Here is a 111,477-nt window from a genome sequence, read left to right as displayed (position 1 = left end):
GACGTGAGCGCGGTCACGTAGGCCCCATTCGGGGTTGCGCGATTTCAGACTGGCATCGAAGGCTGCATTGGACGGAGCCAGGGGTACCTTCTCCTCCAGATAGGGGCCGTACAAATAGAGCAAGCCCCCGCGCGGCAAAGTCCGCTCGGCCAGCTGCATCAATCCTTCGGTCGTGGCCCACGGGCTAATGTGGACCATGTTGATGCAGACGATGGCATCGTAGGAATCTTGCGGCCATCGGCTCTGGTCCAGCATGTCCAGCGCCATGGCAGGCCGCAGGTTGGGCAGTGCGCTGGCCTTAGCCCAAAGGTCGATACTCTCGCGGGCTTCTGCACTGGGATCGGAAGGCTGCCAATCAATGTCTGGCAGGGCTTTTGCGAAATGGACGGCGTGCTGGCCCGACCCGGAAGCAATCTCCAGCACACGTCCCTTGGCCGGAAGGTGGGGCCTCAGACGCTGCAGGATTGCGTCGGCGTTACGCTGTGCTGCCGGAGATGTCAGAGCGCCCTGTGGCGTCGCGACCAGATTATCCATCGTTTGCATGGGCCGAAGATAGCGGTTGTTGGCCCGCGTCTATAGTCCCGAGCGCAGCGAATCTGTGCGGTCGAACGCGGGTTTGGCCTCTGCCGACTATCGGACACTCCGCCGTGCGGAGCGTGCACTCAATCCACAGTCGCAAATAGGGAGGCGTACCTGTCGGTTGGGGCGCTAAATCTCTAAGCCCATTCGAGAAAATAAAATCCGGCACAACCTACGGAAATTGCTGCAATGCGGAATGGCGTTATGAAGGTTGACCTTGCGTCGCTGACAGGCCATTTCGCCCGTAACTATGCGTGATCCAGCACGCGATCCGTCGTCGAGTACGGACGACGGTAAGGACTCAGGAGAGCAGACGTGAGCCAATCGATCCCCGGCCTTTTCCCGGCCCCGACGCAACATCAGGGCCTTGTCGCCTGGGTGGAGCAGATCGCAACCCTGACCAAGCCGGATCGCGTTCAATGGTGCGATGGGTCTGAAGCTGAAAAGCAGCAGATCATTGCCGACCTGATCGAAAAGGGCACGCTGAAAGAGCTGGACCAGACCAAGCGTCCGGGGTGCTATTACGCTGCCTCCGATCCCAAGGACGTCGCCCGCGTCGAAAGCCGCACCTTTATCTGCTCGGAAGAAGAGGCCGACGCCGGTCCGACCAACAACTGGGCCGATCCGGTTGAAATGCGTGACCGCATGGAGAAGCTGTTCGACGGCTGCATGAAGGGCCGCACCATGTATGTGGTGCCGTTCTGCATGGGCCCGCTGGGCTCGCACATCTCGGCTCTGGGCGTTGAAATCACCGACAGCGGCTATGTGGCCCTGTCGATGGGCGTCATGACCCGCATGGGCAAGGGCGCTCTGGAGCAGCTGGGCACCGACGGCGTGTTTGTTCCGGCTGTGCACACGCTGGGCGCACCTCTGGCCGAAGGTCAGGCCGACGTCGCCTGGCCGTGCAACGACGACAAGTGGATCGTCCACTATCCTGAAACGCGCGAAATCTGGTCCTACGGCTCGGGCTATGGCGGCAACGCTCTTCTGGGCAAGAAGTGCTACGCCCTTCGTATCGCCTCGATCATGGCACGTGACGAGGGGTGGTTGGCCGAGCACATGCTCATCCTGAAGCTGACCTCGCCGGAAGGTGTCGTGAAGTACGTTGCGGCCGCATTCCCGTCGGCATGCGGCAAGACGAACCTTGCCATGCTGCAACCGGCGCTGGACGGCTGGAAGGCCGAGACGGTCGGTGATGACATCGCCTGGATGCGTTTCGGCCAAGACGGTCGTCTGTATGCCGTGAATCCGGAAGCGGGCTTCTTCGGCGTGGCACCGGGCACCAGCCGCAACACCAACAAAAATGCGCTCGAAACTCTGGTGAAAGACACCATCTTCACCAACGTCGCCCTGACCGCCGACAACGACGTGTGGTGGGAAGGTCTGACCAAGGAAGTGCCGGAAGGCATGACCAACTGGAAGGGCCAGCCGCACGACCCGGCCTCGGGCGAGCCTGCCGCCCACCCGAACGCCCGCTTTGCTGTGTGGGCCGGTCAATGCCCGTCAATCGCCCCCGAATGGGAAGATCCGGCTGGCGTGCCGATCGACGCCATTCTGTTCGGTGGTCGTCGCGCCTCGGCTGTGCCGCTCGTTACCGAAGCCTTTGACTGGGAGCACGGCGTGTTCCTCGGCTCGACTGTTGCCTCGGAAGGCACGGCTGCGGCTGAAAACAAGGTCGGCGAGCTGCGCCGCGACCCGTTCGCCATGCTGCCGTTCTGCGGCTACAACATGGGCGACTATTTCGCGCACTGGCTCAAGGTCGGCGCTTCGGCTCCGGACGCTTCGAAGCTGCCGCGCTTCTTCTTCGTCAACTGGTTCCGCAAGGACGAGAACGGCAAGTTCGTCTGGCCGGGGTTTGGCGACAACGCCCGCGTTCTGAAATGGATCGTCGAGCGTCTGGAAGGCAAGGGTGCCGCCGTGGACACCGCCGTTGGCCGCGTGCCTAGCCGCGAGGGTCTGGACCTGTCGGGTCTGGAATTGACCGAAGCCCAGCTCTCGACCCTGCTGGACGTCGACGCCGACGTCTGGACCGAGGAAGCCAGCCTGATCCCGTCCTTCTACGAGAAGTTCGGTGATCGCCTGCCCAAGGCCCTGTGGGATCAGCACGCTGCGCTGACGAAGCGTCTGGAAGAGGCCCGCGCCTCGCGCATGGCTGCGGAATAAGTCCGACTAAAAAACGGCTTGAAATCGGGGCGCGGGAGGTCGAATGACAGCCCGTGCCCCTTATCAATTCTCCCTCCGCTTCGTCTGATGTTGTCGTCCTTGGTGCAGGTGCGTTTGGCCTCGCGACGGCGGCGGAACTACGCCTTGCCGGTTATAAGGTGACTGTGGTTGCGCCCGAGGGTGGCGCGGCCTCGGCCATTGCTGCCGGCATGATTGCTCCGGCCATGGAAACGGCCATCGACGGCTTGTCACGCGAGCAGTCCGCCATTCTGAAACGCAGCCGCGTGCTATGGGCGGACTTTGCGACGCGCACGGGTATCCATCTCCAGCACATGCCCGCCGAATGGCGCGGCGAGGGTGCCGACAGACTGGCAACCTCGCTGGAGAACAACGAGTTTGAATACACCTATCTGCCCGACCACCAGTGGATCGTGACCGAAGAGGACGCCAAACTGGACCCCGAGGCGGCACTCGCCGTTCTGTCCCAAGGCGTTGAGCGGATTAATGCGACGGCGAAGGCCGTGCGTTTCGAAAACGATGTCTGGACTGTGGATTTTGGTGCAGGCTCCATCACCGCACCGCATGTGGTGGTTGCTACGGGCGCGGCGGCTGCCATTGATGGCATGCCCGAGGTGCTGACGGCGCTCATTAGCAAGATTATCCCCGTGCGCGGCCAGATCGGTATTACGCACGAGCGTCTGGCCGATCATGTCATTCGCGGACCGGGGGCCTATATCGCTCCGGTAAACGCAGGCTCCTATGAAGGCGGATCGGTGGTCGGCGCGACCATGGAAACAGGCGTTCGGGAGGTCGCGACCGATGCGCAGCTCTGCGAGCAGATGACGAACGCGGCATGGGCGCTGCTGGGTCATGAGCCTGTCGAGATCGACATGGAATGGCGAGCAGGCATTCGGGGCGCATCGCCGGATGGCATGCCCATGGCGGGTCCGGTTGCCCGGGGGCTGCACGTGGCGTTGGCACCCCGCCGTAATGGGTGGTTGCTGGCTCCGCTGGTGGCGGGGCAGGTGGTGGCCGGTCTCGAGGGACTGTCCCTTCCGGAGGCAGCCCTCGATCCCTCGCGGACCTTTTAATCCGTCACATTGAAGCGGATAGCGACAGCGACGCGGGCACCGTCAACCGGCGCTCCGTCCACTGTGCGCGGGCTCATACGAAACTGACGGGACAGGCTGAGCGCAGCACGGCCAAAGCCTTTGCGCTCGGGCGTCTCGTTGCTGACCTGACAGTCGTTGAGCGTACCATCGACCCGCACCGAGCAGTTCAGCGTCGCGCTGCCGGCCAGCCCCTGGTCGAGGGCCGCGGCGGGATAGGCCCGCATCAACTGGTCTGCCGTAGGGCGCTTGATCCAGTCGGGGTTGTTGATCACCGAGGGGGCGCGAGGCGGGCTGGGCGGCGCAACGGCGTCACCCGGCGTGGTGCTGGCGGCCGGTTCGGTGATCGTGAACACCGGCCCCGTATCCGGCGTGGTTACGGGCGACGGCGTCGCGACCAAGGGCGGGACGTCTGTCTCGATGACATTATCGGGCCAGTGCAGCGGCGGCGCTGCTGCGGGCGCAGGCGTGTCCGGCTTTACCTCGGGCTTGATGATGGGACGCTCCAGAACCACGACCGTCGGCGGTACCTCCCGTGCGGTTGGTGCCGTGGCAGCAAGTTCGAACTTCTGGTGATACAGGAACAAACCCGCCCCCAGATGGGCCGCAAGGGCCACCGAGAGCACGGCGATCCACGTCTTGCGCGACGACATGGTCGTCGGCCGTGGACCCAACAGGGCGGATAGATCGGCTCCGCCAGCGGCACGTGTCATCATCATCATGATCTGCGCCTCCAATCGCAGGCCCCCCCGGGCCCTATGGCAAAGGTGCATCTCAAATTACGTCGTTTTGTGGACAAGTGTCCGACCTTGGTCTGGATGATACTGATTCGTTAATGCACGAGGTCCTGTGTTAGGGTTCTGTTAACCTTGGTTAGCGACCGTTGACCTATGAGCGTCAGAGCGATTCCATCTTCATCAGGCGTAGAGGCGGCCATCCGGCGCGCCTCTGCCTCAACAGGGGTCGACTTCGATTTCCTGATGAAGACGGCGCGTCGTGAAAGCGGGTTCAACCCTGACGCCAAGGCCCGCACTTCGTCGGCTTCCGGCCTGTTCCAGTTCATCGAGCAGACGTGGCTTGCGACCGTCAAACAGCACGGTGCCAAGCATGGCTATGGCCAGTACGCGGACCTGATCTATCAGGGCAATGACGGCCGTTGGCAGGTGAGGGGATCGGCCCGCAATGTGGTGCTGGACCTTCGCTGTGATCCGCAGGCGGCCTCTGTCATGGCAGGCGAGCTGACAGCCTCCAATGCCGCCTATTTGCGGGGCAGGACAGGGATGACGCCGAACGGCGGTGATCTCTATGCCGCGCACTTCCTTGGTCCCGCAGGGGCTGCGAAGCTGATGGAGGCGATGCGGTCGTCCCCCAACGGCAATGCGGTCAACCTGTTCCCCGAGGCTGCTGCGTCCAACCGCTCGATCTTCTATCGTCAGGGACGCCCTGCGACGGTGGCCGAGGTGTATGCCAACCTCCAAAGCACGGCCGGTGGATCGACGCCCGTCCTGCCCGACGCAAAACCTGCCGCGCCGGCTATGGGTGCCAAGGATATGGCGTTGGCCGCGCGTATGGATCGGCTGAAACAGGACCAGGGCCTACTGTCCCTGCTGCTGAGCCAAGGCGAGGGCTCGCACTTTGGCGGCGCGTTCAGTGAAGCTGTAAAGAACTGACTGTTCCGAATCGGGACAATCGCATTACGTTTGATATCTGTATCAAATCGTAACGACCGCTTAACGTCGTTATGGCTAGGCTTGGGTTAAGACTCCCATCCTTCCGTCCGAGAGCGGTATCATGAACAGTGGCTCCCTCGCGCTCAGCGATAGTGATCTGAAGCTTCTGATACGGTCAGAGGTCGAAGAAGAACGTGCAACTGCCACCCACAAACTGTGTCGCAGCATGCTCAAGCTGGAGCTCAGCGAGGAAGAGCGCGCGGCGGCCCGGAAAATCATCACCTTCCTCTCGCGCGATGTCGCGGAACTGGTGCGGCGGGCATTGGTCATCACACTGAGGTCGTCTGACCTGATGCCCCACGACGTGGCGATGCGTTTGGTGGGGGATGTCGAAACGATTGCTATCCCGCTGATTAGCCAGTCGCCGTTATTTTCTGACGAAGACCTTATGGCCATTGTGCGGGCAGGGCGCACCCATGTGCAGGTGGCCGTCGCCTCGCGCCCGGCCCTCAGCCGCGATGTGGCGGAGGTGATTGCCTCCGAGGCGGTGGTCGAGGCTGTCCGCGCCTTATCGGCCAACGACAATGCCGACGTGTCGGAGCGTGCCATGGGCATCGCGATTGACCGCTTTGGGCATGATGCCGAGACGATCAACCTGCTGGCACATCGAAATATTTTGCCGCCGTCCATTGTCGATCGTCTGGTCGTGCTGGCAACCGAACAGGTCAAACACCACCTCGTTCAGCGCCATCAGGTGCCGTTGAATACGGCGGTCCGTCTGTCGGATTTCGCCCGCGAACGGGCCACGCTGGACCTGATAGATGAGTCGATACGGGCCGAGAACCTGCCGGAGTTTGTGCGCGGGCTTTATGCACGCAAGGCGCTGAATGCATCCTTACTGCTGCGCGCCGTTGCGCGTGGGCAGATGGCCCTGTTCGAGCACGGGCTGTCGATATTGGCACAGGTGCCCCATCACCGCGCGTGGTTGATGATCCATGACGCGGGGCCGCTGGGCTTGCGAGCGATCTATGATCGCGCGGGCTTGCCGCCGCGCCTGTTTGCGGCCTTCCGCTCGGGCGTCGATACGTGGCGCGCCATTCAGGCCGAAGGGGCAAATCTGGATGCGGAGTCGTTCCGTCAGCGCATGCTGGAACGGTTCATGACCCAGATGCACACCATTGGCCGTGCTGATCTGGATTATCTGATGGAGCGGTTGGACATGGTGCCGTCTGCGGACACCGTCGCACTCAAGGCCCGCGTGGCTTAAAGCCCCAGGGCGCGAACCTCGGCTTCTAGTGCGGTCGCCAGTTCGACACCGACAGGATGGTTTTCATCCTGAATGCCATCGCGCACGACGGCGCGAATAGCATTGGTATGGGCTTCGATCAGCGGCCAAGGCGACTTCATGCGTTGGACAGGATCATCCATCAACCGGCACAGGCTCCCAGCAATGCGGGTGACCAGTGGGTACTGATAGGTGGTGCCCAGGCCCTTGAGATCGTGCGCGCGCAGATAAAGGCCTTCAGCAGCCTTTTCGGTAAAGCCTTCATTGCGAATGACGGCTTCGGCAGCGTCCAGCTTGGTGATCTCGTCCTGCAGCCACTGGTCGAACTGTGACGACAGGGCTTTCAGGGCCTCTTCGGCGCGGGCGACCGCTGCGGCATCAATTCCGCCAAATCCGCCACCCAGCTTGGTGCGCAAGGTGTTTGGGCGTCGGATCATTTCAGGCGGTTGGGACACGGGGAGCAGTCCTTACAGTTCTATAGGCGTCGTAACCTGAACGCTTACGCTTAAGATTTTCTCTAAGCTTAACCGGCGAACTGCTCGGCCAGCACACGTTCTTCATAGGTACGGCCAGCGTCGAACATCATAACGAGACTGATGTCACGGCGTTCGCGCACTTCGACGGCCTTAACGTTGCGCACTTCGAAATTATCCGCAGTGGCGGAAACCGGACGCTTTTCGGCTTCCAGAACTTCGAAACGGACGCGTGCCGTGTGGGACAGCAGGGCACCACGCCAGCGGCGCGGGCGGAAGGCACTGATCGGGGTCAAAGCCAGACTGGGCGCATCCAGAGGGATGATCGGCCCGTGTGCGGAGAGATTGTATGCCGTAGAACCCGCCGGGGTCGCGACCAGACATCCATCGCAGGTCAGTTCTTCCAAACGCACACGGTCGTTAACTGTCACTCGCAGCTTGGCGGTCTGGCGGGTTTGGCGCAGGAGCGAAACCTCGTTGATGGCGAGGCCGCTGTGGACTTCGCCCGTCTGGGCCCATGCATCCATCTGCAGCGGGTGGATGATGGTACGATCCGCCTCGGCCACGCGCTCGGGCAGGCCTTCGATGGCATAGTCGTTCATCAGGAAGCCGACCGAGCCCCAGTTCATGCCGTAGACCGGCTTGCGAGCCCGCAGATTGGCGTGAAGGGTTTCCAGCATGAAGCCGTCACCACCCAGCGCGACAATCACGTCCGCCTGCTCCAGCGGCACGATGCCGTACCGATCCTGCAGTTCTTTGCACGCCTCGCGTGCCTCGGGGCGATCGCTGGCGACAAAGTGCAGGGAGGGTAGGGGCGTTGATTGAGTCACAAACACAGGCAAGCCGAGCTTTCACCGAGTGTCAAACGATACCCGTCACTTAGTGGAAAATGTGAGCGTGTGCGACGCTGTCCAGCAGGGCTCTGAGCTCAAGTTTGGCCTGATATCGATCCCGCTCTCCGAGGCGTAATTCGGTGTCGATGAGGGGTGGCGGGACACTCACGCCCGCGTGACGCAACCCTTCGAGCGTTTCGGGGAAGGCTGCGCGATCAATACCGGCTGCCAGACACACGAGGTAAAATTGCCGCGCGCTGGGCTGGCGGATGATTGCATCGGCTTCGTCGGTGCGGATTTCCGCCAGCAGACAAAGCCCCTGCATGAATAGACCGCGCCGACCTTCGCGCAGGAACCGCAGCAAGCTGGCCGGTGTCAGGCGACCGGTATCGTGCATTTTGAGCGCGACACGGGCGTCGGCCAGTACACGAACACTGTCATCAACCGCCAAGCGCAGTTGGTCGGCATGATGCGGGAAACGCTCACACAGGGTTTGCTGCATGATATCGCCCACCCAGAGATAAAGTCTCTCGGCCAACGTCTCGGTGAGATTAGGGTGGTCCAGCAACGGCTGTCGCAAGCTGATGATGTGCTCCGAGGCGTTGACCAGGCGCATCATGCCGTCTGCGGGCATCTGCGCACATCCATTGGACGCCAGTGCAGTCAGTAACAGTGTCTCGTCGGTATTCAGTATCGCCTCGGAAACTGCGGCACCCAGATCAGGGCGCAGGGCGATCTGCAGCCGGTGTTCGGTCGAGGCCGAAGCCAGCAGATGCAGAAGGTCGGCGTCGTTCAATAGAGGACTGGCCGAAATGACCGGACGGGCAATGGCGATTTCGTCACTGGCGAGCATCTGGACCAGTCCGTGTGGCAGCCAATCGGTAGCGCCCAGTCGCTCGGACAATCCCTGTCGCACTTGGGCTTCGACGGATCGTACCAGCTCGATGAAAATCGCGGCCAGCTTACCCAGTTGCGGCGGGGAAGCGTCATGGCGCGAGTAGAGGTCTGCGACACCCATCACCAGACGGGTCTGGTCCGCCGCAGGGCGCGACCGAACGGCAGCAATAACTTTCGCCCACTCCTCGGAACGAGAGGGGACAGAAAGGTGCAGGTCGGGTGAAGACAAACGCGCGAAACTCCGAAGGTTCAGGGATTTACGCTACGATTCGCCAGTGAAAACACCGTTAACTCTAAAGCTGCGCGAGGGTTGACGCTAGCGCTCCTACGGAACAGTGTTCAGTGTAAATAATGCGACGGGAGGAGATCATGGCAGACGGCACAGTTTCAACGATCCGCCATAGCGTGTCTGAAGCCGAGTGGCGTACCCGTGTCGAACTGGCTGCGCTTTACCGACTGGTGGCGCTGCACGGCTGGGACGATATGATTTTCACCCATATCTCCGCGCGCGTTCCAGGGCCGCAGACGCATTTCCTCATCAACCCTTATGGCCTCTATTTTGAAGAGATCACGGCGTCCTCGCTGGTGAAGGTCGATCTGGACGGGAACATCGTTCAGGAGACGGACAGCTTTATCAATCCGGCAGGCTTCACCATCCATTCGGCTGTGCATGCAGCGAAACCCGACGCCCATTTTGTCATTCACCTGCATACGGTCGCGGGGGTGGGCGTCGCGGCGCAGCAGCACGGACTTCTACCGCTGAGCCAGAACGCCTGCCTGTTACAGGCGGACGTCGCCTATCACGGCTATGAGGGGCTGGCACTGAACCATGACGAACGCGAACGCCTGGTCGCAGATATGGGCGACAAGCATATGATGTTGCTTAGAAATCATGGCACATTAGCTATTGGTGAGACTGCCGCTGCGGCCTGGGTTCGTATCTTCTTCCTCGAGCGGGCCTGCGCACAACAGGTCGCGGCGCTTTCGTCGGGCATCGAAAATGTCCTGCATGCACCCGATGCCGCGCAGGAAGAGACACGCCATCAGGGAGAGGCGATTGGCATGGTGTCCAGCCTCGCGTGGCCGGGGGCTCTTCGTCAGTTGGATCGCAAGTCGCCGGGATATGATGCCTAATGCAACATCGGGGGGTGTTGGGGGCGTTGACGCTGGGGGCGGCGGCACTGGTTGTGCCGCACAGCGCCGTTGCAGGAGCCTGGAACCAGCCCAAGGGGCAGGGGCAGGCCATTGTGAAATACGAACCGGTCTGGTCGATCCACGGGTTCGACGAGGATGGCGACAGGGTGCGGCTTCATCACGAGCGGCTGGACCATGTGGCGTCGCTTTGGGCCGAGTATGGAGTGACGGATAATCTGACTGTCCTGCTTAAAACCGACTGGCAGGACGCTGATGATAGAATGCGCTCGTTCAGGGGGATGGGACCGACCGAGTTGGGCGGCCGCTGGCAGTTCCTTTCGAAAGGACCGTCGGTCGCCTCGCTACAGGCGACCTATGTTACAGACAGCGATGGACGCAATGCCGCGTGGGGTTCCCCCGGTCAGGGTGCCGAGGAGTTCGATCTTCGCCTTCTCGCCGGCCACACCTTCGTGGGGTCGCGCTCCAAATTCGTGGAGGTTCAACTCGCCCGCAGGTGGCGCGACGAGCTGCCTACAGAAACACGTATCGAGGCGACCGCCGGTATGCATATGGCCCGCCATTACACCATAATGGCTCAGGTCTATGCCGGTCAGGGCGAGGCCGAACAGAACGAGGTCGGGGCGCGCTGGCTGACCGCCGAAATCAGTTCGATTCGCCACTGGGATAACTGGTCTGCCCAGTTCGGCTGGCGGTCCACCGTTGCAGGCCGCAAGGTGAATGCCGGCGACGGGCCTATTGTGGCATTGTGGCGACGATTTTAATCGACGGAATACTCCCTGCGCTGCGTTAAATGAGTTTCATTTGCGCCACCGCTCAAAGGCGCTATGCGAAACCGCAGACTGTCGGGGAGAGTTTCGAGCGTGTTTAAGCGCCATTTTTTCATTATTTTGGCCGGTGCCGTCGTGGCGCTGATGCTTGTCGCCGCTCTTTTGAAGATCACCCTGGGCGGTAACGACGCCCCTGGCGGGCCCGGTGGTTCCGGCGGTCGCGGTAGCCGTGGCGGGCAGGAGGTCGAAGTGACCAGCCCCGTCGCGCGCAGCTTCTCGGACGAGTTGAAGGTGCTGGGCGTGGCGCGCAGCCTGCGTTCGGTCAACATCACCTCCTCGACGTCAGAGCTGGTGACCCGCGTGCTGTTCCGTGACGGTCAGCAAGTCGCCGTCGGAACGCCTCTGGTGGAACTACAGGCGCGTGAAGAAGACGCCGCCATCATTACCGCTCGCGCCGAACTCACGCAGGCTCAACGCGAATACGACCGCTACAAGATCCTCGCCGAGCGCGGTGTCGCTCCTCGCGTTCTGGCTGAACAAGCCGAGACGGCGCTGGCCACGGCACGCGCTGCCGTTTCCGCCGCCGAGGCGCGCCGTGGCGACCGCGTTCTGCGCGCTCCGTTCGCGGGCGTTCTGGGTCTCAGCACCGTTACCGCCGGTACGCTCATCAGCCCCGGCACCGTTATCACCACGCTGGATGACATGAGCGCTGTCCGTGTGGACTTCGCTGTGCCCGAGCGCTTCTTGTCGAACCTGCGTGCCGGTACGCCGCTGACGGCAACGGCAGACGCCTTCTCCGGTGAAACCTTCTCGGGCCGCATCGCACTGATGGACGTTCGCGTTGACGAGCAAACCCGCGCGGTTACCGCTCGCGCCGAGTTCCCGAACCCCGGTGGACGCATTCGTCCGGGCATGATGATGCGCGTGGCTGTGCAACGCGGCCAACGCGAAGCGCTCTCGGTTCCGGAAGCTGCTGTGCAGTACGAAGGTGCCGGCGCGTTCGTGTACCGTCTGGCCGGTAGTGAAGATGGCACCATGGCCCAACGCGTCGAGGTTCAAACCGGCGTGGTTGAAAACGGTAATGTCGAGATCATCTCGGGTCTGAATGCCAATGACCGTATCGTTGCATCCGGCCTGAACCGTATCCAGCCCGGCGCGCCGGTGCGCGAAGCGGGCAAGGGCGGCGGCAAAGGTGCCGGTCCGGCCGGCGGTAAGGGCGCAGCACCTGCTGCGGCTGCCCGCCCATGATGCTTTCCGACCTCTCGGTCCGCCGCCCCATTTTTGCGGCGGTCGGTGCCATCGTACTTTGCGTTATCGGTGTGGCGGCGTTCTTCCTGCTGCCGGTGCGTGAACTGCCTGACGTTGATCCGCCCGTCGTGTCGGTCAGCACCAGCTATGCCGGTGCCTCCGCCGAAGTTATCGAGAGCCGGATTACTGAACCGATCGAGCAGCAGATTGCCGGTATTCAGGGCGTAGAGCGCATTACCTCGTCCAGCCGCGACGGCCGCTCGAACGTCAACATCGAGTTCTCGCTCGATCGTAATATCGACGATGCCGCCAACGACGTCCGCGACCGTATTTCGCGCGTCACGGGTCGTCTGCCCGATCAGGCCGATCCGCCGACGGTGTCCAAGGCTGACTCGGACTCTTCGCCGATCATCATCCTGTTCCTGCGTTCGACGACGCTGAACCGGCTGGAACTGACGGACTATGCGGACCGCTATCTGGTGGACCGCTTTGCGACGGTTCCGGGTGTGGCTCAGGTCAACATCTTTGGTGACCAGACCTATGCCATGCGCATCTGGCTGGACTCGCAGGCGATGGCCGCACGCGGTCTGACGGTGCAGGACGTTGAAAGCTCGCTGTCGAGCCAGAACGTCGAACTGCCGGCCGGTTCGCTGGAGGCCAGTCAGAAAGACTATACCGTTCGTGTGGCGCGTAACTACTCGCGCCCTGAAGACTTCGCCAACCTGCCTATCGGCACGCGCGGCTCCGCTTCGACCGCTGCCGGCACTCTGGCCGGACAGGCAACCTATGTGACCCGTCTGGGTGACATTGCCCGTGTTGAAGAGGGTGCGGTCGAGCATCGCCGTCTGTTCCGCGGTAACAGCGTGGACCAGATCGGTCTGGCCATTACCCGTCAGGCCCAGTCCAACGACCTGCAGATTTCGGAGGGCACCCGCGCCCTGATGGAAGAGGTGCGAGACTCGCTTCCGGCAGGCACGACGCTGGAAGTCGGCACCGACAACTCGGTCTTCACCTCTCACGCGATTGATGAAGTCTGGCTGACCATCGGCATCTCGATGGCGCTGGTGGCGCTGGTGAACTTCATCTTCCTCGGCAGCCTGCGCGCCGCGATCATTCCGTCGGTGGTGGCACCGATCTGCCTGCTGGCGACCTTTATCATTCTGGCCCCGCTGGGCTTCTCGCTGAACCTTCTGACCCTGCTTGCACTCGTGCTGGCGATCGGTCTGGTGGTGGACGACGCCATTGTGGTGGTCGAGAACATCCAGCGTCGTCTGGATCAGGGCGAGCCGCCGCTGATCGCCGCAGAGCGCGGGACCCGTCAGGTGTTCTTCGCCGTCGTGGCGACCACGATCGTGCTGCTGTCGGTGTTTGCGCCGCTTATGTTCCTGCCGGGCTATGTCGGTCGTCTGTTTGTTGAGCTGGCGGCGGCGATTGCTGCGGCTGTGGCCTTCTCGGCCTTCCTCGCGCTCAGCCTCTCGCCGATGTTGGCGTCCAAGATCCTGCGTCCGACCTCGTCGGTCGGTGCGGTCGGACGTTTCGTCGATGGTGCGATGGACCGCCTCAAGAACTCCTACGTAAACTCGTTGAACATGCTGATCGGTCGCCCTTTGGCGGTTGGCGGCGTGATCGCGGCGGTTGTTGTGATCGGTGCGGGCGCGGTGGGCATGGCCTTCCTGCTGCCAAGCGAACTGGTGCCGGATGAAGACCGCGGTCGCGTTCAGGTCCGTGTTGCGGGCCCGGAAGGGGCGAGCTTCGACTACATCCGCGGCATCATGCTCGGCCTTGAGCCGATCCTCGAGGAATACCGTGAGGCCGGCGAGGTCGATAACTACATGCTGACCGCGCCGGGCTTCGGTGGCGGATCGTATAACTCCGGCAACGTGGTGCTGAACCTCGCTGACTGGTCTGAACGTGACCGCTCGGCTGCCGAGATCGCGCAAGAGATCAACGGACGCCTGCGTGGCCAGACTGGCGCGCAGGTCAATGCCTCGACGCCGGGTGCCTTCCAGCGTGGCGGTGGTGGCGGTGGTGGCGGCAAGTCCGTCGAAATGATCGTCACAGGTGCCGAATATGGCCCGATTTACAACTGGCTTCAGCCTATTCTGGCGGCGGCGCAGGAAAACCCCGGTCTGTCGCGTCCGCGCCTGAACTATGAGCCGAACGCGCCACGCGTTCTGGTGGATGTGGACCCGCAGCAGGCGGCTGCACTGGGCGTATCGACCCAGCAAATCGGCCGCACGCTGGAAACCATGTTTGGTTCGCGCCGTGCGACCACCTACATCAAGGGCGGTCAGGAATACGATGTGATCTTGCAAACGGCCCGCGACAACCGTCGCAGCGTTGCGGATCTGGAAGGGCTGTATGTGGCATCAGGCTCCGGCCAGTTGGTGCCTCTGTCGTCGGTGGTGAAGACCAAGACCTCGGGCGACACGCCTGACCGTCGCCGTCTGGACCGCCAGCGCGCTATCACTCTGTCGGCGGACCTCGGTCCGGGCATGACCATCTCGGATGCGGTCGAGTTCCTGAACAAGGAAGTGGCCAAGCAGCCTCAAGGCGTCGTCAACATCCGCTGGGGTGGCACCGCACGCGATCAGGCCGAGGCTGGTGGTGCCGTTATGTGGGCCTTCATCCTGGCCCTGCTGCTCGTTTTCCTCGTGCTGGCCGCTCAGTTTGAAAGCTGGATCACGCCGGCGGTGATCATGCTGACCGTCCCGCTGGCCGCCGCAGGGGGTCTGTTCGGCCTGCTGATGACCGGCTCCAGCCTGAATATCTACAGCCAGATCGGCTTGATCATTCTGGTTGGTATCGCGGCCAAGAACGGCATTCTGATCGTCGAGTTCGCAAACCAGTTGCGCGATCAGGGCAGAACCATCCGCGAGGCGATCATCGAATCGTCCGCCTTGCGTCTGCGTCCGATCGTCATGACCTCGCTGGCTGCGGCTTTCGGTGCCTTGCCGCTGATGCTGTGGCAGGGCGCAGGTGCCGGTAGCCGCCAGACCATCGGCTCGGTCATCTTCTGTGGGGCTCTGTTCGCCACGCTGCTGACCCTGTTCGTGGTGCCGGTGATCTATGGCGTTCTGGCCCGCTTCACGCGTTCGCCGGAATACACCACCCGTCTCATCGAAGAGTGGGAAGCCGAAGAGCGTCGCGCGGGTCGCGAACCGGACATGACCCCCGGTCACTAACAAGAAAGGCCGCCCGTATCGGGCGGCCTTTTTTATCGAGTTGAGGACTTCGGCCGAACGCTATTTAGCGGGCGCATAACCCGTTTCGACCTTCAGGAAGGCGATGACGTCGCGGCGGTCTTGCTCGGCAGCGATGCCGACGAAGCTCATCTTATTGCCCGGCAAGAAGTCGCCCGGGCGCTCCAGCCACTGGTTCAGCTTCTCGGCGTCCCAGACGAAGTCGGCAGATTTCAGAGCTTCGGAATAGCGGAACTTCTCGTGGGTGCCGACCTCGCTACCGAAGACTCCATAGAGGTTGGGGCCCGTCATATTGGGTCCGCCATCGGTGATGGTGTGGCAGGAGCGGCAACGGGCAAAGACGCGACGGCCATTCTCCAGATCACCGGCATTGTACGGGGCGGGGAGGCTGGCCAGCAGCAGTGCCTTCTCGGCATCGGTCGGTGCGGGCTGGCCGCTCTTGGGCGCTGGTCCCGCAGCTGGCTCGGACCCGCAAGCCGAAAGGGCCAAGGCGCAAGCGATAACCGACGACAGGGTCGCAATCATCGGGGCGGGTTTAAGTTTCGCAGACATTCAGACCTCACAAGCGATGCGGTCTTTTAGTCGAAACCTTTGGTTCGCCAAACCGGACAGAATGCCCACCGTGTGGTGCGCGCTTCAAAATAGCGCAGCAATGTTACCGCCACTGTTACTGGACGCTGCGCCGTCGAAGGTGATAATCACTATCAAAACCGTCGGAGTGAGCGCCTCGCGCTGCCAGAACTGAGAAAAATGTCCAAAACCATCAGGTTGAGTGAGGCGCGGCGTGGGGACCGCGGCGTCATCGTGCAAGTGGGCACCCACTGCCATCATCAGGAACACGAGATCGAGCTGGAACGCCGCCTGCTGGAACTGGGGCTGGTTGAAGGCGCGCACGTCGAGCTTCTGCACGAGGGCCTTTTCGGACGTGATCCCATCGCCATCAAGGTCGATGACATGCGCGTCGCGCTGCGTCGCCACGAGGCGGTCAATCTGACAATCGAGATCGAGGCCGCCTGAGTATGACGGACCAAAACAGAGCCGTTCGGTTTGCCCTGATCGGCAACCCGAACAGCGGCAAGACCGCGCTGTTCAACGCGCTTACGGGTTCCCACCAAAAGGTCGCCAACTATGCCGGCGTCACGGTCGAGCGCAAGGAAGGTCGCGTGATCGGCACGGACGGTCAGGCGATGACCGTCACCGATCTGCCGGGGACCTATTCGCTGCGTGCCCGCTCGCTGGACGAAGAAGTCACCCGCGACATCGTTCTGGGTCAGCGCAAGGACACGCCGGAACAGGACGTGATGGTTCTGGTGGCCGACTCCACCAATCTGCGCCTTGTCCTGCGTCTTGCGCAGGAACTGAAGCAGGTCGGCCGCCCCATGGTCGTCGCCCTGAACATGTATGACATCGCCCAGCGTCAGGGCATCGCTATCGACATCGAAGGCCTGTCGCGTGAATTGGGCGCTCCGGTCGTCACTACGGTCGCCACGCGCAAGCGCGGTCTGCCGGAGCTGATTGCCGCCATCGAGGCCCAGGCAAAGCTCGCTGCGGCCGATACCCAGAGCCAGTGGCACGAGCCGTCGGCCGCTGAAATCCGCGTCGCGCACCGCGAGGCCGAGCGGATGATGAAGGCCTATGTGAAGCCGCCGAAACACCCCGACACCATGACCGGCAAGCTGGACAGCGTGCTGCTTCATCCGGTGGCGGGTCTGGCCATCCTGCTCGGCATTCTGTTCGTGATGTTCCAGGCCGTGTTTACGTGGGCCACACCCGCGATGGACGGCATCGAAGCCGCGTTCGGCGTGCTGGGTGAATGGATCGGCGCGACGGTGCCGAACGAGTTGCTGCGCAGCCTCTTGGTGGATGGCCTCATCGGCGGCGTGGGCAGTGTGTTGGTGTTCCTGCCGCAAATCCTGCTGATCTTCCTGTTTATCATCGTATTGGAAGATTTGGGCTATATGGCCCGTGCCGCCTTCCTGATGGACAAGATCATGGGTGGGGCAGGGCTGCATGGCCGCGCCTTCATCCCGCTGCTGTCCAGCTTTGCCTGCGCCATTCCGGGTATCATGTCGACGCGCGTTATCAACGCGAAACGCGACCGTCTGACCACGATCCTTATTGCGCCGCTGATGACCTGCTCGGCCCGTATTCCGGTCTATACGCTGATCATCGCCGCCTTCATTCCGGACACCAAGGTCTGGGGTTGGGCGAGCCTGCAAGGTCTGGTGATGTTTGGCCTTTATGCTGCGGGTATCGTCAGTGCGCTGCTGGTATCGCTGGTCATCCGTCGCGTGTTCTGGCGCGGCATGGTCGAGCCGTTCATGATGGAACTGCCAGCCTACAAAATTCCCGATGTGAAGTCGGTGCTGATGAACCTTTGGCTGCGTGCCAAGATCTTCATGGCGCGCGCAGGTAAAATCATCCTGCCCCTGATGATTATCGTGTGGGCGCTTGCGACCTTCCCCTATCCGCCGGAAGGCGCGACCGAGCCGGCGATCGATTATTCATTCGCAGGCATGATCGGCAAATTCCTCGAGCCTATCTTCGCCCCAATCGGTTTCGGCTGGCAGATGGTAGTGGCGCTGGTTCCGGGTATGGCGGCGCGTGAAGTTGCCGTGGGCGTGCTTGGCACCGTCTATTCGGTGGCCAATGCCGAGGACAACGTGGGCACGTTGGCCACCATTCTGGCCAACGACTGGTCGCTGGCGACGGGTCTGTCCTTCCTTGCATGGTACATCTTTGCGCCCCAGTGCCTGCCGACCATCGGCGTGGTTCAGCGCGAGACGGGCTCCAAGAAGTGGACGGCGATCTTCGTGGTCTATCTGTTTGCACTGGCCTATCTGGCGGCCTTCATCACCTATCACGTCGCCGTAGCGCTCGGTGCCGGGTGATCGTTCAGAGCCTGTGAAAACCAAAAGCCCCGGGTCATCCCCGGGGCTTTTTTATGCTCGGATTAGCGGGGGCCGCCTCCGGGAATATCGGGTGCAGCCTGTGGAACCTGAACTTCTTCGAGGTACCGGCTGGCCACCGCGCGTTGGGCATCGGCCTGTCGCGACGTCGAGCAGATGTTCTGGCGGCGGATTGAGCCGGTGCGGGCGCGGAACTGGCACTGGTCGGCGACCTCGCGGCGCGGACGGTTGCGCGGGGCGTTCGGCGTACTGGCCGCAGCGGGCGTGGCCTGGGCTGGATTTTGGACCGACGTTTGAACCTGAGATTGGGCAGGGACGGCGGCGGGTTGGGCGGCCTGAACCATCAGGCTCATAAGAAGGGCAATCATGACATCCTCCGGTTCTGTGAGCTGTTGGATATCATTGATACACCAATGCAGGTTGATCGACCAAAAAGATCAACGTCCGGTTGTTAGCTTCAGCACGATATGGGCGGTGGTGTCTACAATAGCCTCGGCGGTGTCGGCGCGGCGCATGAGCTTGAAGCCGGCTGCAACAGACTCAACCAGATTGGCGGTCTCGTACGAGGTCAGGCGCGGGTTCAACCCGACCGGATGCAGGCCGTTGGCGCGCGCCTGCGCAATGCGGCGCTCCAGCGCGAGGTGCAGTCGGCGAAGGCGTTTGATGCGGCTTTCGGCAAAGGCTGGCTCGCCTTTGTCGGCCAGCATGTGCTCGACCCGCAAAACCGGCCCATGCTCGTCCCACAGGGCCAGCACTTCGCGTACATAGGCGCGCACGGCTTCGAACCCGCGCTCGCCCGACCAGTCTGCATGGATATGGGCGGCCAGCCGTTGAAAATCCTCGGCCGCTTCCTCGCACAGGACAAGGACCGCTTCTTCGATGGTCTTGAAATAGGTGTAGAAGGTGGGAGCCGATACATCGGCCATCTGCGCCACATCTGCCGGACGTATTTCGCCCAAATGGTGCTGGTTCAACAGGGCGCGCATGGCATCCAGCAGGGCGCGACGGGTGCGCGCACCGCGATTGCCGATAGTGTGACCCAGCTTGTTCTTATTGGCAGTCATTGATGGCTGTCCGGCAGGCTAGGACCCGCGTAAATCCGGCCCTTCGGCGCTTGGCCGTAAACTATAGAAGGACCTTCAACAAGTGGCCGCAGCGCTTCTGCGCCACATGTCGCAGGGCATTGCTTGACCCTGACGGCGGACCCCGCCACTTAAGGGTCGAACGGGGTGCCTCGGCACCCCTCGGTTTCGTCTGGTTATCAGGAATTTACATGGCCAAGGTCGTTATCATCGGTGCAGGTCATGCGGGCGGTTCGGTCGCGGGCTTCCTGAAACAATACGGCTTTGACGGTGAGATCGTTCTGGCGGGGACCGAGAAGGTTGCCCCCTATCAGCGACCACCCCTGTCCAAGGCCTGGTTGAAGGGCGAGGCAGACGAAAGCTCTCTGCAACTGCGCTCGGAAGACTTTTACGCGGAGAACGCGATCGACTTGCGTCTTGGCGTTTCTGCCGTGTCGATTGATCGCGCTGCCCGCACCGTGACCTTCGATGACGGCGCTGCCGAAAGCTATGACCATCTGGTGATCGCGACGGGCTCTCGCGCGCGCAAACTGCCGGTTACGGGCGGCTCGGACCAGGGGCTTCTGGAACTGCGCACCACGGTGGACGCTGAGCGCCTGAAGGCGGCTTTGGGCCAGGGCAAGCGTCTGGTGGTGATCGGAGGGGGCTATGTCGGTCTGGAAGCCGCGGCCTCGGCAAAGGCGCTGGGCGGATCGGCCATCGTGCTGGAGCGCATGGACCGCGTTCTGCAGCGCGTTGCGTCCCCGACGTTGTCCGCTTTCTTCACCCGACGCCACTCCGAGGAAGGCGTTGAAATCCGCACCGGTGTGGAGGTGTCCGCCGTGTCCGCCCATACGGTGACCCTGGGAGACGGGTCGGTGTTGGACGCTGAAGCCGTGCTTGTGGGGATCGGTGCGATTGCCAATGACGATCTGGCGCGCGCCGCAGGTCTGGAATGCAATGACGGCATCGTCGTCGATCTGGATGCCCGTACCAGCGACGCCAACATCTTTGCGGTGGGCGATGTGACACGCCGTCCGCTGCCGCACTATGATGATGTGATGTTCCGGCTGGAAAGCGTGCCCAATGCGCTGGAACAGGCCAAGCAGGTCGCCAGCGCCATTACAGGGCGTCCGCAACCCGCGCACGAAGTGCCGTGGTTCTGGTCGGACCAGTATGATGCCAAGCTACAGATCGCAGGACTGCCGTTCGGTGCCGACAGTCAGGTGGTTCGCGGAGATCCCGACGTCAACAGCTTTGCCGTTTTTCACCTGAAGGGCGACCGCATCGTCTGCGTTGAAGCCATAAATGCGGCCCAGTCCTTCATGTTCGGAAAACAGGCTATCGGCAAAGCCATGGCCATCAACCCAGCAGTCCTCGCCGACGAGGCCGCGCCCATCAAGAGCGCGGCGGTCTAACCGCCTAGACCTGCGGGACAGCTACCCGCATGCCGTCCATGTCGTCTGTCAGGATGATCTGGCACGACAGGCGTGATGCTGCGGGATCGAACTCGTCCCGCCAGTCCAGCATGCCTTGTTCCTGATCGGACGCAGGTCCGACGATGGCCTGCCATTCGGGCAGGACATGCACGTGGCAAGTCGCGCACGACATGGCCCCGCCGCATTCGGCCTCGATCCCCGGTACGCCGTCACGGATCGCATAAGCCATGAGGCTGGCACCGCTGTCGGCGTCCACGACCTGTTCGGTGCCGTCGGGTTGTATGAAGGTAATGAAGGGCATAGCGCGCACATGCGCCAACGGGCGATGAGGCGCAAGTGGCCCTTGGCCAGCCTTAAGCTACGACTTTGCGAACCGAGGCGCTGATGATGTCGATGCAGGCATCGAGGCCATGGCCGGGGGCGTTGTGGAAATAAACCCAGATGTCGCAGCGTACAGTAGAACCGGCACGAAAGTTCGGGCCGAGCGCCAATGCGGGCGTGCGCAGGACACCGCTGTAACCCACGCCCTTCAACATATCACCGACACTGCTTGAGCCCGCCATGACCGAGCGGTCGTGCCCGTCATCATGAGCGGTGAGGATTGCTGCGATACAGGCAACGCCATCCAGTGGACCGTGCGCGTCCAGATCGACAATGAACTCGATTTCGTCGCCGGGTTGTAGATGGTGCTGATAGGCAATGTCGTAATCGGTTAGTCCCAGATGGGTTTGCCACCCGCCGATCACATCACCCTTCCACGCGAGGCGTTGGGCGGGAAGTCCGGTGCGCGGATATATGATCTTGCTGGCCGACATCTCCAGCTTTGAGACGTCGCCGCCGCCTTCGCTGCGGGCTATGTGCCATTTGTTGGCAACTTCAGAGCCTTGCGCAAAGCCTTCAAACACCTGTCCGCCGTTGCCAATCATCAGCGGGTTCTGATTGAGGCATCCGGTCTCGTTCAGACCAGCCTCGAAAACGTCATGGATGCAGTCGGTCTGGAGGGGACGGGCAGGGCGCAGCGTCGACAGATACTGCGCGACAGGTCGGGATATGTAGTAGCTGCCCAAACTCATCGGATGGACGCCGTCATAGGTGCAATAGGGCGCGGGCCTTCCGTCCGGCGCCAACGGATCACCAAACGCCGGATCGGCGTCGATGACCCTGAAGTTCGGGAAGACACCGGCCTGTTGATGCAGCCAGTGATTGAGTGCGTGTCGCCATTTGCGCCCGATCTCGGCGTCAATTGAGCGGGGCAGGATCGGAACGGCGATGGTCAGGATGTTGGCGTCGGTCAGGCGTTTGAAGATGGTCGCCAGATTGTCCTTGGCCGCGTCCAGCGACATGCCGATGTCATTGGTGCCCGCCAACACTACACAGGTGCCCGCGCCACTTTGCAGGACATAGTCCACGCGGGCCGCGATGCTGGCGGTGGGGTCGCCCGCGACACCGAAGTTCAGGTTCTGATGGGTCCGGAATGCCTGCCGCGTGAGCGTAGGCACCCAGAACCCCATACCCCGGGCGCTGTCGCGGATACTTTCGAGATAGTTCTCGATGCCGGACCCGGTGATGCTGTCGCCCAGAAACGCAACAAGATCATTGGCGGGAACAGTACCTTTAAAGGGCAGAGCGGGCGCAGCGCCGTAAAGATCGCCGGGATAAAGCGGCCCCGGATGGATGTGGTCGCGCTGTTTGAAGTGGTTGATGACATCGCCAGTAGGAGACGTGACGACCGCGCAAAACACCTTGCTTCTGTCGGCAAACACCGGCGGGAAATGCCCGTTCGCGTCGGCCTCAATCGGTTGGGGATGCGGATCATCCAGCGACGGAGACTGAAAGACGGGTTCCGGCTCGCGGGTACCATCCTTGTAGAAATAGAGTTCTGAGAAGCCGACGGGCGTCCCCGTCAAATCGATCGCAGGCATATAGGCTGCGATATAGATCCGTCCTGCACCCATCTTTTGTCCCTCGGCGCATAACGCGGATGCGTAGCGTGTCACAACCTTGGGTATCGAAGTTATATTTAATTCGCGCCCATATCAAAGGGCACTATGTCGGACGAAGGGGCGCTCATAGCAAAACGGGGAAACCTGCCCTGCAAGGCTGGTCTCCCCGTGGAATGCTGGTGCCGGCGGAGGGGATCGAACCCCCGACCTTCGGTTTACAAAACCGCTGCACTACCGCTGTGCTACGCCGGCGCGGCCTGCCTTATGCTGAGAGAATCTCTCGGACGCAATAGGGCGGGCGTTTGCTATCAGACCAAGACAGCGCGGATACGCTCGGCCGTGGCTTTGAGCTGCTCGGGATCGGCCATGCCCTGACCGTGACCGGCCATTGTCTTGGCTTCCCACCGCGGGATGATGTGGAAGTGCAGATGGAAGACCGTCTGACCGGCGGGGGCACCATTGAACTGGGTCACCACCATACCGTCCGGAGCCAGCGCCTTATCAATGGCGCGCGCAGTGCGTTGAACAGCGGCCGTGAGAGTCGCCAATGTGTCGGCCTCTACCTCGAGGATATTACGGGCCGTGGACGCTTTGGAAATGACCAGCGTATGGCCTTCCGACTGGGGGAAGGCGTCCATAAACACCAGCACATGATCGTCTTCCCATACGGGCACGCTGGGGATCTGGCCGCGAAGGATTTTCGCAAACACATTCTCGCTGTCGTATGTGCCGTGCAGGCTCATGAATTTCTCCCGATATCCAAGACTTAGTTAACAGAACAAAGTCCGATAACGCCAGAGGCGACGCAATAAGCCTACTGGCAAAGGTTCGTATTGCGTGCGGGTGCGCGGTGCTTCATACGGATTCGACAACATAGCGAGGAAGACCGATGAAGAAACGTTCTATCGATGATCTTTGCGCTATCGCGCGGGCGGGCGGCAGCCTGGTGCTGCACGCAGATGTGCGCCCGACCGAAGATCTGATCAAAATCGCTAGCGAACTGTCAGCCGGTGCCCAGTTGACGCTGCATGGCATGATCCTGCGTCCGACCGAGGACCTCTGCGCGATTGCACAAACTGCCCCTGGACGGGTGACTTTCCTGGCGTAAGCGGAAAAGTGACAGCCGGGGATCAACCCGGCTGTACGACCATGCAGGTGACGCGGCGAGCGGCCAGCGCTTCGCAGGCGGACTTTGCCTTGTCTTCCGTCATGCCGGTGAAGCGCGAACGGTACCAACCATTGGCGGTCTGGACGTCCTGACGCGCGCTGCCGATTTCCGAACGGAAGCGGCGGTTGACGTTGTTCAGCCAGTCGCGGGCAACCTGTTCTTCGCGGAAGGCTCCAACCTGAACGGCCCAGCGGCCTTGAGGGGCGGCTTCGCGGGTCGTGTTGCGGCTTGCGGTACGGGTCGCCGACGGGGCAGGGGTCACTTGGCGCGGAGCTTCGGCGCGAGGTGCCAGAGCCGAGACCAGGGCGACATCGTTGTCTTCGACGGTATAGGGGCGGCCTTCCGCCTGCGTCGTTGCAGAGGCATAGGCGACCGGTGCGGCGGAGATGCCATAGCCGCGTTGCTCGAAGAAGCCTTGGGTCGATGCGATGCGCTCGCCGCGGTCACGGCGCTGGGTCAGGTCGAAGCCGGTGTCCATCAACTCGGCAACGTGGGCGTTGCGGCTTGCGGTCGAGCGACCACCCATCACGATAGTGATCAGGCGCTTGTTGTTGCGAACTGCCGAAGCCGACAGGTTATAACCCGAGGCATTGGTGAAGCCGGTTTTGATGCCGTCATAGCCGTTGCCCATGGCCAGCAGGCCGTTGGTGTTCCGATAGTCGCGGCCGTTGTAATACCAGTCCTTGATACCGAGGTAGCGGTAGTACTGCGGATAGTCGCGCATCACGGCGCGGCTCAGGATGCCCAGATCATTGGCTGTGGTGGCCTGACGGGTGTCGGGCAGGCCGTTGGCGGTGGTGAAGCGGGTGTTGTGCATACCCAGCTCGCGCGCCTTGGCGGTCATACGGGCGGTAAACTCGGATTCAGATCCGCCGATCGTTTCGGCCAGAACGACAGCCATGTCGTTGGCGCTGCGAACAGCAGTGGCGCGCATCGCGTCGTCAAGGCTGATGGTCTGACCCGCAGCCAGACCCAGTTTCGACGGCGGCTGGGCCGCAGCGCGCGGGGAAACGGTCAGCTGGTCGGTCAGTTTGACGCGACCCTCTTCCAGCGCCTCGAACACGAGGTACAGGGTCATGACCTTGGTGATGGACGCCGGATAGCGACGCTCGTCGGCAAAGCGCGAGAACAGGACTTCGCCCGAGGCGGCGTCGATCACGACCGACGCATATTTGCTGTCGTTGGACTGTGCGACCGGGGGCGTTTGCCCGACCGTGGGGATCAGGGAGCTACCGACCAGAAGGGCGCTGAGCAGGAGTGGCTTGCGGAGAATAGCGGGGTTCATCAGCAGCGACTAAGCCTCTTCACTGTGGTGCGCCGGATTGGGGGCGACGCGCCGGACAAGGTTACACAATGCGGGGTAGGAGTTTCGACACAGTTAATATCGCGTCAATCTTTGATTGTAGCAAACCCCGCCGGGACGTTGATTCTATGACTAGGCCCGCGTGGGCAATCTGGCGCTACACAACCGCGCGCATCGTATCACGGCTTGGTTATTGCCCTCGGTCGACTGCTGTTTATCGGCTGATACCGGATGCAACGTCCAGAGGAATGTTGCGTCGCACAAAAACTGTTGATTTTTGATTTCGCAAGTGCGAGATAGAGATCGTTGTTCTCTAGCGCGGGCGTTCCCGTGCTTTGTGCCCCTACACATCGCCCTTGGAGACTATCCCATGACCGACGCGACCGAGACCGTGAAAAAAACCGTTGAACAGACCGCTGCCCACGCAAAGGCTCAGGCCGAAGCTGTTCAGAATGCTGGCGCGAAGGCTTTCAAGGACGGCGTTGACCGTTCACTGACCTCGCTGACCGAGCTGAACAGCCACGGCAAGAAGAACCTCGAAGCGGTCGTCGAGAGCGCCTCGGCTGCCCAAAAGGGTGCCGAAGCCCTGTCGCAACAGGTTCTCGCCTACAGCAAGAAGACCTGGGAAGATAATGTGCAAGCCGCGCAGTCGCTGACGCAGGCTCGCTCGATCCAGGAATTGCTCGAGCTGCAAACCGCATGGGCCAAGTCGTCGGCAGAGGCCTATCTGGCCCACCTGAACAAGACGACCGAAACCCTGACCGCTTCGGTCAAGGACAGCTTCCAGCCGATCAACTCGCGCGTCAGCGCCGTTGTCGAAGGTTTCCAGTCCGCTCGCTAACCTCCCATAGCGAGTGACAAAACTGAAAGCCCCGGTGCGGAAGCGTCGGGGCTTTTTCTTTGCGCAACGTTTGCCAGTCTGGCGGATTAAGCAGAGCAGTAAGCCAAATGATGCCCGCTCACATACTCGTTGACTGGACGATCCTTCAAATCAGGGCATCATCACCTATCTTTGAGTAGCAACGACTAAACAGACGGACTTCGAATGCCAATCAAGCGGTCAGGTGAACAGGGGCAGGGTGCCGGAAATGGTGCCGGAGCTGCCGTCGTCACCGAGACAAAGCCGAAAGTTCAGCGGCCCTCGCTCTATCGAGTGCTGATCCTGAACGACGACTACACGCCGATGGAATTCGTCGTCTACGTGCTCGAGCGGTTCTTCCAAAAGAGCCGTGAAGACGCGACCCGGATCATGATGCACGTCCATCAGTTCGGGGTCGGGGTGTGCGGGGTCTACACATACGAGGTGGCCGAAACCAAGGTCGCCCAGGTGACCGAGACCGCGCGTCGTCATCAACACCCGTTGCAATGCACCATGGAAAAGGACTGAGAGGAGCCCTTCATGCCGTCATTTTCCCGTCCTCTCGAAGAGACGCTTCACCGCGCAGTGACGTATGCCAACCAGCGCCGGCATGAATATGCCACGCTTGAGCATCTGCTCTGGGCCCTGATCGACGACAGCGACGCTGCCGCCGTCATGGAGGCGTGCAACGTCGACCTCACCACCCTTCGCGGTTCGCTGTCGCACTATGTCGACAACGATCTGGCCGCACTGGCCACCGCCGATGGTGATGATGCCAAGCCCACCGCGGGCTTCCAGCGCGTGATCCAGCGCGCGGTCATCCATGTCCAGTCTTCTGGCCGCGAAGAAGTGACCGGTGCCAATGTGCTCGTGGCCATCTTCTCCGAGCGTGAAAGCCACGCGGCCTACTTCCTGCAACAGCAGGACATGACCCGCTATGATGCGGTCAACTATATCGCCCACGGCATCGGCAAGAAGCCGGGCTCCAGCGAGAGCCGTCCGGCCCGTGGTGCCAGCCTCGAAGAAACCGAGGACGGTGCCGTCGTCAAACAGGGCGGCGAGGCGCTCGAAGCCTATTGCGTCAACCTGAACGAAAAGGCCCGCGAAGGCCGGATCGACCCGCTGATCGGTCGTCAGGCCGAGGTGGATCGTTCGATCCAGATCCTGTGCCGTCGTACCAAGAACAACCCGCTGCTGGTCGGTGACCCGGGCGTTGGCAAGACTGCCATCGCCGAAGGTCTGGCCCGCAAGATCGAGGCCGATGAAGTGCCGGACGTGCTGAAAGGCGCGACCATATTCTCGCTCGACATGGGCTCGCTGCTGGCGGGTACGCGCTATCGCGGGGATTTCGAGGAGCGCCTGAAACAGGTGGTCAAGGAACTCGAGACCCACGAGAACGCCATCCTGTTCATCGACGAGATCCACACCGTGATCGGCGCGGGTGCCACCAGTGGCGGTGCTATGGATGCATCCAACCTGCTCAAGCCTGCGCTGGCTTCGGGCACCCTGCGCTGCATGGGTTCGACGACCTATAAGGAATATCGCCAGCACTTCGAAAAAGACCGCGCTCTGGTCCGTCGTTTCCAAAAGATCGACGTCAACGAGCCGACCCTCGAAGACACGGTGAAAATCCTCAAGGGTCTGAAATCGACCTACGAAGAGCACCACAAGCTGCGCTTCACCGATGCGGCCATCCGTGCGGCGGTGGACCTGTCGGCCCGCTACATCACTGACCGCAAGCTGCCGGACAAGGCGATCGACGTGATCGACGAAGCCGGTGCATCGCAGATGCTGCTGCCGGAATCCAGGCGCAAGAAGACCCTTGGCACCAAGGAGATCGAGACCGTCATCGCCAAGATGGCGCGCATCCCGCCCAAGTCGGTGTCCAAGTCCGACACCGAAGCTCTGCGCGAGCTGGAAGCCGATCTTAAGCGCGTGGTCTATGGCCAGGAAGACGCTATCGACCAGGTGTCGGCGGCGATGAAGCTGGCACGTGCAGGTTTGCGCGATCCGAACAAGCCGATCGGTTCCTTCCTGTTCAGCGGCCCGACCGGCGTCGGCAAGACCGAAGTCGCCAAGCAACTCGCAGCCACGCTCGGTATCGAGATGCAGCGCTTCGACATGTCCGAATATATGGAGCGCCATACGGTCAGCCGTCTGATCGGCGCGCCTCCGGGCTATGTCGGCCACGACCAGGGCGGTCTGCTGACCGACGCTGTCGATCAACACCCGCACTCGGTCGTGCTGCTCGATGAAATCGAGAAGGCGCACCCGGACGTCTACAACATCCTGCTGCAGGTCATGGACAATGGCACGCTGACGGATGCGGTGGGCAAGAAGGTCGACTTCCGCAATGTCATCCTGATCATGACCACCAACGCTGGCGCGGCGGACAATGCCCGCAACGCCATCGGCTTCGGTCGTGCCAAAGTCGAGGGCGAGGACGAAAAGGCCATCCAGCGCCTGTTTACGCCGGAGTTCCGCAACCGTCTGGACGCCATCGTGGCCTTCAAGCCGCTGGGTGCCGAGACGATCCGCTCGGTGGTGAACAAGTTCGTTATGCAGCTGGAAGCCCAGCTTGCAGACCGCAACATTACCATCGAACTGACGGACGACGCCGCCGACTGGCTGGCCAAGAACGGCTTCGACGAACTGTACGGCGCACGCCCTCTGGGCCGCGTTATTCAAGAGAGCATCAAGAAGCCGCTGGCCAATGACATCCTGTTCGGCGACCTCAGCCGTGGCGGCCACGTCAAGGTGCAGTTGAAGGACGGCAAGATCGTCTTCGACATCACCGCTGGCGGCGGCAGCGCCCCGAAGGAAGAGGAAGAAGAGACGGCCTAAGGGTCGTTCTCTGATCCATAAAAGAAGGCCCGCCTCCGATGGAGGCGGGCCTTTTTCATTGGGTGTCTGCGGTCTTAGCGACGGCGGCCCAAGCCGCTGAGCAGGATCGCGGCACCGGCCAGAATGCCGGTGGTGAGCAGCGGCTTGTTGCGGGCGAACTCGATGCCTTTCTTGGCCGGTTCGCGCAGGTCGGCCGGGGCCCTGTCTGCCAGACCGTCCAGACCGTCGATCACGCGGCCATAGGCGGCTTTGGCACGGCCGGATGCTTCTTTGGCTGCGCCTTCAACCTTCAGCTTGGTGTCGCCGGTCAGGTTGCCAATGCCGCTTTTCACCTTGCCTTCGACTTCGTCAAAGGTGCCTTCGATGCGTTGGTCGGTCATGTTTTATGTCCTCTTCGGGGGGAGAATGGAGTCACCGAAGAAAGCGTTTGTTAAGGCTCTGGGTTCCGCCTCTGCGACCATTGTTCGCGATTAATCGGCGCGTTTGAACGGCGATAAATCCGCGGTCATCGCAATGCGCTCGGCTTCGATGGCTGGACCTTCCTGTTTGAGGTAGTGCGCCACAGGATCGGCCAGAGCCGGATCGGAAATATAATGCGCCGAAAAGACAGGCGAGGGCAGGTAGCCCCGCGCGATCTTGTGGTCTCCCTGCGCGCCCGCCTCGACGCGTGACAGGCCGTGTTTCAATGCAAAATCAATGGCCTGATAGTAGCACAGCTCGAAATGCAGGAACGGCTTGTCGATCAGTGTGCCCCACTGGCGACCATATAGAGCATCGCGTCCGATGAAGTTCAGCGCGCCTGCGACGGGCGTATCGCCATCAAAGGCCATCACCAATGCGATCTTGTCGGCCATGGTACGCCCGACGCGCGTGAAGAAGTCCCGCGTTAGATAGGGGCGGCCCCATTTGCGGTCGCCGGTGTCCATGTAGAAGGCGAAGAAGGCGTCCCAGTGGGGTTCGGTAATGTCCGTGCCCGTCAGGATGCTGATATCCAGGCCCTCCTGCGCCTCCCGCCGTTCGCGCCGGATGGTCTTGCGGCGGTTGGCCGACAGGGCGGACAGGAAGTCGTCGAACGTCGCCCATTCCTGATTGCGCCAGATGTATTGGATGTCCTGACGCTGCATCAGCTTGTGCTGGCCCATGAAGTCCCATTCGGCCTCGGTGGGGAAGTTCACGTGCAGCGACGACAGCCCCATCTGCTCGCAAGCCATGACGGCTCCCTGAACCAGTCCCTCGCGGACGGTGTCGGGATCGGCACCTTGTGCCACCAACAGACGCGGGCCTGTGGCAGGGGTGAAGGGAATGGCGCTGAGCAGTTTGGGATAGTAGCGACCGCCGGCTCGCTGATAGGCGTCGGCCCAAGCATGGTCGAAGACGTATTCGCCCTGACTATGCCCCTTGAGATACAGCGGCATGGCTCCGATCAGACGGTCTTCCTGATCGTGCAAGGTCAGGTGGCGGGGTGCCCATCCCTGTTCGGGGGCGGCACTGCCAGACGCCTCGCAGGCGTTCAGAAAATCATAGGTGACGAACGGGTCGCCGGTCGGAGCCGCGAGACTATCCCAAGCCTCGCGTCCGATACTGGCGACCCCGCCGTGAACCTGAAGCTTCAGGCTCACTTCACCTCGACGATGGCGTCCACTTCAACGGCGAAGCCGAGCGGCAGCTTGTACACGCCGACAGCCGAGCGGGCGTGTTTGCCGGCATCGCCGAACACTTCGACCATCAGGTCCGAGGTGCCGTTGATCACGCCCGGAATAGCTTCAAAGTCCGGACCAGCCTGAACGAAGCCGCCCAGTTTGACGATGCGAACCACGCGGTCCAGATCGCCATCCAGAGCCGCCTTGATCTGGGCGATCAGGTTCAGACCGCACAAGCGGGCGGCCTTCTGAGCGTCTTCCGGCGTCACGTCGACACCGACGGTGCCCTTGATGCCGCCGCTGGCATCGTTCGACAGTTGGCCCGAGATGGTCAGGGTGTTGCCCGAGCGGACATAGGAGACATAGGAGGCGACCGGCTTGGCGGGCTCCGGCAGGGTGATGCCGAGTTCGGTAAGGCGGGCTTCGATGCTCATATCAATCTCCATAAATGGGGGTTCGGCAGGATGTAGCGCGGGGCACTGTCCGTGTCTGCCCCTGCGTCACCCGAGTTGATCGAAATCGATCAGGGTTTCTTGAGGGCGCGGCCTGCCACCACGGCGTTGGAGCCGAACTTGGCCCTTAACGCGTCGATGGCGGTTTCGGTTTTGAGGGCGCGGGTCTCTTCGGTCTGAAACAGTCCGGCAGGCGCGTCGTGGGCGTCGACCACATCGGCCATACCGATGCCGATCAGCCGATAGGGGATGCCCAGCTCAGGCCTCAGCAGGTCGCGACCCGCATTGAACAACGCCCGCGCCGTCTGTACCGGATCGGGCAGGGTGATCCGGCGGGTAACGATCTTGAAGTCGGTCCGGCGCAGTTTTAGCACGATCACGCGGCTGGATACGCCGTCGCGGCGGGCCTTGCTGGCCAGCTTCTCGCATAACGGCCAAAGCTCGGCCTCCAGTGCCTCACGGTCCGAAAAGTCTTCGTTAAAGGTGGTCTCGGCGCTCATACCCCTGCGGTCATGATCGGGGTTCACGGGGCGGCTGTCGCGGGCGTGGCTGAGTTCATGTAGGCGCAGACCGCTTTCGCCATAGCGGCGGATCAGGTCTTTTACGTCGGCGTTGGCAAGATCACCGACCGTAGCAAAGCCATCAGAGCGAAGTTGCTGGCTGAAAACAGGGCCGACACCGGGGAGGATTTTCACCGGACGCGGAGCCAGCAGGGCCTTAGCCTCGGTCTTGCCGATGACCGAAAAGCCGCGCGGCTTATCCAGTTCGGACGCGATCTTGGCGAGGAAGCGGTTAGGGGCGAGGCCGATGGAAACTGTCAGGCCCACCTCTTCCTCGATCCACTTTTGCAGACGGGCCAACTGCCATGCCGCACAGCCGCCGTTCAGGCGCTCGGTGCCCGACAGGTCGATCCACGCTTCGTCCAGCGACAGGGTCTGCACCAACGGCGTCAGCTGGCCGACAGCACCGAAGATGCGGGCGCTCTCGTGTTGGTATTTTGCGAAGTCCGGTTTGATGACGACCGCTTCGGGACAAGCTTTCAGCGCCTTGAACATCGGCATGGCGCTGCCGACCCCATACAGGCGGGCGACGTAGCAGGCGGTGGACACCACCCCGCGTTTTCCGCCGCCAATGATGACGGGCTTGTCGCGCAGCTCGGGCCGATCGCGCTTTTCGACCGAGGCATAGAAGGCGTCGCAATCCAGATGCGCCATCGTCAGCTGGCCCAGTTCCGCATGATTCATCATGCGCGGCGATGCGCACAACGGACAGCGGCGCTGTTGCACCTCGCCCGTCCAGAGGCAGTCGCGGCAAAGGGACTGGATGGCCAGTTTTCGTCTCCGGAAAGTTCCGCCTTCACGTCAGCTTAAGACTGAGCGGGGCAAGGTCGATAAAGAGGGGCCCTTATAGCCGATTTGCGGCGGGCTTTCATTGAAGCGCCAAGGTGTTTGGATGTCGAAGAAAGTCCTCATCGTCGAGGATAACGAGCTGAACATGAAGCTTTTTCATGATCTGCTCGAATCTCAGGGCTACGAAACGCTGCAAACCCGCGAGGGGATGCAAGCGCTGCAACTTGCGCGCGCCCATATGCCGGATTTGATCCTCATGGACATCCAGTTGCCCGAGATTTCGGGACTGGAAGTGACAAAATGGATCAAAGAGGACGAAGAACTTAGTAATATCCCTGTAATTGCAGTCACTGCCTTTGCTATGAAGGGCGACGAAGAGCGCATCAGGCAGGGCGGCTGTGAGGCTTACATCTCCAAACCCATCTCGGTCACAACCTTCCTCGATACTGTTCGGCAGCATCTGGAAGGCTAAAGCATGAGTGCGCGGATTTTGGTTGTCGACGATGTCGACACGAACGTCCGTTTGCTCGAAGCCAAGCTGACCATCGAATATTACGACGTCCTGACCTGTCGGGATGGCGCCTCTGCGCTCGAGATTGCACGGATCGAACAGCCTGACCTCATCCTGCTGGATGTGATGATGCCGTCCATGGATGGCTTTGAAACCTGCCGCAAACTCAAGGACGATCCGGCCACGCGCCATATCCCGGTGGTTCTGGTGACGGCGCTGGATGGTCGTGAGGACCGCATGCGCGGGCTCGAGGCAGGGGCCGACGATTTCCTGAGCAAGCCTCTGGACGACGTGATTCTGATGGCGCGGGTCCGCAGCCTGACACGCCTGAAGATTGTGATCGACGAACTACGCGAGCGCGAGGAGAGTGTGCGCCGCATCGGCATTGCCGATTCGAGCGTCGAGCGACTGCGCGGCACCGGCGGACGGATTCTGCTGGTGGATGATAATGACGAGCAAGCCGAGCGCCTGCTGCACCAGTTGGCCAAGCACCACCGGCCTGTGCGCGTGACCGCGGATAATCGCGAACTCGCTACCTCAATGTGCGGCGTGGATCTGATGATCATCAACGCTGCAACCAAGGGATTTGATGGGCTACGGCTGCTGGCGCACTTAAGGGCGCGCGAGGTGACCCGCAGCCTGCCCATTCTGACCATCGTCGACATGGACGACCGCCCGCGTCTGGTTAAGGCGCTGGAACTGGGGGCGAACGATATCGTGGCCCTGCCGGTCGATCCCGATGAACTGGCGGTTCGCACGGTTACTCAGGTCAAACGCAAACGCTACACCGACTTCCTGCGCGAGCGACTGGAGCGGAATCTCGAGGCTGCGGTCACGGATGTGCTCACGGGCCTGCATAACCGTCGCTATATGACCAGCCAGCTCCAATCCATGGTCGCGCGCGCCAACCATGGCGGCGATACGATTGCGGCGCTGATTCTGGATCTGGACCACTTCAAGTCGATCAACGACAGCTTTGGCCACGATGCGGGCGACGAGGTCCTGCGCGAGTTCGCTGTGCGGCTGGCGACGAATGTTCGCGCGGTTGATCTGCCCTGCCGCCTGGGCGGTGAAGAGTTTGTCGTCATCATGCCCGGCACCTCGTTGGAGGATGCCCAGCGTATCGCAGAGCGTATCCGGCTGGATGTCAGTCGCGAGCCCTTCCGTGCCAAGGGGATGGGCGAGGGGCTGGCGGTGACAGTCTCGGTCGGCGTGGCCGCGTCTGTACCGGGTGATACGCCCGATACCCTGCTGAAACGTGCGGATCAGGGCGTGTACGAAGCCAAGTCGCTGGGCCGCGATCAGGTGGTTATCCGCGCGGCCTAAGGCTCCTGCTGCTTCTGTGAGCGGAACCGGACATGCAAAAACGCCCGACTGCAGAACAGTCGGGCGTTTTCTATAGGCTGTAAGAGCCGCCCTGCATCACGCAGGGCAGTGACTTACTTGATCTTGCCTTCTTTGAACTCGACGTGCTTGCGCACGACCGGATCGTACTTCTTCACGACCATTTTCTCGGTCATGGTACGAGCGTTCTTCTTGGTGACGTAGAAGAAGCCGGTGTCTGCGGTGGAGTTCAGACGGATCTTGATCGAAGCCGGTTTGGCCATCGGAATAAACCTCTGCGACGGCGAAAGCCGCTTGAAATGGAAGGCGCGGAACATACTCGCACACGCGCCAAAGTCAACGGGCGGAATGCCACGTTGAGCATCACATCCGGTTCGGTAGGCTCAATGCCATGGAATCGAACCGAATTGCACCCCTAATCGCCATTTCTACCGCTGTTTTCAGCATATTAGCCGCCGGATCGGCGACCGCTGATACGCAGGGCGCTAGTTCCCAGGACCAGTTTTTCGCGAATCTGGCGACGCTCTGCGGTCAGAGATTCGAGGGAAAGGTCATTAATCCGGGCCCGACAGACGGTGATTTCGCCGGAAAACGCCTGCTGATGCATGTGCGCGACTGCGAAGCGAACGAGATTCGCATCCCGTTCTGGGTGGGCGACGACCATTCGCGCACGTGGTTTATCACGCGCACCGAAAACGGCATGCGCCTGAAGCACGATCACCGCGATCCGGACGGCACCACCCACACTCTGCACTGGTACGGGGGCGAGACGACTCAGGACGGTTCGCCCAAGCGTCAGGAGTTTCCGGTGGATCAGGAATCAATCGACCTGTTCACTGCAAACAACTCCTCGGCCTCGAACACCAACATCTGGGCCGTCGAAGTCCACCCGACCCAGACCTATGTCTATGAACTGCGACGCCCGACGGGCCGCCACTTCCGCGTGGAGTTCGACCTGACCAAGCCGGTCGTCGAATAGGTCAGGCCCGACAAGAGAAAAGCCGCCAGAGATGATCTGGCGGCTTTTTTGATGTCTTTAGCCGCGGCGTTCGATGCGGTGCTGGCCGTGCAGCATTCGCACGAAGGGCAGGGGGCGGTCGGGATACTCCATCCGCTCCAGTGCCTCGCCCAGAACGAAGCGGGTGATGGAGGGTAGGTCCTGCGCCATGGCCTCTTTGATTGGCAGCCATGCGATTTCGTCCAGCTCTCCAGAGCCGACGATGTCGTCCGGATCGCGCAGCGCCTCGATGGGCGCGGTAAAGAAGCGGGCGTCAAAGCGGCGCGTACGGCCGGGCGGGGTAATGGCGCGGGCGATATAGGTCAGGCACGACAGGTCGGGCAGAGCGCCCGCCTGACGGTATTCGCGCCATGGGCCGACCACAGAGGCCACAGGAGCCCTCAGGCCAAGGATCAGGCCTGTCTCCTCGAACGTCTCGCGGATGGCCGTCAGGGCCAATGCGCGGGCCCGTCTGGCGGGCATTTCCATTTCCAGACGTCGCGCGGTGTCGGTGTTCAGATCGCCCGTATAGCCAGCCCTGAAGTCGGACGGGTCGATACGGCCACCGGGGAAGACCCATTTCGAGGCCATGAACACATGGCTGTCGGCGCGGCGGCCCATCAGGACTTCGAGGTGTTTGTCGCCGCGGGTAAGGATCAGGGTCGCCGCATCGCGGGGGCGCTGTTGGCCCCCGACGCGCGGCGCATCGGCCAGATCCTGTTTCGCGTCGAACGGTTCGATCACTTACGCTTGCCCTTGCGGACGCCCTTCAGGCCGCCGTTGGGCTTGTTTCCATTGCGCGAGCGACCGCCACCAGGGCCTTTGCCGCCAGCCCCTTTGCCGCGATGGCCGGGGCGGTTGTCGTTACGACCGCGCATACCCAGACGCGGCTGGGCCGCATTCGGATCACGCGGCGCGGCTTCGGACAGCATCTGCAGAACCAGACCACCCGTCACCGGAGTGGCCTCGACGAGCAGCACCTGAACATTCATGCCCAGCGGGAAACGCTTGCCCGAACGTTCGCCGACAAGGGCGTGGCTGCGGTCGTCATGGACAAAATATTCGTCGCCCAGCGAAGACACCGGCACCAGACCGTCCGCGCCCGTTTCGTCCAGACGGACAAACAGACCAAAGCGCGTCACGCCCGTGATGCGGCCATTGAAGGTCGCGCCCACATGGTCCTGCAGGAAGGCGGCGATATAGCGGTCCATGGCCGAACGTTCTGCCGCCATCGAGCGGCGCTCGGTGTCGGTGATGTGCTCGGCAACGCCCGATAGCTCGGCCACTTCGCGATCCGTCAAGCCATCGTTGCCGAGGTTCAGCGCCCGGATCAGGCCACGGTGCACCATAAGGTCGGCATAGCGGCGGATCGGTGAGGTGAAGTGGCCATAGCGGTCGAGGTTCAGACCAAAGTGGCCGAGGTTCTCGGTGCTATAGAAGGCCTGCATCTGGGTACGCAGGACCACTTCGTTGACCACTTCCGCGTGCTCGGTGTCCTTGATCTCGCCCAGCAGCTTGTTGAATCGCTTGGTGGTGGGGGCCTCGCCCTTGGACCAGTTCTTGCCGATGGTGTGCAGGAAGTCCGCCAGATTGAAGATCTTCTCCTGACTGGGCGTCTCGTGGACGCGGTAGATCAGGGGCGTGCGGGCCTTCTCAAGGGTCTGGGCGGCGCAGACGTTGGCCTGCACCATCATCTCTTCGATCAGACGGTGCGCTTCCAGCGACTTGCGCGGAAGAATGGCTTCAATGCCGCCATTGGGCGACATCTTCACGCGGCGCTCAAGGCTTTCGATGGCCAGCGGAGCACGACGCTCGCGGCCCTTGAGCATGCAGGCATAGGCGTTCCACAGCGGATACAGGATGGTATCCATGATGGGGCCGGTGGTGTCGTCCTGCTGGCCGTCGATGGCGGCCTGTGCCTGCTCATACGAGAGCTTGGCGTGCGAGCGCATCAGGCCACGCGTGAATTTGTGACCGATCTTGGTGCCGGATTTGTCGAACACCATCCGCACCGCCATGGTGGCGCGGTTCTCGCCTTCCTTCAGGCTGCAAAGACCGTTCGACAGCACTTCCGGGAGCATGGGCTCTACGCGGTCAGGGAAGTAGGTCGAGTTGCCTTTGGCGCGGGCCTCGCGGTCCAGCGCCGTGTTCGGGCGAACGTAAGCGGCGACGTCGGCGATGGCGACCCAGACGACCCAGCCGTCAGGGTTCTTTTCGTCCGTGTCGCGCTCGGCATAGACGGCGTCGTCGTGGTCGCGCGCGTCCTGCGGGTCGATGGTGACGAAGGGGATGTGACGCAGATCTTCGCGGCCCTTGAGGGTCGGCAGTTCCTGATCGTTCGCCTCGGCCTCGACCGCTTCGGAGAAGCCGATCGGGATATTGTTCTGGTGGATGGCGATGATGGAGGCAGCGCGGGGATCATCCTCGCGACCGATCACTTCCAAAATCTTACCGCGCTTGGGGCCATAACGACCTTCGCCGCGCTGGGACGTGGCCAGCACCAGATCGCCGTCCTTCAAGCCTTCGGCCTGAGCAGGGGCGACGGTCAGGACATCCTTGTCGCGCTTGTCGACGGGGATAATGCGCACCTCGCGATGACCCTTGCGGATCACGCCGAGAATCTTGAGGCCGTCGGCGTCCAGCTTCTTGATGAAGCGGGCGACCCACTCGTTGTCGTCCACGCGCTCGAACTTGACCAACAGGCGGTCGCCCAGACCGGGGGCGGAACCGCGACGGTCTTTGTCCGTGGCCAGAATAGCCTGAGGCGCGTCGGCATCGCCCTTGACCAGTTGCACGACCAGTTCGCCGTCGTCGGTGCGGGCCACCACATCGGCCACGCCCACGGGGGGCAGGGTGCCTGCCTCGGCAAAGCCCTTGCGGCCACGTTTGCCGAGTTTGCCCTCGGCTTCCAGTTCGCGCAGCATTTCTCGCAGCATACGCCGCTCCGCGCCCTTCAGGCCGAAGGCGCGTGCAATATCGGACTTTTCGGCCTCTCCGGCTTCACGAAGGAAGGCGAGGAGAGTGTCTTTATCGGGGAGGCCCGCTACGGGGCGCTTGGGATTTTTAGCCATTACGCCCTCAATAACGCGCTTTTGGCCGAAAAGGTGAAAACTTGCACAAGTTGACCATGAAGCCTGCACGGCTCAGCCTCGACTTTAAACGCGCTAAGTGGAGCAAAGCCTATGTCGTTGACCGACACGCCAGTCCTTTCCCGTCCGGCAAACACGCTGCTGGACCTGATCGGCAAAACGCCGATGGTTCAGGTGACCAAGATGGACACGGGCCTGTGCCGTCTTCTGATCAAGCTGGAGAGCCAGAACCCCGGCGGTTCGATCAAGGACCGTATCGCGCTGTCGATGATCGAGGCTGCTGAAAACTCGGGCCTGCTGCAACCGGGCGGCACCATTGTCGAAGCCACCGCCGGCAACACCGGTCTGGCACTGACGCTGGTCGGAAAACAAAAGGGTTACAAGGTCTTGCTGGTCATTCCGGACAAGATGTCGAAGGAAAAAATCCAGCATCTGCGCGCGATGGGGGCCGACGTACGCCTGACCCGTTCGGACGTTCCGCACGGCCATCCGGAATATTACACCGACATGGCAGAGCGTCTGGCACAGCAGATTCCGGGTGCCTATTACGTAAACCAATTCGCCAACGACGCGAACTCCGAAGCCCACTTCAAATCGACCGGTCCGGAGATCTGGGAACAGACGGGCGGCGATATCGACGCCTTCGTCGCGGGCATCGGTTCGGGCGGTACCATCACCGGTATCGCACGATATCTAAAGTCACAGGGATCCAAGGCAGAAATTCTGTTGGCTGACCCTGTCGGTTCGGCGCTGGCGGGAATCGTCAACGAAGGCAAACCGGGCCCTGACGGCTCCTATACCGTCGAAGGCATCGGGCAAAACTTTGTGCCGGACACCGCTGATATCGAACTTATCGACAAAGCTTATTCCATCCCCGATGCGGAATCGATCGCCACGGCGCGCGAGCTTCTGCTGAAGGAAGGCGTGCTGGCTGGCTCGTCGTCGGGCTGCCTGATTGCCGCGGCTCTGCGCTGGTGCAAGGAGCAGACCGAGCCGAAGACCATCGTCACCTTCGTCTGTGACACCGGCGCGAAATACCTGTCCAAGGTCTACAACGACACCTGGCTGGCCGACCAAGGCCTGACCGAGCGCGAGATCAAGGGCAACCTGTCCGACCTGATCACCCGCAAATATGAAAAGGGTGATGTGGTCGTGGTTGGTCCGGAAGACACCATCGACACCGCCTTCAAGCGTATGCGCGGCAGCGACGTGTCGCAGCTTCCGGTCATTCAGGATGGCCGCCTGATTGGCATCGTCGACGAGAGCGACATCGTGCACCTGATGAACACCGACGAAATCACCCGCAAGGAGCGTTTCGCCAAGACGGTGTCCACCGCCATGACCCGCGATCTGGACACGGTTCAGGTGACCGAAGACCTCGACGCCCTAATCCCGCTGTTCGACCGTGACCGCGTGGCCATTGTGCAGGACGGCGACAAGTTCGTGGGTCTGATCACCCGCGCCGACCTTATCAACCACCTCAGCCTGAACCGCTAAGTCCATGTCTGATAAGAAAAACCAACAAGGCTTCTCGACCCGCGCTATCCACGCAGGCCAAGAGCCCGACCCGACGACTGGCGCGGTTATGACGCCGATCTACGCCACCTCGACCTTTGCGCAGGAAAGCCCCGGCGTGAACAAGGGCTTTGAATACGCACGCGGCAAGAACCCGACCCGCATGGCCTTCGAGGCCTGCATCGCAGACCTCGAAGGCGGGGTTCAGGCGTTCGGCTTCGGCTCGGGTATGGCCGCGACCTCGACGGCGCTGGAGCTACTGGATGCCGGTTCGCACATCGTCACGGGCGATGACCTTTACGGCGGTTCATGGCGTCTGTTCGAGCGCGTGCGTCGTCGCTCGATGGGTCTGGACTTCAGCTATATCGATCTGAGCGATCTGGCGGCGGTCTCGGCGGCTATCACCGCAAAGACCAAGATGCTGTGGGTCGAAACGCCGACCAATCCGATGATGAAGCTGGCCGACATTGCCGCTTTGTCGAAGATCGCCAAGGCACACAACCTGATCCTCGTGGTCGACAACACCTTTGCCTCGCCATACTGCCAGCAGCCGCTGTCGCTGGGCGCGGACATCGTTATGCACTCGGCGACCAAATATCTGAACGGCCACTCAGACGTGGTCGGCGGTGTCCTGATCGCCAAGACGCCGGAAATGGCCGCAGAGCTGAAGTTCCTGCAGAACTCCATCGGCGGCGTCATGGGCCCGTTCGATGCCTTCCTCGTGAACCGTGGCCTCAAAACGCTGGCGCTTCGCATGAAGGCGCACTGCGAAAACGCCATGAAGCTGGCCCAGTGGCTGGAAACCCGCGAAGGCGTGAAGCAGGTCATCTATCCGGGTCTGGAAAGCCACCCGCAGCACGCACTGGCCAAGAGCCAGATGACCGGCGGCTTTGGCGGCATGGTCTCGGTGGTGATCGATGGCGATCTGGAGCGCACCAAGCGCGTTCTGGAACGTGTGCAGGTGTTCACGCTGGCCGAGTCCCTTGGCGGTGTGGAAAGCCTCGTGAACCATCCGGCCATCATGACCCACGCCAGCATCCCCAAGGATGTGCGCGAGGCCAGCGGGGTGACCGACAACCTGATCCGCCTGTCGGTGGGTGTCGAGAACATCGAGGACCTGATTGCCGATCTGGATCAGGCGCTCTCCTGATCTAGTTTCGACTAATGCGACAAGGGGCCGGGGTTCAATTGATGGACCTCGGCCCTTAGTCTTTGGGCATGCTGTCATACGACGCCTTGCGCGCCCGACTAACCGACTATCCTGCGGCAGAAATGCTGGTGGGACTTCTTCTTCTTGCTCTGTTGGCCTTTGTTGCCGACTTCATCGTTCGGCGAGGCCTGACCCGTCTGCTGCTCAGCCTCGTAGGCCGTGCGACTGAAGATCTAGAAGGACTGCTGCGTCCTGTCGTTCGTAATCTGGCGCGTGTCGTGCCATCGCTGGTTGTCCAGTTTGGCATCGGTTCGGTGCCGCACCTGTCGCCCGCCGCAGCAACCGTCATTCAGAATGTTGCGGGGGCCTTCACCATCGTTGCTGTCGTGCTGGCTATCGGCAGTGCGCTCGACATGGCCAATGCCATCTACAACCGCAGTGAGCGTGCGCATCGCCGCAGCATCAAGGGCTATCTGCAGGTCGTGAAGCTGGTCTTCTATGCGATCGGATCGATCCTTGTGATTGCGACCCTGATTGATCGTTCGCCGCTCTTGCTGCTGTCAGGCCTCGGTGCGTTGGCCGCAGTGCTGATGTTGGTCTTCAAGGATACGATCCTGTCGCTGGTCGCATCGGTTCAGTTGAACTCCAATGACATGCTGCGGGTAGGGGACTGGATCGAGATGCCCCAGTTGAACGCTGACGGTGACGTCATCGACATCGCCCTGCACACCGTAAAGGTCCAGAACTGGGACAAGACGATTACCACCATCCCGACGTGGAGGCTGATCAACGAGTCCTACAAGAACTGGCGCGGCATGCAGGAAAGCGGCGGGCGTCGCATCAAGCGTTCGCTTCTGATCGACCAGAACAGCGTGCGCTTCCTCAGCGACGAAGAGCGCAGCCATATGCGCCGCATCATGCTGATCGACGACTATCTGACTTCCAAGTCCGAAGAACTGGACCGCTGGAACGCCCAACTGGTGGAGAACGGACGCGACCCCATCAACACCCGCAGGGCGACCAATCTTGGGACGTTCCGCGCCTATGTTGAGCATTACCTGCGCAGCCATCCGCGCCTGAACCACGGCATGACGCAACTGGTTCGCCAGATGCAGCCGACGGAGACGGGCCTGCCGCTCGAGATCTACTGCTTCACCAACACGGTGGTGTGGGCGGAATATGAGGCGATCCAGTCGGACATTTTCGATCACCTGCTGGCCATCATGCACGAGTTCGGTTTGCGACTGGCGCAGCAACCGACTGGAGGGGATGTGGCCGCCGTGCTCTCGGCGCTTGCGTCCGAAAGACCGGCATTAGCGCACTAAAAAAGGGGGCCTGATCGGCCCCCTTTTCCATATCCGTCAATCAGAACGCATAGCTCAGATTGGCGACGATGCTGTCCTTGTGGGCAGCGACCGGAATATCGGCGTCAGTGCCGTGCCAGCGCACGTCCACGCCGACTTGCGGCGTGATGGCGTAGGTGACGCCCGCGTTATAGCCGGTGTAGTCGATGTTCGAGGCTTGGTCGCGGTAACCGATCTCGCCCGAAACCGACAGCTTGCGGGTCAGCGGATAGGCCGCATAGGCCGAGACCCAGACCCACTCTTCGGTCGCACCCAGGCCGTCCGGCGAATACTCGGCGCGCAGGCGGGTGCGGGTCTTGCCATAGGTGCGGGTGAGGTCAACCTTGGTTTCGAAGGTGTCGTCATCGAAAGCAGGACTGGCGTCGATCAGAGCCTTATAACTGATCTGGATATCGGCATCGAAGCCAGCAACCTGCGTACGAATACCGGTGAAGGCTGCAAGACCGAGATCGGCACCGCCCATATCTAGCGTTTCATAGGCGGCTTGGGCGTAGAAGGCCTTGCTGTTGCTGTTCCAGGTCGCGCGGCCCCACGTATAGGCGTCGCCTTCCGACTTGGACACGTCACGCTGGCGGTTGTCAGAACCTGCGCCCACGGCGAAGCTGAAGGTCCCCGATTGGGCTTGGGCAACGCTGGCAGGGGCAACCGCAGCGGCGGCAAGGGTGAGGGCGATCAGGGTGGAATGCAGGCGCATGGATACTCCGCGGTACTAAAAGGACGCGCGGGGTAGCTTTGCTGTTAGGCTATGGCAACCTGTTGAAACTACTTAGAATTGGAAACGGCCCCGAAGGGGCCGCCCGAAAGTCCTGTTGGGGACCCCCTAGAACATGTAGGCGACGGTCGCTACCAGAGCGTCCTTGTACTGTTCGCCCGGTTCGTCGGCGTCGGTGCCGTGCCAGCGAACGTCCAGTTCCAGTTCCTGGGTCAGCAGATAGGACACGCCGACATTATAGCCGGTATAGCTGACGGCGTTGGTCTGATCGCGATAGCCCAGTTCGGCGCTGGCGTTCAGCTTGTCGTTAAAGTCCCAACCTGCGCGGGCCGAGACCCAGGTCCATTGCTTGACCGAACCGGTGCCGTCCGGCGAGTGCTGTAGCCGCAGACGCGCGCTGGCAGGGCCGATCGAACGCTTCATGTCGGCAGTGAATTCCCACGCGTCGTCATCCACGCCCGGATTGGAATCCAGACGCCATTTGTGCACGGCGTTCAGGTCGAAATCGAAGCCAGCCCATTGGGGACGGATACCGCCGCCAATCTCAACCTCAATGTTCGAGCCATTGCTCTTGACCGTTTCGAACGCTGGACCCGCGTAGAAGAAGCCGTCTGCGCTGTTCCACTGCGCTTCGCCCGAGACGAAGGCTTCGCCATTCGACTTCGAGGCGTCCTTGGAGCGGTTGTCGGTACCGGCGCCGAGAGTCACATCCCACGACTGGGCGTGAGCCGCAGCGGGCAGGGCCAGAGAAGCAGCCAACAGAGCAAGAGGGAGGCGAAGGGCGTTCAGGCGCATGGGGACTCCAAAGCGTCGAAAATGGGATTGCCCCCGTTATCTACGTTTTGTGTCAAATTCCGAACCGGCAGATTTAAATTCGTCAGCCAACCGATCAATCAGTTGAGCTACGGGCACGACATCGTGGATGGCTGCAACGCCGTGTCCTGCGGACCAGACGGTCTTCCATGCCTTGGCCTCTTCGCCCATGTCCAGCTTATGCTCGGGCAGTGCGCGCGGGTCGATGCCATTCTCTATCAGAGATTTCGTCATAAAATTCGCGGGGATACCGGAGACGGCGGGCGTGTGCACGATGTCGGTCGCGCCGCTGTCGATGATCATCTGCTGATAGGCCGGGTCGGCCTGCGCCTCGGTCGTGTTGATGAAACGCGTGCCCATGTAGGCGAAGTCGGCACCCATCATCAGGGCTGCTGCGACATCGCGTCCCGTCGAGATCGCGCCCGCCAGAATGATGGTGCCGTCGAAGAAACTGCGCACCTCGTTGACCAGAGCGAACGGATTGATGATGCCTGCGTGGCCACCCGCGCCGCCCGCCACGAGGATCAGGCCGTCAACGCCGGCCTCTGCGGCTTTCTGTGCATGGCGCACGGTGGCGATGTCGTGAAAGACCTTTCCGCCATACCCCTGAACCGCCTTCACCACATCCGCAACTGCGCCGAGCGAGGTGATCACCAGAGGAACTTCTTCCTCGATGGTAACTTCCAGATCGGCCATCAATCGGCCGTTGGTGTTGTGAACGATGTGGTTCACCCCGAACGCCGCCGCGTCGGGGTTCAGGCGTGATTTGATCTCTTTCAGCCAGTCACGATAGCCCTCGGTGGTGCGCTGGTTGAGCGACGGGAAGGTGCCGATCACCCCGTTATTGCACGCCTCGACCACCAGATCCGGCCCCGAGACCAGAAACATCGGCGACGAGATGACGGGCAGCTTCAGGCCCTTTTGCAACGAGGCGGGAAAGGCCATGCGGTTCCTCCAGTGCGTTTTGTTTCGCTACGGATACCACGGTTTCGCGCCAAGGCGAGGCCGTCAGAAGGAATTGCTAAGATTGAACGGTATGCGCACCGTGAACCGGGCCCCTGGAAGCCAATCGCCTGATTTCTTCAAGCGCCCACGCTGCACTATTCGCACCGCCGCTTCCCCAAAGCCCATTCTCGCGGGCTGTTCGTCAAGTACGATACAGTTTTGGGGCACACCTTCTGCCGACGCGTTGCATTGGACTATTGCCCCGCCAGATACGCCGGCATTCAAGGCCCGCTGAGGAAAATCCGAGACACCGATACGCGGCGGTATACGCCATGATGGATTTTCCAACTGGGCTGGCGCGACGTCTTCGACGTTGAAAGGTATACGAATGCGAAATGGTCCGATTGGCTGGCCGTCGGCGGAGGGCTCAAGGATGCCGCTTTGGACGAACTGTGCCGCCGCCTGTCCGAAGCTGTAGCCTTCTGGGCTCTCGCTCTCGATTTGACAGTTATCCACGACGCCCTGTGCAGTGGCGGTGCAATTCACGGTCGCCGTTCCCGATACGCCGTCTTCAAGGGCGCGTTGCGGCATCTCGGCAGCTGAGGGCGGAGTTTTCCAGCGAACTTGCGACTGCGCCGGGACCGCCAAAATCCCGGAACCCGCGAGGATGGTTGTCAGGAGAAGGGTATTCAAAGAGGGGCGCATGGCGGTGTTCTTCAATCTGACAGCGTAAACGGGATGCGAACAGTGAACGCTGCTCCGTCCTCCCACAAGGGGGAGGGGGGGAGGCACCCGCGTTGAACGATGCGGACTGCGCTGTCACCAAAGCCGTATCCGGTTGGCGTTTCCTCTACGACCTGACAGTCGGTGACCCGACCGTCGGCACGGGCCAAGCACTGTACCGACGCCACGCCGCTCAGGCCTTCATCAAGCGCCGCTTGCGGGAAATCACTTTCTCTGGGTGCGGGCGGGATGGACCAACCGGGAGCACTGGTCGCAGTTTCGCCGCTTGGCGCGGAAGGACAGACGGGTTCACGGTCTGAAAAATTGCTAAAGCTGCCGCCTATCGTCTCCAACGAAGGGAGCGATGGCACGGCACAGGAGGCATCCTTTCGTCCCAATAGCGGACCATCAAAACCAGTGAGAAAATCATCCCGACCACGGCAATGATTTGAACCGAGAAGCTTCTCATCTTATGTGGTCCTGAACATCCCTGCGTCGCAGACTGGCCGTGTTCGCCGGATCGACGCAAGACACAAACAAATCTACGGTAATCCATGTCGCACTACACAGACGGCCTTTCCCAGCTCGGTACCCAGATCGGGGCTCCGACCAATCCTGAAGAGGCCGTGCTAGAGCGGGTACCGAACCCGCACAACGACACGATGTACGTTGCACGCTTCACCGCGCCGGAGTTCACCAGCCTGTGCCCCGTGACGGGTCAGCCGGATTTTGCGCATCTGGTGATCGACTACATTCCCGGCGATTGGCTGGTCGAGTCCAAGTCGCTGAAACTGTACCTGACGTCATTCCGTAACCACGGTGCATTCCATGAGGATTGCACCGTGTCGATCGGTCGTCGTCTGGCCGACTTGCTGCAACCGAAGTGGCTGCGCATCGGTGGTTACTGGTATCCGCGCGGTGGTATCCCGATCGACGTCTTCTGGCAGACCGGTCCGGCACCGGAAGGTGTCTGGATTCCGGAACAGGGCGTCGCGACCTATCGCGGTCGCGGTTGATGCCGTTCAGCGCAATCAACTGGAGTGTCCCGCAATGATCGATCGCTATGGTTGGTCAGAGCATTTCGCCTCGGCATTTGACAGCAAATATGCAGCATCCGGCTACATCGCCGGACGTGTCGTGCTTCAACAGCGCGGTAGCTATACGGTCATCACCGAAGATGGTCCGGTCACGGCACGTCCGACAGGGCGCCTGCTGCACGAGGCCGATGACATCGGCCAGCCGTGCGTGGGTGACTGGGTCGCGCTGTTGATGGACGAGCAGGCCGGTATCGGCACGGTTCAGGCTATTCTGCCGCGCAAATCGGCACTGGTGCGCCGCGCCATCGAAGATGCCTCGCGCGCCAGCCAGATTATCGCCGCCAATGTCGATGTGGCCTTCATCGTCACCTCGCTGAACGCCGACATGAACGTGCGCCGGATCGAGCGTTATTTGGCCGCTGTGCGCCAGAGCGGGGCGCAACCCGTCGTGGTGCTGACTAAGGCCGATCTGGTGGACGATGCCCAGCCCAAGATCGAAGAGGTCGCCGCATTGGACGCCGCCGCTCCGGTGCTGGCCGTATCGTCGCACACGGGGGCGGGGCTGGATGCGTTCCTGTCGATGGTGAAGCCGGGCCAGACCTGCGTGCTGATTGGGTCGTCGGGCGTGGGCAAGTCCACGCTGGTGAACACCTTGTTGGACGAGGACCGCATGGTCACCCGCGAGGTGCGCGAGACCGACGATCAGGGTCGCCACACCACCAGCCATCGCGAGCTGATTGTCCTGCCGTCCGGCGGAATGCTGATTGACACCCCCGGTATCCGCGAAGTCGGCCTGATCGACACGGACGAAGGCGTCAGCGAGGTGTTCGACGACATCGAGCAACTGACGACCGAGTGCCGTTTTAGTAACTGTGGTCATGGCACCGAGCCGGGTTGCGCGGTTCAGGCGGCCATTGCCAATGGCGATCTGGCCAAGGACCGCTGGGAGCACTTTGTGAAGCTGACCCTTGAGTCCGCGGGCAAAAAGGAAAAGGCCGAACGCATCGCCAAAGAGGCCGAACGTCGCCGGACGGCGTCACAGCAGAAAAACTATCGTGCGACCAAACGCGACTATAAGGGCCGCAAGGACTAAGGTCCGGCTCAGTTATCCCGCTTTTGTGATCTTCACGGGGCGTTTTCGCGCATTAGGCGAAGCCTTCACCCGCTAAACAGGCTAGGTGAGGGGCCACAGCTAAGAGAGAGTACTATGCCCGTCTATACCATCGTCACGACCACCGCGACCCAAGGCAAGGAAGAGGCAGAGATCAACTCTCTGACCGACGAGTTCATCGACGCTTCCGAAGCCATTGGCTATTCGCGCCGCATGGCCGAAGAAATGATCGAAATCGCCGCCCAGGCCGAGATCGACTTCGACTACAGCAACATTGGCGTTTTCGAAGGTGACCTGATCGACGAAGACCTGACGCCTGAACACCCGTCCTTCAAGGGCCTGTGGGTGCTGGACAGCCAAGGTCCCGAGTATGTGACCGCCGAAGAGTTCGCCGCTGAAGAAGCGGAAGAAGGCGAAGAAGCCTAAGTTATACGGGCCGGAGCCAAGCGCTCCGGCCCGTTTTCTTTTCGGTTCCGGCGCACGGTCATGGCCACAATGGCGGTGGTGGCCGTGGTTACGATGGCATCCTCGATCAACCCGCTTCGCGTTTGGCCGATTTTCGAGATGGCCTTTTTACGCGCCGCTAAGGTCACATAAGCCAGAGGAACTGCTGCCGCGACCGCGACCAGAGCCCCTTTGCGCTCCGACCCTTTCGGAGCCAGGGCAGAGCCGGCGATGGCCGCGCTCATGACCCGCGCCAACAGGCCCAGAAACACCGTGCGGTCCGGAGCCGTCTTCATCTTGTCGCCGTATAGCTCGCCAGCCCCCATAGCCAGCGCGCCCACCTTGAATAGCGGATGATCCAGCAGCCACAGCTTGCCGGGCGTGCGGGCGTTGGCCATTCGTGCCGTGGCGATGGCGGCCATCGGCGTCATGGATCGTGCACTGGCGACGGACCCGATCAGGGCCGAGGGGATAAGGCCGGAGTTTTTCATAAGGGTCGAACGTGCACATGTCCGTGCAGTTCTGCACTGTTGTCTGCACGACAATTCCACTGGCTGCCCATCTCCCTATGCGCAGAATGTTCGCATGGATTCACGCACTCTTCCGCTCGAAACCTTTGGTCGCCGTCTATTGAAGGGCGCGGGAACTTGGGCTGATCGCTCGGTCTTAAATGGTGCTGTGTTCGAGTTTGTGTGGTTCGGCCTGAAACAGGCGTGGGCCTGTTTGTATGGCGGTGCCCTACTGGGTTTGATACTGGCGACCTATCTGTTTTGGCCTGAGGATCCGGTTGTTAGCCGGTATGACTTTCTGGTGCTGGGGGCGCTGGGCATTCAGGGCTTGATGCTGGCGTTCAAACTGGAGAGCTGGGACGAGGCCAAGACCATCTTCCTGTTCCATATCGCCGGCACGGTGATGGAGTGGTTCAAGACCTATCACGGGTCATGGGTGTACCCCGAGGAAAGCCTGCTAAGGATTGGCGCAGTGCCGCTGTTCTCCGGTTTCATGTATGCAGCCGTCGGAAGCTATATCGCGCGGGTGCAGCGCGTGTTCCACATCGGGGTGAAAGGCTATCCGCCCTTGTGGCAGACATGGGTGCTGGCTGCCGCCGTGTATGTGAACTTCTTCGCGCACCACTGGATTTGGGATTTCCGGTACCTGCTGTTCGCGGCCACAGCGGCCGTGTTCTGGCGCGGCAGATTCTGGTTTCGCACTGATCGCAGGCGTCGATCCATGCCGCTATTGCTAGGGTATTTCCTCGTCGCTCTCTTCATCTGGCTGGCAGAAAATCTGGCGACTTTCGGAAGAGCGTGGACATATCCCGATCAGAGCGTCGGTTGGCACATGGTGTCCGTGGCCAAGTTCGGTAGCTGGTTTCTGCTGATGATCGTCTCGGTCGTGTTGGTGTCTCTCGTGCACAAGCCAAAGCCGGAGGAGGCGATGCGCGGCGTGGACCAATGAAAAAGCCCGCAGGGAGCGGGCTTCGTCTGTTACGGCAGGATTTCGACGCGCTCTTGCGGCGCGGGGCGCGGGCGCTCTAGCGGCGGTTCGGCCAGAGTGCCGATATGGATGAAGCCGGCAACCTTCTCGCCTTCCTTCACACCGAATAGGGCCAGTGCCTCGGCGTCGAAACTATACCAGTCCGTGATCCAGCTGGCGCTGTAACCCAGTGCGTTGGCGGCATGCTCGATGTTCATGCAAACCGCGCCCGCAGACAGTTCCTGTTCCCAGACGGGAACCTTGTGGCCATGGACCGGCGATGAGACCACCAGCACGGTCAGGGGCGGATTGGCGAGTTTCGCCAACACGGCCTTGCCCTTGACCGGATCCGGCAGGCGGCTGGTCATAGCCGATAGTTTCTCGACGATATCGGCACGCGTTTGCGGCCCCAGTACCACGAGACGCCACGGAGCCAGCTTCCCATGATCGGGCGTGCGCATCGCCAGTGACAGCAGGGTCTGCAGTTCCTCACCCGACGGAGCGGGCGTTGCCAACTGCTGGGCCGGTGCCGAGCGACGGGTGGCCAGACGGTTCAACAGTTCGTCGGAGCGAACGGGCAGGGCGAGGGCAGGCGAAGATACGTCGGTCATGACACTCAGCTAGGTAATCGGGCAGAGCGATACCATATCTACGCTCGAAGAAAGATCAGCGACATTTCGCTTCAACTGTCGTTACGCGGTCGGATGTCGGGCAAAACTGGTATCGCGAGGCGTGGCAGCGTAAGATGCAGGCTGACGAAGGACAGAGCATGGCCAAGTTGGAAATCGTTTCGCCGGTGAAGGCACAAAGCCCCAAGGACGTTTGGGCCTCGCTGCGCTGTGCTGCAGAAGATGCCGCGCGGGCCGAACCCCAATTGGCGTCGCAATTGAACTCGGTCATCCTTTCGCATGACGACCTATCCGGTGCACTAAGCTTCCAGATCGCGCGCAAGCTCGGTGATTCCGAACTGGGATCGATGACTGTGCGCGAGGTTGCGCTGTCGGCCATGGCGTCCGATCCGGCAATCGTCCGCGCGGCTGGTGCCGACCTTTTGGCCGTCGAGGAGCGCGATCCCGCGATCCGTTCGCTGCTACAGCCCTTCCTGTACTTCAAAGGCTATCAGGCGCTGCAATCGTGGCGCGTGGCGCATTGGTTGTGGGAGCAGGGCCGCGACACGCTGGCCTTCCATTTCCAAAGCCGTATTTCCGAGTTGTTTCAGGTCGATATCCACCCTGCCGCACAGATCGGCTCGGGCGTCTTTGTTGACCACGGGACCGGCATTGTAATCGGCGAGACCGCAGTCGTGGGTGACGAGGTATCGATGCTGCACGCTGTGACGCTTGGCGGTACGGGAGCAGAACGTGGCGACCGTCACCCCAAGATCGGACGCGGTGTCCTGCTGGGGGCCGGGGCCAAGATTTTGGGCAATATCCAGATCGGCGACTATGCCAAGGTGGCCTCGGGCTCGGTTGTCCTGAAGCCTGTGCCCAGTGGCTGCACCGTCGCCGGTGTGCCTGCGCGTCTGGTCAACTGCCCGACCGAAGCCTCGCCGGCTCGCACTATGGATCACACCCTCGCGGATGTGGTCTATGACTATGTGATCTAGACCAAGGTTCGCTCGGATGCCTGTGGACGGGCGCGATGCGGGCTTTTCATCAACGCGCATGACCTTTAGGTTCCGCCGCTAACATTCATACCCGAGGCCATCCCCGTGAAAGAATCCGATCTCAAGCGCGTCGAGTCCCACCTGAAGCGCACCTTCAACCACGGTGGCATCAAGGTGAAGGCACGCAAGGTTGCTGACTCCGCAGAAGTCTATGTCGATGACGAGTTCATCGGCGTGGTGTTCGAAGATGAAGACGAAGCCGGTTCCTTCATGTTCGAAATGGCCATTCTGTCGGAAGATCTGGCAGACTGATCTTCGGTTGAAGACCAATAAAAAGGGCCGGAGGCTTTTGCCTCCGGCCCTTTCTCGTTGGGGCTTAGGTGTTACTTGCGGCCGAACAAACGGGCGAAGAAGCCGGGCTTCTTGGCTGGAGCCGTGGTGCCTGTCGACTTGGGCTCGGGCGTAGGCTCGTTTTCGGTGGCGACCAGTTTGGGCGCGGGCGCAGTGGTTTCCGACGGGGTTGGCTTGCCGTCATGACCGTCGCCCGAGGTCGGGGCAGCCACCAGAGTCGCGGTCTTTTCTTCTACGGTTGCAGCCAGCTCGGTTTTCGGAGCCCGGGCTGACTTGGTGCCGGTGGTGCGGGCTTTGGCCGGTGCGGCTTTCGAGGTCGCAGGCTTAGCCGTTGCCAGCTTGGGAGCTGCGGGTTTCTTCGGTGCTGCGGCCTTGGCTGCAGCAGGCTTTGCTGCGGCCGTCTTAGGGGCGGCAGCCTTGGGCGCTGCGGAAGCCTTGGCCGTCGCCGGTTTGGGCGCAGCTGCCTTCGCGGCGGGAGTTTTCGTTGCCGCAGGCTTGGCGGTCACTGCCTTCGGAGTAGTCGCTTTAGCGATTGCCGTCTTGGTCGTGGACTTCGGCGCAGCCGCCGGCTTTGTCGTTTTTACTTCATCCACGGCCGCTTTTGCGGCAGAAGCGGTCGACTTCGTAGCCGCTTTGGGCTTGGAAGTGGTTGCTGCCGCTTTTGGCGTCGCGGACTTTGTTTCCGTCGGTGCTTTAGCCATGTAATCCCCAACCCTAGCTATCTACGTGCGGGCAATAGATAACGCCCGTATGCACTGTTGTTATCATATCGGTGATTTTTGGAAATGTCGGAATCTGCTCTTCAAGTGATTGCTCGCGGTTTGCGCGCCCCGGCCGAGGCCGCTGCGGCTGCGATTGACGCCGACGTGCTGCTGGAAGGCGCGACCTACTCGATCCTCGAAGAGGACGAGGACAAGGGCATCTGGCGCATCGACGCCTTCCCGACCACGGACGAAGAGGCCAAGGGCATCGAGGCCCACATGCGCGCCGTCGAGGGTCTGGAAGTCATCGTCGAGAAGCTCGCCGACGCAGACTGGCTGGCGATGAGCCTGTCGGGCCTGCCGCCGGTCGAGGCTGGTCGCTTCTTCGTCTATGGCGCACACGATCAGGGCAAGATTCCTGAAGGCCGCGTGACGCTGAAGATCGACGCGGGTGCCGCGTTCGGCACCGGCCACCACGGCACGACCGTGGGCTGCCTCGAGGCCTTCGACGTTCTGCTGAACAAGGGCGAAACCTTCGAGAAGGTACTGGACGTCGGTTGCGGCACCGGCGTTCTGGCCATCGCTGCGGCCAAGACCGGCACCCCGATTGCTGTCGGTACCGATATCGATGAAGCCTCGGCCCGCATCGCCAACGAAAACGCCGAGATCAACGACGCCAAATGCGAGTTCTATTTCGCCAGCGGCCTGAACGACGCCCGCGTCGCCCAGCACATGCCGTATGATCTGGTCTTCGCCAACATCCTCGCGGCTCCGCTGGTCGAGCTGGCTCCCGAGATCGGGGCCTCGCTGAAGAAGGGTGGCGTTGCCATCTTGTCGGGCCTGCTGAAGACGCAGGAAGAGCGTATTCTGGATGCCTATCGGCCGCTGGGTTTTGTGGTGGAACAGACCATCCACAACGACGCCTGGTCGGCTTTGCAACTGCGCAAGGCCTAAGAGTTTGAAAGCGGGGGCCTCGGTCCCCGTTTTTTATTGCCCGTTTGCATGTCCAGCCTCTGGAACCCGCCGTTCCTCAGGCGTACTCAGGGGGCATGAGACAGCATTTCGACGAAACCACCGATCCTTCGTTTGGCGCCAAGCACCTGCCTCTGGTCCGCGCCGAGATGGCCAAGCAGGGCCTGGATGGCCTGCTCATTCCGCACGAGGACGAGCACCAAAACGAATATCTCCCCGATGCCAACGAGCGTTTGGCGTGGGTGACCGGCTTTACCGGTTCGGCCGGTGCGGGCGTCGCGCTGTCGGACAAGGCCGCCGTGTTCGTCGACGGCCGCTATACGGTTCAGGTCAAGGCCCAGACCGACGAGGCCCTGTTCGAGCGTGTGACGCTGGCGGCTCTGAACGACTGGCTGTCTGCCAATGTGAAGTCCGGTCAGGTGATCGGCTATGATCCACGCCTGCACAGCCCCGATGCTTTGGTTGGCCTCCGCGCCGCCGTAGAAGCCGCTGGCGGTAGCCTGAAGGCTGTTGAGCTGAACCCGATCGATCTCGCATGGGCCGACCGACCGGCTCAGCCGCAGGCTCTCGTTGTCCCGCACCCTGAAAAATATGCCGGTGAGAGCGCGGCATCGAAGCGCGCCCGCATCGGCAAGTCCATCGCGGACAAAGGCGCAGACGCGGCTGTTCTGACGGCTCCATCGTCGCTGGCGTGGCTGTTCAATATTCGCGGTGGCGACGTTATCCGTTCGCCGCTGCCACTGGGTCAGGCGATTGTGCGCGCCGATGGCTCGGCCCGTATCTTCCTTGATCCGGCCAAGGTGACCGAAGGACTACCGGCATGGCTGGGCAATGAGGTGACGCTGGAAGCGCCGGAGGCTCTGCCGGAAGCTCTGGCCTCACTGTCGGGCCAAAAGGTTATGATCGATCCGTCGATTTCGTCGGCTTGGTATTTCGAGGCTCTGACCTCGGCAGGGGCCAAGATTGTTCGAGCCGCGGATCCGTGCGCCCTGCCACGCGCCTGCAAGAATGAAGTCGAGATCGAAGGCAGCCGCCGCGCCCACATCCGTGACGGTGCGGCGCTGACGCGCTTCCTGCACTGGGTGGATACGGTCGCCCAGAAGGAACTGCCGGACGAGCGCGGCGTGGTCGAGGCTCTGGAAGGCTTCCGCGAAGCCACCGGCGAGCTGAAAGACCTGTCGTTCGACACCATCGCTGGCGTCGCCGCCAACGGTGCTCTGCCGCACTACAAGCCGGTTGGGGCCAAGATCCGCAAGATGGAGCAGGGCAGCCTGCTGCTGGTTGACGGCGGCGGTCAGTATCTCGACGGCACGACCGACGTGACCCGCACCATGGCCATCGGCGAGGGTACGGACGAACAGCGCCGCATGTTCACTTTGGTCCTCAAGGGCCACATTGCTATGGCGACGATCCGCTTCCCGCAAGGCGTTTCGGGCATGCATCTGGATGCGATTGCCCGCCAGCATTTGTGGAATGCCGGTTTCGACTATGACCACGGCACGGGCCACGGCGTCGGCTCTTACCTGGGCGTTCACGAAGGCCCGCAGCGGATCGCCAACTGGGGGACCACCCAGCCGCTGCTGACCGGCATGATCCTGTCGAACGAGCCGGGCTATTACCGCGAAGGCGAATGGGGCATCCGTATCGAGACCCTGCAAGTCGTCACCGCACCGTCGGTGCCGGAGGGCGGCGAGCGCCCCATGCATGGCTTCGAACAACTGACCTTCGCCCCGCTGGATCGCAAGCTGATCGACGTGAACCTGCTGAACCCGCAAGAGCGCCAGTATGTTGACGACTATCACGCCGAGGTTCTGACCAAGGTCGGCCCGCTTCTGGCCGAGGGTGTGCAAAAGGACGAAGCCGCGCTGGCGTGGCTGAAAGAGCAGACGCGCCCACTGTAACTGATGCTCGGTGCCATAGCCCTTTTGCTGGTATGCCAGTTGGCCGGTGAGGCGATCCATCGCTTCACCGGACTGCCCTTGCCCGGTTCGGTCATTGGCATGGGGCTGTTGTTGGTCTGGCTGGCGGTCTTCCGGCGCGAGCAGACCTCGCTGACCAAGGTCACCGGCTGGCTCACGGCGCATATGCCCTTGATGTTCGTACCGCCTGCGGTCGGGCTGATCGAGGAGGGCGACGTGATCGCCCGTCACGGTCTGGGGATACTGGTTGCGCTGCTGGTGTCAACGGTCGTGACCATCGCTGTAACGGCCAGGGTCTTTTCGTGGGCGATGAACCGGTTTGCGGCCTCGGGCGAGGAGGCAGGCGATGCCTGAGCTTTTCACGACTCTGATCTGGCTGTCGGTTACGGTGGTGACCTTTTGGGCCATGGATCGAATGGTGCAGAGGGTCGGGCGACCGCCGCTGCTCCATCCGGTTCTACTTTCCACGCCGGTCATCATCGCGGCGCTGATGGCTTCTCGCACCAGCTACGAGACCTACAGCTCGGCTACCGGCATGATCACCTTCCTGTTGGGGCCAACGGTGGTGTCTATGGCGGTGCCGATCTGGGCCAACCGCCGCACGATCCGCAGGCTGGCCTTGCCGATCTCGCTGGCGTTGCTGGCAGGGGCTTTGACGGCGATCATCACCTCGGTCGGCATCGTCTGGCTGTTTGGCGCACCGCAGGAGATTTTGGCGTCGGTTGCGCCGCGGGCGACCACGACGCCAGTGGGGATGGCCATCTCCCAGACGCTGGGCGGGATACCGGCCCTGACGGCGGTGATTGTGATCTTTGCGGGCGTGTTCGGGGCCATGTTGGCGACGCCGGTGCTGAACCTTATCCGTGTCCACGACTGGCGGGCGCGGGGCTTTGCCGTCGGGGTGTCCGCCCACGGTGCAGGCGCGGCGCGGGCTTTCGAGGTATCTCCGACCGCAGGGGCTTATGCCGGTGTCGGCATGGCCTTGAATGCCGTGCTGACGGCGACGTTGCTGTCGATTCTGTCCCTGCTTCTCTAGCGCAATAAAAAGCCCCCGCAGAATGCTCTGCGAGGGCCTTTCGCGTTTTCCGGGAGGAAAGCTCTTACTGGACGCGGGTCCAGGTCTGGGTCTTGCACAGCGGTGCCACGATGCAGCCACGCAGACGCAGGGTGTTGTCATTGGTCATGGTGATGGTGCCGCGATAGGTGCCGCCATCCTCGGGGTTATAGACAGAGCCACCGCGCCATTCGGTCGGACCGCCAGTGAAGCCCGACAGCATGCGCAGGCCGCGCAGGGTACGGCTGCGCTGAGCTTCGTCCTTGTTCTTGACGTCCAGCTGGCCCGGATTGGCACGAATGGCTGCCGAGGTGACGAGGGTGCCGCAAAGGGCATTGCCGCAGCGCTCGATACGCACCTGACCGCCATTGGTCGGGGTCTGCCACAGGCCGGTCGGGTCGCCCGCAAGCGCCGGAGCGGCCAGGGCAGAGGCGGCCAGCACAGCAGCAGCGAAAATCTTGGTCTTCATGGTGTTTACTCCCAGATCGGATCACGGGGAGAGGATCCGTTACCCGCAAGGTGATCCCGGATTGCGATATAAACAAGACCTAAAATCGCGCTGTTTTATGTTTTCAAAACCGTACCTTACGTCAAGATTTGGCGGTAATCAGGTCCAAAAAGTCTGCTTCCGACAACAGCTTGAGCCCCAGATGACGCGCCCGGTCCAGTTTGGAGCCTGCACCATTACCGACAACCACCCAGTCGGTTTTGGCATTCACGGAGGCCATCACCCGCGCACCGAAACGTCCTGCGATTTCCTGCGCTTCGTGGCGCGAGAAGCGGGAGAGCTGGCCCGAGAAAACCACGCGTTTGCCGTCCATCGAGCGGGGCATACCGGGCACGGGGCGGAAGACGTCTGAATAGGGTTTGGCGGTTTCCAGCGCGGCCGGGCGTTTGGGGCGGGGGGCCGAGCATGCCGAATAGCCTGCGGCGCTCATGCGCCCGACGCCGACCTCCGTGACCTTGGCGAGGTCGTGCAGCGTAACGGTCTCGCGCAGACGCATGGCCTCCAGCGCGATCTCGGCGCAGACATAGGCGTCCTCGCCTGCATCGTGGTGTTTGAAGGCAATGCCCAGATGATCGCCGAGCGCATTCAGTCGGGCGGTCCCGAGGTCGCTCCAGACCCGCTGGGCGACCTTCACCGTGCAAAGATAGTCGAATTCCGGATATGACAGCTCGTAAGCGTCGCAACTGGCGCGCACCACGCTCATGTCAAAGCCCGCATTGTGGGCTAGCACCATGTCGCAGGTATCCAGCCGCTCACGGAGCGAGGCGAGGACATCCGGAAACTCCGGCGCGTACTCGACCATATCGGGTGTGATGCCGTGGATGCGGATGTTCACCGGTGCAAAGCGCATTTCCGGCGGACGGATCAGGTGGGTTTCGCGGTCCACCACGCGTCCGTCCTCAATCCACGCAAGCCCGATTGAACACGCGCTGGCGCGACGCTCGTTAGCGGTCTCGAAGTCGATAGCGACGGCACGCATAGCCAAAGTCCCGAATAGATCACCCGATGAGGGCGAGCCATTCGTCCTCGGTCAAAACCTGCACCCCGTGCTTTTCGGCATCCTTGAGTTTGGAGCCTGCACCGGGACCGGCGACCAAATAATCTGTTTTTTTAGAAACGGAACCCGAGACTTTCGCTCCAAGGCTTTCGGCGCGTGCTTTTGCCTCGTCGCGGGTGAAACGTTCGAGCGATCCGGTGAAGACGACGGTCTTGCCCGCGACGGGTGTGTCGGTGCGGGCCTGCTCCATTTCGGTGATGGCGACCAGTTCGGCCTCCAGCGCTTCCACGACCTCACGGTTGTGCGGTTCGCGGAAGAAGTGGGCCAACGCTGCGGCCGCCACAGGACCAACGCCCGACACGCCCGCAATGGCGTTCAGAATATCGCTGGGGCCTTCCTCGCGGGAGATCTGGGCGAGGCGCACGACGCCCGCCCAGTTGGCCGCCTTTTCCGCCACGCTGCGGCGGGCAGGCGCGGCAAGGCCTGGGAAGACCTGCTTCAGGTTCATGTCCGGCGCACCATCCGGCCACGGGGCGGAGGCGGGGACATCGGCGGCGGCCAACTGTTCAAGCACGCGCGGGGAAATGGCGTGGGTGCCAGCCAGATCGTGCCAGTCCTCGGACGGCAATCCTTGCGACGCTTGAACGGCGGCTTCCTTCAGCGCGTCCCAAGTGCCGAAGTGGCGGGCCAGCACCAGCGAGGTCTGCTCGCCGATATCGGGAATGCCGAGGCCGAACAGGAAGCGGTCGAGGCTTATGGTACGGCGCGCATCGATGCCCGCGATAAGGTTGTTGACGCTGGTCTCGCCATAACCGTCCTCGCGGCGGAGCGCCGCTAGCTTTTCTTCGTCCTTGGCCAGACGGAAGATGTCGGCAGGTTGTTTGATCCAGCCGCGCTCGTGGAAGGCGATCAACTGCTTTTCACCAAGGCCTTCAATGTCGAAGGCGCGGCGGCTGACGAAGTGCTTCAGGCGTTCGACGATCTGGGCGTCGCAGACCAGACCGCCGGTGCAGCGGCGTTTGACCTCGTCACCTTCGCGCACGGCTTCGGAACCGCAGACGGGGCAGGTAGTCGGGAAGATGTAGGGCACGGCATCGGCGCGGCGTTTGTCCATCACCACGCCGAGGATTTGCGGGATCACGTCGCCTGCGCGTTGCAGGGTCACGGTGTCGCCAATGCGCACGTCTAGACGCTCGATCTCGTCCTCGTTGTGCAGGGTGGCATTACGCACGACCACACCGCCAACAGTTACCGGATGCAGGCGGGCGACGGGCGTCAGGCTGCCGGTGCGGCCCACCTGAATGTCGATGCCCTCAAGGATGGTGGTCGCTTGCTGGGCGGGGAATTTGTGGGCGATGGCCCAGCGGGGGCTGCGCGCGATGAAACCGAGGCGTTCCTGCAGATCGAGGCGGTCAACCTTGTAGACGATGCCGTCGATGTCATAGCCCAGCGTGGCGCGGTCTTCGCCTAGCTTTGTGTAGAGGTCGATCAGGCCTTGTGCGTTCTCTACGCGGGCCGAACGGCTGTTCACCTTGAAGCCCCACTCGCGGAACTTATCCAGCGCGCCATGCTGGGTGTCGGTGAACGGCTCAGACACCTCTCCCCACGCATAGGCGAAGAAATTCAGCGGTCGTTGGGCGGTGATCTTGGGGTTCTTCTGGCGCAGCGATCCGGCGGCGAAGTTGCGCGGGTTCGCATAGGTCTTGCCGCCCAGTTGCGCGGCGTTCTTGTTGAAGGCATCGAAGGCGTCGGTCGGCGAATAAACCTCGCCACGGATTTCGATGACAGCAGGCCAGCCGCTGCCCGACAGCTTTTGAGGAATGTCGGCGATAGTTAGAAGGTTTGCGGTGACGTCTTCGCCCGTCTTGCCATCACCACGCGTCGCACCCCGTACCAGCACGCCATTTTCGTACCGGATAGAGGCCGACAAGCCGTCGATCTTGGGTTCTGCCACGAAGCCCAGCGGTTCGCTCTGCGGCAGGTTCAGGAATTTGAAGACGCGGTTCACAAAGTCGCGCACGTCCGTATCGTCAAAGGCATTGTCCAGAGACAGCATCGGTACGCCGTGGCGTACCTCGGCAAACTGCTCGGAGACAGGCGCGCCAACCTTTTGCGAAGGGGATTCCGCACTGCTCAGCGAGGGAAATTTCGTCTCTATCTCAAGAGCGCGGGCTTTGAGCGCGTCGTATTCGGCATCGCTGATGCTGGGGGCGTCATTGCGGTAATAGGCGGCGTCGTGTTCCGCCAGTTCCGCCGCCAGTTTGGCCAGCTCGTCGCGTGCCTGATCCTCGCTCATCGCAGCGACAGAAAGGGGAGCAGAGAACAGATCGGCCATAGGGGATTCGTCTGGGCTGGAACTGGAAACAATCAGGCTTTCTAACACCCACCGCACGAATGACGGAAAGGTAATCTGGCAGAACGACGGGCGGGCATTTAGGGTGCATCCAATTCATGTTCACGGAGCCGTTTATGCGCGCGCTATCCACCAGCCTTGCCGTTGCCGCCCTGTTTGCGCTGGCCGCCTGCGAAACCTCGCCCAAGACCGACAGCACCGCTGTGCTGGCGCCATCCGCGCAGGACTATTCCCAGTTGATGGCCGACCTGAATACCCTGGCCGCAGATGATATGCAGGGCCGCGATACCGGCAGCGAAGGCGGTGCCAAGGCACGTCAGTACATTGTCGAGCGTCTGGACGCTCTGGGTGTTGGGCCGTCCTCAATGGGGCGTCTGCAGCCCTGGTCAGCCCAAGGCCGCTCGCCGGATGGTCCCAAGACCTTTAACGGCACCAATATTCTGGGTCTGATTCCCGGTACGCGCGTCTCGGACAAATACATCGTCGTCACCGCCCACTACGACCATGTCGGTACCCGCGACGGCCATGTCTATAACGGTGCTGATGACAATGCCTCCGGCGTGGCGACCATGCTGGAACTGGCCAAGCGCCTGAAGGAAAACCCGCCGGAGCACAGCGTCCTGATCGTGGCGCTGGATGGCGAAGAGCGCGGTCTGCTGGGCGCAAAAGAGTTCGTCGAGGCCCCGCCGGTCCCGCTCTCCTCGATTTCGCTGAACATCAACTTCGACATGACCGCGCGCGCCAATGTGGACGGCTATATATGGGTGACCGGCACCTATCAACACCCGTATTTCCGTCCGCTGCTTGAGCCCATTCCGGCCAATGGTTCGATCCGTCTGGCTTTCGGCAAGGATTCGCCGGATGACAAAGGCTCGGACAACTGGGTCTTTGCCTCGGACCACGGGATGTTCCATCGCGCGGGCCTGCCGTTCCTCTATTTCGGCGTGAACTTCCACGAGGACTATCACAAGCCCTCTGACGATGTGGACCGTATCGATCCTGCGGTGTTCCAGTCCTCGACCGAATTGGCCATCGAAAGCTTCCGCCGCATCGACGCTTGGCTGGACAAATAATCCAGCCTTGAAACGGCCAAGATCGAGGAAGCCATATCGCAGACCTTTGATTGGGGAATGCGATGTCGGCGACTGAAGGTTTTGACCTGCAAAGGGTCCAGAAAATCCGCAAGGCAGCCTTGGGGCTCGGCCTATTGGGGGTAATAGCCTTGACGCTGGTGACGGCGTCGGTTGGTGGCGAGCCTCTGCACGAGGGCGTAGAGGCAATGGGCCTCGCGCTGATCGTCATCTGTATTGTGGGGCGGGCGTGGTGCTCGCTCTACATCGGCGGTCGCAAGAAGGCCGAGATCGTGGACCGTGGCCCATACTCGATCAGCCGTAACCCTCTGTACGTTTTCAGCTATATGGGGGCATTCGGCGTCGGGGCGCAGACAGGCAGCCTGACCATCGCCAGTCTGTTCCTGTTGGTGGCCATGGTGGTGTTCTACTTTACGGTGAGGCGTGAAGAGGCTTGGCTGTCCCAGGCTTTCGGGACGACCTATCTCGATTATTGCGCCCGCACACCGCGTTTTGGTCCGGACTTTTCCAAGTGGCGAGACGTCGAGGCGCTGGACGTACGTCCGCGCTTCTTCCTTGTGACTTTGCGCGATGGGCTGATCTTCCTCTTGGCGATACCGTTGTTCGAGGCCATTGAAGCTATGCAGCACATTGGCTGGCTGGGGACGTTGCTGAGATTGCCGTGATGCGGGGAACACTGTGGGGGATTTGCGGGGCGTTGGTGCTTGGGGCGGGCTGTAGCCCTGCGGAGAAAGCCGAGGCACCCGCCCATGCCACGCCGCCTGCCGAAAAGGTCGAAGCGCGGCGCGAATATACGGCGTCGGTGGCAGTCGCAGGGGACTATTCCGGTCCCACCGATCTGGTCATGCAGGACTGGAAGTTCAGTCACCTACGCCTGCAATCGCCTCAGGACCAGTATCCTGTGGCGTTTGTATTCCAACAGACCAAGCCCGTCGTGAATGCCCACGGCGAGCGGCAAAAGCTGATTGTCGTCGCGACCGAATATATCGTGACCGACAAAGACATCACGGTGTCGGCGGTCTCGTCATCAGGCGGTGCACTGGCGTTTGATGGTCGGTTCGAGGGCGGCCAGCTGGTCGGTACATTGACCATTGGCTCCAATCCTCCTGTAGTCGGGGCGCTGACGAAAACGCAGTGACCATAAAAAAACGGGGAGCCGCGAGGCTCCCCGTTTCCAATTCCGGCGTCGTTATCGCTTAGGCGACTGCGGTCCGGACGATCTTGCCCGGAGCGCGCGGCGGCTCGCCCTTCGGCAGAGCGTCGATCACGTCCATACCTTCGATGACATTGCCCCAGACGGTGTACTGGCGGTCAAGGAAGCGAGCGTCGTCGAAGCAGATGAAGAACTGCGAGTTTGCGCTGTTCGGATCTTGGGTGCGGGCCATCGAGCAGGTGCCGCGGACGTGCGGCTCGGCGCTGAACTCTTGCTTCAGGTTCGGCTTCTTCGAGCCCGAGGTGCCAGTGCCCGTCGGATCGCCACCTTGAGCCATGAAGCCCGCGATCACGCGGTGGAAGACGACGCCGTCGTAGAAGCCTTCCGATGCCAGATCGGTGATTTGCTTCACGTGGTTCGGGGCCAGGTCTTCACGCAGCTTGATGACAACCGGCTTTTCTTGGTTGTCGCCGGTGTCGATGAAAAAGGTCAGGGTTTCGGCCATCTGGCACTCCTATGACTCGAGGAAATATGAAGGGGTCATAGCGGTAGAACGCTCGGGCCGCTATGAGAGACGCATGAGTGATAAAGAAAACCCGACCGAAAAGCCTGTTGAACGCCGTCGAATGGTGCGTTTGCCGACGGGCGGGACCGCTGCGGGCCGCAGTGTGGGCACGAAAATCAAGACGGCGAAGGACAAGCGCCCGTCGTCGCAGGCGTGGATTAAGCGCCAACTGACCGACAAATGGTCCGAACGCGCGCGCGCCGAGGGCTGGCGCAGTCGCGCGGCCTTCAAGCTGATCGGCATCGATGACCGCTTCAACCTGATCAAGAAGGGCAGCCGGGTCATCGACCTTGGCGCAGCACCGGGCGGTTGGGTGCAGGTGGCACTTGATCGCGGCGCGACTTCGGTCGTGGGTGTTGATTTGCTGATGATTGAGCCCATCCCGGGTTCGACCCTGATCCAAGCTGACTTTACCCATCCGGGCGTGGATGAGCAGTTGATCGAACTGTTGGGCGGTCGTCCCGATCTGGTGCTGTCGGACATGGCGCACAACACAATTGGCCACCGCCAGACGGACCACTTGAAGATTATCGCCCTGATCGAGATTGCGGCTGACTTTGCCATCCGCACGCTCAAGCCGGGTGGCAATTTCGTCTCCAAGAACTTCCAGGGCGGTGACGCTGGCGGCGTGCTCGCACGCTTGCGCGAAGAGTTCGAGACGGTGAAGTATTTCAAACCGGAATCCAGCCGTAAGGACAGCGCCGAGGTCTTCCTCGTCGCCTTGAACAAGCGGTAATCTGATTAGAGGGTGATCCATGTCGGTACAGGTGGCGTTCCAATCCCAGTCGTCGATCTGTACCGCGATGGGGGCACCCTTTACCGGCCGGCTGTGCCATCTGGTGGCGGAGCGGCTGCGCGATGACAGCTCGATCGCCCATCGCATCCTGACATGGAACGGCAACCCTTCGCATGAGGGTGACGCCTTGCCGTTGCGCCTTATGGGCGGGCTGCATGCGCTTGCGCGCTCTGGCCGACAGCGTGCGTGGAGTGCGGTCTATCCGCCCGCCGTTGCGCCCGATGATGCCGATTTGTGGGCCCTGCTGAACCATATCCTTCAGGTCGAGGGAGAGTGGCTGATGCCATGGCTGGACAGTCCGCCCCAGACGAACGAGGTCGGGCGGTCGTCCGGTTTGATGGCGGGGCTGCTTGTGCTGGCGGATCGGTTCAAGCTTCCGTTTGCGCTTTATGAACTGGGTGCCAGCGCAGGGCTGAACAGCGTGCTGGATCACTATGGCTATAGGCTGGGGGAACTTGCGGCGGGCGATCCTGCGTCGGGCGTGCAATTGTCACCTCGCTGGTTAGGCAGTTCGCCACCACAGGGTCAGGTAAGCGTCGTGTCGCGACGAGCGGTTGACCAGAACCCGCTGGACGCAGCCGATGCTGCCACCCGCGAAAAGCTGGCCAGCTATGTCTGGGCCGACCAGCGCGAGCGTCTGGCCCGTCTGGAGGCGGCGTTGGCAATAGCGGCGGCAAATCCTGTAAGTGTGGACCGCGAGGACGCTGCGCCTTGGTTGGAGCGCGTGCTGGAAGCCAAGCCGCACGCGGGCGTGTGCCGAGTGGTGATGCACACCATTGCCTTCCAGTATTTCCCGCCGGAGTCCCAGCAGCGTATTCGCGACCATCTGGACCACGTGGGGAAAGGGGCGAGCCACGACGCGCCCTTGGCGTGGTTGAGGTTCGAGGCGTCCGACATTGGCGGACCCGAGCGACGTCCCGCGCTGGATCTGACGATCTGGCCGGGCGGGGAGACGCAGCGGCTGGCCGTCGGGCAGGCGCACGGGTCCGAGTTCGAATGGAAAGCTGACTGACGAAATTATATCACTTGCGATTATATCGTGTGCGATCTATCTTGTTGTTATCGACAACGGAGGTCTCGACATGAGCCATTTGTATACGACCCGCGTCACGGCAGTCGGCGGGCGCGCCGGTACGGTCAAGAGTGACGACGGCATTCTGGACCTGCAACTGGCAATGCCCACCTCGCTGGGCGGCAAGGGTGGGGCGACCAACCCCGAACAGCTGTTTGCCGCCGGCTATGCTGCCTGCTTTGAAAATGCGGTGATCCACGTCACCCGTCGCGGCGACCACAAGGTGCGCGACGAGGACATCGAAGTAACCGGTGAAGTCAGCCTGCTGCCCGGCGAGGGTGGTGGCTTCAAGCTGGCGGTCGCGCTGGATGTGGTGATTGCCGGTATCGGTCAGGCCAAGGCCGAAGAAATCGTACAGGCCGCGCACATGGTCTGCCCGTATTCAAACGCGGTACGCGGCAACATCGATGTAAAACTGAACGTCTCTGTGAAGTAACTTTGGAGGTGGCAGCTCCGGCTGCCACCCTCACTATCGTAAGGCGGTGCGCTGCTCGGTCAGAGCGGCCTTTTCGGCGGCCTTGCGATTTTCAATGCGTGTCCAGAACCGGTCATGCAGGGTGAAGAACACCGTCTGCACCAGTGGTTCGATAATCCCGATGGCCAGCGAGGCCCTGATATTGCCCGTCAGAGCGAAGGCGACGGCCACGGCAACGGTAAAGTGCATCAGACCGTAGGTTAGCGTCTTTACGGCGATCTGTTTGAAAGAGCGGGGCAGGGCATGGCTATGGCCATGATGGCCGTGAGCATGTCCGTGCTTGTGGCCGTGTACGCGCATCTGCTCGTCAGGTGACATGACCCCCAGACGCGACGAGAACGCTTCTGCGGCTTCTTCAAGACCGGTAGCCAGACGCCGCTTTTCGATGACGTGCCAGATACGGTCGTGAATGGTGTATGCGATCGTCTGGAAGAACGGCTCGACCATGCCGATTGCCAGTGCCATGCGCACATCGCGGGTGATGGCAAACGCGACCAGGATCGCCACGACCAAGTGCATCACGCCATAGCTGGCGATTTTCAGCGCGAGTTTGCGCGCGGCACTGATGAAGAGGGCGACCATGCTTCAAGAATGTCTGAATTTGGGGGACGGTTGCAAAGCATAAATTCTTATTATGATGATAGGCCCCACTTTCGACGGGCTCTATCGGCGATGGGTGCGCCTCTGCGGGGGATTTGTCGCAAAAGGTGATCGGAGATCGCGGGTTTTATTGCGCTGCACCCTTGCCGACTCTGGCCATTAGCCTCTATACGCGGCTCGCAAAACGGAGACTCCCCCATGGAGATACGCGAAGGCCTTACCTTCGACGATGTTTTGCTCGAACCCGGTCCGTCGGAGGTTATGCCTGCCGATGTGAACGTTTCGACGCGCCTCACCCGCGACATCACCCTGAACATTCCGCTGCTGTCGTCCGCTATGGACACTGTGACCGAAAGCCGACTTGCCATTGCCATGGCGCAGGCTGGCGGCATGGGTATCCTTCACCGCAACATGACCATCGAGGAGCAGGCCGAGCAGGTCCGCACCGTCAAGCGTTATGAGAGCGGCATGGTGATCAATCCGGTCACCGTCACTCCTGAAACCACCCTCGGCGAAGTGCGCGACATCGTCGCCCGCAAGAAGATCAGCGGCTTCCCTGTCGTTGATCCGGAAACGGGCCGTCTGGTCGGCATGCTGACCAACCGCGACATGCGTTTTGAGAACGACCCGTCGATCAAGGCTTCCAGCCTGATGACCACGGGCGATCTGATTACGGTCCGCGAAGGTGCCAGCCGCGAGGAAGCCCGCGAGCTTCTGCGCACCCGCAAGATCGAGCGCGTCATCGTCGTTGACGAAGACAACCGCGCCGTCGGCCTGATCACCATGAAGGACATCGAGAAGGCTCAAGCCTTCCCGAACGCCGCCAAGGACGACCACGGTCGCCTGCTGGTCGGCGCGGCCTCGACCGTCGGTGATGCAGGCTACGAGCGCGCTATGGCTCTGGCCGAAGCCGGTGCCGACCTCGTCGTCATCGACACCGCCCACGGCCACTCGGCCTCGGTTGCCGCTGTCGTCGAGCGCATCAAGCGTGAGAACAACCGCATCGCCATCGTGGCCGGTAACGTCGCCACCTATGACGCCACCCGCGCTCTGATCGACGCCGGTGCTGACGTTGTTAAGGTCGGCATCGGTCCGGGCTCGATCTGCACCACCCGTATCGTGGCTGGCGTCGGCGTGCCGCAGCTGACCGCGATCATGGACGCTGCCCGCGCTGCCGAAGGTACGGGCGCTACCGTCATCGCCGACGGTGGCATCAAGTACTCGGGCGATATGGCCAAGGCTATCGCTGCCGGCGCTTCGGCCGCCATGATGGGTTCGATGTTCGCCGGTACGGATGAATCGCCGGGCGAGGTCTTCCTGTACCAGGGCCGTTCGTACAAATCGTACCGCGGTATGGGCTCGGTTGGCGCGATGGGCGCAGGCTCTGCGGACCGTTACTTCCAAAAGGAAGTCTCGTCCGAGAAGCTGGTGCCGGAAGGCATTGAAGGCCAGACGGCCTACAAGGGCCCGATCTCGCCGGTCATCCACCAGATGGTCGGGGGTCTGCGTGCCTCGATGGGCTATGTTGGTGGTGCCACCATCGACGAGTTCCAGAAGCGCGCCCGCTTCGTCCGCATCACCGGTGCGGGCTTGCGAGAGAGCCACGTCCATGACGTCATGATCACCCGCGAGGCACCGAACTACCGCCAAGGGTAATCCACCAAGGGGCAACCAATGACGACCGAACTCACCTATCTTAGCCTGACTTTGATTTTGGCGCTGGTGCAGGTCTTCCTGCCCGCCGGAGCAAGGACGGCGGAGTTCGGTCTGAAATGGAATGCGGGCCCGCGCGACAAGACGCCGTCGTCAGAGAAACCTCTGACAGGGCGTCTGGAGCGGGCCCAGTCCAACCTCTACGAGACCCTTCCACTGTTTATCGGCGCTGTGCTGATTGCCCATCTGGCTTCGGCTAATGGCGCGCTTACAGTTTGGGGCTCGGCACTCTATTTCTGGGGACGGGTGGCCTTCATACCGCTCTATGCCTTGGGCATCCCCTTTATCCGGTCACTGGTATGGCTGGTCTCGCTTGCGGGACTGATCATGGTCCTGGCGGCCCCGTTTATCTGAACTGAAGTCCATTGACCCCAGCCGCCCGTCTCGCCGCCGCCGCATCCATTCTCGACTCCATCGCGCAGGGCCGTCAGCCCGCCGAGGTGGTGTTGAAAGCGTGGGGCACTGCCAACCGCTATGCAGGTTCCAAGGACCGCCGCGCCATCGCGGACCGCGTCTATAAGGTGCTGCGCGCCCGTGGCCGCCTGAGCTGGATCATGGGTGGCCGCGAGGATGGCCGCGCATTGGTCATCGGCAGCCTGCACGCGCTGGACAGCCTGTCGCTGGAAGAGATCGAGGCCCTGCACTCGGGCGAAGGCTATGGCCCGCGTCCGCTGTCCAAACAGGAACGCAGCCGCATCACCGCCGTCGATGGCGAGCTTCCGGGCTGGGTTGCTGCGGGCATCCCCGAGTTCGTGATGAACGATTTCCAGAAGGTCTTTGGCGACAACTGGAAGAACGAAGCCCACGACCTGATGGCCCCGCGCGCGCCGATTGATCTGCGCGTCAACAGCCTGAAGGCTACCCGCGACGAGGTCGAGGGTGAGCTGCGTGCCGCCGAGCTATCGCCGGAACTGACCCCGTGGTCGGAACTGGGCCTGCGCCTGTCCGCCGAGCCGCCGCCGAACATTCAGGCGCTGGAAGGCTTCAAGTCGGGCGCGTTCGAGATTCAGGACGAAGGCAGCCAGATCATCTGCGCTCTCGTTGATGCCAAGCCGGGCACGACAGTTGTTGACTACTGCGCTGGCGGTGGCGGCAAGACGCTGGGTCTGGCCCAATCGATGATGGGGCAGGGCCGCCTGGTCGCCTCGGACGTCGTCAACAAGCGTCTGGAAAACATTCGTCCGCGTTTGGAACGTGCGGGTGTTGAAGCCGACCTCGTCCTCATCGGCCAGAACGGCGGTGGTCTGGAAGACCTGAATGACAGCGCTGACACGGTTCTGGTTGATGCGCCTTGCTCGGGTGCGGGCACCTGGCGTCGGCACCCCGAGGACGCATGGCGTTTGACGGAAGAAGAGGTCGAGCGTCTGCACGCTCTCCAGACCCGCATCATGTCGCAGGCTGCGAAACTGGTGAAGGTCGGTGGCCGTATCGCCTACGTCACCTGCTCGATGCTGACCCGCGAGAACGAGGATACGGCAGCCGCGTTCGAAGCCGCCCATCCGAACTTCAAGCCGGTTGCGATTGAAACGACGGGGCACGCCATCGCCTCGCAGGCCAAGGGCCACCAACTGCGCCTGTCGCCGTATTCGACCAACACCGACGGCTTCTTCTTCGCTCTGTACGAGCGCGCTGAATGAGGGCTCGACTGGAGCGTATCGGAGAGGTTTCGATCCTTCCCGTGATGGCGGCTCCGGCGGAGTACGGCCAGAACCTTCAGGCGCGTATACGTCCGCTGATTACGGGCATCGGTCCGGTGGAAGGGGCTGTGTCCCTGACTGCCGAACTGGCTCGCCGCGAATCCACGGGCGACCTGCCTGATCTGGTGGTGGTGCTGGGCAGTTCCGGCTCGCCGACGCTGGAACACGCCGCCGTCTATCAGGTGACCGAGGTCGACTACCGCGACATGGACGCCAGTCCGCTAGGCTTCCCCAAGGGGATCACCCCGCTGCTGGACATGCCCGCTGTGCTGTCGCTGCCGTGCCGTCTCGAAGGCGTGCCGACGGCGCGTTTGTCGACGGGGGCCAACGTCGTCTCCGGCGCAGCCTATGACGCGCTGGACACCGACATGGTGGACATGGAGACGTTCGCCTTCCTGCGCTCGTGCCAGACCTTCTGCGTGCCGCTGATGGCGCTGCGCGGTGTGTCGGACGGCAAGACCGAGCTGAAGGTGCTGGAGGACTGGACCTCCACGCTGGATCAGGTCGACATCAATCTCGCTGATGCATGGGACAAGCTGGTGGCTGCGCTGGAAAGCGGCGGCCTTGGCGCGATCATGCCCGCAGCCCTTGAACACACAGGCCTATCCGGCCTAGACCCCGCCGCAACTCCCGTATCGGATTCGCATTCATGACCCAGCCGACCCAACACCAGAAGGTGCTCATCGTCGACTTCGGCAGTCAGGTGACGCAGCTTATCGCGCGCCGCCTGCGTGAGCTGAACGTCTACTGCGAGATCCACCCCTATACCAAGGCGACGACCGCGCTTGAGGCCATGCAGCCGCAAGCCATCATCTTCTCGGGCGGCCCGTCCTCGACGACCGAAGCGGACAGCCCACGCGTCGACCACAAGATCTTCGAATACGGCGCGCCGATCTTCGGCATCTGCTACGGCGAGCAACTGATCTGCGCCGAACTGGGCGGTAAGGTCGAAAGCGGCCACCATCGCGAATTTGGCCGCGCCGACATCAGCATCGTCAAGGACAGCCCGCTGTTCGAAGGCATCGCTGCTGCTGGCGAGCAAGAGCCGGTCTGGATGTCGCACGGCGACCGTGTGACGGCTATTCCGGAAGGTTTCGAGGTTATCGCCACCTCGGAAGGCGCGCCTTACGCCGCCATCGCCAACACCGAGAAGAAAATCTACGCCGTGCAGTTCCACCCGGAAGTGGCACACACCCCGCGTGGCGCACAACTGCTCAAGAACTTCGTCTACAACATCGCTGGTCTGACCGGTGACTGGACGATGGCCGCCTACCGCGACGAGCAGATCGCCAAGATCCGCGAACAGGTCGGCGACGCCAAGGTCATCTGCGGCCTGTCGGGCGGTGTGGACTCGTCGGTAGCGGCGGTCCTCATCCACGAAGCCATTGGTGACCAGCTGACCTGCGTGTTTGTGGATACCGGCCTGCTGCGCAAGGATGAGGCCAAGCAGGTCACGACCCTGTTCCGCGAGCACTACAACATCCCGCTGGTCCACGTTGACGCCTCGGATCGCTTCCTTGGCGAGCTGGCCGGCATCTCGGACCCGGAAACCAAGCGCAAGACGATCGGTCGCCTGTTTATCGAAGTGTTCGATGAAGAGTCTTCCAAGATCGAAGGCGCAGAGTTCCTCGCCCAAGGCACGCTCTATCCGGACGTGATCGAGAGCCTGTCTGCCTCGGGCGGTCCGTCGCAAGTCATCAAGTCGCACCACAATGTGGGCGGCCTGCCGGACTATATGAAGCTGAAACTGGTCGAGCCGCTGCGTGAGCTGTTCAAGGACGAAGTGCGCGCCCTTGGCCGCGAACTGGGTCTGACCGACGCTTTCGTGGGCCGTCACCCGTTCCCTGGACCGGGTCTGGCGATCCGTATTCCAGGCGAGATCACGCCGGACGCCGTGCAGACCCTGCAGGACGCCGACGCCATCTATCTGGACGAAATCCGCAAGGCGGGTCTCTACAACGAGATCTGGCAGGCCTTTGCTGTCCTGCTGCCGGTGAAGACCGTCGGCGTGATGGGCGATGCCCGCACCTATGAAAAGGTTCTGGCCCTGCGCGCGGTCACCTCGACCGACGGCATGACCGCCGACTTCTTCCAGTTCCCGTGGGAAGTTCTGGCCCGCACGGCCACACGCATCATCAATCAGGTGCCGGGCGTGAACCGGGTCGTTTACGACGTGACCTCGAAGCCTCCGGGCACCATCGAGTGGGAATAAGCCACCATCCGAACATGAAAGCCCGCAGCAATGCGGGCTTTTCTGTTGGCTGATGATCGGTTTGGCGCGGCCTGAGGATACTCGCGTCACTGGTGCCGACTGGAACTGGGCGAAATAAGTCCGCGTTCGAGACTGAGGAGTTGTGGGTTCTGCGGTGCCGTGGGCGGCGAGAGGGCATCCCGATGTTTGTAGTTTCGGCACTGTTCTACTGCCTTGCCCAGCACCCGTTTCTGTCATGGGGCGCGATATTTCTATTAGGCAAGCTGGTGGCCTATCGAAACCTTGAATACGCGACGGGGACGGACAACTTTAACCTCATACGGGCACGGGTTTCATACGCGTCGGCGTCGAGCGTTAGGATCAATCTGGGCGATACCGGCGGGACAGGTGTTGCCTATTACGGGCTGGATTTTTAGCGTCGGCTATGTGTTCAACAATATCCTCGATGATACGACGCCACCTGTAGTCACCGCTGGACAGGCTTTCTCTTACGTTGAAGATCAGGCGGCAAACGCGACGGTTGCCACGGTCCTTGCCATGGACAATATCGGCGTCACCAAGTTCAGATTTGCCGACACCGGGACCCAGACCAGTTCGGACGGCTCCTATGCCATCGATAATGCCGGTGTGGTGCGTCTGACCACGGTCGGGGCGGCCGCCGGTGTCGCGCAGAACGATTTCGACATTCTGCCCAACGGTTTCAACTATAGTATTCAGGCATCGGACGCGGCGGATAACTGGTCCACGGCGGCTAGTGTCACCTTCAACGTCACCGTTGCGGCCCCAAGGATAACCGGTCCCAGCGGAGGGGCGGGGGCGACTGCCTCGTCTGTGTCGGTGAACGAGAACCAGACGGCGGTCACCAGTGTGACCGCGAACCGTGCCCTAACGTGGTCTATCTCCGGTGGTGCCGACGCGAGCAAGTTCACGATCAGTGCAACGGGCGTCGTCACCTTCGTCACCGCGCCCGATTTTGAAGCACCGACGGATGCCGACAGCAACAATGTCTATGTGTTGGTCGTCACGGCCACCGATGCGGGTGGGCTAGCGTCTTCCCAGACCGTCTCAGTAACGGTGCTGGACGTGGCGGAAGTCGCACCTGTTATCACTGGTCCCGATGGAGTAGCCGGTGCGACCGAAACCGAAATGTCGGTAAACGAGAACCAGACTTCGGTGACCACGCTGACATCCAGCATACCGGCCAGCTGGTCGATTACGGGAGGCACCGATGCGGCCCGTTTCGCCATCAATCCGGCGACGGGTGTGCTGACCTTCGTTGCGGCACCAAATTTTGAGGCCCCGGGCGATACCGATACTGCCAACACCTATGAGGTTCAAGTTACCGCGACTGGCACCGATGGCCTGAAGTCCGTTCAGACCATCATGGTCAATGTGCTCAATGTGGCTGAGCCTGTGCCCGTGGTGACGGGCCCCAGCGGCGGTGCAGGCGCATCCGAGGCGTACATTACGGTCGACGAGAACCAAACGGCGGTCATGACCCTGACAGCGGACCTTGCCGTAAGGTGGTCAATCACCGCAGGCGCGGACCGGAGCAAGTTTGCGATCAACGCCTCCAGCGGCGTTCTGACTTTCGTCGCCGCGCCCGACTACGAGGCCCCGATCGCGACAATGTCTATGTGGTCGAAGTCACCGCCACCGACGGCAATAATGAAACGGCTGTTCAGACGATCCGCGTGAGCGTGCGCGACCTGTCCGAGCCCGCGCCTGTGCTGACGGGTCCGAGCGGTGGTGCCGGCGCGGCCAGTTCGGCCATCTCCGTCAACGAGAACCAGACCGCTGTGACCACCCTGGCCGCTGATAATGCTGTCACATGGGTTATCACGGGCGGGGCCGATGCGGGCGAGTTCCGGATAAATCCGGCGACGGGCGAGATAAGCTTCGTCACGGCACCTGATTTCGAAGCTCCGAGCGATGCCAACGGCGACAATGTCTATCTGGTCGAGGTGACAGCGACAGACGCCAATAATGAGACCGCCGTACAGGCGGTGGCGGTCACGGTTCTCGACATCTCGGAAGCCGCGCCTGTACTCACCGTACCGGGCACCAGCACGGGAGCGGGCGCGGCGTCGATCTCCGTCGACGAAAACCAGACCGCTGTGATGACGCTGACGGCGGACCGGACGGTCGTTTGGTGTATCACGGGCGGGAGCGATGTCGGCCAGTTCGCCATCAATCCGTCGACAGGCGTGGTCACCTTCGTTTCTGCGCCGGACTTCGAAACCCCGACGGATGCGGACACAAATAACGTGTATCTGGTCCAAGTCAGCGCGACCGACGCCAATAGAGAGACTGCGGTCGTGGTGATTTCTGTCACCGTCCGCGACGTGGCCGAGCCTTTGCCGGTTCTGACGGGGCCGAGCGGGGGCACTGGGGCTGCGGCTTCGGCGATTTCGGTCAACGAGAACCAGACCGGCGTGACAGTCATGTCTGCGGACAAGCCGGTGGTTTGGGCCATTGGGCGCGGCGTGGACGCGGCCAAGTTCGCCATTGATGCCGCGAGCGGCGCGCTGACCTTTGTGGCCGCGCCAGACTATGAGGCCCCGACGGACGCCGACACCAACAACGTCTGGCAGTCCAGACGATTGCAGTGACCGTTCTGGATGTGGTCGACACCTCGCCGGTTATTACGGGACCCGACGGCCTAACCCTGCAAGGTACGTTCCGGACGGCCGTACCGGAAGAAGAGCCAGAGATTGCGACCCTTACCTCCAGCCGTCCTGTCACATGGCAAATCACCGGCGGTCCGGATCGCGCTCTGTTCAGGATCGACGCTGATGGCAGGGTGACCTTCACCAGTCCGCCGGATTTTGAGGCACCAAGCGATGCCAACGGCGACAATGTCTATCTGGTCGAGATAACCGCCACAGACAGCAACAACCTGTCTGCCGTTCTGACGGTAGCCATCACGGTCGAAGACCTGGATGACAGCGAACCGCAAATCACCGGTCCCGATGGTGCCGTGGGCGTAACGAGCTCCCTCATCATGCTGGAGGAGGGTGCGACACTTGTCACGACCATGCAGGCCAGCGAACCCGCCATATGGTCCTTGTCGGGCGGTAGCGACCAAGACCACTTTGTTATGGATGACAGCACCGGTGAACTGAGCTTCGTGAGCGCACCGAGCTATGAGACGCCGACCGATAGCGACAAGAACAACACCTATGTCGTGGTCGTTCGAGCAACCGACGTGGCTGCCAACATCAGCGACCATACTCTGACAGTACAGATCACCGACGTGGATGAAGTGGCACCTCGCATCGCCATTATCGCCAAGGAGTTGAAGTCCGATCTACGTGGCTATGCCTTCAAGAGCCTTGGCGACATGCTGGCCTTCAACGAAGGGCTTTTTCGCGATACGGGCGACTGCATGGCAACGGCGGCGCAGGGCACCGTCACGCCGGGTATGCACTTGAACGAGTTCAGTCAGGGGACGTCGCTGGACTGGGCAAAGACCCACTGCACGGCGCGTTATCGCGTCATTGCCAACGTTGGAGCCTCAATTGACCATGCGGATGGCGACTGGACCCGTCGTGGTCTGGCGTCACTCCGCATCGAGAATGAATGGCGACAGGGCCTGACCTTCGGTCTGGGCCTCATGGGCAGCTTGCCAATAACGATCTGCCTTCGTTCGCCGACAGTTCAATCCGCGACCACTCTCTACAGATCAACGGCTATGTGAAGACGAAGCTGGCTGAAAACCTGAGAGCGGGCGCTTTCGTTGGTTTTGGCCGCGCTTGGTACGACTTCGATCTGCACCAGACGGGCTTCGACTTGTCGGGCAAGATGGTGGGCCATCGTCAGGTCTATGGCGCGATGCTGAGCGGGGACGTCGAGATCCGCAGCTTCTTGGTGACAACAGATTTGATCCTGTCCCGTGCGACAGAGGATTTGGGTCAGGCCACGTTGGTCGGCATGGTTGACGACGATGTGCGTCCGGTGATGTTCGAGGTCGGCGGCGTGGATATGACCCCTATCAGCATCCCTGTGTCTGGCGAGTTCCACATCTGGGGCAGTGATCCCAAGGGGTGGCAATCGACGCTGAGACTCAGCCCCGGCCTGTTGTGCTAGGACACCTCTGCCAACGATAGCGCGCTGACGTGTGGCTATCAGTTCGGGGGGCGTTTGATGACCAAGCGCGAGGGAGCGGGCGGCGGCTACCTCGATTATCGCGTGGAGTCCGTGGACCGTAGAACCCGGAACCTGATCGGTGTCGGCTATCAGTACACGTTCGGCCCCAATAACAATCTGGAATGGGCCTTCGACGTCATGGGCAGTGTGATGGAAGACCGACCGGATAGCCGCGCAATGGTGACCTTCCGCGCCCGCCAGTAGAGCGCCAGCAAAAAAGCCCTCCGGATAGTCCGGAGGGCTTTCCTTTTGACCTTATTGATACTGCGGCAGGCGACCGGTTTCCTGAACCGTGACCCAGCGGGTGACGGTGAAGGCGTCCACGCCCGCGTCACCCCCAAAGCGGCCATAGCCGGTGCTCTTCACGCCGCCGAACGGAGCCATCGGCTCGTCGGCAATGCCTTGATCGTTGACGTGGATGATACCAGTTTCAATGCGGTTGGCGACAGCCAGCGCCTCGGTCATGTTTTCCGAGATGACACCGCCGGTCAGGCCGTATTCGGTGTCATTGGCCAGATCGACGGCCTCGTCGACGTTGTCGACCACGTGGATCACGGTCGCAGGACCGAAAATCTCGCCATAATAGACTTCCATCTCCTTGGTGACATCGGTCAGGACGACAGGACGGATCAGGGTCTGTTCGTCGCCCTCGATCTCGCCGGTGCCGGTCAGGACGGTCGCACCCTTGTCGATGGCGTCCTTCAGCAGGGCCGAGACGCGCTGGGCGGCGCGTTTATTGACCACCGGACCAACGAAGGTCGCCGGATCGGAAGGGTCGCCCGACGGCAGGGATTTGACGGCTTCGGTGAAGGCCTTGGTGAATTTGTCGGCGACTTCGCGCACGACGATCACGCGGTCGGTCGACATGCAAATCTGGCCCGAGTTCATGAACGAGCCGAACACGGCGGTCTTCACCGCATAGTCGATGTCTGCATCCTTGAGGACGACCAGCGGGTTCTTGCCGCCCAGTTCGAGGATGGCAGGCTTAAGGTATTTGGCAGCGGTGGTGCCGATGATGCGGCCCACGTGGGTCGAGCCGGTGAAGTTCACCAGACGCACGCGCGGGTCGGCGATCAGGGTCTCGACGATTTCGCCAGCGTCCTTGATGTCATTGGTGATGACATTCAGCGCACCAGCCGGAAGGCCCGCCTCCATCAGCACATCGGCCAGCAGCAGGCCGCACGAGATCGGGGCGTCTTCCGACGGCTTCATGACGACGGTGTTGCCGACGGCCAAGGGAATAGCGATGGCGCGGATGCCGAGAATGAACGGCGCATTCCACGGCGAAATCGCCGCGATGACGCCGTACGGCACCTTCTTGGCATAGGAGCTGACGCCCGGCATCTGGGTTTGCAGCACCTGACCGCGCGGCTGGGTCACAGCAGCGGCGGCTTCGCGCAGAATCTCGATGCAAAGCTCGACGTTGAACGCAGCCCAAGGACGGGCACCGCCGACTTCGGCAGCCATGGTGGCGACGGCGTGCTCGGCCTTGGCTTCCATGATGTCGGCAGCGCGCAGGAAGATCTTGCGGCGCTCATAAGGAAGCATGGCCGCCCAAGCGGGGAAGGCCTTGGCCGCAGCATTTACGGCGGCTGTCACATCGGCGGGGGTTGCGGCCGCGACCTTGGCGAAGACCTCGCCAGTCCACGGCGACACGTCGTCCGTCGTGGCATTGTTAGAGGAGGGAACTTCCTTGCCGCCAATCAGGAGGCCGCGGGTCAGATTGCTCATTGAATACTCCGGTGGGCGCGCATGCTTTACGGACATAGGTCCGCCCCTAACTAACCCGCGGGCGTTTGGGGCGTTCCCTGACCGCTAGGCGACCTAGGTCGGGTGTTTGGCGCTGTTGCAGCGGCTGTAGGCGAAATAGATACCGACGCCGACAATGTTCCAGATCAGGAACCACAGCAGGGTTTTCTGGGGCAGGCTGACCAGTAGATAGAGGCAGCCCGCGATAGAGACCGGACCAATGACCCATGCCAGCGGCGTTTTGAAACCGCGCGGCATGTCCGGCTTTTTGACACGCCAGACCAACATGCAGACTGCGACGAAAGTGAAGGCGACCAGCGTCCCCGCATTGGCCATGGCGACGATTTCACCCAGCGGGAGGAACAGGGCGATCAGGCCCACGACCACAGCGGTGAAGATGGTAATCCGCACCGGCGCACCGCTCTTTGACACATTCGCGAGCCCGCGCGGCAACAGGCCGTCACGCGCCATGACAAAGAAGATACGGCTCTGACCATAGAAGAAGGCCAGAATGACTGTCGGCAGGGTCAGTACCGCCGTGATGGCGAGGAAGCTTGCTGCAAAGGGTTGGTCAATCAGGCGCAGAATGAGCGCGAGAGGCTCGGGACTGTTGGCAAAGGTGGTGAAAGGCGTGCTGCCCAAGGCGGCAAGTGCGATAACGATATAAATCACGGCGCACGCCAGCATGGAGCCGATGATGCCGATGGCTAGATCGCGTTTCGGGTTCTTGGCTTCTTCGGCAGCGGTGGCGATGGCGTCAAAACCATAGAAGGCCGAGAAGATGATAGCTGCAGCGGCCATGATGCCGCGCTCGATGCCATCGGGGTTCATGGTACTGCCAAACCCGTACGGGCTGAATGGCTTCAGGTTTTCGGCGTTGAAGTGGGGCAGGGCAAACCACACAAACAGTGCCAGTGCCGACAGCTTTACAGCCACCAGGATCATGTTGATGGCCGCGCTTTTACCCGTGCCGATCAGCAGCACCCCTGCGATCATCGCAATGACCACGGCCGCGGGGATGTTGACGATGCCGCCAGCCGATGGGCCCTGCATCAGGGCCATCGGCAGACCTAGCCAGTCATGCAGCAGCGGTGCGGCATAACCGGACCAACTGACGGCTACGGCGCTGACCACGAGGCTATATTCCAGAATAAGGCTCCACCCCACCATCCATGCCAGAAGCTGGCCAAGCACCACGCGGGTATAGGTGTAGGCGCTGCCGGAGGCGGTAATCGTCGAGGCCATCTCGGCGTAGCACAGAGCACCGCAGGCGCAGACGAAGCCCGCAATCAGGAACGACACGAGCACCGCAGGGCCCGCCTTGTCCGCGCCAATGCCGATCAGCGTCAGAATGCCGGTGCCGACAATCGCACCCACGCCAAGGGCGATCAGGTGCGGCCAGCCGAGGGTTCGGGCCAAAGCAGGCGTGTCGGACGAGGGGGATGGATCGGTTTGGCCCATGGGGGAGGGGCTCCGGTACTGATAAGCGACTGAAAAAAAGAGGGGTCAGGTCTCGTCGGCACTCGCCAACAGGGCGCGCAGGCCCGGCGGGTGGTCACCGGCGATGGTGAGGTGCGGCGCGAGGTCCGCTTCCTGAAGTTTGTGAAGCCGGATTTCTCCAGCGAGCGCATAATGCTGCATCACGGAAAGATAGATGCTTTCGCTCCAAAGGCCGTGCAGGACTTTAGACGTATCGTGGCTGAGCAGGGCCAGCAGTTGTTCACTCGCATCCACAACCAGCCGCGTCTCGGCCCCAGGCCAGCGCCGCATGATGTCCTCCGAGGCGCGGCTGCGGGTAACGAGATAGGGACGCGGGCGCGCGTCCGGCTCTTCGTAAATCACGCCTTCCACCGTCACACCCCGACGTACCGCCTTGGCCAGCATGGGGGCGGCAAAGGCTTCGATCTGGGGGAACATGTCGAAAAGGATGACCTCGCGGGCACTGCCGATCATCTCCTCGCACCGTGCCCAGATGTGGTCGACCGAGCGCAGTTGATAAATGCGGTCTTCCGGCGTGTGCTGTTCCAACTGTGTTAGGGCGCTACGGGCGCTTGCAGCCTGTTCTGCGAGGCGGGCTTCCAGCGATTTGATCAACTGTTCGGGCGACACGGCACGGAACAGTCGCGGTTCTCCGCCGTCGTCTATGACGGCACCCTTTTGAGCCAGTGTGGACAGGGTTTTGTACGTGTTCGCCTGTGCCTTGCCAATGCCCTGGGCGATTTTATAACCGGTGGACGGTCCTGCCCTCAGCAGTTCGCAATAGGTCAGGGCCTCGGTCTCGGTGAAGCCCAGTGGCATCAAAGTATCTTCAGGCGTCATGGCTTCCCCAATTGCACAACACGCGGTCGTTGAACACGTGCCTCCCCGACGCGTTAGGATTACACATTTCTCATTTGACTAGTAGCGGGGGCTACTAGTTTTCTTGCCTGAAGTCCGCGTTTGGAACCATGAATCAGGGCATCGCCGCGTGCGGGCCCTGTCGGGAGGAAGCAGCCGTGTCGTTGAAGTCATTGATGGTTGCGGCATCAGCCGCTTGTATTTTGGTGGCCTGCTCCGGGCCGGGCGCGATGACCACCAAGGGAACGCCCGAGTACGGAACCTTCGGGTTCGATACGGCCGGCATGGATCGTTCGGTCGCGGCCGGCGATGACTTCTTCACCTTCGCCAACGGTGCGTGGGTCAAGTCGACCAAGATTCCCGACGACAAATCCAGTTGGAACACCTTCTCGGTACTGGCCGAAAAATCCGACGCGCGGGTCAAAGACCTGATCACCCACGCGCGCGAGAACAAAGACCGCGACGCCGCGAGGGTCGCTGACTTCTACGTCGCCATCATGGACGAAGCCGCCATCGAGGCTCGTGGTCTGGCCCCGCTGAAGCCCGAGTTGGATCGCATTGCGGGGCTGTCCGACCGTGCTGCAGTGTCGTCCTATATGGGCTCGGTGATGCGCGCCGATGTCGATCCATTGAACGCGACCAACTATTATACGGATCGCCCGCTGGGTCTTTGGGTGGCTCAGGATCTGGATGATCCGGAGCGCTATATGCCGTATCTGATGCAAGGCGGTCTGGGCATGCCGGATCGCGACTACTACCTCGATCCGGCACCTCGGTTTGCGACCCTGCGGACCCAGTATCAGACGCACGTCGCCGCTATGCTGAAGCTTGCGGGCATGGACAATGCCGAAGCCCGCGCCGCCCGCGTTCTGGCTCTGGAGACCCGACTCGCCCGCTCGCACTGGTCGCAACTGGACACCGGCGATGTCATCAAGGCTAACAATACGTGGGCACGCGCCGACTTTGCGGCCAAGGCACCGGGCATGGACTGGAACGCCTATTTCCAGTCGGCAGGGTTGAACGGCGCATCGGCGGTCAAGGTTTGGCAGCCCGAAGCCATCACTGGACTGGCGGCCCTGGTCGGGTCCGAACCGATGGAGACGTGGAAAGACTATCTTGCGTTCCACGCGATCGACCGTGGTGCACCGCTACTGTCGAAAGCCTTTGTCGACCCGCACTTCAGCTTCCATGGCACGGCCTTGTCGGGCACGCCGCAACAAGCGGAACGCTGGAAGCGCGCCATTGCCATGACCAATGTGGCTTTGGGCGACGCTGTGGGACGCATGTACGTCGAGAAGTACTTCCCGCCCGAGGCCAAGGCCGAGGTCGAGCGCATGGTCGTCAACATCAAGGCGGCGCTGGCCAAGCGCATCGAAGCCCTGACGTGGATGACCCCCGCTACCAAGGCCGAGGCGCAAGAGAAGCTGAAGGCCATGCGTGTCGGCGTGGGCTATCCCGACAAGTGGCGTGACTATAGCGCGGTGTCGGTACGTGCCGATGATGCGTTCGGCAATGTCGAGCGCGCCAACATGGCCGAATACCAGCGCCAGCTGGCCAAGCTGCGCCAGCCGGTGGATCGCGGCGAATGGTTCATGGTCCCGCAAGAGGTGAACGCCTTGTTCGCGCCCAGCCAGAACTCGATCATCTTCCCTGCCGCTATTCTGGAGCCGACCTTCTTTGATCCGAATGCGGATTCTGCCGTGAACTATGGAGCCATCGGCGGCGTGATCGGGCATGAGATCACGCACGGCTTTGACAATCTGGGCTCGCAGTTCGACAGCCACGGCCGTCTGCGTGACTGGTGGACGCCCGCCGACAAGGCCCAGTTCACCCGCGCGACCGACATGCTGGCAGCCCAGTTCGATGACTATAAGCCGTTCGAGGATGCCAATGTGAACGGTCGTCTGACGCTGGGCGAAAACATTGCCGACTCGGCGGGGCTCCAAGCGGCATACGACGCGTGGAAACTGTCTTTGAACGGCAAGGAAGCCCCCGTCATCGACGGCTTTACAGGTGATCAGCGGTTCTTCCTTGGCTGGGCGCAGAACTATCGCAGCGCCTTCCGTGAGGCGGCATTGCGCAACCGCCTGCTGACGGACGTGCACGCGCCGGGTCCATACCGTGCCCAGACCGTGCGTAACCTCGACGCATGGTACGAAGCCTTTGACGTCAAGCCCGGACAGAAGCTGTATCTGGACAAGGCCCAGCGCGTTCCGGTCTGGTAAAGCCAGCGCTCCGATCTGGCGGGAAACCTGAAATTTTCAGTATTTCCCGTTAGATCGGAACCTCTACCGTTGTCGTATACGTTCATCACCTGTGACAACGGGTTAGTGGATTGCGGGGCAGCATGAAAATCAGGCGGAAACAGACAGCGTGGATCGTCGCGGGCGTGTGCGCCGCAGTGCTCGTCGGCTTTCTGGTCTGGAAGATGCAGCGCCCACCAGAAGTGACTGTCTTTGAAGTAAAACCTCAAACAATAGAGGTAGGGTTGTCGGTGGTCGGGCGCGCCCGTCCGGGGGATCTGGTGCAGGTTGCGTCTCCGAACCCCGGGCAGGTGACGCAGCTGTTTGTGGATGACGGCGATGTGGTCACCCAAGGGGCTGCGCTGGCCACCATTCGCGCGACGGTCGAACAGGCCGAGACAGAGGTAGAGGTGGCCCGCGCCGCTGCCGCCCGCGCTGAGGTCGCCGAAGCCCGCCTGAACTTCAGCCGCACCCAAACCCTGTATGAGCGCGGTTTCGCCGCCAAGGCCGCTCTGGATTCCGCCCGCGCTACGCTGCAGACCGCGGAGGCCAATCTGGCGGCAGCCAATGCCTCGGTGCGGGCGTCTTCGGAGCGCACGCGCGAATACACTATCCGGTCGCCGATGAATGGCGTCGTTCTGGTTCGTCCCATCGACAACGGGCAGGTTGTGACTGTTGGCGAGACCCTGTTCGAGTTGGGCTCCAACTCCGGAACCGAAATCCAGGCCGAAGTAGAGGAAGCCTATGCCGACACCCTGCGTCCGGGGATGCTGGCCCGCGCCGCTGCATCGGGCAGTGAGGCGATATTCACAGCGCGCGTCTCGGAGGTATCACCGCGCGTGAACTCCGCGACCGGTGCCCGTCTGATCAAGCTTATGCCGGAGGGGGGCAGCACGCTGTCTCCGGGGCGCTCTATTGACCTGACCGTCGTGGTCGACACCCGCCAAGGCGCGATTACCATCCCGCGACAGGCGGTCATCGACGCCACTGCCGCACCAAAGGTTCGCGTAGTGGACGCTGACAACACGGTGCGCGAACGACCGGTCACTATCGAGCGCTGGCCCTCGACGAACGCCATCATCACCGAAGGCTTGAAGGCCGGCGACCGGCTGGTCCTCGATCCGGCTGCGGTCGAGGTCGGCAAGACCATTCGTCCGGTCGTGGCAAGCGGACGCTGAGCCGGTGTTCGCGTTCAAGGTCGCCCGTCGATACCTGTTGTCGAACCCCAGCCAGACCCTGTTGTTGATCGCGGGGGTCGCACTGGGGGTGACGGTGTTCATCTTTATCACCGCTCTGATCGCAGGGCTGGAAGTTCGCCTGACCGAACAGGTTACGGGTGACAGTGCGCACGTCAGCATCGAAGCCCCGACGCGGGTAGCCCGCGTACTTGAAGCCGAGGTGCCGGTCGAGAGTGTGGCGCTGGTGTCCACACTTCAACGCAAGCAAATCCGCGACTGGCCCATGGTCGTGGACCTCCTGCGCAATACGGACGGCGTTTCGGCCATTAGTCCGCAAATCTCCGGTAGTGCGTTTCTGGTGAAGGGAGAGGCGGTGTCGCCCCTGTCGGTGCTGGGGGTGGAGCCGGACGGTGTGGATGCCATCTCCCAAATCACGTCCAAGATCGTCGACGGCACGGGCCAACTGCGGGCCGATGGCCTGCTGATAGGTGCCAAGATGGCCGAGGAGTTCGGCTTGCAGGCGGGGCAGGCGGTCCTACTGCGCACCGAGCGCGGCGTTGAACGTCAACTGACCATCAGCGGCATCTTCCGCACTGGTTTGCAAAGTTTGGACGAGCGGGTGGCCTTTATGTCGCTCCAGACAGCCCGCCCGTTGTTCGCCTTGCCGGAAGGCGTGACCAATATCGAGGTGAAGCTGAGCCAACCGGAAGACGCCCGCGACATGGCCAAGTTTCTGGGCGAGGCGACGGCGCTGCGTGTCACGCCGTGGCAGGAAAAGAACGAAAGCCTTGAGGACGCCCTCAAGGCGCAGGGCCAGACCGGTACCATGATCCAGGTCTTTTCCCTGATCTCCATCATCATCGGTATCGCCAGCGCCTTGGTGCTGTCGGCCTATCGCCGTCGCAGCGAGGTGGGGATTATGCGTGCCTTCGGGATTTCGGGCAGCTTTATCATCTGGGTGTTTTTGCTTCAGGGCTTGCTGATCGGTTTGGTCGGGGCGCTGGTCGGATGTGGAGCGGGCTACGGGCTGTGCGTGTATCTGGAAGGGATCACCAAGGCTGATGGCACCTCGGCTTTGCCTATAGCGCCGGAGCAGGGGGGCTATGTCGCCGCGCTGGTGCTGACGACGCTGGGTGCGGTGATCGCCTCCATCATTCCGGCGCGAAATGCCGCCAAGGTCGATCCGTTGGAGGCGATCCAGCAATGACCCATCTGCTGAAAGCCACGGGCATCAAGAAGTCGTTCCAAAACGGCGAGGAAGAGACGCTGGTGCTCAAGGGCATCGACGTCACGCTGGACAACGGAGAGTTGACCGCACTGGTGGGCCAATCGGGGTCGGGCAAATCCACCTTGCTTTCCATCGTCGGCTTGCTGCTGCGTCCGACATCGGGCGAACTGGAAATCGCGGGCGAGCGGGTGGACCAGTTATCCGAACGCAAGCGCGCCTTGTTCCGTAACGAGCGCTTGGGCTTTGTCTTCCAGTTCCACCACCTGCTGCCGGACTTTACCGCGCTTGAGAATGTCGCTTTTCCAGCGGCGGCACCTGCAGGCGGCATCAGCCGCGAGATGCGCGAGCGGGCAGAGGAACTGCTGGGGCGGGTGGGTCTGAAAGATCGGATCAACTTCCCTGCGACCCGCTTGTCCGGCGGCCAGAAACAACGCGTGGCGATTGCACGTGCGCTGATGAACAAACCGGACCTGATCATCGCCGACGAACCGACAGGCAATCTGGACCGCGAGTCAGCTGAGACGGTGTTGGAATTGATGCGCGAGGTAAATCAGGAGGACGGTGCGACCTTCCTGATCTGTACGCACGATCCTGAAATCGCACGCCAGTGCAAGCGGCGGCTGACGCTAGAAGACGGTCTGTTGAAAGCCGATGAGGTGATGGAAGGTACCGAGAAATAGTTTTGTCTGGCACGAGCTAGGGTCAGCTAAGCATTTGAAATGACGGCAGCGTATCTCGGATATATTTTAGATTTTCTGCATATCATTGTGGCCGGCAATCTCTCATAGCTGACCGGCAGTCTCTGGACGGCGTTTCTTCCCTCTGAACCTTCAGCGCGGGCGTCCCTCCCTCTATCCCTCTCGCCGCCCGCGCCGTTTTTTCTCAGTCGATGCACAGTGTCGGCTCGGCCACGCCGTTTTTGATTTCGGTCCGGCAGCCGAACCGGTCGCTGGTCGGGGCGCAGCGTCCCTGCACCTGACCCGATGCCGGAGTGTCCGAGGCTTCGGCCAGACAATCACCTTGGCACTGCGAAGCGTCGGTACAGACCTTGCCTGCATCGGTGAAGTTCAGCACGCAGCGGACGGTTTGGGCCCGCCCGACCGGTTTCATCGTGCCTCCGCGCGCGGCACATGCAGAGGCGGCGTCGTCCTGCGGGACCTGAGGGGGCGGGGTGGAGCACCCTGCCAGCACCAAGGTCGCAGAAATCAAAACGGCGCGGATCACTTCACCTGACCCTTGTCGAAGCCGGTCCAGCAGTCGTCGTAGTCGAGCTGCATCGTCGGCGATTGCTCGGCCCACGCTGTCGTACGGATCGGCATGCGGGTTTCAAACATGAAGGCGAGTGTGTTCTCGATCTTGTGCGGCTTGAGGTCGGCGTTGGTTGCGCCTTCCCACGAAGCCTGATCGGGGCCGTGGCCGCTCATGCAGTTGTGCAGCGAAGCGCCGCCGGGGGCAAAGCCGCCGGCCTTGGCGTCATAGGCTCCGGTGATCAGGCCCATGAACTCGCTCATGACGTTGCGGTGGAACCACGGCGGGCGGAAGGTGTCCTCGGCCACCATCCAGCGCGGCGGGAAGATGACGAAGTCGCAGTTGGCCGTGCCGACCGTATCCGACGGGCTGGTCAGGACGGTGAAAATCGACGGATCGGGATGGTCGAAGCTGACCGTGCCGATGGTGTTGAAGTTGGCCGTGTCATAGCGGTAGGGCGCATAGTTGCCGTGCCAGCCCACCACATCCAGCGGCGAGTGATCGAACGTCGTGGCCCACAGCTTTCCGCCGTATTTCTGGACGCACTGCGTCGGGCGATCCACGTCCTCGAACCATGCGACAGGCGTTTCAAAGTCGCGCGGATTGGCCAGCCCGTTGGCACCGATGGGGCCAAGGTCGGGCAGGCGGAACGGCGCGGCGTAGTTCTCGCAGATATAGCCGCGGATCGGGGCTTCCAACTCGATGCGGAAACGCACACCGCGCGGAATGACGACGATGTGGCCGGGGTTGGCCTCTATCACGCCCAGTTCGGTGACAAAGCGGTGCGCGCCTTCCTGCGGCACGAACAGCATCTCGCCGTCGGCACAGTAAAACACGCGGTCCACCATCGAACGGTTGGCGGCATACAGGTGAATACCGACGCCCGCGCCGCTTTCCGAACAGCCATTGCCGCCATAGGTCACCAAACCCTCGACCCAGTCGGTCGGCTGGTCGGGCATAGGCAGCGGGTCCCAGCGCATGCGGTTGGGATTGGGCGTGGTTTCGTTAAAGGGGGTAGAGCGGACCAGACCCTGATCGAACGGCTTGTACGGGCCGTGCTGCGCGGACGGGCGCAGGCGGTACAGCCACGAACGGTGGTTGTGGTCACGCGGCGCGGTAAAGGCCGTGCCGGAAAGCTGCTCGGCATAAAGCCCCATCGCCGGCTTCTGCGGCGAGTTGCGACCCTTGGGCAGGGCACCGGCCGCAGCCTCGGTCGCGAAATGGTTGGCAAAGCCCGTCTGATACGAAGGCGTATTGGAGGACATCAGCCGTTTTCCCCTCGGATAAAATAGAAAACGGGCGGAGCGTGATCGCCCCGCCCGAAAAGGTCAGCCTTTAGGCGTCGACCTTGATGACGCCGCGACGGATCTGGTCCAGTTCGATGGATTCGAACAGGGCCTGGAAGTTGCCGTTGCCGAAGCCTTCGTTGCCCTTGCGCTGGATGATCTCGAAGAAGATCGGGCCGAACAGGTTTTCGGTGAAGATCTGCAGCAGGAGGCCTTCTTCGCCGACGTTGCCGTCGATCAGGATGCGGTTCTTGCGCAGGCGCTCGAGGTCTTCACCGTGGCCCGGAACGCGCTTGTCGACCAGCTCATAGTAGGTCTCGATGGTATCTTGCAGCTTCACGCCACGGGCGCGCAGCTTTTCGACAGTCTCGTAGATATTGTCGGTGGTCATGGCGAGGTGCTGGATGCCTTCGCCGTTGTACTGACGGATGAACTCTTCGATCTGCGAGTTTTCGTCTTGGGACTCGTTCAGCGGGATACGGATCGCCTTGTCCGGCGCGATCATCGCTTGCGAGAACAGGCCGGTCGCCTTGCCCTTGATGTCGAAATACTTCTGCTCTTCGAAGCCGAAGATCTGGTTGTAGAAGGTCGACCACGTGCGCATCTGGCCGCGCTTTACGTTGTGGGTCAGGTGGTCGAGGATATCGAGGCCGACCGAGTTGGCGGCTTCGGCTTCCTGCCAGCCAGCGATCTCGGTCCAGCCATCATAGATGCTGCCTTTTTCGCCGTACTGGTCGATCAGGTACAGGTACGAGCCGCCGATGCCTTGCAGCACCTTGGCGTCATCGCCCAGAGCACCAACCGAGGCGTCAACGGCGTGCGCGCCGCGCGACAGAGCCAGATCATAGGCTTGCTGAGCGTCAGCCACACGGAAAGCCATGCCCGAGGCCGACGGACCATGGGCAGCGCGGAAGTCGGCGGCCTGACCGGTCGGCTCGTAGTTGACCAGCAGGTTGGTTTGGCCCTGCTTGTAACGGGTGATCTTCTTGGTCGGGTGGGTGTGGGTCGCCACAAAGCCCAGCTGTTCGATCAGCGCCTTCATGGCGGCCGGATCGGGGCTGGTGAACTCTACGAACTCGAAGCCGTCGAGGCCGATGGGGTTTTCAGCGGTAATGGCCATCAGAATGGTCTCCTTGCTGTCGTCACCCCGATCTTAGGGGCGAGCTAAAATCAGATGAAATCAGTTGTCCGTGACGCGGTTGGCCCAGGCTTGGGTGCCTGTGGTGTAGACGCGGTCGTTCGGCAGGATGTCGGCGGGTTCGAACTCGGCCTCGTTGGCCAGTTCGGCATAGATGGGTGCGAAGTCGGTCTCGATGGTCTGCTTAAGCAGGTCCTCGAAGCTGTCGATCACGAAATAGGTCTGCTGGAAGTCGTCGATACGATAGCGGGTCTGCATCACGCGCTTCATGTCGAAGCCGATGCGGTTGGGCGAGGCGTCGTCCAGCGCGAAGATCGACTCCGTGCGCGACGAGACGATGCCCGCGCCATACAGCTTCATGTCGTCGCCGTCTTTGATCAGGCCGAACTCGACCGTGTACCAGTACAGGCGCGACAGATTGTGGATGGCGTTGTGCTTCATGGCCTTCATGCCGCCCTGGCCATAGGCCTGCATATAGTCGGCAAAGACAGGGTGGGCGAGAAGCGGAACGTGGCCGAACACGTCGTGGAACACATCCGGTTCCTGAAGATAATCAATCTGTTCCGGCGTTCGGATAAAGTTGCCTGCCACGAAGCGGCGGTTGGCCAGATGCTCGAAGAAGACGTCGTCCGGTACAAGACCAGGCACGGCCACAACCTGCCAGCCCGTCAGTTTGTGCAGGCGCTCGGACAGGTCTTCAAAGTTCGGGATGCCGCCGTCAGACAGCTTTAGAATATCCAGACCTTCCATGAAGGCCGGCGTCACGCGCGACGGCAGAAGCTCGGTCTGGCGCGCATAAAGCTTGTCCCACAGGGCGTGTTCTTCAGGTGTATAGGCCGACCAGTTCTGCGGGATGGTCCAGTCGCTGGATGCACCTTCCGGCGGCGTCTGTAGAGCGTGGCTGCCCATGGCGGTTCCTCCCTGAAACCTGTCGGGTGTCCCTCTTATATGGGGATCGTTTCCCGAAATCCTTGTTACGACAGTTTGCCATCACATTCTGCGCGTTGCCTTTCAAAACAGGGCGTGAAATGACGATGGATGATGAATCTGGTTCATGATGGGCGCGAATATGAAACGATATGATCTCGACGAGGTGGATCGTCGACTGCTACGTTTACTCCAGACGGATTCTTCGCTGAGCCACGCGGCGCTCGCCGAACTGGCCGGATCGTCGCCCGCTTCATGCTGGCGCCGGATCAAGGCGATGGAGGAGGCAGGCGTTCTCAAGGCGCAGGTGCGGTTGGTAGATGCCGAGCGGGTGGGGCGCGGGGTCAACGTCATGTGTCAGGTGCGTATGAAGTCGCACTCGCCCAATGACCGACAAGCTTTCGAGGCGTTTCTGAACACCAAGCCCGAGGTGATGGAGGCGCACTCCATGTCCGGCGAATGGGACTATCTGCTGCGGATCGTGGCCGAGGACGTGGCAGGCTATGAGCGGTTTCTGATGCGGGAACTTCTGAACCATGCCAACGTCGCGACAGCCGCCTCCCACTTTGCCCTCAGTCAGGTGAAATATACGACGGCGCTACCTGTTTAGTCAGGCGTAGCAATGAACCCGTTGTGTCTGATCGTGCTTTGGTATGAGTTGAGTGTGCTTCGGGGAGGGGCCGGCAATGCAGTCCGAGGTTATCCGGTCGTCACGACTAGGGGCTCTTGTCGCGGGCCTGACCCCGACATTCGTGGCCTTTCTGTTTCTGAAAGCGATCATCGGAGACGGTTCACCGCCCGTGTTTATTCTGGTGCTGTCGACCGTGTTCGTCGTGGTATCGCTCGCTTCCTTGGTGGAGGTGGTAAAGCCGCGAGAGCTGGAGTTAGACCGTAGGGGGCTGATCTTTCGGCCAACGTTTGGACCCAGTCGCCACATGCCGTGGAGCGCGATCACGGCTTTCAGTACGGTAGGCAAGCAGCCAAAGCTGATCGTCAGCGAATATATCGACCCCGCCACAGGACAGCCGGCCAAGGTGAAGCTTGGAGGGAGGTGGGCTTTGCCGCAGAGCGGGCTTTGGTACGCCGACAGCGCACAGGTCGTGGCTTATCTGGCAGAGCAGCGAACATCGTCGTCATACTATCCATCATCGTCCAGCCCATCGCCGCAGACCGCGGACGCTACCCAAAAGGCGAGCCGTAAGCTGGCCTCCCAGGTCGGGTCCACAACGCGCTCCGGTGCGGTCTACGCCTCAGCGACACCGGACACTGCCAAGCCCCGCCTCGTCGGTCTCGGAGGACCGCGCAAGACGGCGAAGGGCTTGGGCTGGGCGCTGCTTATCGGTGCGGGGATCGTAGCTACCCTATCGGCTGTACCCTTTATGGCGGCTTGCAACGCGGGTCTTTGCAGTGTCGCGGTTTGGGAGCTGGGCGACGTCCGCATCTGGGGATTTGCGCTGCTTTGGACGGGCTGTTTGCTGGTCGCGCTGTTTGGCGGCCGTATCCTCATGAGCGACTAAGACGAGCCTATAGGGCCAAGACATTTCCGCGAGAGAAGGTACGAAAAATCGAACTTCGTGTTAAATGTATTTGACTCAAGGTGCGTTAAAGTATTCTTGTTGTTCGAACAAGGAGACACGGATCATGGCTTTTCGGGAAAAAATGGCGTGGCTAACGCTGCTCGGGTTCCTGCTGACCTATGCCTACTATTTCGGCGTTGCGGGCCCGGCGGTGGAGTTCGGCAAGAACGACATGCTCGATATCGTCCGCAGCTTTGGTCCGGTTGCGGCGCTGCACGGCCTGATTACGGCGGCGGGCAGTCTAGCCATCTTCCTCGCTGCCCGACGCGATGCCAGCCACAAGGCGGACGAGCGTGACCGCGCCATCGACCGCAAAGCGACATCGGTGGCCTATGCGGTGATGATGATTGGAGTGCTGATCGTGGGGGGCGTCGCGCCGTTCACCGAGCCTGCCTATAAGATCGTCAATGGCACCTTTGCCGTGGTGGTGATCAGCGAGATCGTTCGCGACGTCATGGTCATCATGGGCTACCGTCGGGGTGTCCATGGCTAAGTCGATTCATAACACCATCCGTACTTTGCGCTTTCACGCAGGCGAGATGACGCAGGCCGAACTGGGCCAGCGTGTCGGCGTTACCCGCCAAACCATCGCCGCGATCGAACAAGGCAAATACTCGCCGTCGCTGGAAACAGCCTTCAAGATCGCCGAGGTGTTCGGTGTGCCGTTAGAGCAGGCATTCAGCTGGTCGTAGTGAAATGATCAGCTTAGGGCGGCGGACATCTCGGTCAGTTTCGCAACCGTGTTCATGTTGCGCATGGTGCCCTTGTTAGCGGCGGGGATGACCAGCTTCGACCCGCCCATTCCATCCGGGTAGTGAACGTAGATTTCGCGCATGCCAAGGATGATCTCTTCCCCTTTAAGGTGCCTGGCGTCAGTGACGGCATCCTGGGGCGGTGCCTCATCCAGAAACAACGTATTCACGCGGTTTCCGGGGGCGTGAGCAAACGGGTTTGCCGCAAGCACCTGCTTCATTTCCTCGTAGGTTCGAACGCAAACCCCGACCGGCTTTCCGGCATAGGCGGCCAAGGCGTTCTCTAACGCGAGCTTGATCGGATGTTCGCTCAGGTCGCTCTGAAAGACGACATTGCCGCTGGCGATATAGGTTTTCGCATTCGTGAACCCTGCGGCCTCGCACATGGCCAGAAGTTCGCTCATGGGCAGCTTGCCAGTGCCGCCGACATTGACCGCGCGGACAAGGGCTACGTAGGCGGTCATTTCATCTCCAGATCGTTGAAGGCTGAATAACCTTTCTCCGCGACGAAGCTATGCGCGTCGGCCAGCTTCCACGACAGGCCATAGAAGGGGTGCTGTTCGCCCTGTTCCAGCAGCTCGCCCGGCTTCAGGAAGGTGTGGATCTGGGAGTAGAGGCGGATTTCCGACTGGCTGATACGGCGAACCAGATGCTGGGGGCCGAGGTCCTCCGGCTTGGCGATACCGGCGGCGGCCAGCATTTCGGCCAAAGCGTGCATGGTGCTGTTGTGATAGGTCGCGACGCGCTGGGCCTTGTCCGGCACCACGAGGGCACGCTGGCGTGACGGGTCTTGGGTGGCCACGCCCGTGGGACATTTGTTGGTGTTGCAGGTCAGGGACTGGATACAACCTAGCGCGAACATGAAGCCGCGTCCGGCATTCGTATAATCCGCCCCCATCGCAAGCAGGCTGGCAATATCAAACGCGCTGATCACCTTGCCTGCCGCGCCGATGCGGATGTGCTGGCGCAGGTTCGCACCCAGCAGCGTGTTGTGCACCAGCAGCAGACCTTCGCGCAGCGGCGCGCCGATGTGGTTGGCGAACTCCAGCGGGGCTGCGCCTGTGCCGCCCTCGGCACCGTCCACGACAATGAAGTCAGGCAGGATGCTAGTCTCCAGCATGGCCTTGACGATGCCCATGAACTCCCACGGGTGACCGATGCAGAGCTTGAACCCAACGGGCTTGCCGCCGGACAGTTCACGCAATTGCGCAATGAAATGCATCATCTCGACCGGCGTGTTGAAGGCCGTGTGATAGGGCGGAGAGATGCAATCCACGCCTACGGCTACACCGCGGATTTCGGCAATCTCTGGGGTGACCTTCGGACCGGGAAGGATGCCGCCATGGCCGGGCTTGGCCCCTTGGCTGATCTTGATCTCGATCATCTTCACCTGGGGCAAGGTGGCGTTCTGGACGAAGCGTTCAGGATCGAACTTCCCGTCCAGCGTGCGGCATCCGAAATAGCCGCTGCCGATTTCCCAGACGATGTCGCCGTCACCCTCGCGGTGATAGGGGCTGAGACCGCCTTCGCCGGTGTCGTGATAGAAACTGCCTGCCTTGGCCCCCTTGTTCAGGGCGCGGATAGCATTCGCGCTGAGTGAGCCAAAGCTCATAGCCGAGATATTGAACAGCGAGGCAGAGTAGGGCTGCTTGCACTGCGGCCCGCCGATGGTGACGCGCAAGGTGTCGAGGCTGGCCACCGGCGCGGGGCGGATCGACGGGGCGATGAACTCGTACCGGTCGTTATAAACGTCCAGCAGTGTGCCAAAGGCGCGTTCGCTGCTTTCCCCCTTAGCGCGGGCATAGACCAGCGAGCGCTGGCTGCGCGAGAAGGGTGTCGCCTCGTTGTCGGATTCAAAAAGATATTGGCGAAGTTCCGGGCGTAAGGCTTCGAAAAGCCAGCGGAAATTACCGATGATCGGATAGTTTCGGCGCACGGAATGGCGCGGCTGGGTCAGATCGTAAAGCCCCAAGGCCGCCAGTGCGCAGAATACCACAGCCAGCGGCCAGAATCCGATGTTCCAAAGCAGAGAGACCAGAAAGACCACTGCCAGCACCAGACAGATCGCCAGAACCGTAAACCGACTGATATGCATGGATGCCCCGCTGAAAACCTGTCCGACCCGACTGAACGGACCAGACCAAGTTTAGGCTCCGAAATCTACCGATGATCAGCGTTCAGCGGACGATTTCGATAATGTTGAGGCGGGATTCCTGTTTGGGGAAGGGAATGACCAGTCGCCATTGCGATGGGCCAATGCGCTCTAAAACGCCGGACTCGTCACGTTCGGGCTGTTGGCCATATGTGGGGAATCCCTGCTCGTCGCCCCACGCCTGCGTACCGACATAGACCAGTCGCGTGTTGGTGTCGGGATAGAGGAGTCCTTTGAAGCGCTGGCTGCCGCTAACCTTCTCAAGGATCAGGTCGCCGCCCGCCGTGAGCTCAACCCGGCACCGGAAATAGGGATAGGCGACATAGTCGAGCCCCACCGCCCCTCTCGAACCCAGTTTCAAGGTGCGGCACCGATAGGTCCCCGGTGGTGGCGGAAGTCGCCCTTCCAAAGCAGCGTCGGGTCGGGCCAGAGCGGATAGCGCCTTGATCGCACCGCGATTTTCGACGTCGCTGTTGGCCGATTTCAGAGCGCTCGACCATGCTTGGTTGAGACGCGCCATACGGTCCTTGTCTTCGGCGGACATGACCTTTTGCCAGTCATCGGTGCCCCCTTGCAGCCCTTGCGCAGGCTCGGCGGCGGCGAGGGGATTGGTTGTGGTTTCAGGGAGCGGGGGCGCGACCACAGGCTCTGGCGGGGCCGGCGTTGTCGTGGGCGCGGGCTCTCGCTCGCACCCGCCCATCATCAGCATAAGAGCTGCGGCGGAAAAACTCAGGGCGGGATGAAGCGTCATGGAAAGTCTCCTGTCGTTTTTATAACGACAGGTGCGGGAGAAGGTTCGTCGTATCCCCCGCTATAGTGGCCATTCCTGACCGCCACTCTCGCGCTGAAGCCGAGCTTGCGATGCCCCTCGTCAGCGGGCCTGAGGGCGGTTGGCTGTATGTCCGCGAGAGGCGCAATCGCCGTTCTGGTCTGATCCCAGACTGGCCATCAGGCGGGGTCGGTTCGAGGCCGTGGAGGAAGACATCAGCAGATAAAGCGGGCGGCCATTGAGCGTCAGACAGTGCAGCTCCTGACGGAAATTCCATTGGAGTCCCGAGAACCCACACCTGTGTCGAGCGACACTGTACTGGTGGCTCCCGCCTCGCTAAAGACGCCGAGCATTTCGGCTCGGAGGCGCTCCGGCTCGCCCCGTGTGGCCATAATGGTGCACGATCCGCCCGGGTCTTCTTTAAGGGTGACGACCGTGGAGATGGTGTATTGACCCGGAGCGGCGTTGCGACGCCCGGACGCTGCGGTGCTTACGAATTCTCCGGCTGGCCGACCGGTCATGATGTGGGGAATGCACCCCTGCTGCATGGCATAGCGGGCCGCGCCTGTCGGCGAAAAATGGATGCCCGGATTGGGACGCTGAAAGGCGTATTGCTGTGAATGGCTGGAGATCACGCCGTCGAGCGAGGAGGGGGCCTGTTCCTGAACAGAGAGACTGGCGACTAACGAAACAACGACTGAAGCAAACATGGGGGACCTTCCGTTTGGGCTACCCTGCCACCCGCATTGCGCATCCACAACGCCCGCGCACGACGTTGTTATTTAGGGCGAGTATCGGCGCTATCAGCGCCAAAAAGTGCGGTGCCTAACCTAGACTGCAACGCCAAACAGCTTGCCTACGCCTGCGGTTATGGCCATCGCCAGAATGCCCCAGAAAATGACCCTAACGACGGAGCGTGTGACGGGGGCTCCGCCGGTTTTGGCGCCCATCACACCCAGTATCGCCAATCCTGCCAAGGCCGAGCCGAATACGGCAGGGACGGTGAAAGACAAGGGCGCGAGGGCGGCTACTGCCAAGGGAATAGCTGCACCGGCAGAGAACGTCGCGGCGGATGTGATCGCCGCCTGTATCGGCTTGGCGGCAGTAATCTCAGAAATGCCCAACTCGTCTCGCGCATGGGCACCCAAGGCGTCATGCTCCATCATTTGACGCGCCACCGTCTCCGCGACATCGGGCGAGACCCCGCGCTTGATGTAGATGTTTCGCAACTCGGCAACTTCGGCTTCGGGCATGTTGGCCAGCTCATCCCGCTCGCGGGCCAAGTCGGCCTTTTCCGTGTCCGATTGCGAACTTACGGAGACATACTCACCCGCCGCCATCGACATTGCGCCAGCCACCAGACCCGCGATACCGGCAACCAGAATGCCGCTGTGCGAAGCCGACGCCGCCGCCACGCCCACCACCAGACTGGCGGTGGAGACAAGGCCGTCATTTGCGCCCAAAACGGCGGCACGAAGCCACCCAATGCGATCAAACCGGTGAGTTTCTCGATGCGCCATGAGCCAATTTCCAAACCTGTGCCAGACAAAGCAAAGCTTGGACCCAATATGGTCGGACGCAAGTCAAAACTTGGCTGGACCGAGCGGAATCGGCCCTTCAGACCAGCCTTACGCTCGCGGAAACTTGTGTGGCAGCTGCGCGGACATTCGACGACTAAGGCTTAGTCCAGCGTCCATCTTGAAACGTGAACCTGCCCCATGCCTGAAAGGGCACGTTAGGCATCTGAGCCGTCCAACCGTCTACATGCACGTCATAGGTTATGTCCGGTTGGAGCGGTTTGGCTTGAGCGTCTTGAATGAAATCCTCTGGTACGGTCCCGTATCTAAGCCTGCGCACCTCGACGCACTTGTCACCCTGGGAAGAGATACGCCACATCGTGGTAGCCCCGTGAGTAATTTTAGCCTCATTCAGGCAAGGTAGGCGTCGGCTCCAAATGCCTCCCGCGCGAGCTTGCATTTCGGGAGCTTCCAGAGGTCCGGTGATCACCGCTTCGCCCAAGTGCTGGCAACTCGCTAATGCGATCAGTCCAAGCAGCGCGACGGTAGATCGTAGTGTCGGTAAGTGCCAGACTCGTCGCATCGCCCATTTCCTCAAGACAACGAGCTATGCGGGACGAGACAGAAGGCCACAACGGGGCGGACGCGACGCTGGGTGCGAAAGTCTTGATCGGACTTTGTGCTGCTACTTAAATGTCACTTCTGAACGTAGGTCCTGAAACATTGCGTCGGGCTTGGCCGAAACAGCACGGCAACGAAAAGCGACGAGCCTGAGCATAGCATCCGTTGGCTGATCTCTGAGCTCGAACTCTCCGTCAAACGTCAGCTTAAAATCGTGATGACCGCCGGGCTGAATGACCGTTTGAGGAAGGTCAAAAAAGTCCAACATGTGGCGTTGGTAGTGTCTGCTCGAAAATCTCTTAGGGTCGTAAGATCGCGCGAGATTAATTTGCTCATGACTGGCGCGATCTTTTAGGAAAAGCGCAGCCTGTCCGGTCGTGTCATCGTAGACGCTCGGAACGCATAGAACTTCGTTGCCGGTGTTTTCGACTCTCAGGCGAACGATCACAAATCGGCAGTATGATGTGCACGGCTCAGCCTCGACCTTGAGGGATGCTGTGTAGGCTGGCTCGCTCGTTCCGACCTTTCCGCAACCCGAAATCGCACACGAGAGAACAGCCATTGCGAGCAAGATAGCGTGTTTCATGGGTACAGTTTATAGGCGGAGCTAATGTCTGCGTGCGACCAAGTAGCTACGCTTGTGGATGTGAGAGCTGAATGCTTGGGCTATTACAGAACTGATAAATGTCAGTTTTGGGTAGAAAGCCGAAGAGATATCCTAAGCTTCATAATCGATCATAGGTCGTGACCGGAGCGTCAAGCTCTGCGAGCAATCGTTTGAGTACTTCGGGTGTCAGTTCACGGATTTCTGGGCCGGTGTCGCTGACTACGTCAATGCAATGCCAGTCGGCATTGTTAAACCACTGCGTGAGAGGGCCGGGTTCATCGGTCGCGAACGTGGTGGTGGCGACGTATGTTAGAAATGCACTGTCATGACGATGCGTGCCTATGCGCCCAGACGATGAAGGTTCTCCCGGCTCTTGTTGACAGTAACTCTCATTTCTGACGACGTAGGCTACGTAATTCCGCCAAGTGAGTTCGAAGCCTCGCGATGACGCGTCTGGAACTACGGGATTTGCGGGCCCCAAGATGGTCGAGACAGCTTCGCTTTGGCGCTTGGCTTCAACCACTATAAGTTGGAGATCGTTCGTCGACGGTTCTGTGATCTTAGCAAGGATGAGCGTCGCGTTAGGGGCCAGGCCTAGGCCAAGGTCAGGCTGATGGTTTTCCATAGTGAACCATTATCCGCGTTCTAAATGTTCGCAACGGAGCGCAAGAGATAAGTCAGCAAGCGGCAAACGGACGTTAGGATGGCGCGGCCACCTCGTTTGACCCTTCCGCCGTTCAATGCGACAGCCACCTGACTAACAGTTCAGGAGCAGCACATGTCCATCACCCTCTATGGCATCAAAGCCTGTGAGCAACTTGTTACGGTTGTAGAGTTCCGTGGTTAGTCACAGGAAGTGCATAGTTAGCTTCAGAAAGCTCTGTACAGGCAGCAACAGATTTGTTGCTCAATGCATATAGGCCGCATAAATCTCCGCGACGCGATCTCTAGATATTCCGTTTCGTTGCTCTACCGCGAGCGGGTGCTCGGTCGGCTCTAGTTCGATGTAGGGGCGTTGACCGTTATCCCGCATATGGACCATTGTTTTCAGGTTTTCGGTATCGGGATAGGTCGCTATCGCAGCTGATAGCCAGCCAAAGTAAGGTCCTTGTAGAACGCGGGAATCGCATTCGAAATGGGCTTCAAATTCCGCAAGATGCTCTTTGCTCAAGGATACCCATACACCCCAGATGAAGGGCTCTTCAGTACCTGCAACGGGCAATTCGATGCAGCCCCGAACGAAGAAATCGCTCTCGTCGATGACGCACGTGTCAGAAGATAACTGGCAACGCGCTTCGCGTTCAGCTTCTGGGATGTAGTAATAATATAGAGGTGCGATAGCGCCGAAACTCGGCATGCCCTCGTGCCACTCATCACATACTACGCATTTAAAACCTGAACGGTCCGGCCATCTTAGCTCTGAATGGTTTGATGTCTTTGGGCATCACCCTAACCGAAGTCGTGGACGACGCCTAAGGGAAGACGCGGTAGTGACGTAGAGTACCGCGCCCAGACCTTGAGCGTAGACGCGATCCCTTCATTTGACCCAACTGTAGTTCAATGCGACAGCCGCCTGAGCAACAGTTCGGGAGCAGCTCATGTCCATCACCCTCTATGGCATCAAGGCCTGTGACACGATGAAGAAGGCCCGTGTCTGGCTGGACGAGAACGGCGTGACCTATGACTTTCACGACTATAAGGTGAAGGGTGCTGACAAGGCCGAGCTGGAAAAGTGGGTGGCCGAGCATGGCTGGGAGAAGGTGCTGAACAAGGCGGGCACCACTTTCCGCCAACTGCCGGACGAGGCCAAGGCCGACATTGATGCGGCCAAGGCCATCGCTCTGATGATGGAGCAACCGTCGATGATCAAACGTCCGGTGCTCGATCTGGGGAACGGCAAGACGGTTCTGGGCTTCAAACCCGAGATTTATCAGGCCGCTATCAAGGGCTGATCAGCCCTCTACGTCCGCGGTCGGCCGATCCTGGCCGTCCGCGCGCTGGGTGATCCACTTTCCATCGCTGTCTTGAAACTCGATGCAGGCGTCTTCGTCGGGCACCTTTTGCTCGCGCGCGGCACGCATCGCAGCGGCGCGGGCAGAGTCGTGGTCCGGATAGGTTTCCGAGAAGGTGTCGCCAAGACGATAGGCCCAGCCGCCGTCGTGTTCCTGAATGCGATAGGTGATTTGCGCCATCTTCGGGTGCTCCGTGTTGGGGGGTCACTTCCACAACGCGTGAGCGGCTTTGAGGCTTCGCCTTAGCCTTACAAAGATTTCATGCTTTGCCGTGCATCCGAGAGGCTAGGTGGTTGTCTCATAACACCGAGACGCCCCACGACGGGGCGGTAGAAAAAGGATTTTCGCCGTGGACGATCTGGTTGGCATTATCGCGATACTCTCGGTGTTCGGAACGATCAGCGCCATTTGCGTGCTGCCGTCCTATTTCAAGCACCGCAGCCAAAAGGAAATGCAGAAGACGGTTCGCGCCGCCATCTCAGAAGGCCAGTCGCTGCCTGCCGAGCTGATCGAGGTGATGACCCGCGATGTGAAGAAGGGTCTGCCCTCCAAGTCGCGTGACATCCGTCGCGGTGTGCTGTGGATCGCCGCTGGTATCGGTCTGGGCCTGATGGGGCAGTTCACCAACATGAGCCTGTTCGTGGACGATATGCGGACCTTGCCGAACGGCCTGCTGGGTGTGGCTTGCGTACCGTTCGTATTCGGGATTGCTTATCTGATCCTGTCACGCTTCAACAAGATCCAGGACTGAGAAGCCCCGGAACATGACCCGCAAACAGCCTTTATCGGCCCTGCATGATGTCGAGCTGGCGGCCCTCGCGGCCGCTGGCGGGCGGCACGAATTCGGAGAGCTTGTTCGCAGGCACTCCTCCTTCGTGCGCGCCCTGCTGCGCCGGATGGGGGCGCAATACTCGGTCGCAGACGACATCGCGCAGGACGCCTTTATGCGGGCCTATGAGAAGTGCGTTGATTATCGGGGGCAGGGGAGTTTCGGTTCATGGGTCGGGCGGATCGCTGCGCGCCTCTATCTGCGCCAGATCAAGTACGAGGCCCGCTATACCGATATCGAGCCTGTGTCCGACGATGTGTGGCACAGTCTGGAACTGGACCCTATTGGCCGCTTTGATCTCGACAAGGCGCTGAATGCGCTAAGCGAGCCGGAGCGGATGTGCGTCTCACTGTGCCACGGCGCGGGGCTGACGCATGAGGAAATCGGGGAATCGCTGAACCTGCCGCTGGGGACGGTGAAGTCACACGTTAAACGCGGGCTGGAAAAGCTTAGAAGCCGTCTTCGCCCGCAACCGTTTGCTGATACGAGGTTGGACCATGTCTGATCCTGAGTTCGATCCTGCTGTCGAGAGGGCCTATCGCGTGACGCCCGAGTTTGCCGATTCGGCCCTCTTCGATGCCGAAGTTGCCGTTCGACTGGAAAACCGCTGGCGCTGGCGCCGGGCGATTCTAGGCATTTTCGGCGTGATCGGGGCATTCCTGGTCATCAAACAGTTCGTGCGCGTCCAGATGTCCGGCCTGATTGGTGATGGCAGTCTGGGGCGCATCGTCGCGCGTGAAGAGCGTACGGAAGCCTTTGCTATGATCAAACAACTGTCGGCTCAATTGGGTCTGGCGGATGTGTCCGTGGGCGCTCTGAGCGGGCCCTATCTGCTGATCCTGTTTGGGATTGCTTTGACGATTGCGCTGGCTGCGATGGCTACTCAACTGTCGAAATCTCTGTAAGAGCGCCGTTTTCCAGCCTTGATCGACCTTTAATCGCGAAAAAGAAACAGTCTGTGGCACTGCCCTCGTTGCGGGCAGCGCCGGGACACTTTAGGGTCGCGACGAATTTGCCACCCGTGTTTTCAACGGCTTTTGGGGCGACTGTCTTGGTTGATGTCTTCGAACAGGTCGAAGAGGAGCTTCGCTCCGAACGTATTAAGCGCTTTGCACGTGTCTGGCTGCCGATCGGTGCCGGCGTGGGCGCTATTGCGCTAGTGGGTGCCTTGGGCTGGTGGGGCTATCAGTCCTGGCAGACCAATGAGGCCGACAAGGCTTCGGCGGCGTACCAGCGCGGTCTGGAATCGGCTGCTGCCGGTAATCTGGATCAGGCCAACGCTGCATTCGGCGAAGCGGCTGACACCGGCTCGCGTGGTTACAAGGCTCTGGCCCTGATGCAACAGGCGGCTGTAGCCGTTGAGCAAAACAAGACGCAGGGTGCCGTTCGTCTGTTCGACGAAGCCGCCAAGGTTGGCAAGGATCCGATTATTGCCGATGGCGCTGCTCTGAAGGCCGCCTATCTGCTGCTGGATACCGCATCGCTTGACGATATGAAGGCACGCCTTGAGCCGCTGACCGGTGAAAAGCGTCCTTATTCCGTACTGGCGCAGGAAGCTCTGGCCACGGTCCTGCTGATGAATGACCAGGGTGCGGATGCCCGCGCCATGTTCGTCCAGCTGCAGCTGGGCCAGAACGTGCCGGAAACGGTACGCCAGCGCGCCAATGTTGCTGTTCAACTGATCGACTCGGGCACGTCGGGCGCAGTGCGCAAGATTGTCACCGAGGCGAACAAGCTTCCGGCCGCACCTGCGGCTCCGGCAGCCGCTGCGGCTCCGGCCGCTGCTGCACCGGCACAGACTGCCCCAGCCCAGTAATCTTCACGAGAAGTCGCAGATGAATCGTTCGCTGAAAATTGCTTTGATGTGCGGATTGGCCGCGACCGTCGCCTCGTGCGGCACGGTTAAAAAGGTCATCCCGTTCGTCAACAAGGACGACGGCCCCAAGGCGGTCGCTACTCAGGGCGAGCGTATCTCCATCCTTGAGTTCGAACAGCAGCTGACTCCGTCGCCAGCACTGTCGGGCCGCGACTTCTTCATTCCCGGACCTCAGTCGGTCGCCCAATGGGCACAGCCGGGCGGGAACGCTGAGAACGATATGGGCCACGTCATCGCGGCACCGGAGTTTGCCATCGCGTGGAAGCGCAACGTGGGGGCCGACTCCGACCGCATGCGTCAGGTCATGGCACCGCCGGTAGCTGCCGACGGTCGTATTTATGTGCTGGACGGCGAAGCCCAGGTCTTGGCTGTTGATGCCGGCACCGGCGCTATTGTCTGGAAACAAAATCTGGCGGGCGACGAGCGTGACGGCGGTGGTCGCCTTCTGCGCGTCATTCCGACCGGCGGTGGCAAGACCGGCGGCGGCTTCGGCGGCGGCGTGGCCTTTGCTGACGGCAAGGTATTCGTCTCGTCGGGTTACCGTAGCGTGACGGCCCTGAACGCCGCGACCGGCGAGGTTGTGTGGAAACACTCGACCGATCTGCCCATCCACGGTGCACCCACCATCTCCGGTGGCCGTCTCTACGTCGTCGACGTCGACAACCAGCTGATCGCGCTGGATACCGCCACGGGCAACCAGACCTGGACCTATCGCGGCATTACCGAGCCGGCCCGCATCATGCGCGCCTCCAGCCCGGCCATCAGCGGCGACACAGTCATTGCTCCGTTCTCGTCGGGTCAGGTTGTGGCTCTGCGCGCTTCCAACGGTCAGCCGGTATGGGAAGAGGTGCTGTCGCGCACCAGCCGTACCAACGCCCTGTCGGAACTTCGCGATATCGCCGGTCGTCCGGTCATCAGCCGCGGCACCGTCTATGCCGTCAGCCAGTCGGGCATCATGCAAGCCCTCGACATGGTGACCGGCAATGCCAAGTGGGAACTGCCCATCGGTGGCGTGAATGCGCCTCTGCCCGTCGGTGACGTGGTCTATGTGGTGTCCAAAACGGGCGAACTGACGGTGGTCAACCGTGAGTCCGGCCAGATCTACTGGACCCGCGACCTAAACGAAGGTCGTACCCGCACCGAAGGTGGCTGGTTCTTTGGCATGGGTAAGCGTACTGTGCGTCCGACGTGGTCGGGCCCGGTGCTCGCTTCGAACCGTCTGATCCTGGTCAACTCCGAAGGTCAAATGCTGGCTTTCGATCCGAAGACCGGTGCACAGACTGCATCCATCAACCTGGGGGCTCCGGCCTATATCGCGCCTGCCGCTTATAACGGCGCGCTTTATGTAATGACCGACGACGCCCGCCTCATCAGCATCCGCTGACCTTGTTCAAAAATTGCGTTAGAAGGCCGACATGGCTCTGAAGATCGCCATCGTCGGCCGCCCGAATGTGGGCAAGTCGACACTGTTTAATCGTCTCGTAGGCAAGCGCCTCGCGCTTGTCGACGATCGCCCGGGTGTGACCCGTGACCGTCGCTATGCCGACGGCAATATCGGCGACATGGACCTGACCCTGATCGATACGGCGGGCTATGAGGACGTCACCGACGAAACCCTCGAATCCCGTATGCGCGAGCAGACCGAGCTGGCCATCGAGGATGCGGACGTCATCCTGTTCACGATGGACGCCCGCGAGGGCGTGACCGAGCTGGACCGTATCTTTGCGGACCGTCTACGCCGTATCCATAAGCCGACCATCCTGCTGGCCAACAAGTCCGAAAGCCGCGAAAGCGCGGGCGGCATTGGCGAGGCGCACAGCCTCGGCTTTGGCGAGCCGGTGGCCATCTCTGCCGAGCACGGCGAGGGCATGGCCGACCTGTACCAAGCGCTGGTCGTGGCTTCGCAGGACATCTTCATCGAAGAGATCGACGAGCCGGATAAGCCCATCCGCATCGCGGTTATCGGCCGCCCGAACGCGGGCAAGTCCACGCTGATCAACCGCCTGATCGGTGACGACCGTCTGCTGACGGGCCCTGAGGCTGGCATCACGCGCGACTCCATTTCGGTGGACTGGCAGTATGAAGGCCAGAACATCCGCCTGATCGACACTGCCGGTATGCGCCGCAAGGCCCGCGTACAGGAAAAGCTGGAAAAGCTCTCGGTCGCTGACACCATCCGCGCCATCACCTTCGCCGAAGTCGTGCTGATGGTGATGGACAAGGACGACGCCTTCGACACGCAAGACCTCCAGCTGGCCGATCTGGTCGAGCGTGAAGGTCGTTGCCTGGTCTATGTCGCGTCCAAGTGGGACCTCGAAGAGGAACCGCAAAAGCGTCTGGCCGAACTGAAGCAGATGGCTGACAACAAGCTGCCGCAGCTGAAGGGCTCGGAGTTTGTCGCGCTATCGTCGTTCAATGGCCGTGGCATTGATCGCCTGATGCCTGCGGTGCTCAAGGCCTATGAGACGTGGTCGGTGAAGGTCAAAACCAAGGATCTGAACGACTGGCTGTCTATGGCCACCCAAAGGCACCCGCCGCCCGCCGTGGACGGCAAGCGCATCAAGCCGAAGTACATCGCACAGACCAAGGCGCGTCCGCCGACGTTCGTGATGATGTCCAGCCGTGCTGCGTCCATGCCGGACCACTACAAGCGCTATCTGATCAACTCGATCCGCGAGAGCTTTGACCTCAAGGGCACGCCGATCCGTCTGAACGTCAAGACGAGCGGCGATAACCCCTATGCTCAGGGCGGTGCCAAGTCAGGTCCGGAACGCTTCAAGGGCGCTGCGAAAACGGCACCTCGCAAGATCATCAAGGCCGCCGAGCAGGAAGAGAAACTCTCGAACCTGCCGGGTAAGGCTCTGGCTCAGAAGAAGTCTGGCGTTCAGGCCAAGCCTCTGAAGGGTCTGAAGTCGGGCCACAGCAAGAAGTCCGGTACCAGTGCATTCGCCACCAAGGCGGCACGCGGCGGTGCCCGTCAGGTGTCCCGTTCGGGCCGTATCCGTACGGGCCAAAAGGGCGGTGCCAAGCGTTAAGCTTGAGCGCATGACCAGAAGAAAGCAGGGCGATCCGCATGCGGGTCGCCCTTTTCTTATGCCGAGATAATGGGAATAATCTGCTTTTAGACGAGGGGAAGGATTATGAAACTTGCGGCGATATTCATGTTTGTTGCAGGGCAACTGACGCCGGAACAGTCTGCACCAGCGTGCACTGTGCCGCAGGTCCCTGCGGTTGTTCGTGCGCAAAAGCCCGTGCGTCCTGCCCCTCCGTCATGTGTTGATGAGGCGCGAAATCGCCATACCTGCCGACCGGCTGTGATCAATGCGTTCAATCAGCAGATGGAACAATATGAGCGTGATTTCGATCGCTATGTCGGCGACTTGAACGACTACGTTGTGGCCTTGAACCGCTACATGGAGCAAGTCAGCCAATACACCGCCTGTGAGCGCGAGGCGGCAGGCATTGTGGGCGGCTTCATCAGAGGCTGAGCGAGTCCCACATTACTCGCCTTTAAACGCCACCGTTTGAATGACGATGGCGCGGAAATCGATAGGAGAAGGTGATGACGGCAGTTGCGGCTCTTTTCGGAGCGCTATTGGTAGGCTCCGCGCCGGCACAGGATGAATGGGCCGATGTGGATTGCACGAGCCCGGGCTCGACGATCGAACAGAACGTCTGCGCGGGCCGTGAAGTCGAGACGTTGGAACGAGAACTGCGCCGCTACACAGACGCGGCCTACGCGGTGTTACGTGACGAAGAAGACGGCGAGCCGGAAGCCCTGATCGCCGAGATTGCCGAGAGCGAGCGTCTATGGAAAGCGTATGCGGATTCTGCCTGCGGGGCCGTCTACACCCACTGGGTGTCGGGATCGATCCGCAATGTGATGGCCGCGAGTTGCCGGATGGAGCTGATAAAAGAGCGCACCCATTACATATGGCGCGAGTATCTGGTGTCCATGGAAGGAACCGCACAGCTGCCGGAACCGCCACGGTCTGAGTACAAGTTCACCGTTCCCGCGAGCGAATAGAAAAGGCCGCTTCCTTACGGAGGCGGCCCTTTTGCAGATCAGTTGGCCTGTTGGGCCTTCCAGTCAGCAAACTTGATGTAGAGCGGCGGCTCTTTGTCGCCACGTGCCAGATCGACCATTAGGGGGGTGATCTCTTGCGGATGGGCCAGCATCAGCGGGTCTTCGCCGGGGAAGGCTTGGGCGCGCAGGCCCGTGCGCATCCGGCCTGGATCGACGATGGCCACGCGGATCGGCATGGATTCGACTTCATCGGCCCAGCAGCGCATCAGGTTCTCCGCGCCAGCCTTGGTCGCCGCATACGGGCCCCAGAAGGCGCGCGGGGAGGCGGCAACGCTGGTGGTCAGATGGATGACGCGGGCAGCAGCCGATGCCTTCAACAGCGGTTCCAGCGAGCGGATCAGGCGATAGACGCCCGTGAAGTTGACCTTCTCGATCTTGGCAAAACCGCGCGGGTCGGCATGGCTCACAGGCGTCAAGCCTTCTGCGCCCATGGTGGCGGCGGCTTGAACCCAGATGTCCAGCTTGCCGAAGCGCTCGAATAGCGCACCGCCCAAACGGTCGATAGAACCGCCGTCCACGATGTCGAACGGGATGAGGGTGGCGTGTTTGCCGGTGGCGGCAAAGATCTCGTCGTCCAGCTCCTCAAGAGCGCCTTGGGTACGAGCGGCGGCCACGACATGGGCACCTGCTTTGGCCAGCGCCAGTGTGGTTTCGCGGCCAATGCCACGCGAAGCACCAACGACCAGAGCAATACGGTCTGCGAGCGGAAGAGAAGCGGTAACGGACATGCGCCGCTGATAGCGCGGAGCGCCGCTATAAGAAAGGGCCGCCGGATGATCCGACGGCCCTTTTGATCAGGCATTCACGGTTAGAATGGAAACCTTGTTGCCGCGAATGTCGCGACCGCCTTCTTCGGCTTCGCGATCCAGCAGGCGAGTGGGGTAGTCGCCGGTGAAATAGTGGTCGGTAAACTGCGGCTTGGCGTTGTTGCGCGGACCCACGCCGGTCGCTTCATAAAGGCCGTCAATCGACAGGAAGCCCAGCGAGTCGACTTCCAGGATGGCGCGCATCTCTTCCATCGTGTGGGTCGCGGCCATCAGTTGCGAACGCTCGGGCATGTCGATGCCGTAGAAGTCGGGGAACAGGATTTGCGGGCTGGCCGAGCGCAGGTGCACTTCCTTGGCACCGGCAGCGCGGACGGCGCGTACCAGCTTCAGCGAGGTGGTGCCACGAACGATCGAGTCGTCGATCAGGACCACGCGCTTGCCTTCCAGCACAGCCTTGTTAGGGCTGTGCTTCATACGCACGCCCTTTTGGCGCGAGGCCTGCGAGGGCTGGATGAAGGTGCGGCCCAGATAGTGGCTGCGGATGATGCCCATTTCAAACGGGATGCCAGCCTCTTGGGCATAGCCCAGCGCGGCAGGTACGCCGGAGTCAGGCACCGGAACCACGATGTCGGCTTCGATGTCGAACTCGCGGGCCAGACGACGGCCCATTTCCTTGCGGACTTCGTAAACCGAGCGGCCGTTCACGATGGAATCCGGACGGGCGAAGTAGACGTATTCGAACAGGCAGGGGCGGGCACCCTGATCGGCGAACGGCTTGATCGAAGTCAGGCCGTCTTCGTCAATCACGACAACTTCGCCGTGTTCTATGTCACGGATGAAGGTCGCGCCCATGGTGTCCAGCGCGCAGGTTTCCGAGGCCAGAACCCACGCTTCACCCAGTTTGCCCAGAACCAGCGGGCGGATGCCCAGAGGGTCGCGTGCGCCGATCATTTTGAAGCGGGTCTGGGCGACGAGGGCGTAGCCGCCTTCGATACGGCCCAGTGCGTCGATGAAGCGATCGACGATCTTGGCCTTACGGCTGCGGGCGATCAGGTGGAGGATAGCTTCGGAGTCAGAGGTCGACTGGAAGATCGCACCTTCCGACACAAGCTGTGCGTGGATGTGCTTGAAATTCGTAAGGTTACCATTGTGGGCAATGGCGATACCGCCTTGGTCCAAATCGGCGAACATCGGCTGAACGTTGCGGATGAAGCTGCCACCGGCGGTAGAGTAGCGGGTGTGGCCGACAGCGGCAGAACCCGGAAGGCGGGTGGTCAGGTCGGCATTGCCGAAGGCCTCACCCACAAGGCCCATGTGTCGTTCGGTGAAGAAACGCTCGGCGTCCAGAACGCTGGCGATGCCGCAAGCTTCCTGACCACGGTGCTGAAGCGCATGCAGGCCGAGGGCCACAATCGAGGACGCTTCATTTGCAGGAGACCCCCACACGCCACAGACGCCGCACTCGAGACGCAGCTGGTCATCGTCCGGTTCGCGCCAGTGTTCACGGTGAACGACGGGATCGGCGATATGGTGGGGCATCGTGGAACTCCGATGACCGAGGGTTAAGTCGGAATGGCCCGCACCTAGTCCTGACGGGCCTCGAGTTCAAGGCTCATTGTTCGCTTTGGTCGGAAAAGCCTTCGTGTACTGACCTTTTTACAATGGGGGTTAGGGCGTCTGCACCCTTTGCCATCATGGGTAGTACCGTCTGGATCGCAGAGGCGGAGGCCATGCTGACCGGCAGCGATTTCGCCTCGGCAAACCAGAGCGGCGGGTCTTCGGCCACGACGCTCATGAGAATCAGGTGAACAGAACCCACGAAGGCCAAGGCTCTTACGACACCAAGGGCCGCGCCCGCTGTCTGGTCGATGCCGCCCAGCGCGTTACCACGCACGCCCTTCGACAGCGCGCCCGCCGTCCAGCGGATGACGAAGTAGAAGGCGACGAACACAATCCCCACCGCGAGGATCGAACCAGCCCAGTCGGGATCGACAAGGCTGCGTCCAAATGGAGCGGTCCAGGGAAGCGTCAGAAGCGAGATGAGCCCCGCGACAAAGAAGCTGAATAGCGACGTTAGCTCTCGCAGCGCACCGCGAAACCATCCCGCCGCAGCGGAGAGCAAAACTGCCAAAATGACGAAGACGTCGAAGCCGGTCATGTCCTGTGGCTAGCACGGGAAACCGGCATGTCCGAAGCCTTAAAAGCGGTTTTGCGCAATCCGGTCCACGGCCTCGGCCAGACGTTCGACCGTGGTCAGTTTGACGTCGCTCTTCTTGCCCTTGCCCAAAGACGGGGCGAGGGCGCGTTCAAACCCCAGTTTGGCGGCTTCGCGCAGGCGAGCTTCGGCGCGGCCGACAGTTCGTACCTCGCCGGACAGCCCGATTTCGCCAAACACCACGCAGCCCTTAGGTAAAGGCTTGTCCAATGCCGAGGAAATCAGTGCCGTCGCGGCGGCCAGATCGGCGGCGGGCTCGTTGATCCGCATGCCACCAGCAACGTTCAGATAGACGTCCTTATCCCCGAATGTGATGCCGCAGCGGGCTTCCAGAACGGCCAGCAACATGGCGAGACGCCCACTGTCCCAGCCTACAACAGCGCGGCGCGGCGTGCCGTAGGCCGATGGGGCGACCAGAGCCTGAATCTCGACCAACACGGGGCGCGAGCCTTCGATGCCTGCAAACACTGCTGCACCCGGGGCACCTTCCTTGCCTTCGCCAAGGAAGAGGGCCGAAGGATTGGTGACTTCGCGCAGGCCCGTATCGCCCATTTCGAATACGCCGATCTCGTCGGTCGCGCCGAAACGGTTCTTGCCTGCGCGGAGGATACGGAAGGGATAGCCGCGCTCGCCTTCGAAGCTAAGGACGGCATCGACCATGTGCTCGACCACGCGCGGGCCTGCGATCTGGCCGTCTTTGGTCACGTGTCCGACCAGCACAATGGCGGGGCCGTTATCCTTGGCCATGCGAACCAGTTCGGCCGCGCAGGCGCGGACTTGGGTGATCGAACCGGGGCCCGCCTCGTGCACGTCCGACCACAGGGTCTGGATGGAATCGATAATGACGATATCGAACTTGTCGCGTTTCAGCGTTGTCAGGATGTCGCGCAACGACGTCGCCGAAGCCAGCGCCACCGGCGCGTCTGCCACGCCCATACGCTTGGCGCGGGCGCGGATCTGTTCGATGGCCTCCTCGCCCGAGATATAGGCGACGCGGGCTCCGCCCCGGGCGGCTTTGGCGGTCACTTCCAGCAAAAGAGTGGACTTGCCGACGCCCGGATCACCGCCAAGCAGGATGGCCGATGAAGGGACAACGCCGCCGCCGCATACGCGGTCGAACTCGGCCACGCCCGTCTTGATGCGCGGCGGATCAGGCGTGTCCGAAACCAGTGTCTCGAAGGTAATGCCACGTCCGCGGGCGGTGGCGGTCGGCTTCATCGCACCGGGAGGAGCCGCCTTGGATTCCTCCACCAGCGAATTCCATTCCTGACAGGCAGAGCACTGGCCGGACCATTTGGAATGGACGGCACCACAGGATTTGCAAACGAACAGAGACGAGTCACGAGCCATGCGAGAACCTTAGCAGAGCCGTTTCGCAGCGATAGCCAACCCTTCGCGCCCTACGTCCGCGTTTGACGGATGATCACTAACTTGTGGTTGAGAGACGAACATAATTCGTTCGCAATTTGGCAAATCGCCGTAATCATTCTGCCAAACGTATGACTGGAGACGCCAAATGAGCGCACAAAACCCGCCAGCGATTGATCCGAAGCTGGTCGATCGCGTCAAAGGAATCATCCTTCAGCCCAAGCTGGAATGGCCTGTGATTGCGGCAGAGCCGGCAACGGTGAAGGGGTTGTTCACCCGATATGCGATGATCCTCGCAGCTATCGGCCCTGTATGCGGATTTATTGGCGCGGCATTGTTCGGCTTCAATACCGGCATCGTTGGTTCGCTGGTCGTGGCAATCGTGTCCTATGTGCTGAGCCTTGTCGTGGTCTATGTGCTCGGCATTGTTATCGACGCGCTGGCCAGCAGTTTCGGTTCTGAAAAGAACATGCTCCAGTCGATGAAACTGGCGGTCTATGCCTACACACCGGCTTGGGTCGCAGGTGTGCTCGGGCTGGTGCCCATGCTGGCGGGGCTGGCCCTACTGGCGGCAATCTACGGCATCTATCTGATGTATCTCGGGTTCGGCCCGCTGAAGAAGACGCCGGAAGACAAGCTGGTCACCTATACCATCGTCACTGTGCTGGTCGCCTTCGCACTGCAAGTGGTTGTCGGCCTGTTCGCCTGGGCAGCGGCACTGCCGTTCGTTGTCGCTTCGGCCATGGTCTCCTGACGGGCGGCCTATGGGATCGGGGCTTGCGAACAGCCCCGGTCCGACTTGAGTGAGTGTTTTTTAATGTCCGTAACCAGTCCGCGTACCCCCGCCGAAATCTGGACGCGGGCCAGGAATATCGCCCTGAGCCCGACGAAAGAGTGGGGCGTCATATCCGAGGAACAGGCAACCCGACGTTCGATCTGGGTGCCCTATGTTCTGGTGCTGACCGCTCTGGGCCCACTGGCTGTCGTGATCGGGTACGCGGTGGCGGGCTTCAGGACAGTGGAAGGGCCGGTATGGCTGCTTCCAATCTCGATCCTGGTCGGCTGGGCTCTCACCCTGCTTCAGCTGTATTTGCTGGCGTTTGTCATAGAAGAAGCAGCGCAGAAGTTCGGGGGACGACCCGACAGAGTGCAGGCCCTCAAGGTCGCAGCCTATTCGTCCACGCTCGGCTACATCGGTCACGCGGTGGGCGTCATCCCCTATGTCGGCGTAATTTTTATGCTCGTCTGTTCGGTCGCCAGCCTGTACTCGCTGTTTGTCGGCAACTATCGGTTGATGAAGATCCCGCAGGCGCAGCGTGTCATCGCGACCGTCTGCATCCTCGGTGCTGCCTTCTTCCTGACGGTGCTGGTCTTCTACGTGCCGATGGTGCTGATTGGCGTGATCATCAACATTCTGACCTGACGGTCAG

General features: G+C 61.4%; 118 protein-coding genes, 1 tRNA gene and 1 pseudogene (2 of these 120 cut by a window edge). 67 read left to right on the top strand and 53 right to left on the bottom strand.

Features of this window, described 5'->3' with window-relative positions:
* Positions 1-543 carry the 5' portion of a DUF938 domain-containing protein gene (locus LOX95_RS09460; RefSeq protein ID WP_242914241.1) on the bottom strand. Its footprint begins 90 nt before the window's first position, so 543 of the gene's 633 nt are visible here — the first part of the coding sequence; its start codon is at positions 541-543; the stop codon falls past the left edge of the window.
* 351 nt (positions 544-894) lie between these two features.
* Here LOX95_RS09460 and LOX95_RS09455 point away from each other — a divergent pair, with 351 nt between their 5' ends.
* The gene (locus LOX95_RS09455) at positions 895-2,742 is read left to right on the top strand and encodes a phosphoenolpyruvate carboxykinase (GTP) (protein ID WP_242914240.1); all 1,848 of its coding nucleotides are present in this window, start codon (positions 895-897) and stop codon (positions 2,740-2,742) included.
* Between the two features lie 53 nt (positions 2,743-2,795).
* On the top strand, positions 2,796-3,833 hold the full coding sequence (locus LOX95_RS09450; RefSeq protein WP_242914239.1) for an NAD(P)/FAD-dependent oxidoreductase: 1,038 nt from the start codon (positions 2,796-2,798) through the stop codon (positions 3,831-3,833).
* On the opposite strand, the gene LOX95_RS09445 is transcribed toward LOX95_RS09450, so the two are convergent.
* Positions 3,830-4,573, bottom strand: a complete 744-nt coding sequence (locus tag LOX95_RS09445; protein ID WP_242914238.1) for a TonB family protein — start codon at positions 4,571-4,573, stop codon at positions 3,830-3,832. The genes LOX95_RS09450 and LOX95_RS09445 overlap by 4 nt on opposite strands.
* A 168-nt stretch (positions 4,574-4,741) precedes the next feature.
* Between LOX95_RS09445 and LOX95_RS09440 the strand changes: the two genes are divergently transcribed.
* Both LOX95_RS09440 and spbR read left to right on the top strand, forming a co-directional pair.
* Positions 4,742-5,521, top strand: a complete 780-nt coding sequence (locus LOX95_RS09440) for a transglycosylase SLT domain-containing protein (RefSeq protein WP_242914237.1) — start codon at positions 4,742-4,744, stop codon at positions 5,519-5,521.
* 121 nt (positions 5,522-5,642) lie between these two features.
* Positions 5,643-6,788: a SpbR family protein gene (gene spbR, locus LOX95_RS09435; protein WP_242914236.1), complete on the top strand. Its 1,146-nt coding sequence runs from the start codon at positions 5,643-5,645 to the stop codon at positions 6,786-6,788.
* Here spbR and LOX95_RS09430 read toward each other — a convergent pair.
* The 3 genes from LOX95_RS09430 to LOX95_RS09420 all read right to left on the bottom strand — a co-directional run bounded on the left by LOX95_RS09430 (position 6,785) and on the right by LOX95_RS09420 (position 9,238).
* Positions 6,785-7,243, bottom strand: a complete 459-nt coding sequence (locus LOX95_RS09430; protein WP_242914235.1) for an Hpt domain-containing protein — start codon at positions 7,241-7,243, stop codon at positions 6,785-6,787. The two genes, spbR and LOX95_RS09430, sit on opposite strands and share 4 nt — an antisense overlap.
* Positions 7,244-7,329: 86 nt before the next feature.
* Positions 7,330-8,109 carry an NAD kinase gene (locus LOX95_RS09425; RefSeq protein WP_242914234.1) on the bottom strand — a complete coding sequence of 260 codons (780 nt, stop codon included), beginning with the start codon at positions 8,107-8,109 and terminating at the stop codon, positions 7,330-7,332.
* Between the two features lie 49 nt (positions 8,110-8,158).
* Entirely contained in the window at positions 8,159-9,238 is a 1,080-nt protein-coding gene (locus LOX95_RS09420; RefSeq protein ID WP_242914233.1) for a DUF2336 domain-containing protein, read from the bottom strand.
* Between the two features lie 140 nt (positions 9,239-9,378).
* Here LOX95_RS09420 and LOX95_RS09415 point away from each other — a divergent pair, with 140 nt between their 5' ends.
* The 4 genes from LOX95_RS09415 to LOX95_RS09400 all read left to right on the top strand — a co-directional run bounded on the left by LOX95_RS09415 (position 9,379) and on the right by LOX95_RS09400 (position 15,364).
* The gene (locus LOX95_RS09415) at positions 9,379-10,143 is read left to right on the top strand and encodes a class II aldolase/adducin family protein (RefSeq protein ID WP_242914232.1); all 765 of its coding nucleotides are present in this window, start codon (positions 9,379-9,381) and stop codon (positions 10,141-10,143) included.
* Positions 10,143-10,925, top strand: coding sequence for a hypothetical protein (locus LOX95_RS09410; protein WP_242914231.1), 783 nt, complete (start codon positions 10,143-10,145; stop codon positions 10,923-10,925). Before LOX95_RS09415 ends, LOX95_RS09410 begins: the two co-directional genes overlap by 1 nt.
* Before the next feature lie 99 nt (positions 10,926-11,024).
* Positions 11,025-12,179 carry an efflux RND transporter periplasmic adaptor subunit gene (locus LOX95_RS09405; RefSeq protein ID WP_242914230.1) on the top strand — a complete coding sequence of 385 codons (1,155 nt, stop codon included), beginning with the start codon at positions 11,025-11,027 and terminating at the stop codon, positions 12,177-12,179.
* Positions 12,179-15,364, top strand: coding sequence for an efflux RND transporter permease subunit (locus LOX95_RS09400; RefSeq protein ID WP_242914395.1), 3,186 nt, complete (start codon positions 12,179-12,181; stop codon positions 15,362-15,364). Before LOX95_RS09405 ends, LOX95_RS09400 begins: the two co-directional genes overlap by 1 nt.
* A gap of 60 nt (positions 15,365-15,424) precedes the next feature.
* On the opposite strand, the gene LOX95_RS09395 is transcribed toward LOX95_RS09400, so the two are convergent.
* Complete coding sequence (locus tag LOX95_RS09395; RefSeq protein WP_242914229.1) at positions 15,425-15,934, bottom strand: c-type cytochrome; 510 nt, start codon at positions 15,932-15,934, stop codon at positions 15,425-15,427.
* A gap of 198 nt (positions 15,935-16,132) precedes the next feature.
* Between LOX95_RS09395 and LOX95_RS09390 the strand changes: the two genes are divergently transcribed.
* Entirely contained in the window at positions 16,133-16,399 is a 267-nt protein-coding gene (locus LOX95_RS09390) for a FeoA family protein (protein WP_242914228.1), read from the top strand.
* Positions 16,400-16,401: 2 nt separating this feature from the next.
* Positions 16,402-18,273 (top strand): ferrous iron transporter B, encoded by a 1,872-nt coding sequence (gene feoB, locus LOX95_RS09385; protein ID WP_242914227.1) that lies wholly within the window; start codon positions 16,402-16,404, stop codon positions 18,271-18,273.
* A gap of 62 nt (positions 18,274-18,335) precedes the next feature.
* Here feoB and LOX95_RS09380 read toward each other — a convergent pair whose 3' ends face one another.
* Together LOX95_RS09380 and LOX95_RS09375 are read right to left on the bottom strand one after the other, a co-directional pair.
* Positions 18,336-18,659, bottom strand: coding sequence for a hypothetical protein (locus tag LOX95_RS09380; RefSeq protein ID WP_242914226.1), 324 nt, complete (start codon positions 18,657-18,659; stop codon positions 18,336-18,338).
* 69 nt (positions 18,660-18,728) lie between these two features.
* Complete coding sequence (locus LOX95_RS09375; protein WP_242914225.1) at positions 18,729-19,355, bottom strand: TetR/AcrR family transcriptional regulator; 627 nt, start codon at positions 19,353-19,355, stop codon at positions 18,729-18,731.
* 209 nt (positions 19,356-19,564) lie between these two features.
* Between LOX95_RS09375 and LOX95_RS09370 the strand changes: the two genes are divergently transcribed.
* Positions 19,565-20,770 (top strand): NAD(P)/FAD-dependent oxidoreductase, encoded by a 1,206-nt coding sequence (locus LOX95_RS09370; RefSeq protein ID WP_242914224.1) that lies wholly within the window; start codon positions 19,565-19,567, stop codon positions 20,768-20,770.
* A gap of 4 nt (positions 20,771-20,774) precedes the next feature.
* On the opposite strand, the gene LOX95_RS09365 is transcribed toward LOX95_RS09370, so the two are convergent.
* The 4 genes from LOX95_RS09365 to LOX95_RS09350 form a co-directional block, all read right to left on the bottom strand.
* Entirely contained in the window at positions 20,775-21,092 is a 318-nt protein-coding gene (locus LOX95_RS09365; protein WP_242914223.1) for a 2Fe-2S iron-sulfur cluster-binding protein, read from the bottom strand.
* A gap of 52 nt (positions 21,093-21,144) precedes the next feature.
* On the bottom strand, positions 21,145-22,713 hold the full coding sequence (locus LOX95_RS09360; protein WP_242914222.1) for an SGNH/GDSL hydrolase family protein: 1,569 nt from the start codon (positions 22,711-22,713) through the stop codon (positions 21,145-21,147).
* A gap of 198 nt (positions 22,714-22,911) precedes the next feature.
* Positions 22,912-22,986, bottom strand: a tRNA-Thr gene (locus LOX95_RS09355).
* Between the two features lie 56 nt (positions 22,987-23,042).
* Positions 23,043-23,477, bottom strand: a complete 435-nt coding sequence (locus LOX95_RS09350) for an HIT family protein (protein WP_242914221.1) — start codon at positions 23,475-23,477, stop codon at positions 23,043-23,045.
* A 146-nt stretch (positions 23,478-23,623) separates the two neighbouring features.
* Here LOX95_RS09350 and LOX95_RS09345 point away from each other — a divergent pair, with 146 nt between their 5' ends.
* Complete coding sequence (locus tag LOX95_RS09345; protein ID WP_242914220.1) at positions 23,624-23,842, top strand: hypothetical protein; 219 nt, start codon at positions 23,624-23,626, stop codon at positions 23,840-23,842.
* A gap of 22 nt (positions 23,843-23,864) precedes the next feature.
* On the opposite strand, the gene LOX95_RS09340 is transcribed toward LOX95_RS09345, so the two are convergent.
* Positions 23,865-25,187, bottom strand: coding sequence for a D-alanyl-D-alanine carboxypeptidase (locus LOX95_RS09340; RefSeq protein ID WP_242914219.1), 1,323 nt, complete (start codon positions 25,185-25,187; stop codon positions 23,865-23,867).
* Between the two features lie 388 nt (positions 25,188-25,575).
* On the opposite strand from LOX95_RS09340, the gene LOX95_RS09335 reads away from it, so the two are divergent.
* The 3 genes from LOX95_RS09335 (at position 25,576) to clpA (ending at position 28,908) form a co-directional block, all read left to right on the top strand.
* Positions 25,576-26,046 (top strand): phasin family protein, encoded by a 471-nt coding sequence (locus LOX95_RS09335; RefSeq protein WP_242914218.1) that lies wholly within the window; start codon positions 25,576-25,578, stop codon positions 26,044-26,046.
* Positions 26,047-26,250: 204 nt separating this feature from the next.
* Entirely contained in the window at positions 26,251-26,592 is a 342-nt protein-coding gene (gene clpS / locus LOX95_RS09330; protein WP_242914217.1) for an ATP-dependent Clp protease adapter ClpS, read from the top strand.
* Between the two features lie 12 nt (positions 26,593-26,604).
* On the top strand, positions 26,605-28,908 hold the full coding sequence (clpA, locus tag LOX95_RS09325) for an ATP-dependent Clp protease ATP-binding subunit ClpA (protein ID WP_242914216.1): 2,304 nt from the start codon (positions 26,605-26,607) through the stop codon (positions 28,906-28,908).
* 74 nt (positions 28,909-28,982) lie between these two features.
* On the opposite strand, the gene LOX95_RS09320 is transcribed toward clpA, so the two are convergent.
* The 4 genes from LOX95_RS09320 to LOX95_RS09305 all read right to left on the bottom strand — a co-directional run bounded on the left by LOX95_RS09320 (position 28,983) and on the right by LOX95_RS09305 (position 32,331).
* The gene (locus LOX95_RS09320; RefSeq protein WP_242914215.1) at positions 28,983-29,288 is read right to left on the bottom strand and encodes a CsbD family protein; all 306 of its coding nucleotides are present in this window, start codon (positions 29,286-29,288) and stop codon (positions 28,983-28,985) included.
* Between the two features lie 90 nt (positions 29,289-29,378).
* Positions 29,379-30,527: a GNAT family N-acetyltransferase gene (locus tag LOX95_RS09315; RefSeq protein ID WP_242914214.1), complete on the bottom strand. Its 1,149-nt coding sequence runs from the start codon at positions 30,525-30,527 to the stop codon at positions 29,379-29,381.
* Positions 30,524-30,982 carry a RidA family protein gene (locus LOX95_RS09310; protein WP_242914213.1) on the bottom strand — a complete coding sequence of 153 codons (459 nt, stop codon included), beginning with the start codon at positions 30,980-30,982 and terminating at the stop codon, positions 30,524-30,526. Before LOX95_RS09310 ends, LOX95_RS09315 begins: the two co-directional genes overlap by 4 nt.
* 89 nt (positions 30,983-31,071) lie before the next feature.
* On the bottom strand, positions 31,072-32,331 hold the full coding sequence (locus LOX95_RS09305; RefSeq protein ID WP_242914394.1) for a DNA polymerase IV: 1,260 nt from the start codon (positions 32,329-32,331) through the stop codon (positions 31,072-31,074).
* A gap of 121 nt (positions 32,332-32,452) precedes the next feature.
* On the opposite strand from LOX95_RS09305, the gene LOX95_RS09300 reads away from it, so the two are divergent.
* Together LOX95_RS09300 and LOX95_RS09295 are read left to right on the top strand one after the other, a co-directional pair.
* Complete coding sequence (locus tag LOX95_RS09300) at positions 32,453-32,821, top strand: response regulator (protein WP_242914212.1); 369 nt, start codon at positions 32,453-32,455, stop codon at positions 32,819-32,821.
* A 3-nt stretch (positions 32,822-32,824) separates the two neighbouring features.
* Positions 32,825-34,186: a PleD family two-component system response regulator gene (locus LOX95_RS09295; RefSeq protein WP_242914211.1), complete on the top strand. Its 1,362-nt coding sequence runs from the start codon at positions 32,825-32,827 to the stop codon at positions 34,184-34,186.
* 113 nt (positions 34,187-34,299) lie between these two features.
* On the opposite strand, the gene rpmG is transcribed toward LOX95_RS09295, so the two are convergent.
* Positions 34,300-34,467 (bottom strand): 50S ribosomal protein L33, encoded by a 168-nt coding sequence (gene rpmG, locus LOX95_RS09290; protein ID WP_003164451.1) that lies wholly within the window; start codon positions 34,465-34,467, stop codon positions 34,300-34,302.
* Between the two features lie 128 nt (positions 34,468-34,595).
* Between rpmG and LOX95_RS09285 the strand changes: the two genes are divergently transcribed.
* Entirely contained in the window at positions 34,596-35,183 is a 588-nt protein-coding gene (locus tag LOX95_RS09285) for a hypothetical protein (protein WP_242914210.1), read from the top strand.
* A 57-nt stretch (positions 35,184-35,240) separates the two neighbouring features.
* On the opposite strand, the gene LOX95_RS09280 is transcribed toward LOX95_RS09285, so the two are convergent.
* On the bottom strand, positions 35,241-35,945 hold the full coding sequence (locus LOX95_RS09280; RefSeq protein ID WP_242914209.1) for an NUDIX hydrolase: 705 nt from the start codon (positions 35,943-35,945) through the stop codon (positions 35,241-35,243).
* Positions 35,942-38,272: a ribonuclease R gene (rnr, locus tag LOX95_RS09275; RefSeq protein ID WP_242914208.1), complete on the bottom strand. Its 2,331-nt coding sequence runs from the start codon at positions 38,270-38,272 to the stop codon at positions 35,942-35,944. Before rnr ends, LOX95_RS09280 begins: the two co-directional genes overlap by 4 nt.
* 111 nt (positions 38,273-38,383) lie before the next feature.
* Between rnr and LOX95_RS09270 the strand changes: the two genes are divergently transcribed.
* From LOX95_RS09270 to LOX95_RS09260, 3 genes are all read left to right on the top strand, one after another.
* On the top strand, positions 38,384-39,787 hold the full coding sequence (locus LOX95_RS09270; RefSeq protein ID WP_242914207.1) for a pyridoxal-phosphate dependent enzyme: 1,404 nt from the start codon (positions 38,384-38,386) through the stop codon (positions 39,785-39,787).
* Between the two features lie 4 nt (positions 39,788-39,791).
* Positions 39,792-40,955 carry a cystathionine gamma-synthase gene (locus LOX95_RS09265; protein WP_242914206.1) on the top strand — a complete coding sequence of 388 codons (1,164 nt, stop codon included), beginning with the start codon at positions 39,792-39,794 and terminating at the stop codon, positions 40,953-40,955.
* A 68-nt stretch (positions 40,956-41,023) separates the two neighbouring features.
* Positions 41,024-42,280 (top strand): mechanosensitive ion channel family protein, encoded by a 1,257-nt coding sequence (locus LOX95_RS09260; protein WP_242914205.1) that lies wholly within the window; start codon positions 41,024-41,026, stop codon positions 42,278-42,280.
* Between the two features lie 40 nt (positions 42,281-42,320).
* Here the strand turns inward: LOX95_RS09260 and LOX95_RS09255 are convergent, their stop codons facing one another.
* From LOX95_RS09255 to LOX95_RS14325, 5 genes are all read right to left on the bottom strand, one after another.
* Positions 42,321-43,013: a TorF family putative porin gene (locus LOX95_RS09255; protein ID WP_242914204.1), complete on the bottom strand. Its 693-nt coding sequence runs from the start codon at positions 43,011-43,013 to the stop codon at positions 42,321-42,323.
* Positions 43,014-43,139: 126 nt separating this feature from the next.
* Positions 43,140-43,826, bottom strand: a complete 687-nt coding sequence (locus tag LOX95_RS09250; RefSeq protein ID WP_242914203.1) for a TorF family putative porin — start codon at positions 43,824-43,826, stop codon at positions 43,140-43,142.
* 36 nt (positions 43,827-43,862) lie between these two features.
* Positions 43,863-44,789 carry an NAD(P)H-dependent flavin oxidoreductase gene (locus LOX95_RS09245; protein ID WP_242914202.1) on the bottom strand — a complete coding sequence of 309 codons (927 nt, stop codon included), beginning with the start codon at positions 44,787-44,789 and terminating at the stop codon, positions 43,863-43,865.
* 63 nt (positions 44,790-44,852) lie between these two features.
* A complete protein-coding gene (locus LOX95_RS09240; RefSeq protein ID WP_242914201.1) occupies positions 44,853-45,509 on the bottom strand; it encodes a TonB family protein in 657 nt (218 codons plus the stop codon).
* Positions 45,506-45,883, bottom strand: coding sequence for a TonB family protein (locus LOX95_RS14325; RefSeq protein ID WP_427846580.1), 378 nt, complete (start codon positions 45,881-45,883; stop codon positions 45,506-45,508). Before LOX95_RS14325 ends, LOX95_RS09240 begins: the two co-directional genes overlap by 4 nt.
* Before the next feature lie 183 nt (positions 45,884-46,066).
* On the opposite strand from LOX95_RS14325, the gene queF reads away from it, so the two are divergent.
* From queF to LOX95_RS09225, 3 genes are all read left to right on the top strand, one after another.
* A complete protein-coding gene (queF, locus tag LOX95_RS09235) occupies positions 46,067-46,528 on the top strand; it encodes a preQ(1) synthase (protein ID WP_242914200.1) in 462 nt (153 codons plus the stop codon).
* Between the two features lie 34 nt (positions 46,529-46,562).
* Positions 46,563-47,642, top strand: coding sequence for a ribosome small subunit-dependent GTPase A (rsgA, locus tag LOX95_RS09230; protein WP_242914199.1), 1,080 nt, complete (start codon positions 46,563-46,565; stop codon positions 47,640-47,642).
* A 114-nt stretch (positions 47,643-47,756) separates the two neighbouring features.
* Complete coding sequence (locus LOX95_RS09225; protein WP_242914198.1) at positions 47,757-48,086, top strand: hypothetical protein; 330 nt, start codon at positions 47,757-47,759, stop codon at positions 48,084-48,086.
* Here the strand turns inward: LOX95_RS09225 and LOX95_RS09220 are convergent.
* Positions 48,083-48,595 (bottom strand): hypothetical protein, encoded by a 513-nt coding sequence (locus LOX95_RS09220; RefSeq protein ID WP_242914197.1) that lies wholly within the window; start codon positions 48,593-48,595, stop codon positions 48,083-48,085. The genes LOX95_RS09225 and LOX95_RS09220 overlap by 4 nt on opposite strands.
* A 94-nt stretch (positions 48,596-48,689) precedes the next feature.
* Between LOX95_RS09220 and LOX95_RS09215 the strand changes: the two genes are divergently transcribed.
* Positions 48,690-49,562, top strand: coding sequence for a DUF817 domain-containing protein (locus tag LOX95_RS09215; RefSeq protein WP_242914196.1), 873 nt, complete (start codon positions 48,690-48,692; stop codon positions 49,560-49,562).
* A gap of 29 nt (positions 49,563-49,591) precedes the next feature.
* Here LOX95_RS09215 and LOX95_RS09210 read toward each other — a convergent pair whose 3' ends face one another.
* Complete coding sequence (locus tag LOX95_RS09210; protein WP_242914195.1) at positions 49,592-50,191, bottom strand: nitroreductase family protein; 600 nt, start codon at positions 50,189-50,191, stop codon at positions 49,592-49,594.
* 158 nt (positions 50,192-50,349) lie between these two features.
* Between LOX95_RS09210 and cysE the strand changes: the two genes are divergently transcribed.
* Positions 50,350-51,186, top strand: coding sequence for a serine O-acetyltransferase (gene cysE, locus LOX95_RS09205; protein ID WP_242914194.1), 837 nt, complete (start codon positions 50,350-50,352; stop codon positions 51,184-51,186).
* A 105-nt stretch (positions 51,187-51,291) separates the two neighbouring features.
* Positions 51,292-51,498: a DUF3126 family protein gene (locus LOX95_RS09200; protein WP_242914193.1), complete on the top strand. Its 207-nt coding sequence runs from the start codon at positions 51,292-51,294 to the stop codon at positions 51,496-51,498.
* A gap of 71 nt (positions 51,499-51,569) precedes the next feature.
* Here LOX95_RS09200 and LOX95_RS09195 read toward each other — a convergent pair whose 3' ends face one another.
* Positions 51,570-52,043, bottom strand: a complete 474-nt coding sequence (locus LOX95_RS09195; protein ID WP_242914192.1) for a hypothetical protein — start codon at positions 52,041-52,043, stop codon at positions 51,570-51,572.
* Positions 52,044-52,077: 34 nt separating this feature from the next.
* On the opposite strand from LOX95_RS09195, the gene LOX95_RS09190 reads away from it, so the two are divergent.
* The 5 genes from LOX95_RS09190 (at position 52,078) to LOX95_RS09170 (ending at position 56,165) form a co-directional block, all read left to right on the top strand.
* On the top strand, positions 52,078-52,242 hold the full coding sequence (locus tag LOX95_RS09190; protein ID WP_242914191.1) for a hypothetical protein: 165 nt from the start codon (positions 52,078-52,080) through the stop codon (positions 52,240-52,242).
* An 80-nt stretch (positions 52,243-52,322) separates the two neighbouring features.
* Complete coding sequence (locus LOX95_RS09185) at positions 52,323-53,192, top strand: 50S ribosomal protein L11 methyltransferase (protein ID WP_242914190.1); 870 nt, start codon at positions 52,323-52,325, stop codon at positions 53,190-53,192.
* Between the two features lie 95 nt (positions 53,193-53,287).
* On the top strand, positions 53,288-55,111 hold the full coding sequence (locus LOX95_RS09180; RefSeq protein WP_242914189.1) for an aminopeptidase P family protein: 1,824 nt from the start codon (positions 53,288-53,290) through the stop codon (positions 55,109-55,111).
* 3 nt (positions 55,112-55,114) lie between these two features.
* Complete coding sequence (locus LOX95_RS09175) at positions 55,115-55,483, top strand: CidA/LrgA family protein (protein WP_242914188.1); 369 nt, start codon at positions 55,115-55,117, stop codon at positions 55,481-55,483.
* On the top strand, positions 55,476-56,165 hold the full coding sequence (locus LOX95_RS09170; protein ID WP_242914187.1) for an LrgB family protein: 690 nt from the start codon (positions 55,476-55,478) through the stop codon (positions 56,163-56,165). The genes LOX95_RS09175 and LOX95_RS09170 overlap by 8 nt, the downstream gene beginning before the upstream one ends.
* A 64-nt stretch (positions 56,166-56,229) precedes the next feature.
* On the opposite strand, the gene LOX95_RS09165 is transcribed toward LOX95_RS09170, so the two are convergent.
* The 3 genes from LOX95_RS09165 to ligA form a co-directional block, all read right to left on the bottom strand.
* Positions 56,230-56,652 carry a DUF2147 domain-containing protein gene (locus LOX95_RS09165; protein ID WP_242914186.1) on the bottom strand — a complete coding sequence of 141 codons (423 nt, stop codon included), beginning with the start codon at positions 56,650-56,652 and terminating at the stop codon, positions 56,230-56,232.
* 121 nt (positions 56,653-56,773) lie between these two features.
* Entirely contained in the window at positions 56,774-57,670 is an 897-nt protein-coding gene (locus LOX95_RS09160) for an exonuclease domain-containing protein (RefSeq protein WP_242914185.1), read from the bottom strand.
* Between the two features lie 19 nt (positions 57,671-57,689).
* Positions 57,690-60,023 carry an NAD-dependent DNA ligase LigA gene (gene ligA / locus LOX95_RS09155; protein ID WP_242914184.1) on the bottom strand — a complete coding sequence of 778 codons (2,334 nt, stop codon included), beginning with the start codon at positions 60,021-60,023 and terminating at the stop codon, positions 57,690-57,692.
* 134 nt (positions 60,024-60,157) lie between these two features.
* Here ligA and LOX95_RS09150 point away from each other — a divergent pair, with 134 nt between their 5' ends.
* From LOX95_RS09150 to LOX95_RS09140, 3 genes are all read left to right on the top strand, one after another.
* Positions 60,158-61,114, top strand: a complete 957-nt coding sequence (locus LOX95_RS09150) for a M28 family peptidase (protein WP_242914182.1) — start codon at positions 60,158-60,160, stop codon at positions 61,112-61,114.
* A gap of 62 nt (positions 61,115-61,176) precedes the next feature.
* A complete protein-coding gene (locus LOX95_RS09145; protein WP_242914181.1) occupies positions 61,177-61,797 on the top strand; it encodes a methyltransferase family protein in 621 nt (206 codons plus the stop codon).
* Positions 61,797-62,270, top strand: a complete 474-nt coding sequence (locus tag LOX95_RS09140; protein WP_242914180.1) for a hypothetical protein — start codon at positions 61,797-61,799, stop codon at positions 62,268-62,270. Before LOX95_RS09145 ends, LOX95_RS09140 begins: the two co-directional genes overlap by 1 nt.
* A 58-nt stretch (positions 62,271-62,328) precedes the next feature.
* Here the strand turns inward: LOX95_RS09140 and LOX95_RS09135 are convergent, their stop codons facing one another.
* Complete coding sequence (locus LOX95_RS09135; RefSeq protein ID WP_242914179.1) at positions 62,329-62,790, bottom strand: peptidylprolyl isomerase; 462 nt, start codon at positions 62,788-62,790, stop codon at positions 62,329-62,331.
* Between the two features lie 73 nt (positions 62,791-62,863).
* On the opposite strand from LOX95_RS09135, the gene LOX95_RS09130 reads away from it, so the two are divergent.
* The 3 genes from LOX95_RS09130 (at position 62,864) to LOX95_RS09120 (ending at position 65,154) form a co-directional block, all read left to right on the top strand.
* Positions 62,864-63,586: an RlmE family RNA methyltransferase gene (locus LOX95_RS09130; RefSeq protein WP_242914178.1), complete on the top strand. Its 723-nt coding sequence runs from the start codon at positions 62,864-62,866 to the stop codon at positions 63,584-63,586.
* 19 nt (positions 63,587-63,605) lie between these two features.
* Positions 63,606-64,658, top strand: a complete 1,053-nt coding sequence (locus LOX95_RS09125; RefSeq protein WP_242914177.1) for a DUF2332 domain-containing protein — start codon at positions 63,606-63,608, stop codon at positions 64,656-64,658.
* Between the two features lie 70 nt (positions 64,659-64,728).
* On the top strand, positions 64,729-65,154 hold the full coding sequence (locus LOX95_RS09120) for an organic hydroperoxide resistance protein (RefSeq protein ID WP_242914176.1): 426 nt from the start codon (positions 64,729-64,731) through the stop codon (positions 65,152-65,154).
* Positions 65,155-65,187: 33 nt separating this feature from the next.
* Here the strand turns inward: LOX95_RS09120 and LOX95_RS09115 are convergent, their stop codons facing one another.
* Positions 65,188-65,775 (bottom strand): DUF2061 domain-containing protein, encoded by a 588-nt coding sequence (locus LOX95_RS09115; protein WP_242914175.1) that lies wholly within the window; start codon positions 65,773-65,775, stop codon positions 65,188-65,190.
* 216 nt (positions 65,776-65,991) lie between these two features.
* On the opposite strand from LOX95_RS09115, the gene guaB reads away from it, so the two are divergent.
* From guaB to LOX95_RS09065, 10 genes are all read left to right on the top strand, one after another.
* The gene (gene guaB / locus LOX95_RS09110) at positions 65,992-67,449 is read left to right on the top strand and encodes an IMP dehydrogenase (protein WP_242914174.1); all 1,458 of its coding nucleotides are present in this window, start codon (positions 65,992-65,994) and stop codon (positions 67,447-67,449) included.
* 18 nt (positions 67,450-67,467) lie between these two features.
* Positions 67,468-67,860, top strand: coding sequence for an MAPEG family protein (locus LOX95_RS09105; protein ID WP_242914173.1), 393 nt, complete (start codon positions 67,468-67,470; stop codon positions 67,858-67,860).
* An 11-nt stretch (positions 67,861-67,871) separates the two neighbouring features.
* Positions 67,872-69,143 carry an RsmB/NOP family class I SAM-dependent RNA methyltransferase gene (locus LOX95_RS09100; protein WP_242914172.1) on the top strand — a complete coding sequence of 424 codons (1,272 nt, stop codon included), beginning with the start codon at positions 67,872-67,874 and terminating at the stop codon, positions 69,141-69,143.
* A complete protein-coding gene (locus LOX95_RS09095) occupies positions 69,140-69,856 on the top strand; it encodes a 5'-methylthioadenosine/S-adenosylhomocysteine nucleosidase (RefSeq protein WP_242914171.1) in 717 nt (238 codons plus the stop codon). The genes LOX95_RS09100 and LOX95_RS09095 overlap by 4 nt, the downstream gene beginning before the upstream one ends.
* Entirely contained in the window at positions 69,853-71,415 is a 1,563-nt protein-coding gene (guaA, locus tag LOX95_RS09090; protein WP_242914170.1) for a glutamine-hydrolyzing GMP synthase, read from the top strand. Before LOX95_RS09095 ends, guaA begins: the two co-directional genes overlap by 4 nt.
* Before the next feature lie 387 nt (positions 71,416-71,802).
* Positions 71,803-73,113, top strand: coding sequence for a cadherin repeat domain-containing protein (locus tag LOX95_RS09085; protein WP_242914169.1), 1,311 nt, complete (start codon positions 71,803-71,805; stop codon positions 73,111-73,113).
* Positions 73,053-74,027, top strand: coding sequence for a cadherin repeat domain-containing protein (locus LOX95_RS09080; protein ID WP_242914168.1), 975 nt, complete (start codon positions 73,053-73,055; stop codon positions 74,025-74,027). Before LOX95_RS09085 ends, LOX95_RS09080 begins: the two co-directional genes overlap by 61 nt.
* Positions 74,024-75,115: a cadherin repeat domain-containing protein gene (locus tag LOX95_RS09075; RefSeq protein ID WP_242914167.1), complete on the top strand. Its 1,092-nt coding sequence runs from the start codon at positions 74,024-74,026 to the stop codon at positions 75,113-75,115. Before LOX95_RS09080 ends, LOX95_RS09075 begins: the two co-directional genes overlap by 4 nt.
* Positions 75,112-75,504, top strand: a complete 393-nt coding sequence (locus tag LOX95_RS09070) for a hypothetical protein (protein ID WP_242914166.1) — start codon at positions 75,112-75,114, stop codon at positions 75,502-75,504. The genes LOX95_RS09075 and LOX95_RS09070 overlap by 4 nt, the downstream gene beginning before the upstream one ends.
* A gap of 57 nt (positions 75,505-75,561) precedes the next feature.
* Positions 75,562-75,768, top strand: a complete 207-nt coding sequence (locus tag LOX95_RS09065) for a hypothetical protein (RefSeq protein WP_242914165.1) — start codon at positions 75,562-75,564, stop codon at positions 75,766-75,768.
* A 51-nt stretch (positions 75,769-75,819) separates the two neighbouring features.
* On the opposite strand, the gene LOX95_RS09060 is transcribed toward LOX95_RS09065, so the two are convergent.
* From LOX95_RS09060 to LOX95_RS09050, 3 genes are all read right to left on the bottom strand, one after another.
* On the bottom strand, positions 75,820-77,295 hold the full coding sequence (locus LOX95_RS09060; protein WP_242914164.1) for an aldehyde dehydrogenase family protein: 1,476 nt from the start codon (positions 77,293-77,295) through the stop codon (positions 75,820-75,822).
* 93 nt (positions 77,296-77,388) lie between these two features.
* Positions 77,389-78,774 carry an amino acid permease gene (locus tag LOX95_RS09055; protein ID WP_242914163.1) on the bottom strand — a complete coding sequence of 462 codons (1,386 nt, stop codon included), beginning with the start codon at positions 78,772-78,774 and terminating at the stop codon, positions 77,389-77,391.
* 45 nt (positions 78,775-78,819) lie between these two features.
* Positions 78,820-79,632 carry a TrmB family transcriptional regulator gene (locus tag LOX95_RS09050; RefSeq protein ID WP_242914162.1) on the bottom strand — a complete coding sequence of 271 codons (813 nt, stop codon included), beginning with the start codon at positions 79,630-79,632 and terminating at the stop codon, positions 78,820-78,822.
* 248 nt (positions 79,633-79,880) lie between these two features.
* Between LOX95_RS09050 and LOX95_RS09045 the strand changes: the two genes are divergently transcribed.
* The 4 genes from LOX95_RS09045 to LOX95_RS09030 all read left to right on the top strand — a co-directional run bounded on the left by LOX95_RS09045 (position 79,881) and on the right by LOX95_RS09030 (position 84,979).
* Positions 79,881-81,875, top strand: a complete 1,995-nt coding sequence (locus LOX95_RS09045; RefSeq protein WP_242914161.1) for a M13 family metallopeptidase — start codon at positions 79,881-79,883, stop codon at positions 81,873-81,875.
* 122 nt (positions 81,876-81,997) lie between these two features.
* On the top strand, positions 81,998-83,071 hold the full coding sequence (locus LOX95_RS09040) for an efflux RND transporter periplasmic adaptor subunit (protein WP_242914160.1): 1,074 nt from the start codon (positions 81,998-82,000) through the stop codon (positions 83,069-83,071).
* 4 nt (positions 83,072-83,075) lie between these two features.
* Positions 83,076-84,278, top strand: a complete 1,203-nt coding sequence (locus tag LOX95_RS09035; protein ID WP_242914159.1) for an ABC transporter permease — start codon at positions 83,076-83,078, stop codon at positions 84,276-84,278.
* Positions 84,275-84,979: an ABC transporter ATP-binding protein gene (locus LOX95_RS09030; protein ID WP_242914158.1), complete on the top strand. Its 705-nt coding sequence runs from the start codon at positions 84,275-84,277 to the stop codon at positions 84,977-84,979. The genes LOX95_RS09035 and LOX95_RS09030 overlap by 4 nt, the downstream gene beginning before the upstream one ends.
* A 202-nt stretch (positions 84,980-85,181) precedes the next feature.
* Here LOX95_RS09030 and LOX95_RS09025 read toward each other — a convergent pair whose 3' ends face one another.
* The 4 genes from LOX95_RS09025 to phhA form a co-directional block, all read right to left on the bottom strand.
* Positions 85,182-85,523: a hypothetical protein gene (locus tag LOX95_RS09025; protein ID WP_242914157.1), complete on the bottom strand. Its 342-nt coding sequence runs from the start codon at positions 85,521-85,523 to the stop codon at positions 85,182-85,184.
* Entirely contained in the window at positions 85,520-86,812 is a 1,293-nt protein-coding gene (gene hmgA / locus LOX95_RS09020; protein ID WP_242914156.1) for a homogentisate 1,2-dioxygenase, read from the bottom strand. Before hmgA ends, LOX95_RS09025 begins: the two co-directional genes overlap by 4 nt.
* A gap of 70 nt (positions 86,813-86,882) precedes the next feature.
* Positions 86,883-87,953, bottom strand: a complete 1,071-nt coding sequence (gene hppD / locus LOX95_RS09015; RefSeq protein WP_427846579.1) for a 4-hydroxyphenylpyruvate dioxygenase — start codon at positions 87,951-87,953, stop codon at positions 86,883-86,885.
* Between the two features lie 60 nt (positions 87,954-88,013).
* Entirely contained in the window at positions 88,014-88,880 is an 867-nt protein-coding gene (gene phhA, locus LOX95_RS09010; protein ID WP_242914155.1) for a phenylalanine 4-monooxygenase, read from the bottom strand.
* Between the two features lie 160 nt (positions 88,881-89,040).
* Between phhA and LOX95_RS09005 the strand changes: the two genes are divergently transcribed.
* From LOX95_RS09005 to LOX95_RS08990, 4 genes are all read left to right on the top strand, one after another.
* Positions 89,041-89,508, top strand: coding sequence for an Lrp/AsnC family transcriptional regulator (locus tag LOX95_RS09005; RefSeq protein ID WP_242914154.1), 468 nt, complete (start codon positions 89,041-89,043; stop codon positions 89,506-89,508).
* A gap of 76 nt (positions 89,509-89,584) precedes the next feature.
* Positions 89,585-90,415, top strand: a complete 831-nt coding sequence (locus LOX95_RS09000) for a hypothetical protein (RefSeq protein ID WP_242914153.1) — start codon at positions 89,585-89,587, stop codon at positions 90,413-90,415.
* A gap of 124 nt (positions 90,416-90,539) precedes the next feature.
* Positions 90,540-90,968, top strand: coding sequence for a hypothetical protein (locus LOX95_RS08995; protein WP_242914152.1), 429 nt, complete (start codon positions 90,540-90,542; stop codon positions 90,966-90,968).
* The gene (locus tag LOX95_RS08990; protein ID WP_242914151.1) at positions 90,961-91,167 is read left to right on the top strand and encodes a helix-turn-helix transcriptional regulator; all 207 of its coding nucleotides are present in this window, start codon (positions 90,961-90,963) and stop codon (positions 91,165-91,167) included. The genes LOX95_RS08995 and LOX95_RS08990 overlap by 8 nt, the downstream gene beginning before the upstream one ends.
* An 8-nt stretch (positions 91,168-91,175) precedes the next feature.
* On the opposite strand, the gene LOX95_RS08985 is transcribed toward LOX95_RS08990, so the two are convergent.
* The 7 genes and pseudogenes from LOX95_RS08985 to LOX95_RS08955 form a co-directional block, all read right to left on the bottom strand.
* Positions 91,176-91,691 (bottom strand): DUF1697 domain-containing protein, encoded by a 516-nt coding sequence (locus LOX95_RS08985; RefSeq protein WP_242914150.1) that lies wholly within the window; start codon positions 91,689-91,691, stop codon positions 91,176-91,178.
* The gene (locus LOX95_RS08980; protein WP_242914149.1) at positions 91,688-93,322 is read right to left on the bottom strand and encodes an FMN-binding glutamate synthase family protein; all 1,635 of its coding nucleotides are present in this window, start codon (positions 93,320-93,322) and stop codon (positions 91,688-91,690) included. Before LOX95_RS08980 ends, LOX95_RS08985 begins: the two co-directional genes overlap by 4 nt.
* Positions 93,323-93,404: 82 nt before the next feature.
* Complete coding sequence (locus LOX95_RS08975) at positions 93,405-94,130, bottom strand: DUF4893 domain-containing protein (RefSeq protein ID WP_242914148.1); 726 nt, start codon at positions 94,128-94,130, stop codon at positions 93,405-93,407.
* 263 nt (positions 94,131-94,393) lie between these two features.
* A complete protein-coding gene (locus LOX95_RS08970; RefSeq protein WP_242914147.1) occupies positions 94,394-94,858 on the bottom strand; it encodes a hypothetical protein in 465 nt (154 codons plus the stop codon).
* 120 nt (positions 94,859-94,978) lie between these two features.
* Positions 94,979-95,668 carry a VIT1/CCC1 transporter family protein gene (locus LOX95_RS08965; protein WP_242914146.1) on the bottom strand — a complete coding sequence of 230 codons (690 nt, stop codon included), beginning with the start codon at positions 95,666-95,668 and terminating at the stop codon, positions 94,979-94,981.
* A gap of 682 nt (positions 95,669-96,350) precedes the next feature.
* Positions 96,351-96,872: a hypothetical protein gene (locus LOX95_RS08960; protein ID WP_242914145.1), complete on the bottom strand. Its 522-nt coding sequence runs from the start codon at positions 96,870-96,872 to the stop codon at positions 96,351-96,353.
* Between the two features lie 928 nt (positions 96,873-97,800).
* Positions 97,801-98,271, bottom strand: a pseudogene (locus LOX95_RS08955) (DUF2199 domain-containing protein); the annotation flags it as partial.
* Between the two features lie 220 nt (positions 98,272-98,491).
* Here LOX95_RS08955 and LOX95_RS08950 point away from each other — a divergent pair.
* Positions 98,492-98,845, top strand: coding sequence for an ArsC family reductase (locus tag LOX95_RS08950; RefSeq protein WP_242914143.1), 354 nt, complete (start codon positions 98,492-98,494; stop codon positions 98,843-98,845).
* On the opposite strand, the gene LOX95_RS08945 is transcribed toward LOX95_RS08950, so the two are convergent.
* On the bottom strand, positions 98,846-99,085 hold the full coding sequence (locus LOX95_RS08945; protein ID WP_242914142.1) for a hypothetical protein: 240 nt from the start codon (positions 99,083-99,085) through the stop codon (positions 98,846-98,848).
* Between the two features lie 169 nt (positions 99,086-99,254).
* Between LOX95_RS08945 and LOX95_RS08940 the strand changes: the two genes are divergently transcribed.
* The 8 genes from LOX95_RS08940 (at position 99,255) to LOX95_RS08905 (ending at position 105,637) form a co-directional block, all read left to right on the top strand.
* Entirely contained in the window at positions 99,255-99,656 is a 402-nt protein-coding gene (locus tag LOX95_RS08940; RefSeq protein ID WP_242914141.1) for a DUF6249 domain-containing protein, read from the top strand.
* A 13-nt stretch (positions 99,657-99,669) separates the two neighbouring features.
* Positions 99,670-100,239: an RNA polymerase sigma factor gene (locus tag LOX95_RS08935; RefSeq protein ID WP_242914140.1), complete on the top strand. Its 570-nt coding sequence runs from the start codon at positions 99,670-99,672 to the stop codon at positions 100,237-100,239.
* Complete coding sequence (locus tag LOX95_RS08930) at positions 100,232-100,639, top strand: hypothetical protein (RefSeq protein ID WP_242914139.1); 408 nt, start codon at positions 100,232-100,234, stop codon at positions 100,637-100,639. The genes LOX95_RS08935 and LOX95_RS08930 overlap by 8 nt, the downstream gene beginning before the upstream one ends.
* A 146-nt stretch (positions 100,640-100,785) precedes the next feature.
* Complete coding sequence (locus LOX95_RS08925) at positions 100,786-101,550, top strand: tetratricopeptide repeat protein (protein ID WP_242914138.1); 765 nt, start codon at positions 100,786-100,788, stop codon at positions 101,548-101,550.
* 19 nt (positions 101,551-101,569) lie between these two features.
* On the top strand, positions 101,570-102,994 hold the full coding sequence (locus tag LOX95_RS08920; protein ID WP_242914137.1) for an outer membrane protein assembly factor BamB family protein: 1,425 nt from the start codon (positions 101,570-101,572) through the stop codon (positions 102,992-102,994).
* A gap of 31 nt (positions 102,995-103,025) precedes the next feature.
* Positions 103,026-104,645 (top strand): ribosome biogenesis GTPase Der, encoded by a 1,620-nt coding sequence (gene der / locus LOX95_RS08915; RefSeq protein ID WP_242914136.1) that lies wholly within the window; start codon positions 103,026-103,028, stop codon positions 104,643-104,645.
* Positions 104,646-104,750: 105 nt separating this feature from the next.
* Positions 104,751-105,098 carry a hypothetical protein gene (locus LOX95_RS08910; protein ID WP_242914135.1) on the top strand — a complete coding sequence of 116 codons (348 nt, stop codon included), beginning with the start codon at positions 104,751-104,753 and terminating at the stop codon, positions 105,096-105,098.
* Between the two features lie 74 nt (positions 105,099-105,172).
* Complete coding sequence (locus LOX95_RS08905; RefSeq protein WP_242914134.1) at positions 105,173-105,637, top strand: lysozyme inhibitor LprI family protein; 465 nt, start codon at positions 105,173-105,175, stop codon at positions 105,635-105,637.
* A gap of 38 nt (positions 105,638-105,675) precedes the next feature.
* Here the strand turns inward: LOX95_RS08905 and LOX95_RS08900 are convergent, their stop codons facing one another.
* The 4 genes from LOX95_RS08900 to radA all read right to left on the bottom strand — a co-directional run bounded on the left by LOX95_RS08900 (position 105,676) and on the right by radA (position 110,029).
* Positions 105,676-106,425 carry an SDR family NAD(P)-dependent oxidoreductase gene (locus tag LOX95_RS08900; protein ID WP_242914133.1) on the bottom strand — a complete coding sequence of 250 codons (750 nt, stop codon included), beginning with the start codon at positions 106,423-106,425 and terminating at the stop codon, positions 105,676-105,678.
* 66 nt (positions 106,426-106,491) lie between these two features.
* Positions 106,492-108,003 carry an amidophosphoribosyltransferase gene (gene purF / locus LOX95_RS08895; protein WP_242914132.1) on the bottom strand — a complete coding sequence of 504 codons (1,512 nt, stop codon included), beginning with the start codon at positions 108,001-108,003 and terminating at the stop codon, positions 106,492-106,494.
* 73 nt (positions 108,004-108,076) lie between these two features.
* Positions 108,077-108,622 (bottom strand): CvpA family protein, encoded by a 546-nt coding sequence (locus LOX95_RS08890; protein WP_242914131.1) that lies wholly within the window; start codon positions 108,620-108,622, stop codon positions 108,077-108,079.
* Between the two features lie 39 nt (positions 108,623-108,661).
* Positions 108,662-110,029, bottom strand: coding sequence for a DNA repair protein RadA (gene radA / locus LOX95_RS08885; protein ID WP_242914130.1), 1,368 nt, complete (start codon positions 110,027-110,029; stop codon positions 108,662-108,664).
* A 166-nt stretch (positions 110,030-110,195) separates the two neighbouring features.
* On the opposite strand from radA, the gene LOX95_RS08880 reads away from it, so the two are divergent.
* Positions 110,196-110,801 carry a Yip1 family protein gene (locus tag LOX95_RS08880; protein ID WP_242914129.1) on the top strand — a complete coding sequence of 202 codons (606 nt, stop codon included), beginning with the start codon at positions 110,196-110,198 and terminating at the stop codon, positions 110,799-110,801.
* A gap of 63 nt (positions 110,802-110,864) precedes the next feature.
* Positions 110,865-111,470 carry a Yip1 family protein gene (locus LOX95_RS08875; RefSeq protein ID WP_242914128.1) on the top strand — a complete coding sequence of 202 codons (606 nt, stop codon included), beginning with the start codon at positions 110,865-110,867 and terminating at the stop codon, positions 111,468-111,470.
* Positions 111,471-111,473: 3 nt separating this feature from the next.
* Here the strand turns inward: LOX95_RS08875 and alr are convergent, their stop codons facing one another.
* Positions 111,474-111,477: the final stretch of an alanine racemase gene (gene alr / locus LOX95_RS08870; protein WP_242914127.1), read on the bottom strand. The gene runs 1,037 nt beyond the window's last position; only the last 4 of its 1,041 coding nucleotides appear in the window; its start codon lies beyond the right edge, outside the window; the stop codon is at positions 111,474-111,476.

It is taken from the genome of Brevundimonas pishanensis, assembly GCF_022750635.1.
GTDB classification, from domain to species: Bacteria; Pseudomonadota; Alphaproteobacteria; order Caulobacterales; family Caulobacteraceae; genus Brevundimonas; species Brevundimonas pishanensis.
The sequence above is the reverse complement of the archived record's forward strand: the minus strand, read 5'-3'. Positions and strand labels throughout refer to the sequence as shown.

Bases quoted from the DNA above. Each gene is read 5' to 3' on its own strand.
- LOX95_RS09445 (WP_242914238.1), bottom strand. From the start codon at position 4,573: ATGATGATGATGACACGTGCCGCTGGCGGAGCCGATCTATCCGCCCTG.
- LOX95_RS09440 (WP_242914237.1), top strand. From the start codon at position 4,742: ATGAGCGTCAGAGCGATTCCATCTTCATCAGGCGTAGAGGCGGCCATC.
- spbR (WP_242914236.1), top strand. From the start codon at position 5,643: ATGAACAGTGGCTCCCTCGCGCTCAGCGATAGTGATCTGAAGCTTCTG.
- LOX95_RS09430 (WP_242914235.1), bottom strand. From the start codon at position 7,243: ATGATCCGACGCCCAAACACCTTGCGCACCAAGCTGGGTGGCGGATTT.
- LOX95_RS09415 (WP_242914232.1), top strand. From the start codon at position 9,379: ATGGCAGACGGCACAGTTTCAACGATCCGCCATAGCGTGTCTGAAGCC.
- LOX95_RS09410 (WP_242914231.1), top strand. From the start codon at position 10,143: ATGCAACATCGGGGGGTGTTGGGGGCGTTGACGCTGGGGGCGGCGGCA.
- LOX95_RS09400 (WP_242914395.1), top strand. From the start codon at position 12,179: ATGCTTTCCGACCTCTCGGTCCGCCGCCCCATTTTTGCGGCGGTCGGT.
- LOX95_RS09395 (WP_242914229.1), bottom strand. From the start codon at position 15,934: ATGTCTGCGAAACTTAAACCCGCCCCGATGATTGCGACCCTGTCGTCG.
- LOX95_RS09390 (WP_242914228.1), top strand. From the start codon at position 16,133: ATGTCCAAAACCATCAGGTTGAGTGAGGCGCGGCGTGGGGACCGCGGC.
- feoB (WP_242914227.1), top strand. From the start codon at position 16,402: ATGACGGACCAAAACAGAGCCGTTCGGTTTGCCCTGATCGGCAACCCG.
- LOX95_RS09380 (WP_242914226.1), bottom strand. From the start codon at position 18,659: ATGATTGCCCTTCTTATGAGCCTGATGGTTCAGGCCGCCCAACCCGCC.
- LOX95_RS09375 (WP_242914225.1), bottom strand. From the start codon at position 19,355: ATGACTGCCAATAAGAACAAGCTGGGTCACACTATCGGCAATCGCGGT.
- LOX95_RS09370 (WP_242914224.1), top strand. From the start codon at position 19,565: ATGGCCAAGGTCGTTATCATCGGTGCAGGTCATGCGGGCGGTTCGGTC.
- LOX95_RS09365 (WP_242914223.1), bottom strand. From the start codon at position 21,092: ATGCCCTTCATTACCTTCATACAACCCGACGGCACCGAACAGGTCGTG.
- LOX95_RS09360 (WP_242914222.1), bottom strand. From the start codon at position 22,713: ATGCCTGCGATCGATTTGACGGGGACGCCCGTCGGCTTCTCAGAACTC.
- LOX95_RS09350 (WP_242914221.1), bottom strand. From the start codon at position 23,477: ATGAGCCTGCACGGCACATACGACAGCGAGAATGTGTTTGCGAAAATC.
- LOX95_RS09345 (WP_242914220.1), top strand. From the start codon at position 23,624: ATGAAGAAACGTTCTATCGATGATCTTTGCGCTATCGCGCGGGCGGGC.
- LOX95_RS09340 (WP_242914219.1), bottom strand. From the start codon at position 25,187: ATGAACCCCGCTATTCTCCGCAAGCCACTCCTGCTCAGCGCCCTTCTG.
- LOX95_RS09335 (WP_242914218.1), top strand. From the start codon at position 25,576: ATGACCGACGCGACCGAGACCGTGAAAAAAACCGTTGAACAGACCGCT.
- clpS (WP_242914217.1), top strand. From the start codon at position 26,251: ATGCCAATCAAGCGGTCAGGTGAACAGGGGCAGGGTGCCGGAAATGGT.
- clpA (WP_242914216.1), top strand. From the start codon at position 26,605: ATGCCGTCATTTTCCCGTCCTCTCGAAGAGACGCTTCACCGCGCAGTG.
- LOX95_RS09320 (WP_242914215.1), bottom strand. From the start codon at position 29,288: ATGACCGACCAACGCATCGAAGGCACCTTTGACGAAGTCGAAGGCAAG.
- LOX95_RS09310 (WP_242914213.1), bottom strand. From the start codon at position 30,982: ATGAGCATCGAAGCCCGCCTTACCGAACTCGGCATCACCCTGCCGGAG.
- LOX95_RS09300 (WP_242914212.1), top strand. From the start codon at position 32,453: ATGTCGAAGAAAGTCCTCATCGTCGAGGATAACGAGCTGAACATGAAG.
- LOX95_RS09295 (WP_242914211.1), top strand. From the start codon at position 32,825: ATGAGTGCGCGGATTTTGGTTGTCGACGATGTCGACACGAACGTCCGT.
- rpmG (WP_003164451.1), bottom strand. From the start codon at position 34,467: ATGGCCAAACCGGCTTCGATCAAGATCCGTCTGAACTCCACCGCAGAC.
- LOX95_RS09285 (WP_242914210.1), top strand. From the start codon at position 34,596: ATGGAATCGAACCGAATTGCACCCCTAATCGCCATTTCTACCGCTGTT.
- rnr (WP_242914208.1), bottom strand. From the start codon at position 38,272: ATGGCTAAAAATCCCAAGCGCCCCGTAGCGGGCCTCCCCGATAAAGAC.
- LOX95_RS09270 (WP_242914207.1), top strand. From the start codon at position 38,384: ATGTCGTTGACCGACACGCCAGTCCTTTCCCGTCCGGCAAACACGCTG.
- LOX95_RS09265 (WP_242914206.1), top strand. From the start codon at position 39,792: ATGTCTGATAAGAAAAACCAACAAGGCTTCTCGACCCGCGCTATCCAC.
- LOX95_RS09260 (WP_242914205.1), top strand. From the start codon at position 41,024: ATGCTGTCATACGACGCCTTGCGCGCCCGACTAACCGACTATCCTGCG.
- LOX95_RS09255 (WP_242914204.1), bottom strand. From the start codon at position 43,013: ATGCGCCTGCATTCCACCCTGATCGCCCTCACCCTTGCCGCCGCTGCG.
- LOX95_RS09250 (WP_242914203.1), bottom strand. From the start codon at position 43,826: ATGCGCCTGAACGCCCTTCGCCTCCCTCTTGCTCTGTTGGCTGCTTCT.
- LOX95_RS09245 (WP_242914202.1), bottom strand. From the start codon at position 44,789: ATGGCCTTTCCCGCCTCGTTGCAAAAGGGCCTGAAGCTGCCCGTCATC.
- queF (WP_242914200.1), top strand. From the start codon at position 46,067: ATGTCGCACTACACAGACGGCCTTTCCCAGCTCGGTACCCAGATCGGG.
- rsgA (WP_242914199.1), top strand. From the start codon at position 46,563: ATGATCGATCGCTATGGTTGGTCAGAGCATTTCGCCTCGGCATTTGAC.
- LOX95_RS09225 (WP_242914198.1), top strand. From the start codon at position 47,757: ATGCCCGTCTATACCATCGTCACGACCACCGCGACCCAAGGCAAGGAA.
- LOX95_RS09220 (WP_242914197.1), bottom strand. From the start codon at position 48,595: ATGAAAAACTCCGGCCTTATCCCCTCGGCCCTGATCGGGTCCGTCGCC.
- LOX95_RS09215 (WP_242914196.1), top strand. From the start codon at position 48,690: ATGGATTCACGCACTCTTCCGCTCGAAACCTTTGGTCGCCGTCTATTG.
- LOX95_RS09210 (WP_242914195.1), bottom strand. From the start codon at position 50,191: ATGACCGACGTATCTTCGCCTGCCCTCGCCCTGCCCGTTCGCTCCGAC.
- cysE (WP_242914194.1), top strand. From the start codon at position 50,350: ATGGCCAAGTTGGAAATCGTTTCGCCGGTGAAGGCACAAAGCCCCAAG.
- LOX95_RS09185 (WP_242914190.1), top strand. From the start codon at position 52,323: ATGTCGGAATCTGCTCTTCAAGTGATTGCTCGCGGTTTGCGCGCCCCG.
- LOX95_RS09180 (WP_242914189.1), top strand. From the start codon at position 53,288: ATGAGACAGCATTTCGACGAAACCACCGATCCTTCGTTTGGCGCCAAG.
- LOX95_RS09175 (WP_242914188.1), top strand. From the start codon at position 55,115: ATGCTCGGTGCCATAGCCCTTTTGCTGGTATGCCAGTTGGCCGGTGAG.
- LOX95_RS09170 (WP_242914187.1), top strand. From the start codon at position 55,476: ATGCCTGAGCTTTTCACGACTCTGATCTGGCTGTCGGTTACGGTGGTG.
- LOX95_RS09165 (WP_242914186.1), bottom strand. From the start codon at position 56,652: ATGAAGACCAAGATTTTCGCTGCTGCTGTGCTGGCCGCCTCTGCCCTG.
- LOX95_RS09160 (WP_242914185.1), bottom strand. From the start codon at position 57,670: ATGCGTGCCGTCGCTATCGACTTCGAGACCGCTAACGAGCGTCGCGCC.
- ligA (WP_242914184.1), bottom strand. From the start codon at position 60,023: ATGGCCGATCTGTTCTCTGCTCCCCTTTCTGTCGCTGCGATGAGCGAG.
- LOX95_RS09150 (WP_242914182.1), top strand. From the start codon at position 60,158: ATGCGCGCGCTATCCACCAGCCTTGCCGTTGCCGCCCTGTTTGCGCTG.
- LOX95_RS09145 (WP_242914181.1), top strand. From the start codon at position 61,177: ATGTCGGCGACTGAAGGTTTTGACCTGCAAAGGGTCCAGAAAATCCGC.
- LOX95_RS09140 (WP_242914180.1), top strand. From the start codon at position 61,797: ATGCGGGGAACACTGTGGGGGATTTGCGGGGCGTTGGTGCTTGGGGCG.
- LOX95_RS09135 (WP_242914179.1), bottom strand. From the start codon at position 62,790: ATGGCCGAAACCCTGACCTTTTTCATCGACACCGGCGACAACCAAGAA.
- LOX95_RS09130 (WP_242914178.1), top strand. From the start codon at position 62,864: ATGAGTGATAAAGAAAACCCGACCGAAAAGCCTGTTGAACGCCGTCGA.
- LOX95_RS09125 (WP_242914177.1), top strand. From the start codon at position 63,606: ATGTCGGTACAGGTGGCGTTCCAATCCCAGTCGTCGATCTGTACCGCG.
- LOX95_RS09120 (WP_242914176.1), top strand. From the start codon at position 64,729: ATGAGCCATTTGTATACGACCCGCGTCACGGCAGTCGGCGGGCGCGCC.
- LOX95_RS09115 (WP_242914175.1), bottom strand. From the start codon at position 65,775: ATGGTCGCCCTCTTCATCAGTGCCGCGCGCAAACTCGCGCTGAAAATC.
- guaB (WP_242914174.1), top strand. From the start codon at position 65,992: ATGGAGATACGCGAAGGCCTTACCTTCGACGATGTTTTGCTCGAACCC.
- LOX95_RS09105 (WP_242914173.1), top strand. From the start codon at position 67,468: ATGACGACCGAACTCACCTATCTTAGCCTGACTTTGATTTTGGCGCTG.
- LOX95_RS09095 (WP_242914171.1), top strand. From the start codon at position 69,140: ATGAGGGCTCGACTGGAGCGTATCGGAGAGGTTTCGATCCTTCCCGTG.
- guaA (WP_242914170.1), top strand. From the start codon at position 69,853: ATGACCCAGCCGACCCAACACCAGAAGGTGCTCATCGTCGACTTCGGC.
- LOX95_RS09065 (WP_242914165.1), top strand. From the start codon at position 75,562: ATGACCAAGCGCGAGGGAGCGGGCGGCGGCTACCTCGATTATCGCGTG.
- LOX95_RS09060 (WP_242914164.1), bottom strand. From the start codon at position 77,295: ATGAGCAATCTGACCCGCGGCCTCCTGATTGGCGGCAAGGAAGTTCCC.
- LOX95_RS09055 (WP_242914163.1), bottom strand. From the start codon at position 78,774: ATGGGCCAAACCGATCCATCCCCCTCGTCCGACACGCCTGCTTTGGCC.
- LOX95_RS09050 (WP_242914162.1), bottom strand. From the start codon at position 79,632: ATGACGCCTGAAGATACTTTGATGCCACTGGGCTTCACCGAGACCGAG.
- LOX95_RS09045 (WP_242914161.1), top strand. From the start codon at position 79,881: ATGACCACCAAGGGAACGCCCGAGTACGGAACCTTCGGGTTCGATACG.
- LOX95_RS09040 (WP_242914160.1), top strand. From the start codon at position 81,998: ATGAAAATCAGGCGGAAACAGACAGCGTGGATCGTCGCGGGCGTGTGC.
- LOX95_RS09030 (WP_242914158.1), top strand. From the start codon at position 84,275: ATGACCCATCTGCTGAAAGCCACGGGCATCAAGAAGTCGTTCCAAAAC.
- hmgA (WP_242914156.1), bottom strand. From the start codon at position 86,812: ATGTCCTCCAATACGCCTTCGTATCAGACGGGCTTTGCCAACCATTTC.
- hppD (WP_427846579.1), bottom strand. From the start codon at position 87,953: ATGGCCATTACCGCTGAAAACCCCATCGGCCTCGACGGCTTCGAGTTC.
- phhA (WP_242914155.1), bottom strand. From the start codon at position 88,880: ATGGGCAGCCACGCTCTACAGACGCCGCCGGAAGGTGCATCCAGCGAC.
- LOX95_RS09005 (WP_242914154.1), top strand. From the start codon at position 89,041: ATGAAACGATATGATCTCGACGAGGTGGATCGTCGACTGCTACGTTTA.
- LOX95_RS09000 (WP_242914153.1), top strand. From the start codon at position 89,585: ATGCAGTCCGAGGTTATCCGGTCGTCACGACTAGGGGCTCTTGTCGCG.
- LOX95_RS08995 (WP_242914152.1), top strand. From the start codon at position 90,540: ATGGCTTTTCGGGAAAAAATGGCGTGGCTAACGCTGCTCGGGTTCCTG.
- LOX95_RS08990 (WP_242914151.1), top strand. From the start codon at position 90,961: ATGGCTAAGTCGATTCATAACACCATCCGTACTTTGCGCTTTCACGCA.
- LOX95_RS08985 (WP_242914150.1), bottom strand. From the start codon at position 91,691: ATGACCGCCTACGTAGCCCTTGTCCGCGCGGTCAATGTCGGCGGCACT.
- LOX95_RS08980 (WP_242914149.1), bottom strand. From the start codon at position 93,322: ATGCATATCAGTCGGTTTACGGTTCTGGCGATCTGTCTGGTGCTGGCA.
- LOX95_RS08975 (WP_242914148.1), bottom strand. From the start codon at position 94,130: ATGACGCTTCATCCCGCCCTGAGTTTTTCCGCCGCAGCTCTTATGCTG.
- LOX95_RS08970 (WP_242914147.1), bottom strand. From the start codon at position 94,858: ATGTTTGCTTCAGTCGTTGTTTCGTTAGTCGCCAGTCTCTCTGTTCAG.
- LOX95_RS08965 (WP_242914146.1), bottom strand. From the start codon at position 95,668: ATGGCGCATCGAGAAACTCACCGGTTTGATCGCATTGGGTGGCTTCGT.
- LOX95_RS08960 (WP_242914145.1), bottom strand. From the start codon at position 96,872: ATGAAACACGCTATCTTGCTCGCAATGGCTGTTCTCTCGTGTGCGATT.
- LOX95_RS08950 (WP_242914143.1), top strand. From the start codon at position 98,492: ATGTCCATCACCCTCTATGGCATCAAGGCCTGTGACACGATGAAGAAG.
- LOX95_RS08945 (WP_242914142.1), bottom strand. From the start codon at position 99,085: ATGGCGCAAATCACCTATCGCATTCAGGAACACGACGGCGGCTGGGCC.
- LOX95_RS08935 (WP_242914140.1), top strand. From the start codon at position 99,670: ATGACCCGCAAACAGCCTTTATCGGCCCTGCATGATGTCGAGCTGGCG.
- LOX95_RS08930 (WP_242914139.1), top strand. From the start codon at position 100,232: ATGTCTGATCCTGAGTTCGATCCTGCTGTCGAGAGGGCCTATCGCGTG.
- LOX95_RS08920 (WP_242914137.1), top strand. From the start codon at position 101,570: ATGAATCGTTCGCTGAAAATTGCTTTGATGTGCGGATTGGCCGCGACC.
- der (WP_242914136.1), top strand. From the start codon at position 103,026: ATGGCTCTGAAGATCGCCATCGTCGGCCGCCCGAATGTGGGCAAGTCG.
- LOX95_RS08910 (WP_242914135.1), top strand. From the start codon at position 104,751: ATGAAACTTGCGGCGATATTCATGTTTGTTGCAGGGCAACTGACGCCG.
- LOX95_RS08905 (WP_242914134.1), top strand. From the start codon at position 105,173: ATGACGGCAGTTGCGGCTCTTTTCGGAGCGCTATTGGTAGGCTCCGCG.
- LOX95_RS08900 (WP_242914133.1), bottom strand. From the start codon at position 106,425: ATGTCCGTTACCGCTTCTCTTCCGCTCGCAGACCGTATTGCTCTGGTC.
- purF (WP_242914132.1), bottom strand. From the start codon at position 108,003: ATGCCCCACCATATCGCCGATCCCGTCGTTCACCGTGAACACTGGCGC.
- LOX95_RS08890 (WP_242914131.1), bottom strand. From the start codon at position 108,622: ATGACCGGCTTCGACGTCTTCGTCATTTTGGCAGTTTTGCTCTCCGCT.
- radA (WP_242914130.1), bottom strand. From the start codon at position 110,029: ATGGCTCGTGACTCGTCTCTGTTCGTTTGCAAATCCTGTGGTGCCGTC.
- LOX95_RS08880 (WP_242914129.1), top strand. From the start codon at position 110,196: ATGAGCGCACAAAACCCGCCAGCGATTGATCCGAAGCTGGTCGATCGC.
- LOX95_RS08875 (WP_242914128.1), top strand. From the start codon at position 110,865: ATGTCCGTAACCAGTCCGCGTACCCCCGCCGAAATCTGGACGCGGGCC.